The following is a 108,671-nucleotide window of genomic DNA, read 5'->3' on the forward strand; positions in this document are numbered from 1 at the left end:
AGGGGGACGCATGAGATTTCATCTGTTGTTTATCACATTTCAGCTGCGGCGGCAGAAATCGCTGCAGGAAGTCCGGCATGAGCAGCATGTCGAGCAATGCATGGGAAAATGGAAGGAGCGGCAGGCAGAGTATTGCCGGTTTCTGTAGGAAAGGAGGAAGAGGTATGAAATTCCACGTATTGTCGCTGGTGGTTGTCATCCAAAGACGCCGCAAATCCATGGCCGCTGTACGGCATGAGAAAAGCGTGCAGCAGCTGATGAGCGGGCTGAAGGCGCGTCAGGCGGAGCATTGCCGATTCATCTAACAAGGAGGAGTTTATATGAAGTTTCATCTTTTGTCGCTGGTGGTTACGATCAGCCGGCACCATATGTCCCTTGCAGAAGCGGAGCATAAGCAGCATGTGCAGGAGCAGATGGAGGAAATGAAGGAACAGCAGGCGTTTCACTGTCACTTGTTTTAGGAAACCCAATGTGAAAGGAGGCTTTTCACATGACCTTCCACTTACTGTTTATTACCATTCAAATTGCCAAACGGCGCAAGTCAGCTGCAGAGGTGCAGCATGAGCAGCGCGTGCAAGAGCGGATGGATGCGCTGAAGGAGCGCCAGACCGCATATTGCCGCTTGTTCTAAGAGAGCTTTCAAGAAAATGAAGGGGGAGATGACGATGTTGAAGAGAAGAATGATGATTTTGCCGGTTCAGGTGGATTCCACTTAGTAGGAAGGAAAAAGTTGGGGAATACTTCCGGGTAGGAGGTGTTTCCCGTGTCATTTTTGGATAGCTTGCTTGTGAGTTTGCTGCTGTTTGTCGGTGTCAAATACGTCTGGCTCAGCCGGAAGCGGCAGCAGGAAGCATCGCGCCAAATGCAGCAGTCCCGGCAGGAGAACGAGCTGAAGCGGACCTTGGCAATGGGCTTGTATTGCCGCTTTAAGGGCGGAGAAGAGCCTCTGTCACAGCAGTTTCTGAAGCAGAAGCCGTCTGATTTGGAGCGCTTTTGCGCGAACCTGCTGGAGCGGCACTTCGGCGGGTCGGCCTTTATTACGGTGCCGCAGCATGACTTTGGCATCAATCTGGAGTATACGAGGGACGGCGGCTTGTATGTGGGCCGGATTTGCTGTGAGCAGGGCGATATCGGATATGACGCGATTGCGCTGCTGCACAGCAATATGGTGAAGCGGACCGCCAAAGGCGGCTACTTCGTGACGACCGGCGGCTTTACCCGCGAAGCGGAGGACTATGCCAGAGGGTTGAATATTGAGCTCATTCCGGGCCCGCGCTTGGCGGAGCTGTGGATGATGAGCCTGGAGACGGCGCCGGCGCCGCACATGCAGACAGCTCCTGTCGAGGGATAATCGGCAGGAGCTGTTTGTGTTTAGGCAGAGGTGCTTTCGGTTACAGCCACCTGTGCTTTCCCCCCGACCCGCAGCACGAGCAGTGTCGCAATCAGGCAGGAGGAGCCGGCCAGCATGAAGGCCATCGTATAGGTGTCCATCCAGGTGAACAGCACGCCGCCGCCGTAAGCCGCAATCCCGGAGCCGATCTGGTGGGAGGCGAAAATCCAGCCGTAAATCACGCCGCCTTTTTCCCGTCCGAACGCCTCTGTTGTCAGCTTCACGGTAGGCGGCACTGTGGCAATCCAATCGAGACCGTAGAACACCGCGAATACGATGAGGAACAAGTACGAATTCGAAAACAGGGCATATGGCAACAGCAGCAGCGCAAGCCCACGCAGCCCGTAGTACCAAAACAGGAGCCAGCGGTTATTGAAACGGTCGGACAGCCAGCCGGACAGGGTGGTGCCGACAATATCAAAGATGCCCATGAATGCCAGCAAGCCGGCTGCCTGCAGCTCCGGAATGCCCGCATGGATGCAGGCCGGGATGAAATGTGTGCCAATCAGCCCGCTTGTGGACAGGCCGCAGATGAAAAAGCTGCCGGCCAGCAGCCAGAAATCCAGCCGGCGCGCTCCTTCGCGCAGCCCGGAAAACGCCATGGCGACCGGATTGCCCTGCAGGCGCGTTTCCCGGTAATCCGCCGGCGCCCCGTACGGCACAGCGCCGACCTCAGCCGGGCTGTTGCGCATCCAGATGCTGATGATAACAAGAAATATGGTGCCGAGACCAGCAATCAGGAGCACAGAAGCCCGCCAGGTAATATGCTCCGCCAAGTAAGCCAAAAGCGGCAGAAACGCCAGCTGGCCGGTTGCCGTGCTGGCTGTCAGCATGCCGATGATGAGCCCCTTGTTCTTCACAAACCAGCGGTTCGCAACCGTGGCGCCAAGAACTGTCAGAAACACGCCGGAGGCTGCCCCGAGCACAAGGCCCCACAGCACGAACAGCTGCCACTTTGCCGTCATGACAGTCGTAAGGCCAAGGCCGATGACCAAAAGCAGCATCCCCCCAGTCATCACCTTCCGCAAGCCATAGCGCTCCATCAGTGCCGCCGCAAAAGGGCCTGACAGGCCATAGAGTACGAGATTTACGGCAACGGCCAGGGAAATGGAGGAACGCGACCAGCCGAATTCTTTTTCGAGCGGCACCATGAGCACGCCGGAGCTGGAGCGGATGATTGCGGCTGTCAGCATGGAGCAGAAGGTAATGATGAAAATAGTCCAAGCATAATGTCTTTGTTTGACTTGCATGATAGCCTCCTTTCGATAACACAATCTAGCATACTATATTCGCAGCGGCAGGGCGATCCACCTTTTTGCATCATGCCTTTATGCAGAGAATAAGTTGTAAGGATGTTAGAGAGCATAAAAGGTGAACATCTTGTATAGGTAATTTATAATAATTGTGTAAGATATGGAACCATTCATTTTGCGGAGGTGCAAGGAATGTTTGATTTTACAGGAAAAACGGTTGTGGTCAACGGCGGAACCGCCGGAATCGGAGCGGAGGCGGTGAAGCAATTCGCCAAGGCCGGTGCGCATGTGTTTTTTTCCGGGCGTGATTCGGAAAAGGCTGCCCAGGTGCTGGCAGCCACGCCGCGCAGCCAATTCATCCGGGTGGACAACAGGCGGGAAGAGGAAATTGAAGAGATGCTGCAGCGCGTGCTGGAGCAGGCGGGAAAAATTGATGTACTGTTCAACAATGCAGGAGTGCTTTCACTTGGCGCCGGGCCGCTGACGCATGTCAAAAGCGACGATTGGGACCAGGTCGTCAGCGTCAATCAAACCGCCTACTATTTGTATATGAAGCATGCTTTAAAAGCAATGATGAAGCAACGCGCCGGCACGATTGTGAATAATGCTGCAATCCTCGGGGGGCGCAAGGTGAATCCGGCTTTGCCGGCTTACAGCGCGACGAAAGCAGCCATTATTGCCATGACGGAGAGCGCCGCGGTGCGCCATGCCAAGCAGGGCATCCGCATCAATGCCGTCTCGCCGGGGCCGACCAAAACAGAATTGGCCGTACGCGCTTATGGAAGCGAAGCGGTATTTGAAGAGAAGTCATCCCACCATCCGCGCGGCCGTTACGGAGACCCGGCGGAAATTGCCCATGTTGTTCTGTTTCTTGCATCTCCGTACGCATCCTATGTCAATGGGGCCAATATCCGGGTGGACGGCGGCTATGCGCTTGTATAGGGGACTGCTTGTGCTTATGCTGTTGCTGCTTGCGGGCTGCGGCCGGGAAGCGGAAGCGCCTGTAAGCGGTTCCGGACCGTCTGTATATGGCATCCAGGCTGTGAACGCCAAAGGAAAGCAAATGGATTTGGCCCAATACAAAGGGAAAGTCATGCTGGTGGTGAACGTGGCGTCCGAGTGCGGCTATACGCCGCAGTACGAGGGGCTCCAGCAGCTGTACGGCACGTACAAAGAGAAGGGCTTGGAAATTCTGGCGTTTCCTTCGAATGATTTTGCCCAGGAGAAGGGGAGCATTGAAGAAATCAAACAATTTTGTACCCTGAACTACGGCGTGACCTTTGACTTATTTGACAAAATACATGTCAAGGGCGAAGGAGTGCATCCGCTGTATCGGCTGCTGACGGAGAACGCCAGCCCGGCCGGCGAGGTGGAATGGAACTTTGAAAAGTTTTTGCTCGACCGGGAAGGAAAGGTGGTTGCCCGCTATAAGAGCAGTGTGGAGCCTGCGGAATTAAAGGCGGACATTGAAAAGCTATTGAAATGACAATTCTTTCCCAGGTGTTGACGCCCTTGCTTTTCTGGTGCACGATAGAAGATGGCCCCACTAGAAAGGCAGGGAGACGTATGGCAGTACAAAATGTAATGGAAATTATCGTAGAGCAGGTATTGAAGGAATTCAGCCGCTCCCACAAGCTGCATTGCGAGTGTGAGGAGTGCCGGGAGGATATTCTGGCGCTGGCCTTGAACCACCTTCCGTCGAAATATGCTTCCACTCATGAAGGAGAAGCGATTGTCAAGGCGTTGTACACAGATATTTCGCTGCGGCAGACGGTCATCAAGGAAGTGATGTTTGCTGCGGTGAAGGTGGAGCAGCATCCAAAGTGCGGGAAAGCGGCAGCCGTAACAGGCTGATGGTGTATACAGGATGAAACCGAGCCGGAGCACGGCTTGGTTTTTTGTGTGAAAATGGGAATTTCATGGTATAATAAACCTCCTACAAAGGAGGGGGTTGTACATGTTTTCGTTTCGGGTGGATGAGGAAATTTCATTGGAGCTGCTCCAGCAGCAGCACAAGGAGGAGCTGTACGGGCTGATTGATGCCAACCGGGCGCATTTGCGGAAATGGCTGCTGTGGGTTGACAAAAGGCAATCGGCAGAGGACTTGGCGCCTGTCATTCCGATCTGGATCCGCAATTATGCGGACAACAATGGATTTGAGGCGGGTATCCGATACAAGGGAAAGCTGGTCGGCATGATCGGGCTCCACTACATAGATTGGAAAAACAGCTCAACAAGCATCGGCTACTTTTTGGCGGAAGCCGCGCAGGGCCGGGGCATCGTGACGCGCTCTGTTTCAGCTTTGCTCGACTATCTGTTCGGCACATTGGAGCTGAACCGGGCGGAGATCCAGTGTGCAGCCTGCAATACGAAAAGCATGGCGGTTCCGGAGTGGCTTGGATTTGTGAAGGAGGGCGTCAAGCGGGATGGGCAGTGGCTTTACGACCATTATGAAGACATTGTCACCTATAGTATCCTGGCGAAGGAATGGAAGAAGGGCACTCGCTGATCTGCAAAGCAGGAGGATACTTTACATGCAGTATCCTCCTTTGTGTGCGCAACAGCTTTACTTTTCAGCTGTCTCGAGCCGGTATGTGCCTGCTTTGTCAAGGCCGCACAAGGAAGCGCCTTTGTCTGTATACGCCATATAGCAGTTGGCGACAGGCTCAGCACCTGCCTGCTCATAAATCAGCAGATGCACAGAATCAAAGCCCTTGCCGGTGTAGGCTTCCTGTATGCTCTCAGCAAGAAGGCGCAGCTGGTCATTGCTTGTTTGTGAGGTTTGGATATGAATGGTCCGCTGCTCCATGTTGGAAGTGCCGCTGTCCTGAAGCACGGTATAGGAAGGCCCTTGCTTTTGCGGTGCTGTTTTCTTGGTTTCCTGTGCTGGAGCCGGTTCGGTTGGATCAGATTTTGTGGAGTGCTGCGGCTTTTCTTGGCTGCAGGCTGCTGTCAGAAGCAGGCCAAGCAGGATGGCCGTTCGCAGGATTCGCATTGGATTTGCCCCTTTCGTAATTTCATGTAATGAAAGTATCCAACAAAAATAGTGGTGTTATGCAAAATGTATGTGCGGACAGGCTCTTTTGGTGACAGCCGTACAAAATGGGTCTATCTGTCCGATAGACCCCGTTTTCTTACAGCTGCTCCTCCTGCAGGGCGACGTGAATTTCCACCCGCCCCATGGCTGTTTCAAGCGGTACCGTCGTGAAGACATTCGTGGAACGAAATCTGGAGTGCCCCTCATTGATGACCGGAGGGGTTACATCGACAACTACGCCTTCCTTGGAAATTTCGGTGGCCGAGGTGCCGGCGACCCAGTTGCCGAATTCCTGGATGGCGCTCCAGCCGAGGTCATCAATCTCTGCAACCTCCATGCCTCCCATCATGGTGCCGATAATTTGCTTGGCGGTGTCATCCTGAAAGGAGCAAATAATTTGTCCCTTCAGGGCGCCGTGCACTCCGAGAATGACAGAGATCGGCATGGCCGGCACCTGTGTCTCGCCGTCATGGATCTCCAGCACCTGAACGTCCGGCAAGCCGAAGTGGCCGGTAAAAATGTTCTCCGCCGCCCGGCAAACGGCATCTACATATCGTCTTTCCATTGTGATACCTCCTCGTGGAAGCTTCTTCTCGTTATTGTGTGCAAAGTTGCGGGATTGCAACCGTCTGCAGTCCGGTTTTCCGGCGGTGAGCCGGGCGAGTCCCCTTCGCTTTTCTTCTGGAAGTTTTCAGGGGGGAGGAGTACAATGTAAATTGCATGAAAATTTCAACCATACAAAGAGGGGGGAGCGGGATGCAGGCAGCTGCGAAGACAAAGGTGCTGGATGCACCGACGATGTACCGTATTTTGTTTGCCATCAGCCTGGGGCATTTCTTGAATGATTCCATGCAGGCTGTTGTGCCGGCAGTATTTCCGATTTTGGAGCGGTCCATGAGCCTGTCGTACACCCAGGTGGGCTGGATTGCTTTTGCCTTAAATATGACATCCTCGATTATGCAGCCGGTGTTCGGCTTCTACACAGACAAAAAGCCCGCGCCGTTCTTGCTGCCGCTCGGTATGTTTTCGAGCCTGCTTGGGATGCTCGGCCTGGCATTTGCGCCGAACTTTTACGTGGTGATTCTGTCCGTTCTGTTCATCGGCCTCGGTTCAGCGGTTTTCCATCCGGAGGGCGCACGCGTTGCCTATATGGCAGCCGGGACCAAGCGCGGTTTGGCGCAGGCCATCTATCAGGTGGGCGGCAATACAGGAAACGCCATGGCGCCGCTGTTTACCGTCCTGATTTTTGTTCCGCTCGGGCAGATTGGGGCGACATGGTTCACCGGCCTTGCAGTCATTGGGGTGATCCTGCTGTCATACGTTTCGGGATGGTACAAACGGGAGCTCACAGCCGGTGCGGCACGGGCCAAGAAGAAGGGAACACAAAGCGGCGGGGAGCTGAGCCGGCAGGTGAAGTTTGCGGTGGTGCTGCTCATTTTCCTCGTGTTTGCCCGTTCCTGGTACAGTGCCGGCATCGGCAATTTTTATCAATTTTATCTCATTGAGCATTACGGGCTTTCCATTAAAAGCGCACAGTATTATGTGTTTGCTTTCATGATTGCCGGTGTGCTGGGCACCTTCTTCGGCGGGCCGCTGGCGGACCGGTTCGGCAAGCGCAACATCATCCTGCTGTCCATGATTGGTTCGGCGCCATTGGCATTGCTGCTGCCATATGTGCCGCTTATGCTGGTTGTGCCGCTGTTTCTGTGCATCGGCTTTATCCTGTCGAGCAGCTTCAGCGTGACGGTTGTATACGCGCAGGAGCTGATGCCGGGCAAGGTAGGCATGGTGTCCGGCCTGATTGTCGGATTGGCGTTTGGCATGGGGGCGCTCGGCGCTGTTGTGCTTGGCAAGCTGGCGGACCTCTACAGCCTGGGCTTCATCATGACATTCTGCAGCTTTTTGCCGCTGCTCGGTGTGCTGTCCTGGCTGCTGCCAAAGGACGCCTCGGCTGTCAAATGATGCTTTGCAACAGGTGAGCACGGTACAGGCTTGACACCGGGCTTCTAAGTATGTGAAATTGGAGACGGAGCACGAGAAACGACAGAGGAGGAATACGCATGGCAATTTTAGTGACAGGCGGCGCCGGCTATATCGGCAGCCATACGGTGGCGGAGCTTTTGGCGCACAAGGAAGAAGTTGTGGTCATGGATAACCTGCGCACTGGGCATGCTGAAGCACTGCAGGGCGTGAAGTTCTATGAGGGAGATATCCGTGACCGTAGTGTGCTGGACCGTATTTTTGGCGAAAACGAAATTGAAGCGGTCATTCACTTTGCCGCCAGCTCTCTGGTGGGCGAGAGTGTAAGTGAGCCGCTTGCCTATTATGAGAACAATCTGCTGGCTTCCCATACGCTTGTATCGGCAATGGTGGCGCATGATGTGAAGAAAATTGTGTTCTCTTCCACGGCCGCAACATACGGTGAACCGAAGAGCATTCCCATCCTGGAAACAGATCCGACCGAGCCGACAAGCCCGTACGGGGAAACAAAGCTGGCGATGGAAAAGATGTTCCGCTGGTGCGACGGGGCCTATGGTCTGAAATCCATTTCGCTGCGCTACTTTAACGCGGCGGGCGCACACATGGACGGCCATATTGGCGAGGACCATACACCGGAGAGCCATTTGATTCCGATTATTCTGCAGGTGGCGCTTGGCCAGCGTGAGCATATCGGCATTTTCGGGGATGACTATGCGACAGCGGACGGCACCTGCATCCGCGATTACATCCATGTGATGGACTTGGCAAATGCTCATTGGCGCGCGCTGGAGTACCTGCGCAAGGAGAATGCAAGCAACGTATTCAACCTTGGCAATGGCACAGGATTTTCGGTGAATGAGGTGATTGAGACTGCCCGCAAGGTGACGAATCATCCGATTCCGGCGAAGGTCAGCCCGCGCCGCGCCGGCGATCCGGCTGTTCTCATCGCTTCCTCTGAAAAAGCGCAGACCGTACTGGGCTGGAAGCCCCAGTGGGGTGATTTGGAAACAATCATTGAAAGCGCGTGGAAGTGGCACCAGTCCCACCCGAACGGCTTTGCGGCAAAATAAAAGTGAGAAAGCGGTCTTCCTTCCGGGAGGCCGCTTTTTTTGTTGTGGAAGCGGGGGTTGCCGGTGAATTGACCAAGAGAAGCCGCAAACAGACAAAAAGGGCTCCTGAGCAAGGAGCCCTGTCACTCTTCCAACCCAAGCTGTTCAGCCGGCACGCGCCGGACAACCGCCTTGTGGACACGCCGCAGAGCCAGCACACTGAGCCAAAGCCAGAGCCAGCCGTACAGCAGGGAAAATACGAAAATGCCAAGCAGTCCGCCTGCGCCCAAGGAGGCCGCTGTCAAGTCCGGCCCGAGCACGGGAAACCGCAGGATATAGAGCAGAAAGAGAATGCCGGTGCCAAGCGATGCACCGGCGAGAAGCACCGTTTGCCAGCGGAGCCGGCACAGTCTGAGCCCGATGCCGAGGCTCAGGCCGAGCAGCCCGGTCGTGAACGGAAAGACAAACAGCTCGCTCGGCTGCAGCACAAGCAGCAGCAGAATGGTAACCAAATAGGCCAACAGGCCGCTGCGGATGGAAATGACGGCGGCCATGACAATGGGGCCTGTTGTTAACACGCTGAGTGTATAGCCGATGCCGGTGAACACGCCCGCAGACTGCAATAGGGCGGCCAATGCGGCCAAAATCGCGCCAAGGACCAGCTTCACCGTGCGCGGATAGCTGCTGTAGATGGCAATTTCCTTTTGCATACACATCCCTCCCTTATTACATCAATGAGGCGGGCGGGATGATTATACGTCCTCTTTATATAAAATGGAAATAGGTGCCATTTCGAGCATGTATTCCTGCAGCAGAAGCTGGTGGATGTGCTTTTCGTGCGCTGTCGGGAAGGCAATATCCACCAGCTCCTTCATGCCAAGAGAGTAGCCAAGCTGCTCTGCCACGGCGAAGGCGCCCATGGCCTGCTGATTCAGCAAAAGCAGGTGGTGCAGATACTGCCAGGAGCCGACAGCCCCGCCCATCATATCCTGAAACACAAACAGCCCCTCTTCGAGCTTGGCGCTGGTTGTGCCAAGGATGCGGTCCAGGACGGTATCCGGGCTGCGGCCGATGAGTGTAAAGAGCCTCTTGGCGTAAGCGTGGTGATCCCTTGACGCATCCTGAATCTTTTCCAGCGCCTCCCGGATGTGCGGTTCTTGTATAGCGGGAATGGCTTTTGCCAGCAGGGCTTCAAAGGCGGTCTGAGCGGTCAGCACATGCTCAAACCAGCGCTCTGTTTCCTGCAGATGCCGTTCGCGCGTTTTGTCATCGAGCTCAATTAAAATGATTTCATTCATATGCGTTCACTCCTTCGTCACCTTCCACAGCACACCCGTATGCCCATAAGCCATTACATATCCCTTTGTCACCGGAGAATAGCCGAAATCCAGCACATACAAGCTTTTGCCGTCCGGATGGAACTTGCAGTCCACCGGCCGCTCGATGCCGCCGCCCTGATGATGGGAGGCCGCCCCCGGCTTTTTGTTGCAAAGGAACATTTCGGAGGTCCCTTTCTCTACATCCACCCGGACGATGCGGAAGCCGTGGTCCAAATCCTTTTCATGCGGCGAGTTGAGCGGTGCATACGTGCCCCACTCGGTGACAAACAGCTCGCCCCGGTGGCCAAAGAAATCCGAGCGGCAGAAGTCCATTTGTGTCATGGCGGAGTGCGGCTGCTCCAAATAGGCAGGAGGGCCGGCCCATTCCGGCAGCTGTTCGATGAGCTGCTCCGCCGGTTTTCCTTTTTCCGGCCGGCAGCGCTCATCCCACACCGGAACACCGTCCGCCCGCAGCTCCGGAAAGCCGTACCAGTCCGGCGTTTTCACCGAGCCGTGCGCCGTTTTTGCATTGCGGATATGCCAAATGCGGTCCGGGTCGCCGGCGATGGCCCGTGCGCCTTTCTCCTCCAAGCCATTGTCGGACGCATACAGCTCACCGTCTTCATTGAAGGCGAGACCGTACGGATTGCGCAAGCCCCAGGCAAGCAGCTCCACATCACTGCCGTCCGGCTTGGCGCGCCACAGTCCGGTGGTGCACCAGAGCTCGCCCTTCACGACTTCCCCTTTTTCCGCCGGCATGCCAAACGGCTTGAAAGCACCGCTCTCCGTTAAATACGGAAACGGCATGAGCGGATTGGAGGTGGACACATTATTGCCGGTCAGAGTGATGTCCGCACCGGGTATATCATGTGCTTCCGGCTGTTTGACGAGATCGACCGAGAAGCCGAACGGCAGGCAGACGCCATTTTGCGAAACGGAGCCATGCGCAAAATACATGAGCCCGTCATGGGGGCTGAATACCGGACCGCCCGGCTCATGCCAACCTCCGCTCGGAATGGATTCAATCAGGACGGTGCGCTCGCGGGTGGCCACATCATATTTGACGATGCGGGCGTGATAGCCGCCCTTGCAGGAAACATAGATGCTCCCATCACGATAGGTGACGCCGCGGGGGCCTCCTTGCGTTTCGACCGCAAATACGTCCAGCGTGCCGTCAGGTGTCAGCTGCAGAATGCGCGGGGGCAGGGCCGGTCTTGTCGGCCATGTGCTGCCACCTTCGAGAATATACAGGGTGCCGTCATCGGCAAAGCCCATGCCGGTCGGGAAGGAAAGGCCGGCAGCAACAACTTCAACCTTGTAGCCCTCCGGCACCCAGACATCAGCCGGGTCAAGGACCGGGCGGGCGCTGATGGGCAGCTCCAGCCGCGGCCCCTTTGCTTTTGCGGCAGCAATGCGCTTCATCATCGGGAAAACCTCTTTTCCTTTGGAAAATATAACCTACAAGCAGTATCGTCCAAGAGAAGAAGGGATATTCTTGTCTTCATGCCCGTGCCGTAGTAAGCTGAAACAAAAGAAGGGAGTGGACAGCATGTTGAACATGACAGAGCATGATGAGCAGGTATTGAAGCGGGCGGTGGAGGAGCTCTTCGCGGAGCAAAGCTCGCCGTTGCAAAAGGGATTGCCCCTGCAGCGCATCGAAGAGCTGCTTGATGCCCAATTTGCGCTGAAGGCGGAAATGGACAATCCAGAAGTGATCGTGGACAAGACTGAGATGCACAAGCTGCTGCTGAAGCATTTCCGTTTCGAATACGGAACATATTGCCTCGCGGAGGGCTGCTGCCGCTGAGGGGCAAAAAGCCGGCCGATTATAATGGGCCGGCTTTTTTTATTCTTATGCATACTCCCAGTCATTCTGCGCATATTAACCCCTACTTGCATGTGCAAATGAGGTGAAGGAATGGATGCTCAACTGCGCAAGCAGCTGTTTTTGATGCTGCGCGCCCTGTACATTTGTATTGAAGAAAAATGGAGCGAGGTCGGCCGCAGATATGATGTCACGCCAGCCCAGCAGCATGTGCTGCATGTGCTGTCCACCTCGGCCAAGCCGCTGCCGATGAAGGAAATCGGGCGTCTTGGCTGCTGGCATGCTTCGACTGTCACGCGCATTTTGCGGCCGCTGCAGGAGAAGGGGCACATTGTGGTGGAGCGTGACCCGCAGAGCCCGAAGCATAAGCTTGTCAGCATCACCGAATCGGGAGCCCGGTTGTTCGATGGAATTACAACTGACATGGAGCAGATGGAAACCTTTCCTTTGGATGTGCGCCATCTGACTGAAGAGGATATTCAGCTGTGCCTGCAGTATGGACATTCTGTGCTCCATGTGCAGAAAGGAAGCGCCTTTGTGCAATGGCTGCAGGAGGAAGAAATCAGTGGATGAAGCCGATGAAGGAGGGGGTAACAGGTGAAGTACCCATCATATCAGGACATTCAGGAGGTGCGGCGCAATCTCCTGGATACAACCTTTGACCGCTGGCTGCATCATGATGTGCTCAGCTGGCAATGGTGGCTGCTGCTGGCTGCTGCCATTCTGCCATGGGGGATATGGGGCCGGCTTGTGGACAAGGAGCGAAGAGTGGAGGTATTCGCTTATGCGATGCTGTTCGGCATGCTTGCCATCATTTTGGACGTAGCGGGAGTCAACGCACTGCTTTGGGGCTATCCCACCAAGCTTTTTCCCATTGTACCTCCCTTATTTCCGGCGGATGTTACCTTATTTCCGGTCGTCTACAGTCTGCTGTACCAATATGGCCGGACCTGGTCTTCCTATATCCTCTATGCAGCTCTTGCGTCTTGCATTTGCGCCTTCATGATTGAACCCGCGTGTATTTGGATGGGGATGTACAGCAACGATCACTTTCCGCATTGGAAATCGTGCATCGGCTTTCTATTGGTGGCGGTGATGACAAAAGCCATCATCGGCAGCTTAAGGACAGAAGACAGGAAAGCAGCTGCCGCAGAATCACAGTGAATAAGAAAGAGCAAAGCCCATCATTCCCCTTTCTGAATCGCATTCTCCTTTTCAGTAAAAAATATGGGCTGCTGGGCAGCCCAATCAGGTCCGGCGATTTCATCAGCGGAAGCTGAATGCCGTTCACAGACTTTGCTGCAGGCAATATACGCGGTCAAAACGGCGCTCCTGCAAATCCTGTCTTGTCATACAGAAGTACAGCATGCCCATTTCCCCCCATGTCATGCCGAGATTGCCCTGGTCGGAATCGAGCTGCAGCAGCAGTACGAGGCTCTCTGCCGGCATGTCCAGTTCGGCCGCCAACTCCTCCAGAACTTCACCGTGCACGGAAAAAGGCACTCCAAGCATCTGGTGGTTTTCATAGCTGTCTGGATCCAGCTCCTCCAGCATTTGCAAAAACCGCAAATCATCGTCTTCATCCTCAAAAAACAGCTGCGGCAGCTTCTCTGTTCTTTCCGGAAGAATGCGGCATTCCGGATACGGCCCGGCGGCATGGCTTACCGCCAGGTGCTCAGCGGAACCCTCGTGAAAGAGCACGCGGGATGCTCCGTTTTCATAAAAGAAATACAACAAACCGTGTGCCGGCAAGCCAGGCGCTTCCATCTCCGCCAGGTTCACCTGACAGAGAAAAGCCGGATCCGGCTGCTCCTGGCCCGCAGGCAGATGCGGTGCGCCGCCAGCTTTGGATGCCCCAAGGGGCACCGGTTCATCCGGTGCCGGCACAAGCTTGATGCAGGAGAACACCGTCTCCAAAATTTCATCCCGGACATGCCCAAGCCCATATGCTTCAATCATTTCACGTATGTATTTCATCATGTGACTCCTTTTCGTTTTGCGATAAGCATACCATACCAGCGGCAAAAGAGAAAAAGCCCGGGGCTCCCGGGCTTTCATCATGATACTTTAAAAACATCCGCTCCCTGCTTCAGTTGATGCAGCACAAGCTCCAGCTCCTGCTTGGCATGTACAACTTCACCGATCGACTCCAAATGCTGCTCAATCAGGCGGAGCGCCTCCGCAGCGCTTTGATGGGAAGCTTCAGAAATACGGGCAACCTCATCCACGCGAGCCGAAATTTCCTCAGAACCGGAAGCGGCACTGTCGCTGGCTTCCATAATATCCTGCATTTGGCCATTCACATCCTCCATGGAGGACACAATCTCGGCAAAGGTGCGGTCCACGTGCTCAGCTTTCTCCAATCCGGCAGACAAGAGAGAATCGGATGCATCCACAGCCGCCGTCGCTGTTTTTGTATTCTCTTGAATATCATGAATCAGCGCCGTGATTTCCGCCGCCGAGCCTGCTGATTGCTCAGCCAGCTTGCGCACCTCTTCCGCGACAATGGCAAAGCCGCGGCCGCTTTCGCCGGCGCGCGCCGCCTCAATGGCAGCGTTCAGGGCCAGCAGGTTGGTTTGCTGTGCAATGGTGTTGATGACCTGGACAATTTCGTCAATCTGCAGGGAGCGGCTTGTTAAATCATGCATCATGGCAGACATGCTTTCATAGGATCGGCGGATGTCTGACATCTGTGCCACAAGCTCATCCAGCTCCCGCTTCCCGGATGAGGCCACCGCATTTGCTTTGGCTGAGAGCTGGCCGGCTCTCGTTGTCACATCTGCAATCCGGGCAATCTCCGCTGTCATTCTCTCTACGGCATTGGAGCTGTCAGCGGCTGCCCCGGCAAGAGTGGCGGAGCTGTCGGCCAGTACGTTCATATGAGAGGAAATGGCATGGAACTCATCAGCGGCGCTTTGCAGCTGTTGCTGTGTTTCGTGATAGACCGCGGATGTGCGGTCAACGCCTTCCTGTACACCGGACACGAGCTCGTTCAGTGACTGTGTCATATGATTCAGCGGATCCTCAAAACGGTCCAGCGGCCCCAGATCTTCGGCCTTTACAACAGGTGTCAAATCACCGTCCGCAATGCTGTTCACATGCGCGGATATCGCATCGAACGGCTTCTTGAATTTTGTAAAGTTAAAAATACCTGCAAATGCTACAAATATACCAATGAGAACAGCTGCAAGCAGTGTCCCGGCACGCAAGAACGGAATACCGCCCAATAAGGAATATAAGTACATAGAGACAGCGCCAATCGCGAGTCCCTGCAGGAACGTGCGCACAAGGTAGGAAACCAAGCTTACAACAGCATCGTTCTTCTTCACGGATAAAGCCTCCTTAAAATTAAATAACGTAATAATAAGATTATACATGGCGAAAGGGATTTCAAGGAAATGTAAATTCAGGTAATATGGTAAAAAGGAGGAGAGCGTATGTGTTTGATTCATGTTGCATATCAGGTTCACACGCGATACAGCTTAATTGTGGCAGCCAACCGGGATGAGCTCCGCGACAGGCCTACGGCTCCCGCCCACTTTTGGGCGGACATGCCGCATATTCTGGCGGGACGGGATTTGGAGCGGATGGGCACCTGGATGGGCGTCACGGCAGAAGGCAGGTTTGCAGCCCTGACCAATTACCGCAATCCGAAGGAAGAGACAGCGGGCAAAAGAACACGCGGAGAGCTTGTAAGCGGCTTTTTGCAAAGTGCGGAAGCGCCTGAGGTCTATATGCGACGGGTACAGGAGGAGGGACAGGCGTATCCCGGCTTTAATCTGCTGGTCAGCGATGGAGGGAAGCTGCTGTACTATTCCAATGTACAAAACGAGGTTCAGGTGCTCCAGCCAGGAATTTATGGCCTCAGCAACGCCTTTTTGAATGACCCATGGCCGAAGGTGCAAAGAGGGATGGACGGCATGAAGCGGTGCTTGCGCGGAGCGGAGGAAGGGCTTACAGCTTGCTTGCTGGAAATGCTGCAGCATGCTGAACCGGCTCCGGATGAGCTTCTTCCGGCGACAGGCGTTTCGCTGGAGTGGGAGCGCCGGCTGTCGCCGCTTTTTATTGAAGGTGCAGATTACGGCACCCGCTCTTCAGCGGTGCTGCTGCAGAACGCGGCGGGCATCCAATTCACGGAGCGTACATACAGCGGCGGCCAATCTGAAGACCGCTGCTTCAGCATGGAAATTTCCCGGTGAAATCCGGGGAAGCTGCAGGAGGAGCCGAAGATATGCATAATTTCTCTTCGGGGGCTCATCTCCGCCAGTCTAAAAAATGAGGGTTTTTCGGCTTTTTTCGCAGAAAAGCATTGCAAGCCGCAACCGATAGAGAGATAATGTAACCTATAAAAATAAAATCTTCAGATTATTTATTCGCTTAGCGGCCTTTCTTATAGGGAGGATTATCTTATATTGGCAGGGGATCAGACATGAAGGTTGTAAAATTTGGAGGCACATCTGTAGCCTCAGGACAGCAGATTGAAAAGGTATTTCAGATCGTAACAAGCGACCCGGAACGCAAGATTGTTGTGGTTTCCGCGCCGGGCAAGCGCTTTAAGGAAGATATTAAAGTTACAGACCTGCTGATTTCGTGTGTGGAGCAGTATATGAACGGCGAAGGCAAGGATGTATATCAAGCGGTGGTAAAACGCTATGAGGAAATCGCGGAATACCTTGGTGTTGCGCGCGATGTAGTCGACCGGATTTCCATGGACCTGCTGGAGGTGCTGCACGGGGACAAAAGCAACCCGGCCCGCTTCCGCGATGCGGTGCTCGCAAGCGGCGAGGATAACTGCGCGAAGCTTGTGGCGGCATACTTCCAAGAAATGGGCGTCGAAAGCTCTTATGTAAATCCGAAGGAAGCAGGTCTGTTTGTAACGGATGAACCGGGCAACGCCCAAGTGCTGCCGGAGTCCTATGACAACCTGCGCATGCTGCGCGACCGTTCCGGCATCCTCATCTTCCCGGGCTTCTTCGGCTATTCCGAGGAGGGCGCGGTTGTGACCTTCTCGCGCGGCGGCTCCGACATTACCGGCTCCATCCTGGCAAACGGAGCAGGCGCAGCCGTGTATGAAAACTTTACGGATGTGGACTCTGTCTATTGTGTAAATCCAAACATTGTAGCCCAGCCGAAGGCCATCCATGAGCTGACCTACCGTGAAATGCGCGAGCTGTCTTATGCGGGCTTTGCGGTATTCCATGACGAGGCGCTCATTCCGGCATTCCGCGCCGGCATTCCGGTTGTCATCAAGAATACGAACAATCCGTCAGCGCCGGGCACAAGAATCCTGAGCGAGCGGGTGAACAAGAACGGTCCTGTCACCGGCATTGCCAGCGACAGCGGCTTCTGCAGCATTTATGTGAGCAAGTATTTAATGAACCGCGAAGTGGGCTTCGGTCGCCGTCTGCTGCATATCCTTGAGGACCATGGCTTGTCCTATGAGCACACGCCGTCCGGCATCGACGATATCTCCGTGATTTTGCGGCAAAACCAGCTGGATGCAGAGACAGAGGCGCAGATTATTGAGCGCATCCAAAGTGAGCTTCATGCAGATCATGTGAAGGTGCAGCGCGACTTGTCCATGATTATGATCGTGGGCGAAGGCATGCGCCAAAATGTCGGCACAATGGCAAAGGCGTCTGCCGCTTTGGCGCAGGCTGGTGTCAACATCGAAATGATCAACCAGGGCTCTTCCGAGGTCAGCATGATGTTCGGCGTGAAGGCTCATGATGAGCAAAAGGCGGTTCAGGCGATTTACGGAGCATTTTTCACGAAATAAACGACGGGAGAGGGAAACCTCTCCTTTTTGTATAGAAAGGAAGGAAAGCATGGGAAAATTGACAGGAAAACGGGTGGCGCTTGCCGGCCCGCGCAAAGCAGAGGAGCTCAGCAGGCTGGTGGCGAATCTCGGCGGCATTCCGCTGATCCGCCCTGCGCAGGGAACGGTATTTTTGGATGACAGCCATGTAGAGCAGGAAATACACGATATTATCGCGGGAGCATTTGATTGGCTCATTGCGACAACGGGCGTGGGGCTGGACAAGCTGCATCAGGCAGCGGAAGCCATGGGGCGGGCAGAGGAATTTGCAGCGGCGCTTGGCCGCCTGTCCATTGCTGCGCGCGGCTACAAAACCGTCAACATGCTGAAGAAGTGGGGGCTGCAGCCGCTTGTGCGCGATGATGACGGCAGCACGGCCGGCCTGATGCGGGAGCTTGCATCCCATGACCTGCGGCAGAAGCGTGTGGCTCTGCAGCTGCATGGCGATCCGGCGCCGAAGCTGGTTGCCTGGCTGGAGGAGCAGGGGGCGGAATTTCATGAGATTCTGCCGTACCATCATGTGCCGCCAAAGCCGGACATGCTCGAATTGCTGGTGGGCGAGCTGCTTGCCGGAGACATTGACGCTGTGAATTTCACCAGCACGCCGCAGGCCCGCTTCTTAATGGAGTATGCGCGCGAAAAGGGAGTGGCAGAGCAGGTGCTCGCAGCGTTTGCAGGCCCTGTTGTTGCAGTCGCGGTCGGCAAGGTGACCGCACAGGCGCTGCGCGAAGCAGGCATCACGCGTATTGTGGTGCCGGAGGAAGAGCGGATGGGAAGCGCGATTGTCAAGCTGGCGCAGTATTACGAGCAGCTTTCCTCTTTTTAGCAAGAGCATTGTCATTGCGTTCCGCTGCCGCCCCGTGATACGGTAGGGGTATACTTACACGAAGGAGACATAGCTGTGAAGGTATATCAAACGATTACGGAACTCATTGGAAACACGCCGCTCCTCCGCCTGAACCGGGTGGTTGGCACAGATGTGGCTGACGTATATGTAAAGCTTGAAATGTTCAACCCGTCCCGGAGCGTGAAGGACCGGGCTGCCTACAATCTGATCGCAGCCGCCGAGGACATGGGCCTGCTGCAGCCGGGCGGCACCATTATTGAGCCGACAAGCGGAAACACAGGGATCGGACTTGCCATGAATGCCGCGGCCAAAGGCTATCGGGCGATTCTGGTTATGCCGGACAATATGTCCAAGGAGCGCATTCAGCTGCTGCAGGCATACGGGGCGGAGGTTGTGCTGACGCCGGCCGCCGAGCGCATGCCGGGAGCCATACGCAAAGCGTTGGAGCTGCAGCAGGACATTCCCGGTAGCTTTATTCCGCAGCAGTTTGAAAATAGGGCCAATCCGGATATCCATCGCCGTACAACGGCGCTGGAGATTTACGCGCAGATGGAAGGAAAGCTGGATGCCTTTGTGGCGACAGCCGGCACAGGCGGCACCATTACCGGCACGGGAGAAACGCTGCGGAATCTGATTGCCGGCATCTATGTGGCGGTTGTGGAGCCGAAGGGGTCTCCTGTTTTATCAGGCGGCCAGCCTGGCCCGCACCGTCTGGTGGGCACAAGCCCCGGCTTTGTGCCTGCTATTTTGAACACGGAAGTGTATGATGAGATTATGCAGATTGCCGATGAAGAGGCGATTGAGATGACACGCCGTCTGGCGCGTGAAGAAGGCATTCTCGTCGGGCCGTCCTCCGGTGCATCCGTGCATGCGGCAGTCACCCTTGCGAAGCGCCTCGGAGCGGGGAAACGGGTGGTCTGCATAGCCCCGGACACAGGGGAACGCTATTTGAGCATGGATATTTTTTGAACAGAGAGGGGAGGGGCCCCTCTCTGTTTTTATTTCTTTTCGCGCATATTCCGCTGCTGGATGGCTTGAATTTCTCCGACATCCCCTTTGGCATTGATGATTTCAGCCAGCCGGATCAAATCCTCGGCTTCCTCTTGTTCGGTAATCAGCTCGTCTTGCCCGCGTTCCTTCATAATATGACTGCAACCTCCTTTTTTTCTTACCTTGCCCGTTCCGCGGCTGTTCTATTTGGAAATGCAGCTGCATACATATGGAAGGTCGCTTTTTTGCGGTTTTTGTATAGAACATTCGTTCTTGTTGTGCTATGATGAAGAGGGGAACATAAGTTCTTGTTACATAGGGATGGAAAGGATGGATTCATGTGGGAAGAGCAAAGAAGGAATGGAAGCTTTCCTATATGCGATGGGGATTTCTCTCAGTTGCAGAAGGCGGCGGGCAGGAATATTTCTGCTTGGATATTTATGAACAAAAGCGGGGAGGAGAGCGGCTTCATATTGCTTCCGCGAAAGCGATCCTGGCAGGAGAACGGGTGTGGACGGCTGTGGAGGATAGAAAGGGAAGACCATTGCGGGTGCGGGAGAAGGGCCTGCAGGAGGTGGTGGAAGAGGCAATTCGTCTGCTGCAGCATGCATGCCGGGACCGGGAAAAGCAAAGGATGCCTGAAATTAAATAGCCGCTGTGCAAAGAGACAGCGGCAATGAAATCATTCACCGAAGGCGCGCCAAAGAAGATTCGTGCGCAAGCTTCTGGTATTGTAAAATTAAATAATCCAAAATTTGGCTGATGCGGATCGTTTCTGCATGAAAAAGACCGTGTGTGCTCGCCGTTTCATGCATAGCCGAGCGCATGGTTTCAATCTCCAGCGACAGGCTGCGCAGTTGTTCGTGTCCCATATGCAAATCCCCATATTTGTAGCATCATTTTTTCCTTCCTAACGGTATCATAACATGTCCTGCCGGGCAACATGCATTTCATAGTTTATGGCAATTTGGAATAGAATTCCTGATAAATTGTCCACATTTTTGTTGCTTGCAAATTCCCGGAAAACATGGTAAACACAGTTGCCAATGTGACGATAGAAGAAAAAGAAAAGAGTGAAGCCGCGCTCCACCCTTTACAATGTATAGAAATGCCCCAAAAATGCCAGTGTTGTCAGCAGCAGTGTAATGCCAAAGCCGTTGGAAATGATGCGGGAGAAGGATTCCCAGGTACAGTTTGCATAGATCTTGACGTACAGTGCAATTACCGTGCTGAAGCAGATGCCGAAGAGGATAAGGCCGATCATGGAATACGGACTGAATAATTCCAGCATTGGATGCTTCTCCTTCCACTTTTGATTGTTATATTTATTTTATTCACAAATTTGTCACAAGTCAAAGGGTTTGTTTGGCAGGTCTTCTTCAGAGAAAGCCAAAAGGCTGCCTCCCGAGGAGACAGCCCAAGCTGGAATCAGAACGTTTTGGCAGCTTCTTTGGCGCGGGCAATAGCTTGTTCCTTGATTTCCTGGGCCCGGTCAGGGAAGGCATTATGTCCCTCCACGAAAATGCCCTCAAAGGATGGAATGCCAAAGAATTGCATAATGGCATTCAAATAGCGGTGGCCCATTTCAAATTCCGCCGCCGGCCCTTCGGAGTAGATGCCGCCGCGCGCCTGAATGTGCAGCGCCTTTTTGTCGGTCAGCAGGCCGACAGGGCCTTCCGCTGTATACTTGAACGTTTTGCCGGCTACCGCCACAGAGTCAATATATGCCTTCATCAGCGGCGGGAAGGAGAAGTTCCACAGCGGTGTGACGAACACATATTTGTCAGCGGAAATAAATTGCTCACTCAGCTCACCGAGGCGGCCAACCTTTGATTTTTCTTCAGCGGACAGCTGATCAAAGGCAGCGCCGGATTGCAGCTTGCCCCAGCCGCTGAATACATCGGCATCAATATGCGGGATATACTCCTTATATAAATCCACATGCACCACCTCGTCATGCGGATGTGTCTCGCGGTACGTATCAATGAAAGCCCGGCCGACAGCCATGCTGTAGGACTGTGTTTCATTGTGCGGGTGGGCAGTAATATATAGAACCTTTGCCATATGTGATTGCCTCCTTTGTGCAGTTAAGTCTTTACATAGGATGTGCACTTTAAGGGCGGCTAGTCCGGGCGACGGATGGAAATAAAGAGAACGGCTGCCAGTCAGTCGGCAGCCGTTCTGTCGCTTCTGCGGGCTGGACGAATGGTCCAGCTTTCGCGGCCGGCTCCCTTCGGTGAGCTGAACGAGCCGGTTCCGCTTTTCTAGTGAATATCCTTTTTCTTGAATCGTCCGCCGCGCACTTCGGAGATGTTGGATACGGCAAGGAAGGCGCCCGGGTCAATTTCCTGCACAATGGATTTCAGCTTCGCTTCCTCAAGGCGGGTAATGACAACGAAGATGACCTTCTTGTCGTCGCCTGTGTAAGCACCTTCGCCGTTCAAATAGGTGACGCCGCGACCGAGGCGGGCCAGGATGACATCGCCAATTTCCTTGTGGGAGTCACTGATAATCCAGGCGGATTTCGATTCATCGAGGCCTTGAATGACAATGTCGATGGTTTTGAAGGCGATAAAGTAGGCCATCAGGGAGTACATGGCGCGGTCCCATCCGAAGACGAAGCCGGCTGTGCCGAGGATGAATACGTTGAAGAACATAATAATTTCCCCAACGGAAAAAGGTGTGTTCTTATTGAAAAGAATCGCGAGAATCTCTGTCCCATCCAAAGACCCGCCGCTGCGGATGACGACTCCGACCCCAATGCCAAGAATAATGCCGCCGAACACCGTGGCCAACAGAACATCATCTGTCAGGCTTTGTACGGGGTGCAGCAGGGATGTGGCAACAGACAGGACGATAATTCCATACAGTGTGGAGAGCGCGAAGGTTTTGCCGATTTGCTTGCGGCCGATGAAGAAGAAGGGCAGGTTCAGCAGGAAGATGAAAATCCCGAGCTTTATGCCGGTAATATGGGCCAGCATAATGGAGATGCCGGTAATGCCGCCGTCAATGACGTTGTTCGGAATTAGAAAAATTTCCAGCCCAACCGCCATCAAAATGGCGCCGAGCGTAATCAGGAGCGTGCGCTTGGCGATGCTTCCTTTTGTCAGCTTCCTATGTTCTGTCTTTTGCATCAGCTGTTCCGTCAATTGCAATGATCATTCCCCCTTGTATATCTCCTCTCCTGCATGTCTCTTTTTCCCCCTGATAATAGCAACAGATTATCAGGCGATGTAGCACACATCTGCTGAAGCTGCTGTGAAATAAGCAGAAATAAAGGGGGGAAGGGGCATATAGGACAGGCTGTATTATATTTTCCTGCTTTTTATTATAACACAGATTGGCTAGAAATCCGATTGGAAAAAGTGTGGAAACGAAAAAACCGCAGGCAGGGCCTGCGGCTGTAGCTTGTGATTAGAATGCTGCGGCGGCTTCTGCTGTGCGGCGGATGCCATCCTGAATGATGGAAGCAGTGCGGTCCGGGAATTGGTTGTGCCCTTCTGTAACCACGGTTGTAATGTCTGTGATGCCCCAGAAGCCCAGCATGGCGCTGATATACTTCACGGCCATTTCGGCTGCCTGCGCTGGTCCCTCGGAGTACACGCCGCCCCGGGCATTCAGCAGAGCCACTTTCTTGCCGGCTTGCAAACCCACTGGCCCTTCTGGTGTGTACTTGAAGGTTTTGCCGGCTTGGCTCAGATAGTCCAGATACGTATGCAGGACAGCAGGCAGCGTCAGGTTCCAAAGCGGAAAGGCAAATACAACCTTGTCGGCCGTGAGGAATTGCTCCAGATAGCGGTTGACGGTGGCGGCTGCTCCCTGTTCTGCAGGAGTCAGCTCCAGGCCGCGGCTCAGCTTGAACATAGCGTTAATTTTATCGGTATCGTAATACGGAAGATTTTCCGCGAATAGATCCAACTCCGTAATTTCATCCTGCGGATGTGCTTCCTTGTAGCTGCTCAAGAACGCATCGTACATTTGTACGCTGACTGCTTGCTCAGCGGGACGGGAATTTGCTTTTACAAAAAGAACGTTTGCCATGAAAATACCTCCTGTTTTCTTGTTGCTATAGCAACCAATAGATGGATGGAATGTCATCACAAGGTTCAAGATATCAAATAATAGTTGTTATAGCAACTGTTATGCCTGCAAAATGCAAGTCACCCTACATTTTTGCACATCTTGTTGAGTATTTCGCGAAGCATCCGCAGTTCTTCCTCCGTGATCCCCTCACAAACAATGTCGTTGAAGGTTTCGGCAATCGGGATGACATGCGTGCCCAGCTCTTTTCCTTTTTCCGTCAAATACACCTTCAGAGAGCGGCGGTCATGCGGGCTTGTGACCCGTTCGATGAATCCTTTCTCCTCCAAATTGCAAATCATGCGGGTAATATTTGTTTTATCCTTTTCAAGCTGCTCCGCAATTTCGCTTTGGGTTAAGCCGTCCTGATCCCACAGCAGCAGCATGATCAGATTTTGCTCCGGCGCAATGTTATAAGGGTCCAGCCGGCTTTTGATATAGCTGGTCAGCCTCAAGTCTGCCTGATGGATTGCAATTCCGATGTAATCGTGAAAAGAAAGCTTCATGCCATTCCTCCGTCTATCTTGTCCTGCCCCTATTATAAGCAAAACCCGGCTCGTTCACAATGCAGCTAATATTTTAATTATAAGTTCAAATAAACTTCCGAAAAGTAAATCAAATGAACCTGATTTGTGTTATAATGGCAGAAAGCAGCGAAGCCTTGTCAAATATATCTTGATTTTCTGGGGGAGAAGCGACAAAAACTAAGCTGAAGAAATGGAGAAAAAATGTGGGAGGTGGGTACCTCAGCCTTAGCAGCTTGAGGGAGCCAGTTGGAACTATTCAATATTGTAATGATTGCAGTGTTAATCGCATTGACAGGATTTTTTGTAGCAGCAGAATTTGCGGTGGTCAAGGTGAGAACAAGCCGCATTGATCAGCTTGTGGCTGAGGGAAGAGACGGTGCGGCGGCAGCCAAGCATGTCACCAGTCATTTGGATGAATACCTGTCAGCCTGCCAGCTTGGCATCACAGTAACAGCTCTCGGTCTTGGCTGGCTTGGGGAGCCGACCGTCCATCATATGCTGGAGCCGCTTTTCCTGGATTTGAACCTGTCGGCGGCTCTGGCTGGCACCATTGCTTTTATCATTGCTTTCTCCCTTGTCACGTTCTTGCACGTGGTCATCGGGGAGCTTGCGCCGAAGACGGTGGCCATTCAGAAGGCGGAGCAGGTCACGCTTTTGTTCTCCCGCCCGCTCATTCTGTTTTACAAGATGGCGTATCCGTTCATTTGGGTGCTGAACAGCTCAGCGCGGCTGCTGGTCAGACTGTTCGGCCTGCAGCCGGCTTCCGAGCATGAAGCGGTCCATTCAGAGGAGGAACTGCGGCTGATTTTGTCGGAGAGCTATGAGAGCGGCGAAATCAATCAGAGGGAGTATAAATACGTCAATAATATTTTTGAATTCGACAACCGGGTGGCCAAGGAAATTATGGTGCCGCGCACGGAAATTATCGGCCTGTATGCGGAGGATTCGCTGCAGGAGCATATGAATATTATTAAGGCTGAGAAATATACGCGCTACCCGGTGTTTGGCGAGGATAAGGATGATATTATCGGCATGGTGAATGTCAAGGATTTCTTTATCCGCTATACAGAGCCGGAGCAGCGCAGCATCCGGAAGTTTATGCGGCCGGTCATTGAAGTGATGGAGACTGTCCCCATCCATGATTTGCTGCTGGAAATGCAGAAGAAGCGGATTCCGATGGCCATTTTATATGACGAGTACGGCGGAACAGCCGGATTGGTCACGCTGGAGGATATCTTGGAGGAGATTGTCGGCGAGATTCGTGATGAATATGATGAGGACGAACGGCCGCCGGTGCAGCACCTTGGCGAGCAGCATATGATTGTCGACGGCAAGGTGCTGATCAGCGAGGTGAACGATCTGTTCGGTTTGCATATGGAGGACGATGATGTGGATACCATCGGCGGCTGGATTATGATGCAGGATCATGTCATTAAGCAGGGGGCATCCCTGACAGTGGAAGATTGTGAGTTCATCGTGCTTGAGAAGGATGCCCATCAGATCAAGCGGGTGGAAATCCGCCGGCAGGAGGCGGCAGCCGGCGTATAAGGCTGCCAGCTCCTTTACATAGAGAAAAAGGGAGAGAAGAGACATGTTAAAGAAATTTTTGGCGCGCTTTGGCAAGGGAGCTGCAACAGTGGATTTGCGCTTTGAGAACCGTCCGTATGCGGCAGATGAGACGGTACGGGGACAGGTTGTGATTCAGGGCGGAGAGGTTGAACAGCGTATCAATCATCTTGCGGTCCGGCTTATGATGAGCCTTGGCACAAAGCAGGGCACTGTAACAAGGGAAGTGCAGGTAATTCCGCTGAGCGGCGCTTTTTCCATCTTGCCGCAGGAGCAAAAGACCATTCCGTTCACTTATACAGTGCCGGCTGATTTGCCCGTATCGCGCGGCACTGTGTCCTATTATTTTGATACGCATCTGGACATTGAGGGCGGTGTGGACCGGACGGATGTGGACCGCCTCGTGGTTGAGGTGCCGGAGGAAATCCGGCCTGTCTTTGCCGCATTGGGGCATTTGGGCTTCCATGAAAAACCAACCTCCGGCAAGGTAGACCGCTACGGCCAGGAATTTGCTTTTGTTCCGACGACGGCATTTGCCGGCCGCGTGGAGGAAATTGAACTGCGCTTTGCGAGGGACGGCCATGATGTGTTCGTTTGGATGGAGGTGGATTGCCGCCATGGCTACCACGAGGTGGAGGCGCAGCGGGAATTCAAGCTGGAGTCCGGCGTGCTGCAAAGTGAAGCCGAGACCGCCCGTGTCCTGGAGCAATATATCGGGGAAGCCGTTGAACGCCCGCATGCCTACGCACAGCCATTATCCTATAAATCCCATCATACACACAGCCTGCTTGGCGGTTTGGCGGCAGGCATCATGGGGGCCGTGCTGCTGGATGAAGTGCTGGACGTGCTGGATGTGCTGGATGTGGATGATGCCTTTGAAGGTGGAGAAGACGGCGGATTTGGCGATTTCTTCGGCGGGGATGATGATGTCTAAAGCGGCAGAGGGGGATTCCTCCTCTGTTTTATTTTGAAAGGAGAGATGCCGGATGGAAACGAAGGAACAGCTGCAGCAGGAGCTGCGGGGTGTGGAGAACTGGGAGCGGGAGCAGGAGGACCTTTGGTTTTGGGAGCGCTGGGGCAAGCTGCCGTTTCAGCTGCTGGATAAGCTCACGCCGAAATTTCTGCATGACAAAATCAATGCTGTGCTGGATGAGCTGAGCCAGTATATTCATAGCGGGAGCAAATACGTGGTAAGCAAACAAGCTGCACTGAAGCGGTTTGAGGCCCGGACACTGGGCGAGGTAGGAGCTTTGCCGCTGCGGCGCATGGACAAGGCGGCTGACAGCGTCATTGCCTCACGCAAAACGATCGCGACAGCCCAAGGGGCAACAACGGGGTTTGGCGGGCTGCTGACGCTGGGAATTGATATTCCGGCGCTGCTCGGCATGTCGCTGCATGTGCTGCAGGAAATGGCGCTTTGCTACGGGTATGATCCGGAGGAGGAGCAGGAGCGCCTCTTTATTGTCAAGTGTCTGCAGTTTTCCTCCTCTGATATCGTCGGCAAGCAAACCATTTTGCGGGAGCTGCAGCAGTTTGACAGCCGCACGGGCCAGCAGAACGGCATTTCCCAGGTGGCCGCATGGCGGGAAGTCATTACAGTATATCGCGATAACTATGGCTGGAAGAAGCTGTTTCAGCTTGTGCCTGTTGCCGGTATGGTGTTTGGGGCCTACTTGAATCGCAAAACAATTGAAGAAATCGCGGAAGCGGGGAAGATGCTGTATCGGAAGCGGCGCGTTCTGGAGCGTCTGCAGGCAGCTTCTTTGGAACAGTAATGAAAAGGATTGGCACGTTCATCGGGCCAATCCTTTTGTGCGTGGCATATGGCGGTGTAAGAAGGAGAGAACCCTCCGGCCGTATAAGTCGGAGTGAAGCAGGTGGGATTCCACATGCTTGGCGCTGTCGGTCAGCCAGAGCTCCTTGTCGGCGCGGGCGGCTTCATACAGCAGCAGGCTGTGATGATAGGGAATCATGCTGTCATGCCGGGAATGGATGAACAGTGTCGGCGCCGTTACGTCCCCAACGTGCCGAATTGGGCTGGACAGGCGGCAAGGCTGCTGAATGAGCGCCTCAAATGCACGCATGATGTAAGGCGTGAAAATCCGGGGCAGCAGTGTCCACTTGCTCAGGTTTTCAGCCAGATAACTTTCCAAATCATCGAAGGGGCTGTCGCAAATGAGTGCGGCAATGTCCCCGGTCTGGCGCGCGGCCAGGATGGCGGCGGCGGCCCCCATGGACCAGCCGATGACGGCTGTCTGCTCCACTTGCTTCACCTTTTTTACAAACTGCACCGCCCCCAGCAGGTCATGCTGCTCGAGGACGCTGGCTGTCGTCACAAAGCCGTCCGACTTGCAGCAGCTGCGAAAGTCAAACATCAGCACAGAATAGCCGTGGCGCACAAGCTCACGGGCAAGGCCGAGGAACTGCTTATCATTCCGATGCCCGCGGTAGCCGTGGGCGAAAATGACCGCCTGTGTGCCGCCGCCCGGAAACCACCAGCCGCGCAGCTGCAGTCCGTCCAAAGGACTTGGGAACGCCACATCCTGATAGAGAATGCCTGCAGGCTTGCGCAGCAGCGGCAGCTTCAGCGGGTGAATCAGAATCCAGGCCACGATGTAGCCGGTGATGGTCAGCCAAAGAGAAATCAGGCTTGTCCAAGCAGCCGCGAGCAGCTTGACAGGCTTTTTCTGGAGAGGAAATAAAGCCAAAGCACCAGCCTCCTTTGCAAGGTTTGTGCTTTTATCCTGTGTGATTCCGCTGCCTGCTATATTGTTACATTCTGCCGCTGCAGGAAGATGCCGCTGTTCTTCCCATGAATAGGCCGGCATAAAAAAAGAAGGGGTTCCTGCGAACACCCTTCTTTTGCATAGTTTGTATTACCAGCCGTAGCCGTAACCGCCGCCGTAACCGCCGCCGAAGCCGCCGCATACCGCAGCACCAACGATAATCAACAGAATGAACAGCACAACAAGAAGTGCGAAGCCGCCGTAGAAGCCGCCGCCATCATGACTCATAGATTTTCTCCTCCTTACTTCGTATCGTACATCAACATCATACGCAAGGAGTATGGATTATGTACCTGGGGAGACAAGCCTCAGGTACATAATGGGCTTGTTCATTCCGCCCGTTCTCGCTGCTTCCGCAGCATCTGCATTCTCTGCCCCCACGCTGTGGAATGTCCGGCAGGCATCTGCTTCAGCACCTGCTCGACGAAGAGCTTGCTGGCTTCTCCGGCTGTGTATTGATTCCACATCAGCGAGAATTGCTCAATCTGCTCCTGCTGAAAGGTTTGCTGCTGGATATGCTGAAGCAGCTCCTCTGTTGTGAAAGCGATGGGGCCCGGCACCTGGCTCGCATAGTCCGCCATCATGCCGCCCTTTTCCGTATACGGGCCAAGGTCATACGCAAAGAAAATCATCGGACGCTTTAATAAGCAGAACTCGAAAGGAACTGAGGAGTAATCCGTAATTAAGATATCGGTGACAAGCAGCAGGTCATTGATATGTGGATACCCGGAATAATCATAGACAAACCCCGGGTACTTCTCCGGTAAATCGGTTGCTTGAAGAATCGCTGGATGCAGCTTGACGATGAGAGCATACTCTTCCCGCAAATGCTTGTACAACAAATCCACGTCCAGCTGCAGAGAAAAGCTGTCCAGCTCCTGCTCCCGGAAGGTCGGCGCATACAGCAGCACCTTTTTGTGCCGCAGGCCCGGATTGTCATCGTACAGCTGCCGGATAATGCGGGCCTGCTTGTCCGGCTGGAAGAATAAATCTGTCCGCGGCATGCCAAGCGGCAGCATCCGCTCCATCGGCAGGCTGAAGGCGGAGCTGTAGACGCGCGCCATCGCTTCGGAGCTGACGACAACACGGTGAAAATTATTGTATACCTTTTGGAACCGGCGCTGCGCCCGCTTGCTTCTGGACCGGGCAGAGGGGGCAAGCAGGCCGAACTGCTTGATTGCCCCGCCCGCATGCCAAAGCTGCGTGCATTGCACCCCTTCGCGGAATTTCACTGCGGCCAGGAAGCCGAAATAGTTGTCGATGACAACATGCCTTGAAGTCGCCAAATGATAGATGGATTTTAAAGTATGCAAGAGATGAAGGGATTCAAACTCATATGCTCTTGTTCGGTAATCCTGCGGCAGGCGGTATTTACAGGTGCGTTTATACAAAAAGATCACCTGGCAGCTCTCGTCCTGCCTTCGCAGCTCATCATAAATATACATCTGGTTTTCGCCATAGGACATGACGAAGGAAATCTTGTTTTGCAGGGGAAAGAAACGAAAGCAGATAAACAGCAGTTTAAATGCACATAGGTATATGGTTATAATCAGTTCGCGGATTAGCATCATTGCTTCGTTGCCATCATTCGCTCCTTCTTTATTTTTGTGGTGGAGATGCCGACAGTCCGCGGCAGGTAGATCACCTGGCAATGATCGCGCAGGAAATCGAACTTCCCGTGCCAGTCATCTCCCATGACAAACACGTCAATATGCCGGTCCTTCACGTCCAGAACCTTTTGCCCCCAATCCTGCTCCGGAATGACCTCGTCAACATAACGGACAGCCTCCAGAATCATTTTGCGGTGCTCATAGCGGTGGTACGCTTTTTTCCCTTTTATGGCGTTGAATTCATCCGTCGATAAAGCAACTGTCAGGTGATCACCAAGGCTGCGCGCGCCCCGCAATAAATTGATATGGCCCCAATGCAGCAAATCGAAGGTGCCATATGTGATGACTTTTTTCATCAGTATCTCCCCCTGTGAACTTTCTATACTCGGGCGCATGGACCGCCGCCCTTGGTGCGGAAGGAAAAGGGTGACAGGAATGGATACGGTGCTCTTTGGGATATGTATATGCGTGCTGTCCTTGTACAACAACGGGGAGATGCAAGATTCACAAGAGAGGTCTGGCATCCAAAGAATCTTTCCCCTTTGAAGCTATGAATATGGTAGAATTATACAAAAGGAGGGTTCTGTGGATTTGCAAACAAAGCAGGCTCCATATGTGCGGGAGTATTTGGTGAAATGATGAAAATATTATAAATCCGATAAGAGGTTGAAATTTGATGGAACTCACGTTTAATGCCATGCTCAAAGAAGAATTGACGATGCAAGAAATTCAAGACGCGCTGCAGAAGGGAGCTCTGACCTCAAAAGAGCTTGTCATGTATTATCTGTACAGGATTGCCAAGCATGACCAAAGCGGGGTTGCATTAAATTCGGTAATTGAGATCAATCCTGACGCCATATTTATTGCGGAGGGCTTAGACAATGAAAGAAAAATGAAGGGGGCCAGAGGTCCGCTTCACGGTATCCCTGTTTTGCTGAAGGATAATATTGAAACAAAAGATAACATGCATACAAGTGCCGGAACATTGGCCTTGGAGCATCATATAAGCAGCAGAGAGGCCTATTTGGTGGGAAAACTGCGGGAAGCAGGAGCGGTTATCCTTGGAAAAACCAATATGACCGAATTGGCAAATGGCATGTCCACAACCATGTGGGCAGGCTACAGCTCCAGAGGCGGCCAGACGCTGAATCCATATGGCCCGGGTGAATTCTTTGTCGGCGGCTCCAGTTCGGGCTCTGCTGTAGCGGTCGCCGCCAATTTCACCGTATTGTCCATTGGAACCGAAACAGACGCCTCCATTCTGAGTCCCGCCATTCAAAACTCGGTCGTGGGGATCAAACCGACGGTCGGGTTAATCAGCCGAAGCGGCATCGCCCCTTTCACCTACACACAGGATACGCCGGGACCGTTTGCACGCACCGTTGCTGACGCAGCCATCGTATTGGGGGCGTTAACGGGTGTTGACCAATCTGATCCGGCTACCTATAAAAGTGAAGGAGCTTCTTATCAGGACTATACACCCTTTTTGGATGCAGAGGGGCTGCATGGTGCAAGAATCGGCGTGTTCCATTCAGCTTCAGCTGACTCAGATGAGTATGATGCAAGCCTGTTTCACAATGCCATTCAAGCAATGCGGGGAAAAGGGGCGGAAGTCATTGAGGGGATTGAGATTCCATCCTTTCACAGAGAATGGAGCTGGGGCGTTCCGATTTATGAAATGAAGCATGCGTTGGGAAATTATCTGTCCCAGCTGCCGCCGCATCTGCCCGTACATTCAGAAAGGGAATTAATTGAATTTAATGCAAGGAATGAAGAGAAAGCGTTGAAGTATGGCCAGAATATGCTTGAATATCGACAAGGGTTGCCGCACAGCACATTGACGAACCCTGAATATCTACTTGCAAAGCTGGAGGATTTATATTTTTCCCAAGAGCAAGGGATGGATTATGCAGTGAACAAGTATCATCTCGATGCCATTTTGTTTCCTTCGTATATCGGTTCCACCATTTGTGCGAAAGCCGGCTATCCTTCCATCGCAGTCCCCGCGGGCTATATGGAAAATGGAAGACCCTTCGGCATCACATTTGCCGGCGGCGCCTTTAGTGAGGGAACATTAATTCGACTGGCCTATTCCTTTGAACAAGCTGCAAAACATCGAAAAGCCCCAATCCTCAGCTGACGGGGGCTTTCGTTCGTGAAGTGAGGGAGCATATACATGTTTGTGCAGGTGGTTTTCCAGCTATATAGATGAGGCCTCCGGAAAAGCAGGAGGCTTCAGAGAATACAAGTATGGCAACATCATACGGAAAAGGGGGATTGCTGATGAAACGATACCTGACTTCCATCTGCTTCTTTCTAATTGCCCTTGTTCAAATAGTGGGGCATTACACGGGTTGGGGCATCTTTGTCTGGGGGATGACAGTTGTATGCCTGATGCTGGCGGCGTACTGTACGAAATATGTTAAAAAGCCGGAGAGAATGTGAAGAACGTGCGTAAGGCTTATGCTGCTGCCATGCGCAGGAACAATAGTGTGAAAGAGAGCGATACATATGTTTGTATTTCAAACATTCTATGACTTGACAGACGGGGAGATTCAGCTGATTCCCTGGAAATACATCCCTGCTGATGAACGGAAAGGCTTCGTGCCCGCTTATGAATTCAGTATTGCGCCGGCCAACAACGCGGGGCTTGTGATGGGGAAAATCGTATTGCGGGTCGGTGACAACGAGAACACCTTGTATGGCGGGCATATTGGCTACCTGGTAAAGAGTAAGTTCAGGGGGAACAGCTATGCTGCCAGAGCCTGTCTGCTCATTCGGAAGGTGGCTGCCGCGCATGGGATGAAGACGCTCATCATTTCCTGCAATCCGAATAATATCCCTTCGAGAAGAACGTGCGAGAAGGCGGGGGCAAGGCTGCGGGATATAATAGAAGTGCCGCCGCATCATGACTTGTACCAACGGGGCGAGCGGGAGACGTGCATCTATGAAATGGATGTGCAGCCAATAGGGGAGGTAGGCACGGTATGACAAAGCTGCAGAGATTCATAATAGCCATCCCGGCTGTCCTGCTGCTGGCAGGCATCGGCATGGTGTGGGTATTTGCCAACTGGCAGTCGCTGTTCGGCCAATACAGGCCTATGGAAGCGTTGAAAGCGGTATACACTTTAGAGGTGAAAGGCGAGTCTGTGGCAATGATGCACAACATTGACAACGATACCTTGTATGTGACGAAGGGGAGCATCACACCTCTCGTGGACCAAATGAAGGAACAGGGGTACGAGCTGACGGCGCAGGATCGGACAGCAGGCAGGCTTGTGTTTCAGCGGGACAGTCATACCGTCTCTGTGCCCACTCAACCGTTTTGGAGAGGCTACAGGGTATTTATCAATCCGCCGCTTTGAGCGGGCATCATCCGGTCGCGTCCGCTCTTTCAATGGACAGGATCTGCTGTGAGTAAGGACCGGCAAAGCGGACAGGAATGAACTGCCCGCTTTTTCGTCATGTATACTGTACTTGCCTTGGTTGATCAGGAAAGTGAGCGGGGAGTTCAATCAGGAATCTTGTTCCCTTTCCCGGCTCACTATCCACCTGAATGCTTCCGCCCATCGCCTCAACAATTCGATAGGTAACCATCATGCCAAGCCCTGTTCCCTTAGCGCCCTTTGTGGAGTAGTAGGGCTCACCAAGCCGCTTGACCTGTTCCGGCATCATGCCAATGCCCGTATCCGACAAAGAAATGAACACCGTGCCCTCCTTCTGTTCTGCGGCAAGTATAAGAGAGCCTCCATGCGGCATGGCTTCAATTGCGTTCTTGCTTATGTTCAGGAGTCCTTGTGTGAAAAGCTGTGGACTCCCTTTTATGCAGCACGCCGCGACATCTGAGGTAATGTGGACGTTGTGCATATTAGCCAAAGGTGTAATGACGTCAATCATTCGCTTCACTTCATCTGGAACATACAGCGACACAAGCTGTTCTGTCTCTGGCTTTGCGAAGGTCAGGTAGTCCCGAATGATGGACTCTGCCCGGTCTAACTCGGATATGGAAATGTTCAGAAACCTATTGCGGCTCTCAGTGTCTATTCCTTCTGTCAGCAGCAGCTGCATGAATCCACGGCTGGCAGTGAGGGGATTCCGTACTTCATGGGACACCGCTGCCGCAAGCTGAGAGATGAGCTGCAGTTTCTCACTCTGGACGACTTGCTCCCGCAGACGGAAAGAAGAGCGTATGGTCTCCAGCAGAATGCCAAGAACCAGTGCCCCGAATATGTTTGCTGCGATAATCATGAGCCACACGCGGGGAGGGCCTATGTTAATGGAGAAGAACAACAAGAACACCGTAAAGATGGATAAGGTGGTAATTCCCATGAAGAGGGTCATTGCGGCAATTCTTTTTTGGGAACTCCATTTCGCGTAAGAATTATGTAGCAGGCGTAAAGCCAGCAATGCCAGGGAGAACGTGAGAATACTCGGCCAGGTGCCGAACCCGCCTATGAAAAAGCGGTATGCAGCAGTAACCACGAATAATGAAGCACCCACCCCGCTGCCCCCGTACAGAACACCGACCATCAGCGGTATGAGCCGTAAATCGAACAGAAGACCTTCACCTATCTGGAATGGAAAGGTCATGCCAAATACAATGCATAGCGACATGGCGCCAAACATCAGAAATTTCCTCTTTGTTTCTGAAACTGAGTAATTCTCGTAGATGAGCTGCACCAAAAAAACAAATACGAGTATGACCAGATAATTGACCAGCAAATCTTTCATAAATTCGGACAATACCCATTCCCCCCTTCTATTCGGATTATAATGCCTGATGCAGGAGGATGTAAATGTGTGTTCATGGGTCGTTGGCGGAGCAAAGGGAAGAGGCTGCGAGTGGCGTTCGGAGATGCTGCTGCGGCAAGAGAAGGAACCGCATAACGAGTAAGAACAATATCTCCCTGGTGAGAAGAGACGGCCCTAGGCTGTCTTTTTCTACTTTCATTGCTTCTCTCTTTTTGTATCAATCTATCATAGAGCACTACAACGGAAAAAGGGACATACATCAATCTGCCCAAATGGTACAATAAGGATATAAAGGAAGATGAAGGGGAGAGCGGAATCCGACCTTCTGAGGAGGGATGGTTGCTTGACAAGAAAAGATTTGAACATACTTACGAAAATTTCATTCTTTACGGCGCTGGTTATGCTTACTATCGGAGCATTCTCTCTTTACCTGTCATCACAAACCGCAAATAGGAGTGTGCGTGATATTTTGGAGTCGCTTTTGCGGCTTGCGTTGCTTCTTTCCGTGTTTGGCTTTCCGGTAAGCGTTGTTTCAATGTTCAGCAAGGAAAAACGCTCCAAACGAATCTTTGCTTTGGTCCTGAACGCACTACCTATTGGCATAATTCTGTACACCTTGTTTCGTGTAATTGCAGAGTAGTTTCTCACGAAGGCGTTGAAAGCGGTGGGCGTACCTTTTCGGAAGAAATGCTCCTCGTCTGTGAGCGCTTTGCGTTGGTTGACGTAAGGAGACCGACAGCTGCGGAATAGAGAAGAGAGCGATGTGTTTATTTCTGCATTTGGCGAAAGGGAGAAGGCGTATGAAATGCTTTTACAGGTCTTTTGCTCTTGGAATTGCACTGCTCTTGCTGGCAGGCTGCCAGCAAACAACAATGACATTTCAAGAAATCTTCCCGGTCAATCACCTGACGAAGTTGGAGATTACAAAGGGAAATGGGGAACAGACAATCGTTACGGATAAATTCAAAATCAGGAGTTGGCTGACAGGAGTGAAAGCAACGAAGTTCACGCCGAGGAAGGACCAAGAGGAAGAGAAGGGGTATCTCTATTTTGTAAAGATGTATGAAGGCGAGAAAGAAGTAGGGTCTTTTACAACGTCAAAAATCAAGAATTATTATTATGAGCGCAATGCTGATTTTGAAGAGAGAATCGCAAGCCTGCTGAACTGACTATTTGTTATCCCAGCCTAACTTCTCCATGTGGTAAAATGTATGAATATTGAGACTATATATGGGGAGAAGGGAAAGTATGGATGATAGAATCCGTAATGCTGTCGAGACTGACATTGCACAGGTGCAGCATGTGGCGAAAGCCTCTTGGAATGAGACATACGAAGGCATCATTCCAATGGAGATTCAAGAAGCCTTTTTACGCTATGCGTACTCAGAGGACATGATGAAGAAGCGTATGCAAACCTCTTGTCTGCTCGTTGCGGAGAGAGGGGAATGTATCGTTGGATTCATCAACGTCTCTTTACCGGATGAACAAAAGGAAGCGGAACTCTTTGCCATCTACTTGCTTCCGGACCATCAGAGAGTAGGCATAGGGAAAGCCTTGCTGCTTGCAGCCATACGGCATACACCAGATGCTCGCAGCCTGTGTGTAAACGTGGAAAGGGACAATTTCAAAGGGCAGCGTTTCTACGCGAAGCAAGGCTTTGAAGTGATTGACGAGTTTGACGATGATTTTGACGGCCATATCCTCAAAACAACAAGAATGGTACTGCGCCTGCCTGTGGAATAAGGACAACATTGAGGACTTTCGTATCTCAAATTACTTAAACCTGTGTCGTACAGAAGAAGATAAGCCATTCCATGTAGGGTTTGGTTCTTATATGCGATGCGGCGTATCCGGGGTTGACCGTAGTGACTCCTCGCGTGTCAGAGCACAGAACAGGAAATGGGGCAGGAGAAATGAAATACATAGAAGCATGGCAAACAAAGGAGGGTTCGTCTTGAAGGGAAGAAGCATTGTCATGTTGTCAGCATTTGCTTGTATCTCACTTTCTCGCTTCCATTCTTCAGACCAGAGAGGAGTTTGTTGGTGATGTCTATTGTAGATTATATAGGCTTTGGACTTCTGCTCATCTTTATCACTGTGTATCAAATCAGTATTTCATTCTCCACTGTCCTAACTCTTGAGGGGACCTTTTGGGAGAGCAACTTTTACTTCTTATTTGCATTCCTTATCGTCGTCTTGTCATGGTGGAGCAACCGGAACCGACCTGGAACTTATCAGCAAGAGTACCGAAGATAGGTGTACAGCATTCTATTTTGGGGGTATCTCACCTGCCTCATATATGTTTTGCCATTTTTTACGGAAACGACAAAAGATGATGCAGCCGCTCACAGCCCGCTGTCTTGGGTCACTTGGTTGGCTGTAGGGGCGTTTTTGGCGAGAGAATGGAGAACGTTACGAAAACGAAAGCAGATGCCACCTCCAGAGCCGCACCCCTTACTGAAAGATAACCAGTAACCAACTTCCTAGAATGATGCCGTTGCCGTCAACTGAAGGCGTATGCAGGAGGCGAGGAGTACGGTTCTTATACGCGATATAGCAAGTACATTCTCTTCCTTTTGCATTCAGAACATTGCGAAAACACGCTATTTTGAACGGTAAACGTGCCGTGGGAGAGCCTCTTCTTCGGCAGAAATGTCGGCCTGGCGGTGCTGCGGCTTCTGTAATAGAGCAGCAATGCGTAGAGAAATCCTGCATGTTGCCGTAATGGATAGAGAAGGAGGAGACGTGAGATAGGGGAGTGTGGCGTAAGAAAAAGGAGCAGAGGTTACATCCCTCTTGCTCCTTTTACTCGCTTATACAAATATAGGATGCCGAAAGCGACTAGCAAGACCATTGCAAAACTGTTAAACATCGTCTTGAACGAGTATGTGAAAGGATTGTTGTTGACGACTGCGGTTGATATGATCAAGACGAGAATGGTAAGGTCGTACATTTTGCTTCTCATAAGAGTGGAGTCTCCTTCCAGCCGTAAATCATTTCATCCTCATGTTACCATGAAACCCTCTAACCAGTAACCGACTTTTTCTTGTATGAGGGCAACCCCACATGAATTCAATATTCATCCAAAAATCCCTGCGCACATCACTTTTCCTGCATGATACAATGAGGAAAATGGAGGGGGACTATGGAGTATATTGTATTTTATGGAACGATACTTCTCATCATTGGCGGGGCAATCTTTTTATTCATCAAGGCGGATTCGCCCAAAATTAAAGCAAAACATCTGTCAGGAGTAATTGTCGGTTTAGGGCTCAACATATTTACAAGTCCACTGGCCTTTTTCATTGGTGGAATGGCAACAGACCCACCAGACAGCACAATGCTGGATTTCTGGAAGGGATTTCTCTTCATTCAGGCTATCCCGCTCCTCATTCTGCTTGCTTTTTTGGTCATGTGGTGGATTCGTAAGAGCAAGGAAAATAAAGACCTGACATGAATCCAATATGCAGTCACAATCCCCGCAGGCACGTCTATCCTCTCAGGAGTATAATAGCAATATAAGGCATCCAGAGTGACTCCAACAGAAAGAGGAGGGATAATTCATGTTCAATCGCAAGGTGGCGCTAGTGCTTTATGGTGTTGGCATGGTTGGCTTGCTCGTTACGAAGGCATCTGTTGAACTTGTTGCCGGCTTTTTTGCAATCATTGCAAGTTCAGAGATGATGCTGCAGCAGCAAAAGAAAGAACTGCAAAATAGGTAATAGGTAAGGTGGTCTTCTTCTTGATAGGGAGGTTTTTTGACTTGTTCAAAACATTCGGACATCTTCTGGATTCAAGTGGTATAATGACGACAAAGTGCGTTCTGTATGAAAGCACAGGGTTGTTCATTATATTACGGGGAGACAGGGGAGAGGAACAGCATGGACTACAACCATCCTGAAATCAAAAAGACGAAGCGGAAAGTGGGAATTGTTCTACTTGGCATAACAGTGTCTCTCGTAGGGGTACTGTATTGGGCATTTTATAGCATGTACAGGCTGCCAACAGGGGAGAAAATTGCAGAAGTAAAGTCCCCGGACGGGACATATACCTTGCGGGCATATCTTTCTAACGGTGGAGCAACGACCAGTTATGCCATCCGTGGTGAGTTGGTTTGGAACAACCGCACGTATTTTAAGACGAAAAACGTCTATTGGAATTACCGAGAAGAGAACGCGACCATTGTCTGGCAGGACAAGGATACTGTTGCCATCAACGGACATACGTTGGACATGCCAAATGAGGTGTACGACTTTAGGAAGCAGTGACCCGCAGGGCTGCTATTGATACAAATGAGCAGAGGGGGCGATGTGATTGCCTCCCTTTTTCGTTTACAAGCCGCCGTCGGATGATGAATCCGGTGGTACAGGGTTAATTCCATTTCTTTGCATCTCCTGCAACTCTCGCTCGGTCAAAGTGCGGGAAGAAGTACTGCCACTAAATCCACGTACCAATCCGATAATGACTGCCGTACCGATAATACCCACAGCGATCCAGAACATACGGTTTCCTCCTTCTTGCGGCATATGTCCGCTTCCTATTATATTCCGCCAGCCGTACCTATAATCCTCTCTTTGTCTGTCAATGTGGTGCATGAAGGGCAAGGATAAACAGTTGTAAACGCGAGGGGGTTGCCAGAAATGTCGTTACAAAACCTCTGTTACATCCAGTTTCCTGCATGTTATAATTAGGTAAAATGTACAGGAAAAGGAGATAAGGGCATGAAACACAAGACCTGGCTTGCTGCTTTATCCATCACAGCCGCTCTTTTATCGACGGGTTGCTCGAATTCAAAGGCTTCTGTAACGGGGATAGATGGCTTGCAGTACATAAAAGAAAAGAGTTCGTACACCGTGAAGGAAGACCAGTTTTTTCTTGCCAATGTCGTCCTGAAGAATACCAGCAAGGAGCCCACCAAGTTCCATATTAAACTCCAATTTGAAGATCAAGAGGTACAGAAGTTGCTTGGCGACCTTGTGTATGGGAAGGTCGTAGCATCAGAGGGACAGACCTTTACACTGGAAGCAGGTAAAGAGTATGTGTACGGCTACACCGAGAAACTCCCTGCTGCGTTTCCGCAAGAGTTGAAAGATGAACTCAAGAAGGTAAAGATTACGTTATATGACGACGATGATAACAAACAGGTGATTGGAGAGTAAAGAATTCCTCTGAATGATTGAACATGCCTAATCCTTGCCTGAAAGTGGGGAGGTATAGGCTGTGTTGCGTGGAATAACAAATAGAAATGGACAAGCCAGCATAGACTGATAGCATCAGGCATTTGGATAGACTGATTGCATAACAGGAGGTGCAAGGTATGAAGAAGAAACTCGGTTTGGCGCTGTGCGTTGCGGGTGTGCTCATGTCAGCAATGGTTTTCGCGGAAGGAAGTACGGCGCAGGGCGTAGCAACATCGCAACAAAGCCAGAAGGGGCCAGTGAAGGTGTCACAAGATCAGACGCTGGTAATCACCATTGAAGAACAAGATGCGGTAGAGCATTCCGCTGTACAGGAAGGTGTTGTCACACGACAGGACGGCTCAAAATTCCTGTTCTTTAAGGGAAACTCGACGTTGGCTCAGTTAGGACTTCTTCCTGTGCGGTAAGGTGGGGCTGTGTGGTTTTCCTTTTGGGAATGTCTGTCCTTTTGGAAAAGCAAGAAGACGGCTCAAATCCATTGAGTCGTCTTTTTCTGTTTCCTATCACTTTCCTTCGCTACCAGAGAGTTGCCGCTTCGTTTCCGCGTCAAATACAGCAGTCTTCACCTCGCCTTGAGGAGAGACAGACACATATACATACACTTGACGGTTGGGATGGATACCGTCACCGCCAACTCTGTTCAGAGATGCCTGTGAAAGAATGGCGTTGACGTCCTTATAGGTTGCCAATTTCCGTATGTTCTTCTTTGCATTCGGGTATTCGCTGTACTGCTGCTTGTCTAACGAACGGTAGAAAGTGTCTGCATCTCTAAATCCCATCTTTGCATTGTCGGGATATTTGCGCCACGGCTGTTCCTGCTTTTCCGCTTGCACTTGCGGGACGTGTGGAATTGTTAGGAAAGCAAACGTGCAGGCAGAAGCAATTGCCAGCATTCTTTTGTACATCACTTCATCACTCCTGTTGGTAAAGCATTCGTATGTATTCTTTCTGAATGCTGTTATTTCCATGTAGCACGTTATAGAAATTCTGGCACACATCTCTTCTTGCAAATGGTGCAATAAGGAAAGAAGGGGCGAGGATTATAAATCATCATGTCTTTAGGGACAGCAGAACTGTAGGGGGACTTGCAGTGGCAATCGTGCTGGCTGCACTGTCGGTCATTTTGGCTATGAAGGGGAGCGGGTACTGGATAGTGCTCGTCGTTCTTGCAACTATTTTGACGTTCCTTAGCGCAAATAGAGCAGACAAGATTCAGAAAACAAAGGGCTGAACTGATTTTCTTTGTCTGGTTTGTGTTGGTTGACGTAAAGGAACTGACAGCGGCTGCGGAATAGAAGGGTGCAGTATGTCTAATTCTTCATGTGATGAAACAAGACAAAAGGGGGAATCACGTTGAAACGGTATCTATCATCACTCTGTTTCTTGCTCATTGCGGCTGTACAAATCATCGGGCATTACACGGGATGGGGCATCTTCGCTTGGGGCATGACGGTTGTGTTCCTGCTGCTGGGGGCGTATTTCACGAAGTATCTGAAGAAGCCGGAGCGGGCATAAAGAGCAAGCCTATCATCTTTTTTGGAAGGTTCTATTTTTCTGATGGAACAGGGGGGATTAGATTGTTAAATGAGGTGGTATCCAGCGGCGGCTTTCTGTTCATGGTGCTGTTGTTTTACTCCGTTGCTGTTCCCGTAAGCGTTCTGCTACATGAGGTGGGACATGGCATTCCCAAACGAAAAGATGTTTTAGGGTGGGCCGGCTCCGCTTTTACCTTCGCTGGTCGTATATGGGTTGTTGTATAGAGCAGGGATATTTGCGAAGGGGTCAGAAGATGATTGTGTCTGCTGCGGGACCTGTTACTTCTCTGCTGTTTGCCCTTTTATGTATGGGTGCAACTCTATGGGTGCAGCAAGGAGAATGGCGCTCGTTCTTTCTTGGAGTTGCTATATTCCATTTCCGTCAGTTATTGGTGACGATCATTCCCGTTTCCTATCCTCGCTGGAGGGGGTCATATGGCGGAACGGCGTCGGACGGGTTACAAATATTGAGACACTTTAGAAGGGGAGAGATGGGTAAAATGTGACTGTTGCTGTTGGATGTCATAATGCGTCCGAAATTTCCAGGCAGTGGACATGGGCTGCACACTTATAACTAGGGAGGATGCTGGTTGTGATTTTACATACAGAGGTTTTGGGGAATGGAGAACCGATGCTGTTTCTACATACAGCGTTACAGACAGGAATAACTGATTTCGAATATCAGAGAGAGTATTTTAAAAGCGCATACACCGTCATTCTTCCTGACTTGAGAGGTCACGGGAAATCCGTCACCAATGAATTATCAGACTTCTTTTCCAATTCGGCAGAAGATATACGGGATACGCTGGACCATCTTGGGCTGCAGTCCGTCCACATTGTCGGATGCTCTGTGGGTGCTCTAGTCGGCCTGGCTTTCAGTAAGAGGTATCCCCAACGTGTAAAGACGCTTACGCTATCCGGAATTCTGCCGGAACAGCCTGCGAATTGGCTAGAACTGCATAAGGCAGAGGTGGCCCGTCAGTCTGCGATTGTGCAAAATGAGCAGGTCACTGCATACTTCAATTTTCTTCATGGCGAAGGATGGGAGCAACTTCTTGAGATTGGGGAGAATGCTGGCTGGTATCCGTTTGAGGAAACACGAGACTTAACAGGCTTAACGATGCCGGTGTTGTATATGGTTGGGGAAGGGAATGCAGCAGAAGTGAAGGGTGTAATGATATATCCCGAAATGATTGCTGACCTTCATGTATCTGTCGTTCCGTTTGCTTCACATCTGGTACATGCTGAACAAGCGGAAGTCTATAGCAGACTTTTGGAACAGTTTTTAGAAAGAAGCAAGTGATAGCCAGTTGCTTCGGCAGTATGGTACCGCACGGGCTGTTTACACGAGGTGTTGGAGGCGACTGTACCCTTTGTATGAAGAGAATTCCTCACATTGAGGCATATCTGGTTGCGCCCTCCTACATAAAAGGGGATATAGCAGAAATTCCGGCAAATATCGCTTTTCTTGAATGATACAATGAGAAAAAGGAGGCGATCTTGCATGTCAAAGGCTGAAAAAGCACTTTGTTATATCATCTCTGTCTTATTTCCGCCAGTGGGCTTCGTGCTGTTTCTCGTTTGGATGGGCAACCAAAATGCGGAGAAGCGCACATTGGGAATACGTGCGGCTCTGGTATCGCTGGCGGTTGTGTTGCTCTTTGTTGTGGTCGGGATTGCCTCGTATTACGCCGTTGATACGACAGTTGAAGTGATTACCAAGTAACCATCTCTCTGGAAAGGAAATTTGAGAGAGAATGCTAGGTAGCCCTGTCCTGCGGGAAAGCAAGGAGGCGGTTCGAGTTCATTGAGCCGTCTTTGTCTGTCTTTCCTACCTTGCTTGCGCTGCCAAAGAAACTCTCCTTGTATATCCCCTTCTACTGCATATAGACATTCTTTAGGCTGGCTGTGTATGTGCATGCGGTATGCACAAAATCTTACTCCCAGTACGACTACGGTTATGGTAGAATTATCCAAAAGGGGGTAGGGGTTCTATGGAGTTGCAAACACAACGAGTCTCGTATGTACGAGCCATTGACAAAGGGGAAAGCCTTTGGAAGATGCTTCTGTATCTCGCTATTGTATACACAATCTTCTCCATTGGCGACATATTAAACCAATCTACATACATGTATCCTAGTGTTTGGAAAATGAAGAGTGGCGTTGTCATTCTGCTGTACAGTTTTGTGTACAGACCTGCGAGACGGATGTACGTACACGCGTTCAATGTGTCTGTTATGAAAAAATGGAGTACATATGGTTGGATGTTAGGCGTATATGTGACTTTTTTCGCACTCAATCATGTGTTTTTTAAGTATGATATTTTCATGAACGATTGGACTGTAAAGAACTACAATTTAGGAATTAGAAGCATGTACATTACGCCGCAAGTATTCGGATTATATGCTTTCACATCCGTTCTGCTATTCCCTGTTTGGGAAGAACTCATTATGCGGGTGTACACGACTGTATTCCTATCAAGATGGCTTCCTCTTTGGACAGCGGCTATTTTGCAGGCCGTCATTTTTGGGTCCTTGCATCAGGATAGTCCTGTGCTGGACGGTCTGTTTGCTTTACTAGCATTCTTCCTTTGGTACAGAACGAAATCCATTCTACCGGCTATTATTGTTCATATGCTGTTCAACTTGCATAGCGGGTTATTGATGTTTTATAACTTAGACTTTGTACCGAGATGGTAATATGTAGCCTTTGGTATAGAAAGCAGGTCAACCGGCAGCCACTTATTTGATTCGGATGCACTGAAGTGTCGGAATGTTCCGTCATCTCCTCTTTCCTTATGCTATAATGAAAGGAAAAGGGAGGAACTGCCATGAGATATGAATTCACAGACGATGCCATCATCTTGTCTCCTTTGCTGTCAAAGGTTGTGCTGCAGAAAGAGGAGATTACGGGTGTTTCCATGCCAACCGACTATGCGCCGGCCAACGGTATACTTGTCGGCTCCATTCAATATGGGATGGATGCGGTCATGATTCACACGAACAGAGGCAACTTCTACTTCTACACGGGTACGCCGCAAGCCTTTATGAAGAAGGCACAGGACTTTTTTACGGTATAGTGGACAGCCCTTCTGCCAACGGGAGGGCTTTGCTATTTTCAGGGGGGGAGAAGCACATATGGTTCACAACATGGGGTTGTATGGTGAATACTTCCATGCCATCCGGCAGCGAAAGAAGTTATATGAAGTCCGGCTATATGACGAAAAGAGACGAGCCATTTCTGTCGGCGATACCATTGAGTTTCTGGAAGTGCCGGAAGGAAGCCAGTTGCTGCGGGTCAAGGTGTTGGGGCTGCGCCGATACGACACCTTTAGAGAAATGTACGAAGACATCCCATTTGCGCTGTTTGACTGTGAGGATTGGACAATGGAGGAAATGGTGCAAGGAACATATGATATTTACTCTCCGGAGCAAGAGAGACAGTGGGGCGCGCTTGCAATCCGCATTGAGCCGGTGGCAGAGAACTGATTGCGGATTGTCTTCTCGCATTGGTAAGCCTGTATTCGCAGAGTTTTTCGTTTCATTGCAGACCAGGTTGTTGGGATTACATATGACTGAAATAAAGCCTTTTCTCCACTTTTTTTGGGGGGGGCTGTTTGATAAGGGGGACACATGATGAAAGTGGAACTTTCAAGATTCAAGGTGAAAGAAGGAAAGAGCCAGCGAGTAGATGAGTGGATGGCGATGCTGAATGAGCATATGGACCATGTTTTGCTCACGCTGCAGGACGAAAAGATGTATGTAGAAACGATCTTTCGCGAAAAGCGGGAGGACGGCGAGTATCTGTATTGGTACTCTGTGCAGGGAGAAGGTGGCATTCAGGTCGAGCAGTCTTCTCACGAGGTGGACCAGAAGCATTTGGCATTCTGGTATGAGTGTATTGATGAGGACGTGCCGCATGTGGACATGGAAACTCAAGTGGTTATGATTCCTGAGCATATTAGGGCGGTTATGGAGTAATCGGACAGGAAAAACGAAATACAGAGAAGCGTGACAAACAAAGGAGGGTTCATCTTGAAGGCACGAAGCATGGTCATGTTGTCAGCATGTGCTTGTATCTCACTGGCGCTAGGCGCTTGCAGCAGCCCATTCGGCTCATCGTCAAGAGAAGTCATGTACGCTAAGCCGGACGCGCGGGAAATCGCGTGGAAGTCGCTGTCCAAATCAGAAAAAAAGGAAGTTGACGGCGATTGGAAGGATGCAAAAGTCAGCAAGGTCATTGCTGATACGAGTACATACCGGTTGGATGATGCGTCATTTGCAGGAAAAGAAGTGACGTTGGTAACGATTCGTTCAGACCAGAGAGAATTGTTGGGAGATATACAAAAACTGGTGGATGAAGCGTCGGGGAAAGTGATTGGCAGTTCCATGCGGAAATGAGCAGTACAATTCGTCTTAGGAGGCACATATGGAATACAACATACAAATCCTGATGGAAGAAAACGAGGAGTTCACTGATTTCATGCGGGACCAGATTCGGGCATTCAACAATGCACACTCGCCCCATCATCAAGCCGCAAGAAGCGAGGGGGCGGTGCAGCCGCTGAACATCGTGGTAAGAGATGAGAATGGTACTTGTGTCGGCGGTATTGCGGCAAAAGTATATTGGGGCTGGCTTGAGGTGGACAAGTTCTGGTTTGCTGAAGGGTTTCGAGGAAAAGGGTTGGGCAAACTGCTGCTGCGTCAAGCGGAGGAATTGGCAAAGGAAAAGGGCGCGGTGAAAGTGTTGCTGACCACATTCGAGTTTCAGGCGCGCGCATTTTACGAGAAGAACGGCTATGAAGTGGTCGGGGAAATCAAGGATTATCCGCCGGGCAGCACGTACTATACAATGGTGAAGCCTTTGGCGTAAGAGCCTGTCTGTCCCAAGAATAAAGAGAGAGGTGATACGATGATTGTTGTAGCAACCGCCGAAGATGCCTACTCCGTACACGAAGTCATGATGGCTGCCTTTGAGGAGTATCGCCATATAGATGTTCCTTCCAGTGCCTTAGAGGAGACGATAGAATCTATCCGGCACGCTCTGTCCTCTGGCAAAGAAGGGGCCGTTTTATACATGCAGGACAATACGTCTGTTGCTTCTGCAAGATTCCAACTGCGAGAGGAGCACCTATATTTCTCCCGCCTGTCCGTCCGGCCAGAAGCACACGGCAAAGGAGTCGCAAAAGCCATTCTGTTGTGGCTGGAGAAACATGCGCGGGAGCACGGTAAGGAAGAAATCCTCTGCCAAGTTCGGATGTCTGTTCCGCAAAACATCGCATTATACCGTTCTGTGGGGTATGAGGTGTATCAAGAGGAAGTTGTGGTCAAGCCGAACGGCAGTGAAGTACTGACGTGTTATATGAAGAAGCGCTTTTAAGACAGGATGCGGCTGGAGGGAGATACTGGCTTTCTCCCAAACTGTAGGGCAACTATAGTATTTATGTCTATCACTTTTTCGTGGCTCGGCTGCTATACAGCCCGGTTTCCATGCGTAACCGCAGCAAAACGCCCCTTGCCGCAGATGGCAAAGGGCATGGGTTTTATCGGGAGACATGCAGTACACTTCGCAATTCTCGTACGTTCTCCTCATGAACATCATAATAGACTTCCAAGCCATCCCGCTTGCCTACTAGCAAGCCGGCACTTTTGAGGCGGGCAGTGTGTTGGCTCGTTGTCGATTGTGGCAGGTTCAATGCTCCGTAGAGTTGGGTGACATTCATCTTTCCTCTGCCAAAGAGCATGCTCATGATCTCCAAGCGAGTCGGATGCGCCAACACCTTCAACTTATCTGCCACTTCTTCGTATCGTTCTTTTGGAACTATCATGGTATCACCTCTGCAATCTTTTTATTGTTCTATACAGATTATGCAACACAAAAGAGGAAAAGTCTCGGCATTTGTATGGCTCGGTTAGAGGGCAAGGGGAGTGAAAAGAGTACATGCCGTAGTAGTGCTTCTTTATGTTTCATCATGTCGGTAATGGGAGGCTGCACTCCTCAAAAATTGGAACACATTGCTTTGTCCAGATGGTACAATAAGGGAGAGAGTGCTGTGCAGTCCGAAGTATCTGGCGGATACACAGGCGATGGGAATACCGATAATCCTTTTATCGGGATGATACAATTGTGGGGGCGAAAGAAATGGTGGATAAGAAGAAATACTGGACCTTGTTGCTTCCAACGTTCGTTATCTGTGCCGTTCTGCTGTACTACCTTCCCAAAGGCGACAAACAGGATATTTTGCTGGTCCCGTTTGTGTTTTGGATGATGTACTACGCTTGGTGTTATCTGGAGGAGCACAGGAAGAAACATTGAAGTACCCTCTGCATACAGGGAGATATTGCAAGTCATTTTGAAGGAGGAAAAACAATGGGGAACCTTTCAAGGGGCGTTGCAATGGCTGCAATTGCCGTATCATTGCTAGGAGCAAGCAGTGTTAGCACATCTGCCGCTGCTGAACTGACGACTCAACAGAAACAAGGATATTATGAGCAATACCAAAAAAGCGTGGCGGGCGTAATGGAGCAGAAATTAGGCCTTCATCTGGAAGTGCCGCCAATGGATCAGTTCCAGCCGGAGGAATGGGTCGAGCCGCAAGTCTATGACAAGAGGATTGGAGATATTGTGCAGCAATACAGGAGCGATGAGCAGAAAGCACTGCGTACCCTATCCGCTGCACCGCCAACTGTGACAGACGCCAATGGCCAAACGAAGAAAATTGTACAGGTGTATGTGGGAGATGCGCTGCACCCGATTGAAGTCATAGGACACTTTCAGACACAATTGGACGAGCGGAGCGGGCGGCAAATGTTTGCGGCCGCAGACAATATCATGATGAAAGCAGCGGACAGTGGCATATGGAACCAAACAGCATATAAGGCTACTTTAATTGACGGCGGCCGGACGTACAGCGTTACAATAGAAGGTGTGTACACTTTGGCGGGCGTATCATTCCCAAAGGCATGTACGGTAGAGTTCCAGTGTGGTGAAGTGGGGCAAATCTATTGATGTAGTCTCCCTCCGATACATATTGCGATATAATATGGCTATTCCTTGTCCGTCACAGGAACAATGGTGTGAAAGAGAGAGATACATATGTTTGTGTTTCAGACGTTTTACAATCTAACAGACGGGGAAATTCAACTCGTCCCCTTGAAGTACATACCTGCCGATTATGAGAAAGGCTTTGTGCCTGCCTATGAATTCGGAATTGCGCCGGCCAACAATGCGGGACTCATGATGGGAAAGATTCAACTGCGAGTGGGCGACAACGAAAATACCTTCTACGGCGGTCATGTTGGCTATATGGTGAGAGATGTGTTCCGTGGGAACAACTACGCCGCCAAAGCCTGTTTGCTGGTTCGGAAGGTCGCTGCCGCGCATGATATGGAGAAACTCATCATCTCCTGCAATCCGAACAATATGCCATCCAAAAGGACGTGTGAGAAGACGGGGGCGAGGCTGCGAGACATTGTAGAAGTGCCGCCGCATCATGACTTGTATCAACGAGGAGAGCGGGAGACGTGCATCTATGAACTGGATGTGCCGTCAACAGGAAAGGAAGGGACAGCATGACGAAGACACAAAAAGGGATACTGGCTATCCCGGCTCTGCTTTTACTCATGGTCATCGGCGCAGTTTTGGTATTTGCCAACTGGCAGTCCTTATTCGGACAATACAGACCGATAGAAGTCGCAAAGGTGGTGTACACCTTAGAGGTGAAAGGTGAGTCCGTGGCAACGATGCAAAACATCGACAACGATACCTTGTACGTGACAAAGGGAAGCATCATTCCTTTTGTTGATAGAATGAAAGAGCAGGGCTATGAACTAACTGCGGAGAATCGAGCAGCAGGCCGGCTGGAGTTTCAGCGGAACCGTAATACCGTCTCTGTGCCTACACAGCCGTTTTGGAGAGGGTACAGGGTGTTTGTCAATCCGCCACTGTAAGCAAGCAAGACGCTCACAAGGTACATATGCGACAACAATGGCAGGGACTTCAAATCCTTGCCGTTCCCGCGTTTCTGGCATGTTCTATTGCTAATCGCGCAATATTACGTCAACTACGGATGAATGGGATAGGCAGCCAAAAAGAGTAACACATTGTTTCTCCTGAATGGTACAATATGGATGTTGTGGAAGGAGTTGATGGAGATGAAGAATGTGTATCAAGGTTTGTTGTACTTTGGTGTCATGGTGACGCTTATCTTCGGAGGTGTCTTCGTCCTCCGTTGGACATTGCATGGCGAACTGTTGCTTGACCAACTGATTGGCTGTACCGTAGGCTTGGCGGCTCTGGTGACAGGTTTCGTACTGAAGCATCGAAACAGACAACATGAAATGTAAGTGGGACCCTTCTTTGGGAGAGGTTTGCTGTCGGACTGTTCATTTTGAAGGGGGATGAAGGGATGCTCAATATCAATCCGATTGGCATTGTGATTCTAATTGTATTTGTTCTGGTGCTGTTCCTCGCTTTGAAACGTATTATGAAGTGGTTTTCCAGATAAGCAACGCTTCCCCTCCAAAGAGTTTGGGAGGGGTTTGCTGTTGATTTGGAACAGGCGGCTTTGGCTGTCTGTTTTGTTTTTGTTACGGAACCTCTATTCCAGCAAGCAGGCATGAGTAACAGCAGGAATTGACCTAACAGACAGGGAATTATATGACCGTAATGGCTCAATAAAAAGGAGTGGATTCCTTGAAGAAGGCTGTGTTACTGGCTGTTTCGGCATGTTTGGTGTTTGGAGTAGCGGCTTGCTCCAGTCAGGGTGATAAAAAGGCAAGTTATGTTCCTGTATCTCCTGCAAGTACAGCGTCAACGGCAAAGGTTAAGGAGACAAAGGATGTAAGAGAAAAGGTTTGGAACCAATTCTCCGAAGAGCGGAAAGCAGGCTTAGTAGGCTGGCAAAGTGCCAAAGTATCTACTACCATTCTGCCTAATGGGTCTGTTGGTGTAGACCCGTCCTATGGCGGGAAAGAGGTGTATGTAGTGGACTTCTCTAAAAAAGAAGCCGCTGAACCAGACAACACAGTTGCTTATGTTGACAAAGAGACAATGAAAGTCGTTGGTTTTGTCCTTTCAATGTGAAGTCATAGAACTGCCAATAACAGATGCTGGGTCTCTCCAAACAGGAGGGGTTTGCTGTTCATTTTGAAAGGGAGGCTGAAAAGTGAGTGAGATTGAACTTATCATGAGTATCTACACGCTGCTATTGTTTGCGGGCGCATTCTTGATGGGGTTTCTTCTCCAGTACATCTTACACAAAGTACCTTTTGTCAAAATAGGGTTGTTTCTGTATCTTGTAGCAGGGATTTATCTGCTGATGAGAAGTTGGAGTGCTGAATTTACATTGCTTTCCGTAACTGCGGGAGCCTTTTGTTTGAGTGCTTTCTTTGCAAAACTGGCAAGAAGAGCAACGCAGCAAATAGAACAGCAGATGGAAGAGGACTTGCCACCCCCAAAATGAGCAGCAATATCAACGTCCTTGTAAATGATACTATGAATCTCCTCCGAGCAGAGGAGGAGTTTGCTGTTTTATGAGTCAACTTTCAGAGTAATCAAACAAGTGGGGATGTGCCGTGAGGTATATTGAGATTGGTTTGGGCAATAGATGGTTTATACGCACAGAAACAGAGTTTGAAGATGGAACGGAAATAGAGCAACAAGGAATTCTCAAGCCAATTCTTTTTAGGTCTCTGTATATTCGTATATGGCTTAACAAGACCTGTCTGGTGCTGAATTCCAAAGAGGGTGTCAAGAGGATGAATAAGAAACGAAGAGCCTTTAAGTTCGTACTTGGGATAGTCAGTGAAACTCCCAAATGAGGCTTTTCTCTTGCTATCGTAGTAAGAATGCGAATGAGCCTCACGAAAATTTCTTAGTGTGTATCCACATCTTGACGTCGAGACATCTTGCAGGAGAAAGGGAGTTTGTATGTCCCCCTGTTCTCCTACTCTATCATTTCCTTCTCCCATATATCTTAGGCAAGGGACTGCAATTCCTGCACGCGGGGATGGCGGGACGAAAGGATGATTTGGAGGGCTTCTCGTTCCAGGCCTTCCCGAAAGATGCGTTTTGCCTTTGTCACCCTTGTATATTTGGACTTCTCTGTTATATCTTCGATCAAACCTTCCACAAGAGACGAGCGCTTCCCGTCTCCTTCATATAGTGCCTTTAGGTCATAGTAATGCTCGATGAAAAATCGCTTGCCCACACGATTGAGAAGTTCGTATACGTCTGTGTCACTCAATGTGCTCACTCCATTTCGTTGTACTTCCTGTATTGTACCATAAAGTGGAACAACTGGATAAAGTGATTCTTTGGGGAGGAAGGCAATCCATGACAGTAAAACACAAGTACAATATACATGGAATATTCACTACTTCTGCTTTCCGCTGTGTGATAAAATAAAGGGAAAATCAGGAAAAGAGGTTATGTGATGGTTGGATTGTTGCTGAACGTAATCGTCATTGTTTTCATTGTGGGGATACTATATCTTCTGCTCAAGACAGTGCTGTTGCAAACCGGGGCAAAAAGCAATGAACAGGTAGAGCGCAAACTGGACCGAATCATTGCGTTGCTAGAACAGCAAAGCAAGTAAGATAGAGCACAGGAGTCCCGGCTGTCCCGCATAACTGGCTATACTTCATCATCTGTACCATTTACAGAGTGTAAGAGGGTTCAGGGGTGCGTCGCGTTTCAAGAGGTATTCTACATATACGGGAGGCAATGACGATGAATCTAGGCTTAGGAATCTTCTGGTCTGTTCCCACGCTAATCTTGCTGCTTACAGGGTCTTTGCTGCTTCGCAGGTCATCCAGATGGGCGAAGTGGAGCGCGTACACCTCATTTCTGCTAGGAGGCAGTTTGCTTGTGGGAGTGTGCCTGCTGCTCTTGGACGTCTTTGAAGTGTAGGGAAGGGAGGCAAGGGGAACATAGAGAAAAAACAGGAGGAGGCATTCGCTGTGACGGTGACATTTTTGACGCTTGCATTGTTGCTTCTGACAGTATTGGACTACGCCGCTTTGCATGAAGACAGCAAACGCTGGCATTGGTTCAAGAGAAAAAGCAAAGCAGCTCCACTGGATCTTGCGTTCAGCGGGTTGCTTATTTTAAATGTCCTGATATATATAAAGTAGATGGATTGCTCATACTCCAACCTGGTCGAACAGCATACACAGAAAGGTCGCCAGTAGATGTAAGGCGGCCAGCACAGCAAAATGAGTCCCTGATACACCCGGTATCAGTTGAAAAGCAAGGGGAAACAGCAGGGTTTCGACGCCAAACAGCATGATGACCAAACCGATTCTTCCGGCCAGCACCTTCTCATTCTTTGGGACAAACACATCTTGGTTTCCCGCAAGGAAGGCGGTTAAACCTTTTCTTCGGACGGAGTAGCCGATATACGCAATCAGAGCCCCTGCTATCATGAGGCCAAATGAAACCAACGGCATTGTTCTCGCCTCCCATATCGTCCTGTAACTTATGATGTCGGAATATTCAAACGTATAACAGTATGATACCGCTGCGCGGCTTTTGATGCAAGGCAGGGATGGGTATGATAGCAAGATGGCTGTTCGGGAAGGAGGGGGAAAATGGAGAATGTTGGACCGATTCTGTATGTAATTCTTGTATGCGGACTGGTCATCTTGTTCTGCGTATCATTCACAATGTTTATTCGCAGTCTGTTGCGCAGCAGTTCCCGAAGGAGCGCAGCCGCGCAGAACACCGAGCGGTTGCTGGAAGAACAAAACGCGCTGTTGCGTGAACTGATTGAGACTGTGAAGCAACGGCCATGATAGGGGGAAAGCAAGGCGCTGCTTTTATCTAACATGCGAGGTGACATATGGCGGAGAATGAAAACACGAAAGAGCCGAGAGACAGAGATGATAAGCGTTGGCAGTTATGGGACCACCTCCTTACGTTTGGCATCTTCAGCCTCCTATCCGACAATGAAGAAGCCAGCAAATCAGATGAGAACTTTCGGCGCATCCTCTTTCAATGGACCATGTCTGCTGTGATGGCAGGCGTTCTGTTTGTTATCATCTGGTTCCTGTATGGCTTGATGCATGGGAGGTAGACATTCCCCTGAATCAATAGTTTAACTGCAAAAATCTCTCTTCCCATTTCTGTATCTCTATGATAAAATCTCATTATAGGTTCATGTGAACTATTCTTTTGATGGATTGGTGTGGGGATGAAACGGAAGAACAAATGGCAGATGAAGATGAAGGACCTATTTTCCTTCGTACTTATTTTCAATGTTGACGATGTGTTAAAGATGTGGCTGCCGCCTGAAGGATAGGGCAGGGGATGGAAGATGGGTTTGCTTTTTAGCGCAATTGTCCTGCCGTTGGTGCTCTTGATCGATAAGTTCTCTCCAAAGTCAAAATGGGCCAACAAGGAACTGTCCTTTGGGGAAGGGGTTTTGTTTGTTGCCCTGATTGGTATGAGTTCTGTCATCTTTTGGGATTGGTTGGTGTAAGAGATGCTTGAGGGACATACATACAGTATGCATGATAAAGGGGAAACTGCAATGGAACACATACATTTCTATACTGCGTCTTTTTGGCGGCGCGCCGGGGCATCTTTCCTAGATGGTTTGGTTTTCTTTGTTCCGATATTCGTTGTTTTTGAGATGCTTTTGGGGATGGATGCTTCCCGCTCTTCTCAAGATTGGAGATTCAATCTGGCACACTCCTTATACTTAGCCATCCTTCCGTTACTGTGGTCGGGCTACACGCTTGGAAAGCGGGCTGTTGGTATCCGCATCATGAAAGCAGACGGTACGCGGATGGGAGTTTGGACAATGCTTCTACGAGAAGTGATTGGAAGATTCTTGCTTGGTACTGTGACATTTGGAGTTTCTGCCGTTGTGAGTGCTCTTATGATCGCATGTAGAAAGGATCATCGAGGGATTCATGATATGATGGCAGGCACTATGGTAGTATATCGCTGAAATATTATATAACAGAGGTGAAATGGAATGGCGCTAGGGAGCATTGCTTGGGGAAATATCATCTATCAATTGTTTCTGTTTGTTATACTCATACTGATTATCGGTGCTGTATATCGGTTGATAAGGAGCGCAGTCGTAAGGAAACAAAGAGATATGCACATGGAAAAGAAGTTGGATACAATCATTGAGTTGCTGAAAAAGCAGAGAGGAGAGTAAGAAACGCAACTGTGGAACAATGGCGTTCTTCCCCTGTAAAAGTCAGTGTCCGCCACGATTGCCATAATCAGCACTTGCTGACAGATTCCGAAACTCCCAATCATCAAAGAACTCTTGACACGCAAACCTTAGCAACAAAAAACCACACCCCGTCTCAAAAATCTCATGAAGCAACAGGAAACCAATAGGTCCATATGCAACATGGAAATTGAGAAAGGATGCGGTCGTGCACAGAAAGAAAAGAAAGGATGTGTGACCACTTTCCTTCCAATAAGAAAAAATCAAGGAGAACCCTTGATTTCATTGGCTTGATGACCTGTGAGGGATTCGAACCCCCGACCCCTTCCCTGTCAAGGAAGTGCTCTCCCACTGAGCTAACAAGTCAAAGTATGATGACTGCTTGTTCGTGCAGCGCTTATGAATATAATATAACGTCTGTAAAAAGAAATGTCAACAGCTTTTAAAAGGATATTCATCTGTCTGAAATTATGATATAGTAAAATATGTGTGCCACATACCAATATTGCACTGTGAGAATATGAATATGTGAATATACGGGAGATTTGTTTGTATGAAATTGGAAAAGAGGAGGGGGAAAGACATGAAACGACTCAGGCAGTGGGCTTTAGCCGTGTTGTGTCTATTCGTCATACTGCCGGCACAGGGCGTGCGGGCAGAAGGACAGCCGGATGTGTTTGGTCAATATGCTGTCTCCATCAATGCCCAAACAGGTGACGTACTGTATGACAAAAATGCCCATCATCAGGCATTTCCGGCAAGCATTACGAAGATTTTGACGGCCATTGTGCTGATGGAGCATTTGAAGCCTGCCGATCAGATTGTATTTTCTCAAAAGGCGCTTGACGAAGAGAAAAGCAACTACCAAGTGGAGTTTGCCGTTGGGGAAACGATGGACCGCGATACAGCGCTTATGACGCTGATGGTGCTGAGCGCCAATGATGTGGCCTATGCAATCGCAGAGAAGGTTGCCGGCAGCCCGGAGGAATTTGCCAAGCTGATGAATGCCAAGGCTGTGGAGCTCGGGGCGAAGGACAGCCATTTCATCCGCCCGAACGGACTGCACGATCCTCAGCACTATACAACGCCGTATGATATGGCGATGATTGCAAGGGGCGTGCTGAAGTATCCGGAAATTATGAAGGCAATGAGCACCAAGCGCACAAGCATTGCCACTTCAAGGCAGACGGCTTCCATTTTTAACAAAGCAACCTTCTTCGAAAATCCAGAATGCCTCGGCGGCAAGACCGGTTTTACAAACCAGTCCCGCAATACGCTGGTGGAAATTGATAAGAGAGGCGATGCGGTCATTATCAACGTTGTCATGGCATCGCAAAAGCCGGAAATTTATAATGACATGAACATTATCTCGAATTATGCGTTTCCGCAGCTGACCAAGGAGACCGTGCTCGACGGAGCCAAGTGGTCACAGAGCATCCCGTTTTTGGACAAGCGGGTTGCCGGCAAGCTGGAGCATAGTGCAGATGTTATGGTGAAGCAGGGTGAGCAAGGCAGCCTGCAAAGCGTTGTAAGGCCCGTTCATTTTCATGCGGACAGGCTCTATCGCGAGGGGATCCGGGAAGGAGAGGTCATCGGCCAGGTGGACGTTGTCAAGAATGGCGCTGTACTGGATTCAGTGAACATTTTGGCCAAAGAGAGAACCACCTTCCAGAAGCCGGTGGCTGAGAAAACCGGTATTTCACTAGTATCTGCTTCTATTACCGTCATCACGCTGCTTGGCGGAGCAGGATTGGGAGTTGCCATTCAGGCGATGCGAAGAAGAAGAGCTGCGTAGGAATACGCGGCTTTTCTATTTCTGGCCCAAATAAAAAAGCAGGCGCCTATGCGCTGCTTTTTTATTTTTTGTTATGCTCCATCCGCCATTTTGTAAACTCCAAAAATTCCCGGAACTGGTCTTTGGAAATACCGGAACCCATTGCATCCTTTACGAGTGAGAGCCATTCAGAGTCCAATGGCATATCTTCGGGCAGCTTGTCTTGCAGCAGTGAGTCGACTGGCACCTTCAGTACATGAGCGATTTTTTCAAGGAATTGTATAGAGGGGTTTTGCTGTAGGTTGCGTTCAATGGAACTGATGTATGACTTTGCCACACCGGCTCTTTCGGCAAGCTCCGTCAACGAGATGCCCCTTTGGAGGCGCAGTTGTTTAATGCGTTCGCCAATCATAGAACTGTGCACCTTTCCTGTGTAATGCATGAATAAACTTATTATACCACATTTCCTTAAAAAAATGTTAGTTATTGGTACTATACCAGAGATTTTAACGCTGGAGCACTCTCCAAAAACCTTCTGATTTCCTCGGCAGTCAAGCCCAAATCCAGTGCGTCAGCCATCAACTCAATCCATTCCGGATCCAAATCTTTATACGCCATGTCCATTGTAAATGCTCCTCTTCTTTTATATGAAATATATATTGGAATAAAATGAAGCTGTTATACATATCTATGAAGATTTCAGGATGTTAAAGGATGAGATTTATGTAAAATGCAGGAAAGAGGTGAGTAAATTATAGCGTAAACTTACAATTTTTGCAATATTCTTGAGGGAATTGGCTTTTAATATATAATTTTGTAAATTTATCAAAAAATATAGAAAAATTTATTAAAATATATTGCTAAATTTTCTAAATTTAGATAAGATTCATACACGGTTAACTATTCTGAAAATAAGAGGGGGAAAATGAAAGATGAAGAAAATGCCTGTAAAAGTATTTTCTGCAGTAGCGATCGCTTCTATCTTCGGAAGCTCGCTGGCATTTGGCGGATCCGCCCAAGCTGTAACAAACAGCCCGGGTTCTGTTGCGCCATCCGCACCAATTGACACACATCTCATTCCACAAGAGCGCCTGGCGGATGCTTTGCAGCAGCGCGGCGTCATCAGCAGCACAGCTTCTCAAGCAGAGGTGCAGCAAGCGGTGCAATCCTATATTAAGCAAAAGGAAGGGCCTTATAAGGGGAAAGAGCCGAAGTCTTCCTTGACAGAAGAAGCCTACAACTTCACGAAAAAGGTAAAAGCTGCGAATGCCCAAGTGAAGGACAAGGCAAGATCTCCGCTGAATAACGGCAATGCAGCACATGGGTTCTCAATGGGGAACAAAAACGGGGCAAACGGCGTTCCGACTCCGGAAGCAAAGCAGGCTCCTTATGATGGAAGCGTTCGCAAGGACAAAGTATTGGTTCTATTGACTGAATTCTCCGACTTCGGACACAACAATATCGAGCAAGAGCCAGGATATATGTATTCTGATAACTTCAGCCGCGAACATTATCAAAAGATGCTATTTGGCGATGAAGATTTCACTTTGTTTGATGGCTCCAAGATTAAGACTTTCAAAGAATTCTATGAAGAGCAGTCCGGCGGCAGCTACACGGTTGATGGCTATGTAACGGACTGGCTGAAGGTGCCCGGCACGGCGAAGGAATACGGCGATGACAATCCGAATGGCGGCCACGACAACCTGAATCCGAAGGGTCCTCGTGATCTTGTCAAGGATGCGTTGAAGGCAGCGGTGGCGAAAGGTTTGGATCTCTCCCAATATGACCAGTACGATCAATATGACATGGATGGCGACGGCGTCTACAATGAGCCGGACGGTCTCGTTGACCATCTGATGGTGCTGCACGCTGGTGTCGGCCAAGAGGCGGGCGGCGGCAAGCTGGGCGATGACGCCATCTGGTCCCACCGTTGGACGCTGAATGGGGTATACGCAGTTCCGGGAACAACAGCAAAGGTAGATTATTGGGGCGGCAAGATGGGGGCTTACGATTACACAATTGAGCCGGAAGACGGTGCGGTAGGTGTATTCGCACACGAGTTCGGCCATGACCTTGGTCTTCCGGATGAGTATGACACACAATACACAGGCGCTGGCGAACCAATTCAGTCCTGGTCCATCATGAGCGGCGGCAGCTGGAACGGCAAAATTGCGGGCACAACGCCGACAAGCTTCTCTCCGCAAAACCTGGAGTTCTTCCAAAACACAATCGGCGGCAACTGGTCAAATCTGACGAAGGTTGATTTTGACAAGCTGGACAGCAAAGGCTTCTACACCTATCTGGATCAGAGTGTAACAAAGTCCAACCGTCCGGGCACAATTCGTGTGAACCTGCCGAAGAAGCCGGTACAAGGCGTGCTTCCGCAGGACGGCAAGCAGTACTACTTCAGCACAAAGGGTGACGATGTCAACACGACAATGGAAACACCTGTGTTCGACCTGACAAATGCAACAAATGCGAAATTTGACTTCAAGACCTTCTATGAAGTGGAAGCAGACTATGACTACCTGACTGTAAAGGCTGTTACAGAAGATGGTGTAGCCACTCAAGTTGACCTGATTGGCGATGAGAATCAAGATGGAACCTTTGAAACAACTAAAGGCCAATGGGTGGACAAGTCCTATGACCTGAGCCAATTCGCCGGCAAGAAGGTGAAGCTCGTATTTAACTACGAGACAGACGGTGGCCTGGCGGGCGGCGGCTTCGGTCTTGACAATGCGACACTGACAGTGGACGGCAACGTTGTCTTCTCTGACGATGCAGAAGGCACGCCGAAGTTCACGCTGAAAGGCTTTACAACATCCAGCGGTTATGATTACAAAGACCAATACTACTATGTAGAGTGGAGAAACTACGCAGGCTCCGACGTGGCACTGCAGTACGGCCGCGGCCCTGTATACAACACAGGCATGGTCGTGTGGTATGCGGATGACAGCTTCATGGACAACTGGGTTGGCGTACACCCTGGCGAAGGCTTCCTTGGTGTGGTGGACTCCCATCCAACAGCGATTGCCGGTGTGCTGAATGGCAAGCCGTCCTATGCGAGTTCTACACGCTATCAGATTGCGGACGCTGCATTCTCCTTGGACAAGACGCCAGCTTGGTATGTGAACTCTCCAAGCCGCGGCATCTTCGACTATAAGAGCCTGAACGGCGTAACGCAGTTTGACGATTCCAAGTCCTACATCGACAGCAACATTCCGGATGCCGGCCGCAAGGTGCCAAACTTTGGCCTGAAAATCCAGGTCATCGGCGAAGCGAAGGACAACTCTGCAGGTGCAATCCGCATCTACAAATAAGCACTATGACCGCTGGAGCGAAGGCTTCAGCGGTTTTTCTGTCCATTCTTGCATGACGGGCGGCAATGGGGCTATAGTAGGGATAAGATAGAAGAGAAGAGGTGTACGGTATGGATCTATCCACTCTCGTCCAAACACAAAAGGAGTACTATCACAGCGGCAAAACACGGGCGCTGCCCATTCGCCTGCTGCAGCTGGAGCTTCTGTATAAAGGCATTCAAAAATACGAGGAAGAGCTTTTCGCAGCGCTGCGCCAGGATTTGAATAAGTCTGATCTTGAGGCATATACAACTGAAATCGGCTATGCGCTGAAGGAGATTTCATTCGCGCGCAAGCATTTGGCGGATTGGATGAAGCCGGAAAAGGTGAAAACGCCGGTTACACACGCCGGTTCCGCCGGCTACATTGTGCCGGAGCCGTACGGTGTGACGCTTATTATCGCCCCCTGGAACTATCCGTTTCAGCTGGCCATTGCGCCGCTCGTGGGTGCCATTGCGGCTGGCAATACAGCTGTGATAAAGCCGTCCGAGCTGACGCCGAATGTCTCCAAGGTCATGGCTGCAATGCTTGGCGAACTGTTTGATCCGGCTTACATTGCTGCGGTGGAGGGCGGTGTGGAAGCAAGCGCCGGGCTGCTGGAGCAGCCGTTCGACCATATCTTTTTCACCGGCAGTGTGGCGGTCGGCAAAATTGTCATGGCGGCGGCGGCCAAGCGTCTGACGCCGGTCACGCTGGAGCTGGGCGGAAAGAGCCCTTGCATTGTACATCATGACGCGAATTTGCGGCTTGCGGCACGCCGCATTGTGTGGGGGAAATTCCTGAATGCCGGCCAGACATGTGTCGCGCCGGATTATCTCTATGTGCACCGTTCAGTCAGAGAAAAACTTCTTATATATATGAAGGAAGAAATTCAAACCCGGTACGGGGCGCGTCCGGTGGAGAATAGAGACTATGTGCGGATTGTCAGCGAACGCCATTTCGGGCGGCTTGCGTCTTTCCTGGCAAACGGTGAGGTGCTGGCCGGCGGGGGCAGTGACACCGAGCGTCTTATTATTGAGCCAACGCTGCTGGGCGGCATCACATGGGAGGACCCTGTCATGGCAGAGGAGATCTTCGGGCCCATTCTGCCGGTGCTGGAATATGAGAATCTGGATGATGTCATTTCTGTCATCGTGCAGCATCCGAAGCCGCTGGCCTTCTACTTATTTACAGAAAGCGCCAAAGTGAAGCGGGACGTCATCGAACGTGTTCCCTTCGGCGGGGGATGCGTCAACGATACCATTTACCACCTGGCCACACCGTACCTGCCGTTTGGCGGCGTCGGTGAAAGCGGAATGGGCAGCTATCATGGGGAATACAGCTTCCGGGCGTTTTCCCATTATAAGAGTGTGCTGCATCAAACGACGAAATTTGATATGAAGGTCCGGTACGGGACGGCAAAAAATGCTTTAAAATATATCCGTAAATTGTTAAAATAAGGTTGACTTATTGTAACGTGTATACTCCCCTTCTCGTGAAGGGGTTTTTTCGTGAAGGACAAGGAGGAGATGAAATCATGAAGACCATTATCGCATTGGAGGCTGTTGCGAAAACGTATGATGAGCAGCCCGTCATCCCGCCGTTGTCTTTGGATATACGTGAGGGGGAGTTTCTCACCATTTTAGGCCCGTCCGGCTGCGGCAAGACCACGCTGCTGCGGATGATTGCCGGCTTTGAGACGCCGACGCAAGGAAGCATTTCCTTGGATGGTGTCCAAATTAACAGTCTGCCGCCGCATAAGCGGAATATGAATCTTGTATTTCAGCACTACGCGTTGTTCCCGCATATGACCGTGGAGCAAAATATTCGTTTTGGCCTGAAAATGAAGGGGGTGTCCGCTGCGGAACAGAAGGAGCGGGCGGATGAGGCCATGCGGTTGACCCAGCTGGCGGATTTGCGCAGCCGCAAGCCGGCCAAGCTGTCAGGCGGTCAGCAGCAGCGGGTGGCAATTGCCCGGGCCATCGTGAACAATCCGCGAGTCCTGCTTCTCGACGAACCGTTGGGCGCCCTGGATTTCAAGCTGCGCAAGGATTTGCAGCGGGAGCTGAAGAAGCTGCAGCGCGACCTCGGCATCACTTTTGTGTATGTCACTCATGACCAGGAGGAAGCGATGAGCATGAGCGACCGGATTGCGGTCATGAACGCGGGCCGTATCGAGCAAATTGGCGCGCCGAAGGAAATCTATTATACGCCGCAAACAAGATTCGTAGCCGGGTTTATCGGCGAGAACAATATTTTGGCAGGCAGGGAAGGGGAAATTGCGGTCCGTCCGGAGCACCTGTACCTTCGCCCGATTGAGGAGGAGATGAGCATCGACCGCCGCATTTGTACAGTGGAGGACGTCGAGTTCACCGGCAATCTGGAAAAGCTGTACTTGCGGGATGCAGAAACAAATCAGGTGCTGCTTGCCCACCAGGCGGAAGAGGGCGAAAAGCGTTGGCAGACAGGGCAAATCGTGGCTGTCAGCTGGCGCAAAAAGGATGAGGTGAAGCTGTCATGAGAGCTGGAAGACTGCTGGCGCTTCCCGCACTCCTTTGGCTGCTCCTCTTCTTTTTGCTTCCGGTGCTTGTTGTGTTTCTCTATGCGTTTTGGGAGCGCGGTACATATGGCGGAGTAGTCCACAGCTTTACACTGGAGCATGTGCTGCGCGTGTGGGAACCAACCTATGTGAAGGTGCTCTGGCAAACTATGAAAATCGCTTTGCTGACAACAGTGCTGTGCCTGCTCATCGGCTATCCCTTTGCTTATATGATCACATTGGCGGAGAAGCGGCGGCAGTCGTTGCTGCTGCTGTTGGTCTCTCTCCCCTTTTGGATCAACTTTCTGGTGCGCTCCTATGCCTGGATCGTCATTTTGCGTTCTCAAGGGCTCGTCAATACCATATTGTTAAAATTGGGCCTCATTGAGGTGCCGCTGCAGCTGCTGTACAACGAGGGCGCTGTGCTTCTTGGCATGGTATATGCCCTGCTGCCGTTCATGATTTTGCCGGTATATGCTTCCCTGGAGCAGCTGGACAAACGGAAGCTGGAAGCTGCTTCCGACTTGGGAGCCACGCCTTTTCAGGCGTTCTGGCATGTCACGCTGCCGCTGACGCGCCCCGGTATCGCCTCTGGGTCTATTTTGGTATTTGTGTCCTCCATCGGGATGTTTGTGGTTTCTGATGTGATGGGCGGGGCCAAGGTGCCGCTGATTGGGAATGTAATCCAGAATCAATTTCTGGGGGCCCGGAACTGGCCGTTTGGCTCGGCGCTGTCACTCATTCTTGTCCTGCTTACCATGATTCTCATCTTCCTGTATTACCGGATTGCCGGGCCGCGGGAGAATGGAGGCGGCAGGCTATGAAAAAGCTGCTGGTAACATACGCTTGGCTGATTCTCTTATTTTTATATCTGCCGCTGCTCGTGCTGGCTGTCTATTCTTTTAATGACTCCCGCATCAATGCGGAATGGAACGGATTCACGCTGCACTGGTATGCGGATTTGCTGCAGGATCCGGCTGTGCTGGAGGCGTTCCTGAACAGCTTGAGCATTGCCGCTGTGACGACACTTGCGGCAACCGCAATCGGCACGGCATGCGCACTGGGACTGCACCGGTATAAGCAGAAGTGGCGCAGTGCCTTTGGCAGCCTTCTCTACCTGCCGGTCCTTGTGCCTGATATCCTGATGGGCTTATCGCTTCTGGTATTGTTCAGCCAGGCGGGCATGGAATTGGGAAAGCTGACGATTATCATTGCCCACATCACGTTCAGCATATCCTTTGTTGTGATTATCGTGTCGGCCCGGCTGGCCGGCATGGGACGGGAGCTGGAGGAGGCAGCGGGCGATTTGGGCGCCGCGCCGTGGCAAACCTTCCGCTATGTCACGCTGCCTGTGCTGCTGCCGGGTGTCTTGTCAGCCGCGCTGCTGACCTTTACGCTGTCCATTGATGATTTTGTTATCACGTTTTTTGTCGCCGGACCGGGTTCGACAACGCTCCCGATTTATATTTACGGCATGGTGAAGCGCGGCATCACGCCGGAAATTAACGCACTGTCAACGCTTCTTATTGTGTTGATTGCCCTGCTGATGCTCGGCTCGGAGTGGCTGCGCCGCCGCGGAGAGAATGGAGAAAAAGGCGGTTTGCCGCTGTAAGGAGGAAGAGGCTATGAAATGGTGGAAAACAGCGGCCGGAGCTGCCTTAAGCGTCCTGCTTGTCGGCGGTGCTTTGGCGGGCTGCGGCGAGAAGAAGGAAGAGCTGAATATCTACAGCTGGGCCGACAATTTTGATGAACAGGTTTTAAAGGACTTTGAGAAGCAAAATAATGTGAAAATCAACTACAGCGTATTTGCCAATAATGAAGAGCTGCTGGCGAAGCTGCAGGCCGGGGGCACAAGCTATGATGTCATCCAGCCTTCCGACTATATGGTCCAGACGATGAAGAAGCTGGATTTGCTGGCGCCGCTGGAGAAACAGAATATGCCGAATCTGGAAAATATACAGCCTGATTTCAAGACGCCGCCCTTTGACCCGGAAGGAAAGTATTCCGTCGTATATACGTGGGGCGTAACCGGCATTGCTTACAATAAGAAGTATGTGAAGGAGGCGCCGACGAGCTGGAGCGACCTCTGGAAGCCGGAGTACAAGGGGCGCGTCATCCTGCTCGATGACCAGCGCGAGGTGCTGGGCATGGCGCTGAAGAAGAACGGCTTCTCCAACAACTCTGTGTCGAAGCCGGAGCTGGAGACAGCCTACAAGGATCTGCAGAAGCTTGTGCCGAATGTGCTGGCCTTCAATACGGATGATATCAAGCAGAAGTTTATCGCCGAGGAAGCATGGATTGGCACAGTCTGGTCCGGCGATGCTTCCTATATTGCCAAGGACAATCCGGATGTAGGCTATGTGGTGCCGAAGGAAGGCAGCACCATCTGGGCGGATACACTTGCGATTCCGAAAAATGCCAAGCATAAGAAGCTGGCCGAGAAATTCATCAACTATTTGCTGGATCCGAAGGTGAGCGCGAAAAACTATGAATCCATCGGCTACAGCGATCCGAATGAAAAGGCGCTGCCGCTCCACAGTGAGAAATACCGCAGCGATAAGGCGATTTTCCTGTCCAAGGAAGAGCTTGGCCGTACGGAATGGGTGCAGGACATCGGAAAGGACACCACCACGTATGACGAGTATTGGACAAAATTAAAGACAGATCAAAAATAAAGTGAGAATCACGGTTTCATAGAGGCCGTGATTTTCTTATGGGAGACGGGACGATGAGAAGAACACATGTGTTCGCAATTGCGGCTGCCGCCTTGGCAGCTCTCTTTTTTTCAGTGATGGCGCTGCAGGTCAGCAGCGCCCGGACGCTGTTTGTGGATGAATATATGAAAACAAAGCTGCAGGGCTGGGAGAGCCTGCGCCCTTTCTTTGAGCTGGTGAAGCATGCCGGCGCAGAGCCGGGAGTGGCTGTTGTCCTTGTGCCGGCGCTGATCTGGCTTTGGCGCAAAAGACGCATCATGTCCATGCTTGTATTTCCGGCCGCCGTTGCCCTTACGCAGCTGGCCAATAAGGTGGCAAAAGGCATGATTGCCCGTGAGCGCCCGCTGCTGGCAGAGGGCGTGCAGGAGGCGGGCTACAGCTTTCCTAGCGGGCACGCAATGATCAGCATCGTTCTGTACGGCTTTCTGCTGTACCTCATATTCCAAGAAAAAGTTGGAAAGCCTATGAGGGGAATCTTTGCGGCAGCGGCGGTGCTGCTGATTGCGGCTGTGGGACTGAGCCGCGTCGTGTTGTCTGCCCACTATCCGTCCGATGTGCTCGGCGGGTATTGCCTGGGCGGCATAATACTGATTGGATGCTGTTATGCGGATTACTACCTGCATGCCCGCTTTCGGAAGCAGTAGCACCCCGTCTGCCTCATAAGGAGGCGGAAGCAGTGAAAACAACTGTACAAGGACTTGATGGATGGGGGCGTACGGGCCGGTTCATTCATCGTTTTCGCTTTACGTGTATCGGCATTTTGCTCCTCTTTGCGGTGTCGCTTGGTATATTCGCGCCCAAGCTTCCATCCGTGCTCGGCGGGGATGGCTTCAAGACAGCGGGGGATTATCAGCGTGCCCGCAGCATCCTCGAGGAGGATTTCAAGCAATCGCAGGACACACTGCTGCTTGTATTCCGGCGAAAAGCAGGGACGGGGCAGCCGGAATACAAGCAGCGTGTCGCAGAAATGATTCAGCGCATCCAGAAGACGGAGCCGTATGCGGCCTTTCGCCATCCCTTGCAGAACCCGGCCATGATGAAGGAAGATATAGCTTACGCCGCTATTTTGCTAAAGGGAGACACCATGAAAGAGCTGGAAAAACGGACGCTGGCCTTTGCGAAGCGGGCCGAGATGATGAGCGACGACGCGGTGGACGTGTCTCCGACGGGATTTACGGTCATCAATGATGAAATTAACAAGCGCAGCCAGAGCGACCTGAAGAAGGCAGAAATGATCGGGCTGCCGATTGCCTTTTTGGTGCTCCTGCTTTCCTTTGGCAGTCTGACAGCTTCCATCCTGCCAATTATCAACGGGGCGCTGAGCGTGGGTGCGACAATGGGCGTGCTCTATTTTCTCGGCCGGGAAAAGGAGCTGTCGATTTTCGTGCTGAACGTGGCTCCGATGATCGGGCTGGCGCTCTCGATTGATTTCGCCCTCCTGTTTGTCAACCGGTTTCGCGAGGAGCTGTCCCGGCGGAGCGTGGAGGACGCGGTGGCGGTCACGTATCAAACAGCGGGCCGGGCCATTTTATTTTCCGGGCTGTGTGTGTTCGTTGGTTTATCCGGGCTGTTCTTCTTTCGGATTGATTATATCCAGTCTGTGGCCATCAGCGGGATGATTGTTGTGCTGCTGAGCATGCTGTTTTCCTTGACCATGCTGCCGGCAGCCCTGTCGCTGACCGGCAGGCGGCTGCTCGGCCGCGGCAGCGGAACAGGCCATGTCTTCTGGCGGCGCTTCGCAGCCAGTGTGATGAGATATCCGGTAGCGATTACAGGCATGGTGCTGGTGCTGATTGCCGTCTGCCTGCTGCCGCTGCGCGATGCTGATTTGAAGTTCCCGGGCATTGAGTCGCTGCCGGAGGAAAGCAAGGCGCGCATTGCTTATGAACAATATGAAGCGGAGTTTAACCGGCTCGCCAAAACAAACGCGGACGCCACGGTCATTGTAGAGGCCAATCAGGCGATGACAGAGGCCGATACGCTGCGGAAGCTGGAGGAGCTGGCCCGCAGGCTTGCGCGTGATAAGAGCGTGAAGCAGGTCACGAGTGTGTTCAGCATGGCCGGTATGTCCAGCACGGAGCTGTCGCTGCTCCTGGAATCGCCGCAGCGCGATCTCGTGCAGCCGGCCTTCACCGCCTATACACATGGAAAACGGGCGCTGCTGCAGCTGTATCTGCAGGAGAAGCCGAAGTCCGGGGCAGCCAAGCAGTGGGTGCGGGATTTTAAGGCTGCCTATGATATGGAGGGCTTCTCCTATACGCTTGGCGGCGTCACGACCTTTGAACAGGAGCTCGAGGATGAAATCCGCCGGAACATCGGCATCAGCATGAGCGTGATTCTGGGGTCCACCTTTTTCATCCTGCTTGCTGCCTTCCGCTCCCTGCTCATCCCGCTGAAGGCCATTCTCATGAACCTGCTCAGCCTCAGCGCCACCATCGGCCTCATTGTGTGGTTGTTCCAGGGCGGACGCTTCGGACTGGAGCAGAGCACAGTCATGCTGGTCCTGCCGGTGTTTATCTTCGGCCTTGTATTTGGGCTCAGCATGGACTATGAGGTGTTTCTCATTTCCCGCATGTACGAGCTGTACCAGGAAACGCGGGATAATGATTATGCGACGCTGGAGGGGCTTGTATCGACAAGCCGCATCATTACCTCGGCGGCGCTGATCATGATCGTCGTGACCGGGGCATTTGCTTTCACGGATATTCTCCCGGTGCAGCAGATGGGGCTCGGGGTGGCGCTTGCCATTCTGCTCGATGCCACCGTCATCCGGCTGCTGCTTGTGCCGAGCTTGATGAAGCTGTTCGGAGACTGGAACTGGTGGCTGTTCAACCGAAGGAGCGCGGCCAAGCATCAGCCCCGCTATGAATAAGCTCCCCCTCCCTTTGCCAATAGTATGTGGTAAGAACAAGTACAGGGATGGGTGATGCAGAATGTTTCGGTACTTTAAGTTCAAGCTGAATGATACAGTTCAATTTGCAGAGCGTGACAGCCATTTGTACCGGATTGTCGGCTACCGGCTTGAGCGAAGCGGCCACGAGGAATGGGCCTATGTCGTATATGAGCTGCTCCGTGATTTTGACGGGTATATGGTGGATGCGGAGGAAGCGGAGCTGGTGAAGGTTGTGGAAGTGGAGGGCGAGTATTACAAAATCCAGAACAAGTGCGGCTACACATACCCGGTGAAAATTAAGCCGGTGCAGCCTCCCGCACCGGAGCCGGTGCAGCCGGAACGCCGCATTGACGAGCTCTTGGATGCCTATAACGACTATAAGCGTTTGGCGGCTTTGTTCAATGATTTGTCCTATGAAACGAAGGCGGAGGAAGTGCTTGGGAAGATGCGTTACATACAGCAGTAGGGGAGGGCATGAGCCCTTCTTTTTTGTGCAAAAAAACGCCCCTGCCACGCAGGGACGCCAGTTCACGCATAAGCCGTTTCCGTTTTCTTGTTGTAGGAAATTACATAGTCTGTTGTATACGCGCACACCGCCACGGAGACCATCGTGTAAATGACCTGATGCCAGCTGAGATACACGAGCGAGAGCACCAGAACAAGGGCATCAAAAATGAGGTAAATTTTGCCCACTGACATCCGGGACAGCCTGCTGAGCAGGAGCGACAGAATATCATCGCCGCCTGTTGCGCCGCCGCAGCGCAGAATAAGCCCGAGGCCGATTCCGATGGTCAGCCCCCCTGCCATGGCGGCCGGCAGCAAGTATTGCGATAAATTTATTTGAAATGGGGAGTAATGCTCCATCAGTGCATAAAACAGGGAAAACGAAACGGCGCCAAGCACCGTTTTGTAGGCCAGGCGTTTGCCGAGCAATTTGGCGCCCAGCGCAATCAGCGGGAGATCCAGCAGCAGGGTGGTGATGGAAGGAGAGATATGGAACACCTGCTGCACCAGCAGCGCGATGCCGATAAAGCCGCCCTCCGCCAAATTATTTTGCGCATGGATATGATAGAAGCCCGCCGCTAAAATAAATGATCCGAACAGAATAGAAACAACATCTTGCCAACGAATCCATCTCATAGTTATTCCTCTTTCGTAGTTAGTTTTGGCACACTTGCGATGGGAAACTAACTACGGCAAGCAGCTAGTTCCCCGGGGCACTAACTACTTACGCTATATATAGCAGAAGGAATAACGAGGCTGTCGGTCCAACATGCTTTCGCCCACTTTCGTGTTTGATTGCCCAGATGCAAAGTCCGAACAAGCAGACACGCTATGTGTACGATAAATCTTGACGTTTCCAGATGCTCCTTCGAGCACACATGGTATCCAAATCCTTTCTCTGTAGGATGTAATAGTATTTTATCATATGAAAGAAAGCAAAGAAAAAGAATAGAGAAAAAATTAATAAATTTTTAATATATCAAATTACGTCCCATCCTGCAAGGGATAAGCAAAAACTGTAAGAAATATTTTATGTGAATGATTTCACAATCCATTCACAGCCTTTCTCAGGAAAATGCTGTATAGTGAAATCAGCAAGGAAATGTGAAAAAAATCACAATTGGCCTTGGTGGGACATTAAATGACTTGAAGGGACATATGAAGTCCCGGTAGGAGGAGAATTCTCATGGCAGTGAAGGAAAAGGATACCGTACAATTGCAGGACACAGCAGGGATGATTGACGGGCTTGTCAAAAAGGGCAAACAGGCATTACATAGCTTTGAAAGCATGACGCAGGAGCAAATCGACCATATTGTCCATGAAATGGCGCTGGCCGGCCTCGATCAGCATATGCCATTGGCGAAGCTGGCAGTGGAGGAAACAGGCCGCGGCATTTACGAGGACAAAATTGTGAAAAACATATTTGCGACAGAATACATTTGGCACAACATCAAAACGGATCAAACAGTCGGCATCATCAACGAAGATCCGCACACAGGCCTAATTGAGATTGCGGAGCCTGTCGGTGTCATTGCGGGGGTCACACCGGTTACCAATCCAACCTCCACCACCATGTTCAAAGCCTTAATTGCGATTAAAACACGCAACCCGATCATTTTCGCTTTCCACCCATCCGCGCAAAATTGTTCCGCTGCAGCAGCCCGCGTGCTGTATGAGGCAGCAGTGAAGGCGGGTGCACCTGAGGGCTGTGTACAATGGATTGAGCAGCCGTCCGTGGAGGCAACGAAGCTATTGATGAACCATCCGGGCGTGGCGCTTGTACTGGCAACCGGCGGCTCCGGCATGGTGAAATCCGCGTACAGCACAGGGAAACCGGCTCTTGGCGTAGGTCCCGGCAACGTGCCTTGCTACATTGAGAAAACAGCAAAAATCAAGCGTGCTGTCAACGACCTGATTCTGTCCAAGAGCTTCGATAACGGTATGATTTGTGCATCCGAGCAGGCTGTCATTGTGGATGATATCATCTATGAGCAAGTGAAAGCGGAGCTGACGGCAAATGGCTGCTACTTCGTGACGGAGAAAGAAAAGCAGCAGCTTGAAAAGCTTGTCATCCGCGAAGATACGTGCGCGGTAAACCCGGATATCGTCGGCAAATCCCCGCAATACATTGCGGAATTGGCTGGCTTTACAGTTCCGGAGGGTACAAAAATACTTGTGGCTGAGCTGCCGGGCGCCGGTCCTGAATACCCGCTGTCCCGCGAAAAGCTGAGTCCGGTCCTTGCCTGCATCCGTGTCCAGAACAAAGAGGAGGGCTTCCGCCAGGCGGAAAATATGCTGGAGCTCGGCGGCCTCGGCCATACAGCCGTCATTCATACAACAGATGAACAGTTGCAGCGGGAATTCGGCTTCCGGATGAAGGCATGCCGGATTGTGGTGAACGCCCCATCCGCACAAGGCGGCATCGGCGATATCTATAATGCCTTCCTGCCATCCCTGACACTCGGCTGCGGCTCCTACGGCCATAACTCTGTCTCTATGAACGTGACTGCCGTACACCTTTTGAATGTCAAACGCATTGCCCGCCGCAACAACAATATGCAGTGGTTCAAGCTGCCGCCCAAAATTTATTTCGAGCAGCATGCCACACAATACCTGGCGAAAATGCCGAAGATCTCCCGCGCTTTTATCGTCACAGACCCGGGCATGGTGGATTTGAAGTATGTGGACACTGTGGTGCATTACCTGAACCAGAACCCGAACCAAGTCCAGATTGAAATGTTCTCTGATGTGGAACCCGATCCCTCTGATGAAACCGTGTTTAAGGGTGCGGAAATGATGCGTTCCTTCCAGCCGGACGTCATCATCGCCCTTGGCGGCGGCTCTGCGATGGATGCGGCGAAAGGCATGTGGCTCTTCTATGAGCATCCGGAAACAAGCTTTCACGGCTTGAAGCAAAAATTCATTGATATCCGCAAACGTACCTTCAAGTATCCGGAATTGGGCGGGAAAGCACAGTTTGTGGCCATCCCGACTACATCCGGTACAGGGTCTGAGGTCACACCGTTTGCCGTCATTACTGACAAAAAGAACAACATCAAGTATCCGCTGGCTGATTATGAGCTGACACCGGACATCGCCATCGTCGATCCGCAGTTCGTGATGACAGTGCCGCCCCGTATCACAGCAGATACCGGCATGGACGTTTTGACACATGCCATTGAGGCATATGTATCCATCCTGGCAAACGACTATACAGACGGCCTGGCGCTGAAGGCCATTGAGCTTGTGTTCAAGTACCTGCCCCGTTCCTACAAGGACAGCAGCGATACAGAAGCACGTGAAAAAATGCACAATGCCTCTGCCATTGCCGGTATGGCCTTTGCGAACGCATTCCTTGGCATCAACCACAGCCTAGCGCACAAAATCGGGGCCGAGTTCCATATTGCCCACGGCCGCGCCAATGCCATTCTGATGCCGCATGTCATCCGCTACAACGCGCAAAAGCCATTCAAGCACGCGCTGTTCCCGAAATATGAGCACTTTGTCGCGGATGAGCGCTATGCGCAAATTGCCCGCCTGCTTGGTCTGCCGGCCCGCACAACTGAGGAAGGCGTCAACAGCCTCGTGCAGGCCGTCATCAGCCTGGGCAAAGAGCTCAACATCCCAATGAGCATTGCTGCCCAGGGTGTGAGCCGTGAAGAATTTGAGAGCAAAGTGAACTTCCTGGCTGAACGTGCTTTTGAGGATCAATGCACAACTGCCAATCCGAAGCTGCCGCTGATTTCCGAGCTGGCCGAAATTTACCGCCAGGCATACGAAGGCGTATAAAAGAAGGGGTGCCCGCGCGGCACCCTTTTCCTTTTTGGCCTCTCTCGGCTACAATGGGAGGAGCATAGAAAAGGAGACAGCATCATGCAGACAAGAAAAATGGGAGAATGGTGCGAAGTGCAGGTTCCAGGAGAATGGAACGGCCGGAGCATCGACAGTATTTTGAAAGAGGAATGGCAGGTGCCCAAGAAGCTGCTGCACCGCTACCGGATGGAGAAGAGCGTGCGGCACAACGGAGCGGAGGCGCCGTGGAGCGCGCTGCTGAAGGAAGGCGACAAGTTGGGCATCCGTATGTTTACAGCGGAGCCGTATGGCGTGGAGCCGGAATACATGGAGATAGAAGTGCTGTATGAGGATGACCATGTGCTCATTGTCCATAAGCCGGCCGGGATGGATACGCATCCGGCTGATGCCGGAGGAGGAGGCACGCTGGCGAACGGTGTGGCCTTCCATCTGCAGATGGAAGGGGTGGAAACAAAGGTGCGCCACATTCACCGCTTGGATCAGGATACAACAGGCGCGGTCGTGTTTGCCAAGCATGCGCTGGCTGGCGTCATCATGGACAGGCTGCTGACGGAGCGGCAGATTAAGCGGGAGTACGAAGCCTTGGCAGAGGGAAGGCTTCGGCAGAAAAAGGGAACCATTGATGCCCCGATCGGCCGGGACCGCCATCATCCGACGCGCCGCCGGGTGTCGCCAAACGGAGACCGTGCCGTAACGCACTATCAGGTGGAACGGTACGACCGCAGTCAGGATGTGACGCTGGTGCGGCTGCAGCTGGACACCGGGCGAACGCATCAAATCCGCGTGCATATGAGCCATATCGGGCACCCGCTTTTGGGAGATGCCCTGTACGGCAGCAGGCGGGCCGGGATGGGGCGGCAGGCGCTGCATGCCCGCCGCGTGTCGCTCCAGCACCCCATCACGGGAGAGCAGCTCACTGTAGAAGCGCCGCTTCCGACGGATTTTTCAGCTTTGCTGCAGCCCTGACATTGAGTTTGTACAAAAAAAGGCTGCCCTCGGGCAGCCTTTCCGTTTACGGACGTGTAAATTCTTGGGACCAAATATTCTGTGTGGATTCATATCCGACACCGATGCGTGTGTAGTTGCTGTTCAGGATGTTGGCGCGGTGACCCGGGCTGTTCATCCAGGCCTGCACAACCTCTTCAGGCGTACGCTGTCCTTTGGCGATATTCTCACCCGCATAGGAGTAGGAAACACCGAACGTGCGCATCATGTCAAATGGAGAACCGTAAGTCGGGCTTTGGTGGTCAAAATAATTATTGGCGCGCATATCATTGGATTTTGCCTGTGCCACCTTTGACAGGGCGGCATCTGATGTTAAAGCGGCAAGTCCTGCTTTGCGGCGTTCCGCATTTGTCAAATCAATCACCCGCGCTTCAGCAGTTGACACTGAGCCGCCCGTGACACTGGAAGGTGCACTGGGAGCCGGTGTTGTTGCCTTCGGTGTGATAGAGCCTGTATTCGGTGCAGTTCCTGTGCTTGGCGTTGTCCCTGTACGCGGTGCAGTCCCTGTGCTTGGCGTCTGCTGGTTCGGACATGGGCAAAGACGCACGTAGCCTCCGCCTGGCACTGTTGCAGTCTGCTGATAGCCATAGCTGCCGGCTGGGTTATAAGAGACGGCATTTGGTGTAACGTAGCCGCGGGCATTGCGGGCAGGCACCGCATTGTTCAGGGATGTATTGCCGCTGTTCGACATATTGGTACCGGTACGGTCTGTCAGATTGGTGCGGTCCGTCACGTTTGTATACGTATTGGTGCGGTTCGTCATACCCGTGCGGTCGCGGTCTGTCAGACGATTGCTTGTATTGCGCAGCGTATCATTGGCAGACAGATTGTTCGGTGCGGACGCGTTTCTTCTTTCATTATCGCCGCAGCCTGTCATGGCTGTCAGGGACAGGGATAAGGCTGCGATGGTTGTGAGTGTACGCAAGCGTATCATGGCTAAACCCCCCTTTTTGAATAGCACCTGAAGTGCTTTCCCTTGTATTGTCTCTCTTTAAGGGGGGCGCATGCTTGGGAATTGCTCGCAGTGTTGGAAGCATTATAGCTGACACATTTCACTAAGGAAAATAAAAGCAGGCTGATGTTCAGCCTGCCTTCTGATTAGGAGCGTGCAGCCGCTGCTTCCCGCATTGGGACAGCCTGCGCCTGTTCTGCCGCTTCGAGCAGCAAATCCACAATGTGGACCGCCTTCATTTTATGGGACAAGCCTTCCCGTTCAATGCCAAGCTTCATTTGCAGCAGGCAGCCCGGGTTGGCTGTTACGATGGTTGTCGCCTGGGTTTCATGCACACGTTCCATTTTGTAATCCAAAAATTGCATGGACAGTTCGGAGTGCACGATATTATAAATGCCGGCAGAGCCGCAGCAGCGGTCGGCATCCTTCATTTCTACATACGTTGCACCCTGAATGGCCTTCAGCAGGTCACGCGGCTGGGCAGATGTCTTTTGGACATTGCGCAGGTGGCAGGAATCCTGATAGGTAATCAGCTGCGGCGGCAGCTGCATCGGCACCTTCTTGTGCAGCTCGAGCTCCGCCAGTACAGCAGAGATATCCTTGATTTTCGCAGCAAAATTCTTCGCGCGCTCCGCCCATTGCGGCTCATCCTTCAACAGGTAGTCATAATCCACCAGGTAAGCGCCGCAGCCGCCGGCGTTGGTGATGATATAATCGACGCCCAGATTTTCAAATGCGCGGATGTTGTTCTTCGCCAGTTCACGGGCACCGTCCTTTTCGCCGGCATGTCCGTGCAGCGCGCCGCAGCACGCCTGCTCCTTCGGAATGACAATCTCGCAGCCGGCCAGCTGCAACAGCTTCATCGTGGCGTTATTTGTTTCCAGGAACATGGTGTCCATGAGACAGCCTGTGAAGAATGCCACACGCTTCTGCAATGGCGCGATGGAAGGCAGGAACTCCGGCCGGTTTTTCATTTCCTTCACCTTCGGCACCTGCGGCAGCACACGCTCCATGGTCGCCAGCGTATCCGGGAACAGGTTCATCACGCCGATGGAGCGCGCGACCTTCTGCAAACCGGAGCGTTGGTAGAAGCCGAGCAGGCCGGTCATGGTGCGCATGCGGTTTTGGTGCGGGAACAGCTCCTCAAATACAACCTTGCGCAGGGCACGGACCGGTGCAGAGAATTTCTTGTTCTGGTTGATAATATCGCGTGCCTCCTCGAGCAGATGGCCGTATTTCACCCCTGATGGGCACACCGGTTCACAAGCGCGGCAGCCGAGACAGGTATTCAGTGTATTTTCGATATCCTCATCCGGTTCAATCAGACCGTCCACAACCGCCTTCATGATGGCGATGCGGCCGCGCGGGGAGTGTGACTCCTTGAAGCCGGACTGAATATAGGTCGGACATGTTGGCAAGCAGAAGCCGCAGCGCATACAGTTGAGCAGCTCGTCCTCGTCCAGGCGCTCCTTGAACTCTTGTTGAATCTTTGCTGTATCCAGTGTTGTCATTACTCAACCACCACTCTTTTGCGGGATTCCTTGGCAAACAGCTTGCCAGGGTTCATGATGTTGTTCGGGTCGAATGCACGCTTGATGTTCTTCATCGCTTCAATGCCGGCACGGCCGAGCTTCAGCTCCAGATACGGAGCTTTCATTGCGCCAACGCCGTGTTCGCCGGTAATGGTGCCGCCCAGTTCAATGGCTTTTTCAAAAATCTCTGCGAAGGCTGCTTCGACGCGATGAATTTCATCCTGATTGCGCACATCTGTCGGGCATGTCGGATGCAGGTTGCCGTCGCCCGCATGGCCGAAGGTACAAATTTTCACGTTGTATTTCAACGCGATTTCGTTTACCGCGCGCACCATGGCCGCCACCTTGGAGCGCGGTACAGTCGCATCCTCCAAAATCGTAGTAGGCGCCAGACGGGCCAAAGCAGACAGGGCGTTGCGGCGTGCTGTCCGAAGCGCTTCCGCCTCTTCTTCGTCCTTGGCGACACGCACATCCACAGCGTTCAGGGATTTGCAAATTTGTTCAATTCTCGCGATATCGCGCTCCACAACCTCAGGCGGGCCGTCCTGCTCAATCAGCAGCACCGCTTGCGCCTCTGTCGGCAGGCCGATTTGCGCGTAATCTTCAACAACCTCAATGGTCGGCTGGTCAAGGAATTCCAGGGTTGTCGGAATAATCTTGTTGGCGATGATGGCGGAAACCGCCTTCGCCGCATCATCAATGTCCTCGTACAGCGCCAAAATCGTTTTCTTTGTTTCCGGCATTGGCACGAGCTTCAGAATGGCTTCGGTAATCACGCCAAGCGTGCCTTCGGAGCCGACGAACAGACGAGTCAAATCGTAGCCCGCCACATCCTTGGCCAGCTTGCCGCCTGTGCGGAGAATATCGCCGTTCGGCAGCACGATTTCCAGGCCGATGACATAATCGCGCGTTACGCCATATTTCAGACCGCGCAGGCCGCCGGAATTTTCGTTGATGTTGCCGCCGATTGTGGAGATTTTCATGGAGCTTGGATCCGGCGGATAGAACAGGCCTTTCGCTTCCACTTCTTTAATCATATCGAGCGTGATCACGCCAGGCTGCACAGTCACAGTCAGGTTTTCTTCATCAATCTCCAGAATTCTGTTCATATGACGGAACAGGAGAACGATTCCACCTTGAAGCGGCGTTGTGCCGGCGCAAAGGTTGGTGCCGCTGCCGCGCGGTACGATCGGAATGCGGTTGTCATTGCAAATTTTCAGGACTGCGGATACTTCCTCCGTGTTGCGCGGGGAGACGACCGCATCCGGCATCGTTTGGAATTGCGGCGTTGCGTCGTAGCTGTATGTGAGACGGCCCATGGCGGATACATCAATGTTTTCTGGTCCGACAATGGCTGTCAGCTGTTCAATGAGATTTGGTTGCAGCATAGTGTCAAAATCCTCCTTGTGAAGCGTTTTCATTTTTTGCGCGTGATCATTGTGGATACGCTTCCTTCTGCTTTCTATCATAAAAAAAAGCGGGAGCTCCCGCTATGTTTGTTTCTCTAAAAATAAACCGCTTTTATGATGGTTTTTTTGGTGAATTCTCCAATAGGCGCAAAGCGACATACAAGGTAGCCAGATCTTCAAAGCGCTTTGGATTCAGGCCAGTCGCCTCTTCAATCTTCTTAAAGCGGTAATGCAGCGTGTTAATATGGATATGCAGCTGTTCGGCCGCCAGCTTATAGGACTGGTTACAGCCAATGAACGCCTGCAGCGCTTCAAACAGCTCGCGCTCATAAACAAGGGCATACAAGGTACGCTTCAGAAATTCTTCGCGCGTATCCCCGGAAATATCCTGCAGGCACATTTCGAGCCGCAGGTTTTCATGGAATACGACGGCATGGGTCGGCAGGGCCACCTCCAAAGCCCGCAATGCCTGCTCGTAGGAGGTGTGCATCCGCTTCGCGGGCATCGTCTGGCCGATGCCGACGGCCAGCTTCACCGGGAAGGCGGATTCAGCATCCTGCTTCCATTTGTTGAGCAGGGCAGCAGTTTCCTTGGCGTCCTCCTCTCCAACGGCATGCACCAAAATGAGCCGTTCGTTGCCCCAGCGGACGAGCAGGTCCTGCTTGGGCAGCAAGGGATGCATATACTGCCAAACCTTGCGCTGCAGCAGCGGATCGCTTTCGTGCAGCGCAAGCAAAATAAGCCGCTGGCGCCCTTCCAGCGTCACGCCGAGCGCCTTGGCCCGGTCGAGGAAGGAGGGCGACCACTCGCGCCGCTGCAGCCAGTCGAAGACAAAGGCTTCGTAGGAGCGCTGCTCGAGCTCCAGCTGCTCCAGAAAATAGTTTTCGTGAATGAGCAGCTCGGTCATTTTCCGCATAATTTCACCGTATTGCGAGATGTCTTCCGGTTTCCCGGTGATGCCGATGACACCGACCACCTCGTCATGGAATAAAAGCGGCAGGCTGATGCCGGCTTTTACCCCTTGCAGCTTATGCTCGTCCTCCTTCGTGATGATGACAGTCTTCTTTTGCTGGAGGCAGAGAAGGGCTCCCTCGTGAAAGGTGCCCAGCCGGGTCGGATCCGTGCTGGCGATAATGATGCCGTTCGCGCCGACGATAATAATGTTTTCGCTGATGAGGCGGCGCACTTCACGTACGATTTTTTTTGCAAGGTCAGGAAAAAGCATGGTTGCACCTCAATTGTATTTACAAGGAATCATAGTGTTGTCATGATGGGTTTCCGATTTTTGATGTCCAGCTGCGGGGATGAGCCCCGTCGCTTTTCTACATTATAATCATTCGGAAATCCGGTGGAAAGTTTTCACACTCTCCACACAATTATTTGCTATGCTGACAGAAAGGGTAAAGTGGGGTGAGCTTTTGCGTAAGGTAATATTGCTTTTGCTGCTTGTTGTCCTGGCCAGCGGCTGCCGGGACGGGTTTACGGCGGTCGGCGCAGGGCATGTTGTGGTGACCACAAATATAAAAGAAGGCAGCCTGAGCTTCATTGATGTGGGCAAAGGCAGGGTTACGGCAACTTGGAAGGTGCAAAAGCCGGTAACCGGCACCTTTATTCTGCCGGATGGCGATACAATCGGGATGTATGGCAAGGACATGGATGGGGTGGAGCTGTATTCCTTGCAGACAGGGCGCGCTGCGGGCTCCTGGCCGACAGGAAAGGGCGTTGTCAATGCGCTTGTATCCGGGAATCGGATATTTCTGGCCAATCAGACGACAAATGCGGTGCATGTGCTTGGGGCGGATGGGAAGGAAGCCAGAAAAATTACGGTGGGGCAGTCGCCGCTTACCATGACGGAGGATGCCTCGCATCTGTATGTATTGGACTTTCATGATAAAATGGTAACAGTGATTGATAAGAAAACCTATGCGGCGCTGCGAACCTGGCGCATCCCGGCTTCCTCGGCCGGGGCAGTGGTGACAAGCCGCGGAGAGATGTGGGTTGGCGGACATGGCGCGGGCGATGTGCTGAATGAAGAGGTTCATGTCTACCGGACGGCAACCGGAGAGCTGGCGAAGACCGTACAGGCATCACAGATGCCGGTCGGCTTCGCGGCGGATGAGAAGTGTGTGTATGTGCTGAGCCACGGCACAGGGATACTCACGAAGTTTACGGCAGACGGCTATCAGGCCGTACAGTCCGAGCCGATCGGCTCAAACCCGTTCACGGTGCAAAAGTATGGGGAGCAGCTGTATGTGGCCAGCTATGACAGCGATGAAGTGTATGTTCTGGATGCCGGAACGATGAAGGTCACAGGAACGATACAAGTGGGAAAAGGACCGTTTCAGCTGACGGAAAGAAGGGGGACGAGGTAAATGAAAGCGCATCGGGTGCTCGTGGTGGATGATGAGGATGATATGCGGCAGCTGGTCGGCATGTATTTGGAGAATGCCGGCTATTACTGGCGGGAGGCGCATAACGGACGGGAGGCGCTGCGGATCATGGGGCGCGACAGCTTCGATTTGCTCATTTTGGATGTCATGATGCCTGAGCTGGACGGCATTTCCCTTTGCAAGGAAATCCGGAAAACGTCAGATGTGCCGATCATTTTTTTGACGGCAAAGGGAGAGGAATGGAACCGGGTCAGCGGACTGAAAAGCGGCGGTGATGATTACATTGTAAAGCCCTTCAGCCCGGGGGAATTGATGGCTCGCACAGAGGCGGTGCTGCGGCGCTATACAAGACAGGAGCAGGATGCGAGAGTGCAGTTTGGCCCGATTGAAATTTATGAGGCGGGCCGGACGGCGGCGGCAGGCGGCAAGCCTGTGGCGCTGACGGTGAAGGAATTTGATTTGCTGCTGTATCTCTGTAATCATGAGGGGCAGGCATGCAGCCGCGAGCAGCTGCTGGAGCAGGTATGGGGTTACGACTATGCCGGCAGTACGAGGACGGTGGACACGCATGTGAAAACCATCCGCTTAAAGCTTGGTGAGTACGGCGACCTCATTCAAACCGTCTGGGGTGTCGGCTATAAATTCGAGGTGTCGGCATGAGTCGGCTGACGATGGTCCAAAAGCTGTGGCTGACCATCAGTCTGCTCGTGGCCGGCACTCTGCTTGGCGTCTATGCGGTCTCGCTGTATGCGTATGAAAAGCTGTATGTGCAGACGATTCGCGACACACTGATTCAGGAAGGGCGGCAGCTCTCCTCCCATCATGGGGAGGGAGAGGCCGCCTTTTCCCGCCGGGTGGAGGAGTTTGATGCCGTATCAGAAGCACAAGTGCTCTATGTGAGCAACCCGCGCGACCTCAGCGCGTGCCTGCCGTTTGATGTGCAGTATACCTCCATTATCAGTGAAGCGGACCGCCAGCGGCTGCTCGCAGGCGAGGTCATTACGAAAACCGGCTATGAGGAACGCTTCCGCAGCAGTATTATGGGCGTGGTGATACCGATTGTGGAGCAGAAGAAGCTGGTCGGCATCATTTATTCCTATCTGCCGCTCAAAGGCATCCGCAGCATGATTTTGGAATTGGGCTGGATTTTGGCGCCGCTTGCCGTCCTGCTCATTGCCCTGGCCGCTTGGGTCGGCCGGAAAATTGTTCTCGCGGTGACGAAGCCGCTGCTGCAGATGGAAGCTGTGTCATGGAAAATGGCCAAAGGCGACTTCTCCGAGCGCATCCCGGTTTCCTCCCATGATGAGGTGGGCCGGCTGGCGGAAGCCTTCAACAGCATGTCGGATGCCTTACAGGAAGAGGATACGCAGCGGAAGGAGTTTTTGGCGAACGTATCGCATGAGCTGCGGACGCCGCTCAGCTATATCAAAGGATACAGCGAAGCCATTCTGGATGGCGTGGTGAAGCAGGAGCAGCAGCCGAAATTCATCGGCCTCATTCAAAAGGAGGCAAACCGGATGCAGCGGCTTGTGCATGACTTGCTGCATTTGGCGCAGCTCGAAGGAGAGCTGTTTCCGCTGCACCTGCAGCCGACAGTATTTGCCCAGCTCGTGGAGGATGTGCTTGCTTCCTATGAGCTGAAGCTGGCGGAAAAAGAGCTGCGGCTGACAATGGAGCTGGACCCGGACGTGATTGTACAAGCGGATGAAGACCGGCTCCGGCAGGTCGTGCACAATCTGCTGGACAACGCCATCCGTTATACGCCGGCGGCCGGCAGCATCACGGTGGAACTGCGGCAAGAGCAGAGCATGTGCTGCCTGCGGATTGCGGACACAGGCGTCGGCATCGCAGCGGAGCATCTGAAGCGTCTCGGTGAGCGCTTCTATCGCGCCGATAAAGCGCGCAGCCGCCAGCACGGCGGCACAGGGCTTGGCCTGGCCATTGTCAAGCAAATCGTGGCGCTGCATGAGGGGCAGCTGGAGATTCAGAGCGCTGCAGGAACCGGCACCACGGTTTTAATCCGGCTGCCGCTTGTATAAAATATTTGAGATTTGCAGAAATTCCCTCTACAATAAAGAGGAGTTTGATTTTCCTCATAGATGCAGTACAGATGAGGGTACCGGGGTGTGATTCAACTGGAATACAAGTCGATTAAGCCAAAGAAAATATATGAAGAAGTGGCTGAAGCCATTTTGCAGATGATCAAAACTGGCAAGCTGAAGCCGGGGGACAAGCTGTTGCCGGTCCATCAGCTTGCGGAGGAGTTTCAGGTCGGCCGGTCGGCTGTCCGCGAGGCGCTTAGCGCGCTGCGGGCCATGGGTCTGATTGAGATGCGCCAGGGGGAAGGGACGTACGTCAAGAATTTTGAAGCCTCCTCCGTCACGTCCTCTCTCAGCACAACCGTGCTCATGAAAAAGGAGGACATTTCCAGCCTGCTGGAGGTGCGCCAGGTGCTCGAGGTCGGGGCTGTGCAAGCGGCGGCTGCTCGGCGCACCGAGGAGGATCTCGCTGAAATGCAGCGCTGGCTTGCCGTGATGAAGAATCATATTGGCGATGAAGAGATGGGCGAGCGCGCCGATTTCCATTTTCATATGGCGATTGCCGGGGCGGCGCACAATCTCATTTTGCTGGAGATGATGAACCATGTCGCGGAAATGGTGGCACAGACCATTGGGGAAACACGCCGGCTGATGCTATACGGGGAAGCGACAACAGCGGAGCGTCTGGCTGAGGAGCATCAGGCCATTTATGACGCGATCGCAGCGGGCGATGGGGAAACGGCACGCGGGCTGATGTACAGCCATCTGCACGGCGTAGAGGAAAACGTGTCGGCTGTTTGGAAGAAGAAAAATCTGTAAACCGAGATTTTTCTCTTTCAAAATGTGTATTTTCTGTTACAATAGAGCGTAGAGAAGTAAGCGTTTTCGCACTTACAGAGAAGGAAGCATGGGCTTTAAATGTGTTTCTTTCTCTTTTCATCAAGTCATCAGATGACCGGATTAATAGATGACCGGTTAAGTTGAGGGGGAGAACAGGATGAAGGTTAGTTTGTTTATTACTTGCTTAGTGGATATGTTCCAGCCGAATGTCGGCAAAGCGACAGTGGAGCTGCTGGAGCGCCTCGGCTGTGAGGTGGATTTTCCGGCATCCCAGGTATGCTGCGGCCAGCCGGCCTACAACAGCGGCTATGTAGAAGAATCGAAGGAAGCGGCGAAGAATATGATCCGCGCGTTTGAGCGTTCCGGAATCGTTGTCACACCATCCGGCTCCTGCGCGACAATGTTCCAGGAGTATCCGCATTTGTTCAAGGGCGACCCGGAATGGGAGCAGAAGGCCCGGCAGCTTGCTGATAAGACATATGAGCTGACGCAGTTTATCGTGGATGTGCTGGGAATTACCGATGTGGGCGCGCGCTTGAACGGAAAAGCGACGTACCACACTTCCTGCCACATGACACGCTTGCTTGGCGTGAAGGAAGCACCGTTCATTCTGCTGTCCAATGTGAAAGGACTCGAAATGGAGACGCTGCCAAACGCGCAAAACTGCTGCGGCTTCGGGGGAACGTTCTCAGTGAAAATGACGCCGATTTCTGAGCAGATGGTCGACGAGAAGGTGGAGAGTGCCATGGCTACAGGAGCGGATTATCTCATTGGCGCAGACTGCGGCTGCCTGCTGAACATCGGCGGCCGGATGGAGCGTCTGGGCAAGCCTGTAAAAGTGATGCACATTGCTGAAGTGCTGAATAGCCGCTGAAGGGGGAAACGAACATGGCGATGAAAATAAGCGATAAAAAGTTTAATGACCGGATTGGGGAAGGCATCCAGGACAATACGATGCGCGGCGCTGTTTCTGCGGCGCAGGAGCGTCTGCATACACGCCGTCTGGCGGCTGCCGAAGAGCTGGGCGAGTGGGAGAAATGGCGCGAGCTTGGCGAGCAGATCCGCCAGCATACATTGGAAAATCTGGACTACTACTTAATGCAATTGAGTGAAAGCGTATCAAAGCGCGGCGGCCACGTGTTCTTTGCCAAGACGAAGGAAGAGGCGGCGCAATATATTAAGGAAATTGCAGAGCGCAAGCAGGCGAAGAAGGTTGTGAAATCCAAGTCCATGGTGACGGAGGAGATCAGCATGAATGCGGCGCTTGAGAGCATCGGCTGTGAGGTTGTGGAAAGTGACCTTGGCGAATACATCCTGCAAGTGGATGACCATGAGCCGCCTTCCCACATCGTCGCGCCGGCGCTGCATATGACAAAGGGGCAAATCCGCGAAGTATTCCATGAGAAGCTTGGCTATGAAATGACGGAAGACCCATATGAGATGACGAAGTTCGTCCGTAAAATTCTCCGCGAAAAGTTCATGGAAGCAGAAATCGGGGTAACCGGCTGCAACTTCGCGGTAGCGAATACCGGCTCCATCTGTCTCGTGACGAACGAAGGAAACGCGGACCTTGTAACTGCGATTCCCAAAACGCAAATCGCGGTAATGGGCATGGAGCGCCTCGTGCCGACAATGGAGGAGCTGGATGTGCTGGTCGGTTTGCTGTGCCGCAGTGCGGTCGGCCAGAAGCTGACGAGCTACGTGACCGTGGTGGGGCCGAAGCAGGAAGCCGAACTGGACGGACCGGAGGAATTTCACCTCGTGGTCGTGGACAACGGACGCTCCGAAATTCTCGGCTCCGAGTTCAGCCAGGTACTGCAATGCATCCGTTGTGCGGCCTGCATCAACGTCTGCCCGGTCTACCGCCACATCGGCGGCCATTCCTACGGCTCCATCTATCCGGGCCCGATCGGGGCGGTATTGACACCGCTGCTTGGCGGCTACGACGATTACAAGGAACTGCCGTATGCCTCCAGCCTGTGCGCAGCTTGTACAGATGCCTGCCCGGTGAAAATTCCGCTGCATGAGCTGCTCTTGAAGCACCGCCAGGTTATCGTGGAACGCGAAGGGCGCGCGCCGCTGGCGGAAAAGCTGGCGATGAAGATGTTTGGTATGGGTGCCGCTTCTTCAGCACTGTACAAAATCGGCACAAAGGTCGCCCCGGCTGCGCTGACGCCATTCACATCTGGCGACAAGATTTCCAAGGGTGTCGGCCCGCTGAAGAACTGGACGGAAATCCGCGAGTTCCCGGCGCCAAGCAAGGAGCGCTTCCGCGACTGGTTCAAGGAACACGAGAAGGAGGGCAAAAACTGATGACGGGTGTAATTCAAAATCGGGAATCCTTTTTAAATAACCTGGCAGGCCGCCTCGGCCGCGAGCGCCGCACATCCGGTGTGGCGCGTCCGCAGTGGAAGCATACAGTGAACTGGGATGTGCTGCGCGATGCTTCAGCGGAAGAGCTGCTGGAGGTATTCAAAAAGCAGTGCAACAATATCCATACGACGGTGATTGAAACATCCAAGGAGCAGCTCGCTTCTGCCATCAAGCAGGTGGTGGCGGAGAATGGCGGCGGCCCTGTTCTGGCGTCGCAGGATGAGCGTTTTGCGCAGTATGGCCTGCGCGCGCTCTTGGACCAGGAATGGCCGGCTGAGAACGTGGAGGTCAACACATGGGCCACACAAGCAGGCACGGACTACTTCGCGATTGCGGAGCGCTCCAACATCGGCCTTGTGTTCAGCGACTACACGCTGGCGGAATCCGGCACGATTGTCGTGCAGGCACGCGAAGGACAGGGGCGCGCCCTGCATTTTCTGCCCAACATCTATATGGTCATCATTCCGCGCGAGACACTGGTGCCGCGCATCACACAAGCGGTGCACGCGCTGAATCAGAAGGTGGAGAACGGCGAAACGCCGGCTACCTGCATCAACTTCATCTCCGGCCCAAGCAACTCCGCTGACATCGAAATGAATCTCGTTGTCGGCGTGCACGGCCCGTTGAAGGCATACTATTTTGTCGTATAATTTTATTTGAAGGACTCTGCTGCGGCAGAGTCCTTTTTATGTGGCATGATGCGGCTTTCCCCAAGGAGTTGGATAATTTTTTAAATATGTTTTATATTCCTATAATGATATAATTCGTATATAAAATTTTATATTCATGGAGGATGAAATAGATGAAGGGAGTACGCGGTTTGCAGCTTGGAATATTTCGGCGGATGAGTGTACGGGCAAAAATTCTATTCATTGTTGCGGTCGGGATTGTATCAACAGTCATCACGGGCGGTACGGGGCTGCTGTTCATGAACGAGATGAAAGCCAACTCTGTGGAAATGTATCAGGACCGCACCCGGCCGGTGGAATGGCTGAATCAATTGCTGACGAACATCACGGTCGTGAAGGGAGAAACAAATGAACTGGTGATGCTGAACAGCGAAAGCCGCCAGCAGGAGCTGATTCAGCATATGGACAAGCTGGTGAAGGAAAATGATAAGCTGCTTGCCCAGTATCAGGCAACGAAGCTGGACGAGTTCGAGCAGAACCGGGTGGCGCTTCTTCCTGAGGCATTAAAGCGCTACCGCGAATCGCGCGCACAGGCTGTGCAGATGACGCTGGAAGGGCGCAAGGATGCTGCCGTGAACCACATGGAGGGCTACGTAACACCGTATTACAATTCCGTGGCGACACTTGTTCAGGCGCTGGCTGATTACAATACAAAGAAGGCGGAAGAGCTGAGCAAGCAGAATGTGGAGCAGGCCGGATCGGCTTCCACCTACATGATAATAGGCGCTGTTGCGGCTGCATTGGTCAGCCTGTTGGTCGGACTGCTGGTCGTCCGCATGATTGTCAAGCCGCTGTCAGGCTTGCAGACGCTGATGCATAAGGCGGAGCAGGGAGATTTAACGGTGGAAGGAACCTATGCTGCCGGGGATGAAATTGGGGCATTGACACATTCCTTTAATGCCATGCTTTCCGCTTTCCGCACACTTGTGCAGCAGCTTTCAGAAGTGTCCTATACACTGTTGAACAGCGCAGAAGGCCTGGCGTCTTCGGCAGAGCAAAACCGTGTTACAACAAATGAAGTGACGCGTCGTATCCAGCAAATCTCGGTGTCCACCGAAACACAGCTGGCGCAGATGCAGGAAACCACAACGGCAGTTGCCGAAATGGCCACCGGCGTCGCTGCTATTACAGACCGGACAGCGGCGGTCGGCGCAGCATCCGAGCAGGCATCGAGACAAACAAATGCCGGCAACCAGTATGTGCGCCAGGTGGTGTCGCAAATGGAGCATATTAACGAAAGCGTGCAGGGCTCTTCTGCGGCAGTGGAGCAAATGCGCAGCCGCTCCACGAGCATCGGCGGAATTGTAAAAACAATCACTGATATTGCGTCCCAAACCAATATGCTTGCCTTGAATGCCAGCATTGAGGCGGCGCGCGCCGGGGAAAGCGGCCGCGGCTTCGCGGTAGTGGCGGACGAGGTGCGCAAGCTGGCGGAGGGTACAGCTGCGGCTGCCCGGGAGATTGCTGAATTGGTCGCCCTCATTCAACAGGAGTCCGGCGATTCCTCCAAGGCCATGCAGGTTATGACAGGCGAAGTACAGCAGGGCATTGGAGAGGTCGAGCGAATTGGAACGATCTTTGCAGAGATTCTGCAGGCGGTCACTGATGTGGCCGAGCAAATACAAGAGGTATCCAGCACCTCCGGCCAATTGGCAGCCGGCAGCGAGGAAGTGGCTGCTTCCGCACAAGAGGTGGCTTCCATCTCTGAGCACACAGCTGAGGTCATCCAGGGAATTGCGGCTGCTTCAGAAGAACAGCTGGCCTCTGTGGAGGACATCGTCGAGTCTGCTCAGCACTTGCGGAGCTTGGCGGAAAAGCTGCAGGGCGATGTAGAAAAGTTCAAAATTGGCTAAAGGATCAGGAGCGCCCGTGCAGGGGCTCCTTTTTCGTTGCGGGGGCGGCTCTTATCATTCCTTTATTTGCTAATTGAAATATTGTGTCTAAAAGGAGCGACAAGAGAGAGGAACTTTTTTATAATAGAATAAGATTATTTTTATTTATGGATAATAATTTATTTATATAAAGGGGTGTTATATCTTGCGCTTGGCCATCGTTGGAATATGTATGCTGCTTTGCTTATCAGGCTGCAGTACCGAGGCAGCCAGAAAGCAGCAGGCACAGGACTTGTACAAGGCGATTTACGCAGGCGATGCGAAGAAGGCTGCATCCATTGCCGGTAAAGAGGATGTGGCAGAGCTGCCGGTGCTGGAGAAAACACCGCCGCAGCTGTTGGCGGCGAAAGTGGGCCAGACAGCCATCGTGAAGAACCTGGTGTCAAACGGGGCAGATGCCAAGGCTGCGGATGCGGAAGGAACCACCATTCTTCATGCGGCCGCAGCGAATGGCGACACAGCACTGGCTGATTATATGCTGCAGAAGAAGGCGAATGTCAATGTGAAGACAAAGGAAGGCTGGACGCCGCTCATGCGCGCCATGACGCCGACCTCGAGCGTGCCGGACCGTACAAAAGCAGTGGAGTGGCTGCTGCAGCACGGGGCAGATGCCAACATGGCAACCAAAACGGGCTGGACGCCGCTGCATGAGGCTGTCTATCAGAACCAGACAGGCGCAGTCAAACTGCTGCTGCCCAAGTCCAAGCGAATTGACAGCCGGGACGCAGATGGGACAACTCCGCTGATGATTGCTGTCCGTGGCGGCAATCTGGAGCTGGTGCAGCTGCTGATCCAGGCAGGGAGCGATGTAAATGTGCAGGACCGCCGCGGCTGTACCGCTCTTTACTATGCGGTTTCATATGAACTGAAGCCGATTGTGGCTGATCTGCTTGCGCATGGCGCCAAACAGGATATTTCCGCGAAGGATGGGGAAACACCTGCGGATTTGGCAAAAGCACGCGGCAATGCAGCTCTGCTGCAGCTGCTACAAACGAAATGAGGGTGAGAACATGAGGAAATATACAGGAATCATCGCGGCATTGCTTTTGCTCTTCTCTCTCTTGATGCCGCCAGGCGGCATGGCAGGGGCAGAGACAGTGCCGAAGCTCCGTATTCTGGAAATTAACGATACAGGGGCTGCGTCCACGCTGTCCGGCGTGCTCGACAGCACAAAATATGAAATTACAGTTATGCCCATCAAGCTGTTCAACGCGTCGCGGGAAGAGCTGGACGGCCGCTACGACGCCATTTACTTTGCCGCGGGGCAGTATGCGACCGCCGTGCCGACGCTGGACCCAAACCCGTATTCCAGCGACCCGAACAAAATTAACACAAGCCTCAACCGGGTGGCGGAAAATAAAACACAGACAAAGATGAACGACCTGACACCTCTGAAGGCGGATCAAATCCGCAAGTATTATATTGAGAAGGGGCTGCCGGTGATTGTGAATGAGGCGGTGCTGCAGCAGGCGGACAATAATCTGCTGACGCCGGACCGGAAGAGTGTGGCGAAGCGCTTCTTCAGCGCGTATAAGACAACGCCGAATCCGAATGTCGTCTTCATTAAGAGCGCATCGGCCTTTCCGGCGCTGTCGCTGCAGCGCCCCCGTCTTATCATGAAAAGCAAGCCTGTCAGCTATGAGGATAACCACACGGACTATTATAAGCCGGGAGACTATTTGTCCTTTGCCTTCTCGCTTGCTTCGGGGAATGCCTTGTCCACCACTGCCAACCTGTACATGGATACAAACTTTAACGGCGCCTTCGAGCCGGCGGAGCGGATTGCTTCTTACCCATTGAGCACGCTGAAGCCGGACAGCGGCGTGTACAGCATGTCCTACCAGATGCCCCGGGGCTTTTCCAGCACCGTGACATGGAAGCTGGAGCTGTCCAATAATAAGGACCAGAAGGATTATGAAACCGGCGTGTTCCGTTTTAAGGATCAGCCCGTGAATATACGCGTGCTGCAGGTAACATCAGATAAAAACTATACCGGCAGCCTGTTGAAGACCTTGAATACCATCATCACAAACGGCGGAAATACCATCCGCAATGATGATTACAATATCTCCATTGACGTGACAGATATGGACACCTTCAATGGCTGCATCACGGCAGGGAAGGCCTGCTATAAGGACTTAAGTACCGGCGCTTACAATATGGTCATGTTCGGCTTTCAGGATGAATACGGCGCCCTCACGGCAGGGAAGCTTGTCAATCCCGATGCCATTGCGGCTGTGCGCCGGTTCGTGCAGACCGGGCAAAGCGTCTTTTTGACGCACGATACGCTGTACAGACCGTATCAGCCGAACAAGGCGCCGTACGCGCAGGATACGAATGTTTGGTTCACGATGCTCGGGGAATACGCCGGACAGACGTACCCGCTGCCGGTCATGGGCGACTACAGCACCGCGGCTGCCGGTGATAAGCAAAAGCGGCCCGGCATGTATTTCCTGGAGACGAACATCGGCCGGTTCGCCAGGGTGCCTGTCACGAACACGAAGCGGATCAACAAGGGGCTCATTACCTTGTATCCGTATACGCTCGGCAGCAATGTATCTGTTGCGACGACACACTCGCAATACTTTGCGCTTGACTTGAACGATCCGGCTGTCACGCCTTGGTATAACCTGGAGGGCGGAGCAAGCCTTGACAGCAACGACAGCTACAATCATTACTATATTTACTCGCGGAAAAATGTAACGTACACCGGAGCGGGCCACACGAACACGACTTTCACGGCGCAGGAGCAGCAGCTCTTCGTCAATACGATGTTCACCGCCTTTGTCGGGGCAAACCATGCGCCTCTCATCACGGTGTACGCGCCGCAGAATAACGACACAATATCGACGACGCAAAAGGTGAACGTATCTTTTAAAGTGGAAGACTTGGATGCAAAGGACCGCAATCTGCAGACCAGCGTGTATTTTAACAATCAGCTTGTATACACAAACACCGGTGTCACAAGCGGCGAAACCATCAATCAGCTGCTCAGCCACAATATGACGGCAAGCGGCCCGCTGACCGTCCGCATTGAGGCAAGCGACGCGGCCGGCGCCAAGACGGTGCAGACCATCGTTCTGAATGTGCAGAAGCCGGCGACAAATCTCGTTGCCACGCGTACGCTTTCCGCCAAGGATATTGTGGCAGTGAACACGCCTGTGACTGTCCGTTACGATGTAAAGCCGCTGGCCATTCAGTCGCTGCGCCCGCTTGTGCTTTCGCAGGCCACAGCGGATTTGCTGAAGCAGCTGAAAACTACGACTGTGGGCTATAGTTCGTTTGCCGCGCCGAATGTAGGCTTCCTGCAATTTGGCAATTCTCCGGACCAGGATATCCAAACGGGCTATCCGCAGCCTGTTTCCGGCGCGGATGTTCCGGCCATGAACTGGGCAAGCGGCATGGACGTGTATATAAAAAGCCTGCAAAGCTATGTAAACGCCAAGGGCTCCGTGGAAATGACAGTTCCCGTTGTCAGTTCCATCAATACGGCGCAAACCCCTGTGGCTCCGTCATCCTTTGCCAAGCTGCGCTTTGATGCCGTGCCGGGTACAAGCAACGTGAAGGTTACGTACCTCGGCCTTGCAGAGGACAGCTTCACGCCAATCACAAGCACGAAATTTGAAGAGGTGTTCCCGCCGCAGATGGATGTGCAGATTCCGGCTGCCTGGAGCAATGTTCTTTCCAAGAGCGGAGACCTCGCGTCCGGCTATAAGGTGACAGGGGACTTTGGCGCGATCCAAAAAGGAGCAAGCGGCTATCCGCTTCCGGACATCAAGTTCGAGCTGCAGGTGATACCGCTTCAGAAGGGCCAGTACACCTTCGGCCAATCACAGCTGCAATACACGGACAGCACAACCAATAAGGTGAAATTCGAGGATATCTCTCTGACGGCGAAGAATCCGCTTGCCGGGGTTGACGCGCAGGATGTCATGTCGCTGAATACCGCGAGCACACCGCAGAAGATTCTGCTTGGGTTCAAGCCGGCAACCGCTATGGATGAGGGCATTATCCAGTCCATTGCATGGAGCGATGAAAGCAAGAACGGCGTGATCTCAGTTGACGGAGATGGTGTCGTGACACCGCTGAAGCAAGGAAAAGCAACGGTGAAGGTGAAGGTGACCGACATTTTTGGCAATGTGAAGGAGGACACCACAACTGTGCTTGTCCGCATTCCGGTGCTGAGCATCTCTGCTCTTTCCGAGGTGACCTTGAATGTCGGCGATACGGCATCGCTTGGTATTACAGTCAACCCGCCGGAAGCGCGGGATACACTGGAGTGGACCGTGGACAAGCTGGAGACCATTTCCTTTAACCGCGACAGCGGAACTGTGACAGGGCTGCGTGCGGGCACGGTCATCGTCACCTTGATTGGGTATGATGCATCCGGCCAGCCGGTGCAAAAGCAGGTGAAGGTGACAGTCAAGAATATGGTGAGAAGCATTGCACTGAATCCGCCGGCGCTCGACCTCACTGAAGGGGAATCCTATGTGTACGGCCGGTCCGCAGTTGTCGTCCTGCCGGAGGATACCGCAGGGGCGCCTTTGCTTTGGACCTCTGATGCCGGCGCGTACGTATCGGCATCGGGCAACAGCAGCGGCGGCACCATCGCGGCTTTGAAAAGCACAAACGGCAGCTATGTGCAGGTGCGGGTGACGGCGCAGGACGGCAGCGGTGTACAGGGCATCATCAAGGTGCTCGTGAAGCCGCGCTATGTACCGCTCGATGGCTTCTATTTCTCGCCGGGCACGATGACAGTTGAGAAGGGAAGCCAGGTGGATTTGTCGAAGCTGTTGGTTTTCACACCGGCAAATGCCACGAATAAAAAGGTCATATGGTCGCAAAGCAGTGATACCCGCTTTGTTGCCGTCAACACGTCCACAGGCGTCATGACCGCGGCAGCCAAGGGCTATGCGACCATTACCGCCACTGCCGCAGACGGAAATAAGAAGGCGACGATTACCATCCAGGTGGTCGAACCGGGTACCGGCACAACCAACCCGGCTGTCCGGGACACCCCGTTGTTCCGCTGGTAACACAAAAGGACGATGCTCACGGAGCATCGTCCTTTTTCGTTGTGTCGCCATTTTCAACCACAGAATCATCGATGATGACCTGCAGGGTATTCACACGCGGCAGGGCATCGAGCTGGTCCAGCACAACCGAGCGGTCATAGGTGACCTGGAGCCGTGAGGATTGTGTCTGCTGCACCTCGCGTGACGCGAGAGTGAGCGGCACATACGGTGTGTTGGCGGAGAAAGAGGCAGCCGGCTTCTGCACCGCATTTTGCCGGATGGCATTCATGACGAGCTCCTGCTTGGCGAACAAGCCTCCGTGAATGGACAGCAGAGAGGCAACGCCGTACAGCTCCGCCCGTCCGTCTGTATACAAATAGGCATCCATGGGTGTAATGGAATTGTCGGCGGCATCAAACTCGTTGATGCGCGTCAACAGTAAATCCCCTTGTGAAAGCAGGACAAGCTGCTTCCCGTCAAGGCCTGTAATATCAGTGCTGAAAATAGATGCCTTTCCCGTTGTATAGATGGTGGAATCAAACTGCATTTTGTCCTGCTCATGTCCAAAATCAAAGGCATCCCCATGGATCAGGATATCCCCCATTACGAGGATGTTGCCGGAGACAGCCAAGGGCAGATGGTCATTGTAAATTTCCAAATTGCCGTCCACCACAAGCCATTGGTGGCTTGCCAGCTTCAAATCCCGGTTCAGGATAAAGGTCGGCCGTGCTGTTGCGTTGCCTGCCACATCGGTCAATAGAACAACATTCTTCCCGGCGTATTGCGGCGCGGAAAAATCGAGCTGTACGTCTGCCGGGTTCTGATCCTTCTCAATGAGATACAGAGAATGCCCGGCTGCGTTAAAGCCTGCCACACCTGCCTCCGTAACAGGTCCCCCCAGCAGGGAGAACATGCTGTTGACGACGGTGCTGCGGGAAGAGATATCCGCCTTTGTCAGCTGCAGGTGCCGCCCGTCCAGCTCCAGCTCGTTCAGCTTGTCGGCAAAGGTTGCCGCCAGCTCGACCGGCACAAAGCGATTATAGGCTTTATAAATATTTGGCAGCTCCTCCTCCTGTTTGTCCGGAGTATAGAAGGAAGCCAAAAAAGCGGACGGCGATTGAAAGGCCAGCTGATGCTTGGTGAACGTATTGACGGCAATGCCCTGCTTGGAAATGCTGTCCTTATAGACAGACAGCTGGCTGTTGACGATGATATCCCCCCTGACCTGCGGATACAGTGTATTCACCGTTTTATAAGGCGCGCTGTCTGCCCCGTTCAAAGCGGCCGTATCCACATATCTGGCTGCGTTGGCGACAGAGATGTCATCGCCGTATACGTTCCCGGTAATGGAAGACGCCCCGTTCAGCTGCAGTGTATGCTCAGAGCCGACTGTATACTGCAAGAAGCTTGGCGTCGGAGAAATGTACATGTTTCGTCTCACTGTTTTTGTAATGGTCGGATGAGCGGCATCCGGATTGCTCACATATACAAGCACAAACTCATAATAGCGGGTAAAGTAGCGGCTTTTATAGTCGCTGTCATCCTCAAGAAGCGTGCCTGTTTTATCATGAATCTGCAAGGTTTTTCCTGTTGTTTGGCCGCTGCTTGTATAGCGGCTTTGCAAATCCTGCAGCAGCGCCTGCAGCTTCCCCTCATAGGAGGACGTCTTCAGCATATCCTGCAGGCTGCCTGACTTGGCAATGCTGTCAATGCCGGCTTGAAAATCAGCTGTGACCGCATTCATGTCTTCCACTGAGCTTTGTGCCGCCGCTGCTTCTGTCCGGCGGCTTTCCGTCCGCTTCGTGCCGCCGATGACGGCTGAGAAAATCGCCAGGCCGAGCACGAGGAATACGGTGCTGATCAGCAGAACAAGAATCAGGGTGGACCCTCTTTCGTTCCTCATCATTATCACTCCTAAAATCCAATCTCGCTTTTAATGGCCAGCGGCTTTGTCCCGCTGTTTTGAAATACGAGAGTCAGGCGCACTATTCCGTTTTTGCAGACGGATGAGGAAGCGCCATTGTCTGTAAAAATGGTTTGCTTTCTGGTGCAGGCCATCTGCAGCGAAGATCCGGACAGCAGGGAAGCCCCGCTGTCGCTTTGAAAGGACAGCACCTCCGGACCTTTGTTTCCCTGCTTTTCGAGAATCATTTTCCCATCCTTTATATACAGCTTGGCCGCAGGAGTGTTTGTATCCGTATAGGTGTACGAGACGTCATCCTTGCGGAAGCTCCTTTGGCGCCGGCTGTAAAAGGAAAGAGCCTGCGATGCCGGGTCATACTGCACATCGTCATAATCGGCAGAGTACAGCTCCCCCATAAGGCGGGCGACCATATAATCCGCTTCATCACGAAGCTGCCCCTCTGTCTGAATCTTGTTATATGTCCGCAGGCCCGCAGCAAATACACTGTACAGAATACCGCTGATGACAACAGTGAGAACAAGTGCGGCCAGCACCTCAACCAAAGTAACCCCGCGTTCATTCCGCCGGATATCAGCGAAGCGACTCATGAGCGACACCTCCCTTCAGCAGGACGCCGGGCTGCTTGTCATCGAGGTTCAGGTCTACATAGGCAAGAACCTCCAATGTCGGTTGGGCGGACTGGACCGGCGCATGCTCCATGGAAGCGAGCTGCTTTGCCAGCTCTCCCGTGTCTGTTTTGGAATGTATGCTTCGTATGGATTGCAGCACCTGCTGCGAAGCGGTGGCTGTCCAATCCAGGGGCATGAAGAACAGCAGCACCTGTTTGTTTTTATACATGGTATTGTTAATCGTCGGCTCCAGCAGCTTCGTACAGCTGTCTGCATTCGGGAACAACGGAGATGTCACGCTTTTTCCATCCAGCAGCACGGTCTGCTGCGCGGTGCAGCTTTCTGCGCCGCTCAATACTGCCGGCCGTCCTCCGGCTGCGTCGCGGTAGCCTGTCAGGAGGTCATAATCCTGCTTGTTCATATACTGAAGCGCGCCGCGGGCCAAATTGATGGCAACTGTCTTCAATTGGCTTGCCTTGGTGAAGGACAGCGCCTTTGGAAAAATGGAAAGCATACCGAGTGCAAGAACCGCCAGAATGGTAACGGATGCCAAAACTTCCACCAAAGTCATCCCGCTTTCTTTGCTGTTTTTCATAGCTGCCCTCCTTTCTAAAATTCTATTAATATAATATAATGATCCAATAAGAGTATACTACAAATCATGTGAATAGAAGAGGTGGCAGTATGGGGTATGTTTTTCCAACTTTAATGGGCTTGTTCCTTGTGATTCCACTGCTGTTTATATTGAATAGATGGCTGCGCCTGTCCCAGGCCGGCATAGTCGTGATTGCGTTGTTTTCTGGTGTCCTTGTTCTGCTGCTTTTATTTTCTGAAGTGGTATTTCCGATGTGGCAGGGTCTGCTGCTGATTTTGCTTCTGGCTCTGTGCATGACGTATTTGCTGCAGCAAAAGGCAGAGTGGCTGTTTGCGGAGGAGGAAGAAGAGCTGGCGTTGGAGTGGGAGACAGACAAGCCGGAAGAACACACGGCAGAGGAAGCCGCAGCTTTTGAATCTGATGAAGAAGAGGTGCTGCAGAAGGACACGGAAGCTGAGCACTCATACTTGGAGGAGCTGTTTCAACGGCATTATGCAGAGCAAAGAGAGGAGGGGCCGCAATGAAAAAGCGTCATCCGCTTTGGTTATTCGGAATTGTTGCCTGTGCGGCTCTTATCATTTTTACTGTGCAGTACAGCGTAAGGTCCGTTGCGTCGTCGCTGTTTCAGACAAGCGATGGCTATGCAGCAGGGACGGCAATTGGTTCTGTGGATGTAGCGGGACTTATAAGAGAGCAGGCGGAACAAAAGCTGTCACAGAAGGAAGAAGCGTGGAAGGCGGACGCGAAGCTCTATCTGCAATACAGCACGGCGCGCATTGCGGTTCCGGCAGCCATCTTTGCATTTGACAGCGCCAAGAGCACGGCGCGCATCCGAAATGGCGTGAATGTGCCCGCTGCTGTATCGCTGCAGCTGGACAAACTGCAGCTGCTGCTGGGGGAACAGCTGCAGCCGGAGGTTGTGCAGCACTTGAATGTTCAGCAGCTGCAGCAGGATTTACAGAGTGCCGCAGCACAGCTTCAGCAAACAAAAACGTTTCATTTGCTTTCCTATATGAATCAGAAGGAGGCTGTCACAGCTGTAGCCGAAAGCAGCGTTTCGGGCGCCGGCCCATACGGCGCACCGCTGCAGCAGTGGCTGGGCGGGCATGGAACGGTTACAGTCCCGGCGCACGGCACGGTTTCCTTGCTCAGCTTGGCGAAGGGCTCCAAGCTGGATGACAAGGCGCTCAGCTTTGTGGCAACGCTGCTGTACCAAACTATTTTACCAACGAACCTGCAGGTCCAGGAGCGCGGGATCAGCACTATACTTCCAGCATACGCCCAGCTTGGCACAGAGGCGCGCGTGGGGGACGGGCGGACAGATTTTGTATTTGCCAATCCGAATGAAACAGATTATACGCTCCAGCTGTCTTTGCAGGGCGGCACCATGACAGCTGTTCTGCAGGGGATGCCGCTTCCATACCGCTATGCCATCGACCGCAGCGAGATCACGTTGCTGCCGCGGGGGACCCTTGTGCAGGTGGCTGTGCCAAATGAGGAGCATGATGCAGTCTCGGTGGAACGAAAAGGGGCAGACGGCAGAAAAGTGGAGGTATACCGCGAAATCTATAACGGAAACGGTGCGCTGCTCGGGAAAGAACGGATTGCGGAGGATGCCTATCTGCCGGTGCAGGCCATACAGGATGTTACAGCAGTCGCTGCCGCGGCCGCAGTGACTGCTGCAGGGCAGACACAAGCGCCTGCCGCTTCCGCCACAGCAACGAAATAGGGAGGGAACAGGAATGAAGCTGCAACGAAAACGACTGGGCGACCTGCTTATTGAGGAGGGGCTCATTACAGAGGAACAGCTGCAGCAAGCCTTAAGAGACAAGGCCTCGTCACAGAAGCTCGGTGACGCCCTGCTGCAGAACGGCTACATCACGGAGCAGAAGCTGATTGAAGTGCTGGAGCTGCAGCTTGGCATTCCGCATGTCAGTCTGTACCGCTATCCCTTTGATGACTCCTTGTTCCATCTGATTTCAAAAGAGACCGCGAAGCGCAATTTGCTTGTGCCGCTGAAAAAGCAGGGAGATAAGCTGTATGTTGCCATGGCGGATCCGATGGATTATTTGGCCATTAATGATTTGCGCTTGTCCACCGGGTTTCAGATTGAACCGCTGATTGCGATGAAGGATGACATCATCCGGGCGATTAACCATCATTACGATTTGCAGGAGTCCTTCGAGGGCTGGGGGGCGGACACAGCCAGCGAGCCGGTTGAGCTTGTGCAGGAAGAAGATTCGCCGGCTGTGCGGCTGGTGAGCCAGATTCTGCAGCATGCCATCACACAAAAGGCCAGCGATATCCATATCGACCCGCAGGAAACAAAAATAGTGGTGCGCTACCGTGTGGACGGACGCCTTCACACAGAGCGTGTGCTGCCAAAGTCCATGCAGGGCATGCTGACGGCACGGATCAAAATTATGGCGAACATGGATATTACAGAGCAGCGTGTGCCCCAGGACGGGCGGATGAAGTATCAGCATGATTTTCACCAAATTGATTTGCGGATTTCCTCGCTGCCGACCATTTTTGGCGAGAAGATTGTAATCCGCCTGCTTGATTTGGGCAACTCCCTGAATGATGTAACGAAGCTTGGCTTCAACGCGGTGAACCTGCAGCGGTTTCTGCAGAGCATTCAAAATCCGCATGGCATCGTGCTGATCACGGGGCCGACAGGGAGCGGGAAATCCTCCACGCTCTACGCGGCTTTAAACCGGCTGAACAATGAGGATGTCAATATCATCACGATTGAAGATCCGGTGGAGTATCAGCTGGAGGGCGTGAATCAAATCCAGGTCAATGCCAACACGGGAATGACTTTTGCGGCAGGGCTCCGCTCCATTTTGCGCCAGGACCCGAACATAATTATGATCGGGGAAATCCGGGATAAGGAAACAGCGGAAATTGCCATACGTGCTTCTTTGACGGGGCACCTTGTGCTCAGTACGCTTCATACAAATAACTCAATCGGCACAGTCACACGGCTGATTGACATGGGCGTGGAGCCATTTCTGCTTGCCTCTTCTTTGACGGGCATTGTATCGCAGCGTCTGGTGCGGCGCGTGTGCCGGGATTGCGGAGAGGAGCATGAGGCAACAAAGCGGGAGAAGGAAATTTTCGCTGGGCACGGCCTGAGCATTGAGAAGGTACAGCGTGGCAAGGGATGTCCAACCTGCAATATGACCGGATATAAGGGGCGTATTGCCATTCAGGAGGTTCTCCTGATTGACCGCGAGATGAGCCAGGCAATTGCCGACCGTGCGGATTTTGCGGCCATGCGCGAAATCGCGCTCCGCAATCAGACGATTTTCCTGCTTGATGATGGTCTTTTGAAGGTGAAGCAGGGCTATACGACAACAGAGGAAGTACTTGGTGTGGCAACAGAGTAGGAGGGATGGCATGAAGGAGAAGCTGCATGAGCTTTTGCGGACAGCCTGCAGCCTGCAGGCGTCAGATTTGCATCTAACAGAGGGGCTGTCCCCTGTGCTGCGTGTGTTCGGGGAGCTTCATCCGCTGCCGGAGCCCGCTCTGGGAAGAGAAGAAATTCGCGCGATGGCAGAAGCCATTTTGTCGGAGCGGGAGCAGCACATCCTGAGGGAACGGGGCGAGGTGGATTTCTCATTTGAGCTGCCCGGCACCTCGCGTTTTCGTTTCAATTTATACCGACAGCGCGGCAGCCTGTCTCTTGCTGTACGGGTCATTCCGGTTTCTGTGCCGGCCTTTGATCAGCTGCTGCTGCCGCCGGTGCTGAAAGCCTTCGCTGCCAAGCCGCACGGGCTCGTGCTTGTGACGGGGCCGACCGGCAGCGGAAAATCGACAACACTTGCTGCCATGGTGCAGCACATCAATGAAACGATGCGCAAGCATATCATTACACTGGAGGATCCCATTGAATACGTATATGAGCACCGCCGCTCCTTAATTCAGCAGCGGGAGGTCGGCAAGGATACGGGAAGCTTTGCAAGCGGCCTGCGGGCGGCGCTGCGGCAGGATCCGGATGTCATTTTAGTCGGAGAAATGCGTGATTTGGAAACCATCAGCACCGCGCTGACAGCCGCAGAGACAGGGCATCTCGTGCTGGCAACCCTGCACACCTCCAGTGCGGCGGCTACGGTGGAGCGAATTGTTGATGTATTCCCTGGCGACCAGCAGAACAAGGTGCGTGTGCAGCTGGCCAATATTTTGACGGCAGCGGTGGCGCAGCGTCTGTTTCCGCGGGCAGACGGCAGGGGGAGAATTGCCGCAACGGAAATTCTGTATAACAATACAGCAGCGTCCAGTCTCATCCGCAGCGGCAAGCTGGAGCAGCTGCCGAGCGTGATGATGGCCGGCCGCGACCAGGGGATGCATACGATGCAGATGTCGCTGCGCGAGCTGACGGCAAAGGGCATTGTGTCTGCATCTGCAGCGGCGCAGTACGTATGATCGCGAAAGGAGGAAATTGATATGCCGCAATTTCAGTATACGGTCCGGACGAAGACAGGGAAAAAGGAAACGGCCAAAATTATTGCCGCTTCCAAGCGGGAAGCGTATGAGAAGCTGCGGGACCGGCAGCTGCGTGTGCTTGAGGTGACAGAGGCAGCGGAGACGTGGTGGAACAAGGAAATTGCCATTGGCAGCCCGCTGAAGCTGAAGGATTTCGTCGTATATCTGCGCCAATTCTCAGCGCTGCTGAAGGCCGGCATTACCGTTGTCGAGGCAACTCGCATTCTGGCAGCCCAGACAGAAAGCAAGGTGCTCAGGCGCACACTTGAGGGAATTGAGGATGATTTGCGCTCCGGCCATACCTTATCCGGTGCTTACAGCGCCCATAAGCGGTTGTTTTCGCGCATGTTCATCAGCATGGTGCGGGCCGGCGAAACGTCCGGCCAGCTGGATGAAGCGGTGGAGCGCATGGCGGATTATTATGAAAAGCAGATGCGCATCCGGCAGAAGATTTCCTCGGCAATGGCGTATCCTGCGGCTGTGGGCATCATCGCGGTGGCGGTTGTCATCTTTCTGTTGACGCGTGTTGTGCCTACTTTTGTGGCCATGTTCAAGCAAAATAACACAGAGCTGCCGGCCATCACGAAATTTGTAATGTCGTCCAGTGATTGGATGGTTTCCTACTGGTGGATTTTTGTAATTTTACTATTATTTTTATATATAGTTCATCTGTTTGTAGTTCGCCATAAAGGTAGTAAGTACTATTGGGATTATGCTATACTGAACATGCCTCTGATCGGAGCGTTGTGGAGCAAAAGCATGATTGCCCAGCTCACAAGGACGCTGGGCTCGCTGATCGCCAGCTCTGTGCCGATTTTGCAGGCATTGGCCATCGTGGAGGATACGGTGAATAATGAAGCGGCCGCACGCTCTTTGCAGCGTGCCAGGGAATCTCTGCAGAACGGCCTGCCGCTGTCGCAGCCACTGAAAGAGGACAAGCTGTTTCCGCCGCTTGTGTCCAACATGATCGCGGTCGGGGAAGAGACAGGCTCGCTTGATGCCATGCTCGCAAAGATTGCCGACTTTTATGAAGCAGAGGTGGACAGCGCGGCGGATACATTCAAGTCCTTGATTGAACCGGTGATGGTTGTGTTTTTGGCAGCCGTAGTCGGAACGATTGTCTTGGCTATCATGGTTCCATTGTTTAAATTGTATAATTCTATAAATTGATTCAAAAGGGAGAGAACGTACAGCATGAGAAAGCTTCTGAGAAACGAAAAGGGCTTGACTTTGATTGAGTTGCTGGCTGTTATTGTGATTTTGGGCATCGTGGCGGCCATTGCGATTCCGGCCATTGCAAACGTGATTCAAAAGTCAAATGTGAATGCGGTGAAAGCCGATGCCATGCAGATTTTGAATGCGGCAAAAACATACGTGGCGGATAATGGCGTGCCGGCAAGCGGAACCATTTCCAACACTGACATGGGCGATTATGTTTCTGATTCCAAAATTTCCACTTACACAGTAACAGTGGGTGCTGATGGCAAGACCTTTACTATCTCTGCATCCAACGTCACAGCGGGCAAGATTCAGCTGACCTTCAATAATGCCTCAATCCAAAACATTAGAGACGATGCGAACTATAAAACAACGCATACAATTTCAGCGGCCCAATAAATAACATCCGGTATATTTTCACAGACTACAGGGTACGGGAGAGGACAGCAGTCCTTTTCAGTGCCCTTTTTTTATACATACAAAAGGGAGAAGGATGGAGAGAGCATGCTGTTTGTCTACTTGTATATTTTTGTTGTCGGACTTGTGCTGGGCTCATTTTATAACGTGGTGGGCCTGCGTGTGCCGATTGGTCAATCCATTGTAAGGCCGCGCTCCGCCTGTCCGGCCTGCCGGCATACGCTGGCGGCCCGCGAGCTCGTTCCTGTGCTGTCGTATATGTGGCAAAAGGGGCGGTGCCGCTCGTGCCGCGCGCGCATTTCGCCGCGGTATGCCGCAATGGAACTGCTCACAGGACTTCTGTTCATGGCCGCTTTTTGGAGATGGGGGCTGGCCGGGGAGGTATGGGTTGTCTGGACAATGATCTCATTGCTGATCATTGTGACGATTTCAGACTTATCATATATGCTCATTCCGAACAAACTACTGATAAGCTTCTTTCCGATTTTTCTGCTGGAGCGGCTGCTTCTGCCGCTTCAACCATGGTGGGACAGCCTTGCCGGGGCAGCGGCCGCTTTTGCTTTGTTGTTTTGTATCGCATGGGCCAGCAAGGGAGGCATGGGCGGCGGCGATATCAAATTGTTTGCTTTGCTGGGCTTTGTGCTTGGCGTCAAGCTTGTGCTGCTGTCCTTCCTGCTGGCGGCCTTCTTTGGAACCATTGCCGGGCTGGCCGGCATGATAGGCGGACGGGTGCAACGGGGCAAGCCGATACCATTTGCCCCGTCCATCGCGGCCGGCACGCTGGCTGCTTATTTCTTCGGTCCGGACCTCATCGCAATCTATTTATCACTTTTGGAGTAAGCAGAGAGGACTTGTTATGATGGCACTTCGGTTTGCATCAAGAAAAACGGCATATATGGAGTTTCGGGATTATGTCATTCGCTATGTGGCGCCTAAGCGCCTTTCTGCTCCTGTCATGGCAGGAGAGGTCTACCTGCCTCCGGGCATTGTGAGAAACGGAGTCATCCAGGACAAACGGGCCTTTGAAACCATTTTACGAAGCAGCGCGGAGCATTGGGGCATCCGGCACCATAAGGTGAAGTTTCTTGTGCCGGATACCTACGTGGCGGTGCGGCGACAGCTGATTCCCAATGATATCACGGATGAAGAGATGCGCGGATACATCTATTTGGAGCTTGGCCGAAGCATTCATCTTCCATTTGATAATCCGACCTTCGACTTTACGTTGACCGGGGAGAAGGAGGGCAAGCGCGAGCTCATTATTTTTGCAGCCCCGGAGGAAGCTGTTCAGTCCTTTGCGAATGCACTGGAGCGTGCCAAGCTTCATCCAGCCGGGGCGGACATCGCAGCGCTTGCGCTGTACCAGCTGCATGAGGACATGGGGCAGGCAGTTAAAAAGCAGGAGCTGCTGCTGCTGAAGCTGGATGTATTTCATGCCACCGTCACCATTTTTCATGAAGGATATCCTGTATTTATGCAGCACGAGACGCTGCTGGCAGAGAACATGGCAGAAGTGACAGCAGAGGGAATTGTCATTTTGGATGAAGGGGCGGTGATGCGGGCAATGGACGAAGTGCTCGAGGAGCTTGACCGGATCCTGCATTTCTATCAGTACTCCTTCACGGCCGGAAACGGAACCATCACCAGCCTGCTGGTCACAGGTGACCATCCGATGCTGCCGCATATCGCGGCGTCCATACAGGGGCGCTTCACTCTTCAGGTGCAGCAGATGCAATATCCCGTCCAGGACTTGGGCGGGGAGGCGCTGGCGGTCAAATATTATCCGGCGCTTGGGCTTGCTTATGGAGGAGGGTGATCCATGGCGATACGCATCAATTTACTGCCAAAGCGGGAGCGGCGCTTTTCCTCTTGGACCACCGTTTTGCTTCTGGTGCTTCTTCCGTTTGTCGCTGCTGCGGTCTGGGGATATTGGCAATGGCATGTGCTGCAGCAGGAGACAGAAGAGCTGCAGAAGCAGGTGCTGGCCGCCAAGGTTGCGGCAGAGCAGCAGAGCGCGGCAAATCAGGCAGCTTCATCCGTTGATGCGCAGCTGAGGCAGGCTGTGCAGACAGTGGGAGATGCGAGAGTGAAAACTGTGCCGATGTTAAAGAAGCTGACGAGCTTCCTGCCGGAACGCGGCGTGTTTCAAAGCTTCAGTTATCAGGAGCCGGGGACGTTCATCATAGAAGTCCGCTTTGATGAGAAACGGGATGCCGCGTACTTTTACAGCCGGCTGGCGGAGCAGGAGTGGATTCAGAGCTTGAATCTGTCCTCTCTGCGCGCGGTGGACGTACAAGCGGCAGCTGCAGCGCTGGCGGGCCTTCCCCGCTATGTCGCCCACTACGAAGCAACGATTGATATGGCAAAGGCGAAGCTGCTGGAACAGGAGGAGGGTGCATGAGCGTTCAGTTTTCCAGATGGCAGCAGCTCCTGCTGCTGCTTGTGTTCCTCATAGCCGCATTGGCTGTGCTGTACCTGCAGTTTGGCATATTTGAGCCGATGCGCCAGCAGCAGGCGGAGCTGCGGCAGGAGCTGAAAATCTATCAGGCATCTGCCGCGCGCAAGAAAAACAGCGCGGATGCTCCGGCAGCGCCGGCGGAGAGAAGCATGCTGCTCCGGCAAATACCGGCACATCCGCTGCCTGAACAGTATGTGCTGGACTTGGCGGCGGCAGAGGCTGCTTCCGGGGTGACCATCCTGTCAGCAGCCCTGCAAAATGCAGGCGGCACGGCTTCTCCCCAGCAGAGCACAAAAGCCGCTGCCGCGCCTGCGGTTGTTCCGCTTACCTGGGCCATTGACGTGCGCTATGATGTATATGAGCAGCTGCAGGCGTTTCTTACGGGCATTGAAGGCCTGATGCGCATGTCGGCCATTCATGGCATCACGTTTCAAGGCAGAGAGGAAATTCTGGCCGCCGGTGTAAAGCGCCCGCCTTATACCTGCAGTGTGGTTGTGTCCGCTTATTATGTATCCAACCTTCCGAATGCGGACGAACTGTCCACAGGCATTGACCGTCCTCCTTTGTGCAAAAATCGGACAAACCCGCTAAAGCCGCAGCTGTGCCAGTAGCAGCGGCTTTAGCAGGCTATTTTGCCTGCGGCGCCAGCAGCATTTTCTCCTCCTTTGTCTGCTTGCAAAGCGGCAGGCTCAGGTATTGATAGACCATGCCGACAAACAGGGAACCGCCCGCAATATTCCCAAGTGTGACAGGTACAAGGTTATGCAGCGCGCCGGCAAGAGACACTGTGTCTGGATGCGGGTGCAGCAGGGCAATAGAGAACAGAGCCAGGTTGGCAATGCTGTGCTCGTAGCCGGATAAGAAGAAGACAAAAACGAGCAGCAGCATCAGTGTGATTTTGGCCCCGTCTCCTTTTACCCGTGAAGGCAGGAAGCAGGCGAGGCAGACAAGCCAGTTGCAAAGCACTGCCTTGAAAAACAGGTGGAGAGTGGAGGCATTCATTTTCACTGCTGTCACTTCGTTCAGCAAATGATCCTTGCCAATATGCTCGAATATACCGGTGGCATAGAACAAGCAGGCAAAGAGAAGCGCCCCGATTGTGTTGCCTCCATAGCAGGCCGCCCAGTTTCGCAGAGTATCGGCAGGCGTGGCCGCCCGGCGCATCATTGCCACTGTAAAATACATCGTGTTCCCGGTAAACAATTCAGCATCGCCGTACATAATGAGAATAAGGGCTATTCCGAATAGAGCTGCCGCAACGACATAGGCTGCGGGAGAATGGGCGGCGCGGAAAAACTCTCCGGCCTTAAAGCATACAACAATGACAAATCCGATGTAGAGTCCCGCCAATGCCGCACGTATCATATACTGCAGCGGCGCCTTGTCCAGAATTTGTTTCTTTTTCAAGGCCAGCTGTACCACATATTGCATATCCTGTTCCATTTCATCCACTTCCTTGTACCAGAATGTATACTACATTACGCCCGTTCCAGCTGTGCGGCAATAAATTTGTGAAAAATTTCACAAATTTATCAACAAAAGCGCTTTCGCAGCATCCATCAAATCCGAAAAAATATCCGGCAAACAGAATAAAATGCACGCTGGCCGCCCACAATCAAAAAAGCGCTGTGATTCACAGCGCTTCGTTTTCTGTATGTTTCTTTTCCTTTGACAGGAACCAGCCGCCGGCTCCAATGCCGAGCAGAATAACCCAGAACATTCCCTTCCAGAGGCCGGAGTGGGCAAAATCATGGGAGATGATGTGCAGGCTTGGGTGGGCCATGGCATACACCGCCAGCTTGACACCGACCCAGCCGACAATCAGGAAGGCTGCGGTTTCCAAGCCCGGCTTGCGCTCCAGCAGGCTTACAAACTGGTTGGCTGCAAAACGCATAATGACGAGACCGATGATGCCGCCAAGCAGAATGATGGTGAACTGGCCGGCATCCAAGCCGCCTATGGTGCCCAAATTTGTTTCAGGCAAGGTTACAGCCAAAGCAACAGCTGCCAGAATGGAGTCAATGGCAAATGCGATGTCGGCAAGCTCGACCTTAATGACCGTCGTCCAGAAGCTGTCTTTTTTGATGTCTTTGTTCGTATGGGCATGATTGCCCTTGTTCCGGACATACTTTTTAAAAATATGGCTGGCCGCGATAAAGATCAGATACAATGCCCCAAGCGCCTGCACCTGCCAAACGTCCACAAGAAACGAAATGAGAAACAGGGAACCGAAGCGGAAGATGAAGGCTCCGGCAAGACCATAGAACAGCGCTTTTTTCCGTTTTTCCTCCGGCAAATGCTTCACCATGATCGCGAGCACGAGCGCATTATCTGCCGCCAAAATTCCTTCAAGTGCAATTAAAATGAGAAGCACCCAGCCATATTCCAATAAAAGTGCTGCATCCATATTCATTCTCCTCTCTGCTGTGCAGTATAGATTACGAAGAATACTCTCCCCCCGCTTAGCTTTTCCGTGACGGAGCGGACTAACGGCGGAGGAAATTGGCAACAAAAAAGACCTCTGCCGTTGGTGCGGCAAAGGTCTTGCTGAGCATATGGCATGCCAACAAAGCCGATGGAACATGTTCCATGGAATGACGACTTTGTTTCAGGATGGATCCTGACGCTACTCCCCTTTGGAGTTATTCATCTACCTTTAGTATATGAATGAGAAAAATGATTGTCAAACAATTCGCAACACGCATCTGAATTTTTCCGATCAGCCTGTCAGTACATCCTCAGCCGGATACTTGATGCGTGTCTGCCCTTTCTTGGCAAGCGTGAACATAAGGGTAAGCGGGCCGACTTTGCCAAAGAACATCATAAATGTCACGAGCAGCTTCCCAGCGTCACTCATGCCGGGAGAGAAGTTTCTTGTAAGCCCCACTGTTCCGAATGCGGAAACAATCTCCACCAGGCAGGTCAAGACAGGCGCATGCTCAATGACGCTGAGCGCCAGCACTGTTACGCATACAAATACCAGTGAAACAAGCGCGATTGCCAGCGCTTTGACAATCGTGCTGTCTTTAATGGATTTCCTGAACAGGACAATGTCTTCTTCCTCCCGCAAATATTTCACTACGCCAAACAGCATGACCAGGAAGGTGGTCAGCTTAATCCCCCCGCCGGTGGAGGCGCTGCCTGCCCCGATAAACATCAGCAGCACCATAAACAGCAGGGTCGGTTCCGTCAGCAGACCCATGTCCACTGTATTGAAGCCTGCCGTACGTGTTGTGATGGCTTGAAAGTAAGCGGCCATCCATTGGTCAAAGGTGCCAAGGTGCGCCACTGCCTTGCCATGGAACTCCAGGCCGAAAATAATCAGTGTGGCAAGCACATTCACTGCCAGGGTGGCTGTAAGCATGAGCTTGGAATGCAGGCTGAGCTTGGAAAAGCTTCGTTTCCGCCACACTTCAAGCACTACGGTGAAGCCGAGGCCGCCAATGATGATGAGAGAGGTGATCACAAGATTCACAACGGGATTGCCGGCATGCCGCATCAGATTATCCGGCCAAACAGAGAACCCGGCGTTATTGAAGGCGGAAATGGTGTGGAAGAAGCTGAAGTACATCCCCTTCTGCCAGCCGTATTGCGGCACCCAAGTCAGACATAGAACAAGAAATGCAATGCCCTGCGTCACGATGGCGAACACAAAAATAGAACGCGCCAGCCGGACGATGCCGCCCACACTTGTTTGATTTAAGGATTGCTGGAGCAGAATGCGGTTTTGCAGGCCGATTTTCTTTCCCAGCATGATGAACACAAGCACTGCAAAGCTCATAATCCCGAGCCCGCTGATTTCAATCAAGCCAAGGAGCACCAATTGGCCAAATAGTGTGAATGTCGTGCCGGTATCCACAACACCAAGCCCGGTCAGGGTGAATGCAGACGTGGTGGTGAAGAGGGCATCCACCCAGGTAATGGGTGTTGTAGCGGCAAACGGCAGCTTAAGTAAACATGTGCCAAGAATCACGAAAGCCAACACAGCCAGAACAAGAAACCGCGGCGGACTCATTTGAATGCTCATCCATTTCATAGGAACCACGACACCTTTCTTTTACAATACACTGCTTGTAGTATGTGCACGACCACAGGGGAAGAACATGGACGCACAATGTGGGAAAGCGGTTGAACATGCCATCCCATTATGTAGCGGGGCGGCTCATAATAAAAAGGGCAGAGGAGCTCTGCCCTTAACGCCATTATATGTCAGTTTAGCCGCGGAGCTGCTGTTGCGCAAGTGCCACAAGACGCTTTGTTACTTCGCCGCCGACAGAGCCGTTTGCACGGGCTGCTGTGTCAGAGCCAAGCTGTACGCCAAACTCCTGTGCAATTTCATATTTGAATTGCTCCAGCATCTGTTCAGCGCCGGGAACAACTAATTTATTGGTTCTAGCCATGAAAATGACCCCCTTTTCTGCATTCCGGCTGCAAGCCGGTACTTATATCGTATGTGATTTTGAAAGCCGCATACTCGGAAGTAATAGGGCAGGGAGGGGA

General features: G+C 52.2%; 132 protein-coding genes, 1 tRNA gene, 1 pseudogene and 1 riboswitch. Of the genes and pseudogenes, 94 read left to right on the forward strand and 40 right to left on the reverse strand.

The genetic code is table 11. The annotated features are described in order from the left end of the window. Positions 1 to 10 precede the first annotated feature (10 nt). The 5 genes from NK662_RS07455 (at position 11) to NK662_RS07475 (ending at position 1,351) form a co-directional block, all read left to right on the forward strand. Positions 11 to 148 carry a YrzI family small protein gene (locus NK662_RS07455; RefSeq protein ID WP_254758292.1) on the forward strand — a complete coding sequence of 46 codons (138 nt, stop codon included), beginning with the start codon at positions 11 to 13 and terminating at the stop codon, positions 146 to 148. 16 nt (positions 149 to 164) lie between these two features. Next, a complete protein-coding gene (locus NK662_RS07460; protein WP_254758293.1) occupies positions 165 to 305 on the forward strand; it encodes a YrzI family small protein in 141 nt (46 codons plus the stop codon). A gap of 15 nt (positions 306 to 320) precedes the next feature. Next, on the forward strand, positions 321 to 461 hold the full coding sequence (locus tag NK662_RS07465; protein ID WP_254758294.1) for a YrzI family small protein: 141 nt from the start codon (positions 321 to 323) through the stop codon (positions 459 to 461). Between the two features lie 29 nt (positions 462 to 490). Continuing rightward, positions 491 to 631, forward strand: a complete 141-nt coding sequence (locus NK662_RS07470) for a YrzI family small protein (RefSeq protein WP_254758295.1) — start codon at positions 491 to 493, stop codon at positions 629 to 631. A gap of 132 nt (positions 632 to 763) precedes the next feature. Continuing rightward, the gene (locus tag NK662_RS07475; RefSeq protein WP_254758296.1) at positions 764 to 1,351 is read left to right on the forward strand and encodes a restriction endonuclease; all 588 of its coding nucleotides are present in this window, start codon (positions 764 to 766) and stop codon (positions 1,349 to 1,351) included. Between the two features lie 20 nt (positions 1,352 to 1,371). Here the strand turns inward: NK662_RS07475 and NK662_RS07480 are convergent, their stop codons facing one another. Continuing rightward, on the reverse strand, positions 1,372 to 2,640 hold the full coding sequence (locus NK662_RS07480; protein ID WP_254758297.1) for an MFS transporter: 1,269 nt from the start codon (positions 2,638 to 2,640) through the stop codon (positions 1,372 to 1,374). A gap of 195 nt (positions 2,641 to 2,835) precedes the next feature. Between NK662_RS07480 and NK662_RS07485 the strand changes: the two genes are divergently transcribed. From NK662_RS07485 to NK662_RS07500, 4 genes are all read left to right on the forward strand, one after another. Beyond that, positions 2,836 to 3,585, forward strand: a complete 750-nt coding sequence (locus NK662_RS07485; protein ID WP_254758298.1) for an SDR family NAD(P)-dependent oxidoreductase — start codon at positions 2,836 to 2,838, stop codon at positions 3,583 to 3,585. 16 nt (positions 3,586 to 3,601) lie between these two features. Then, positions 3,602 to 4,129 (forward strand): glutathione peroxidase, encoded by a 528-nt coding sequence (locus NK662_RS07490; protein WP_279664045.1) that lies wholly within the window; start codon positions 3,602 to 3,604, stop codon positions 4,127 to 4,129. An 80-nt stretch (positions 4,130 to 4,209) separates the two neighbouring features. After that, complete coding sequence (locus tag NK662_RS07495; protein WP_254758299.1) at positions 4,210 to 4,497, forward strand: late competence development ComFB family protein; 288 nt, start codon at positions 4,210 to 4,212, stop codon at positions 4,495 to 4,497. A 103-nt stretch (positions 4,498 to 4,600) separates the two neighbouring features. Next, positions 4,601 to 5,152, forward strand: a complete 552-nt coding sequence (locus NK662_RS07500) for a GNAT family N-acetyltransferase (protein ID WP_254758300.1) — start codon at positions 4,601 to 4,603, stop codon at positions 5,150 to 5,152. Between the two features lie 57 nt (positions 5,153 to 5,209). Here NK662_RS07500 and NK662_RS07505 read toward each other — a convergent pair whose 3' ends face one another. Both NK662_RS07505 and NK662_RS07510 read right to left on the reverse strand, forming a co-directional pair. Next, the gene (locus NK662_RS07505) at positions 5,210 to 5,638 is read right to left on the reverse strand and encodes a hypothetical protein (RefSeq protein WP_254758301.1); all 429 of its coding nucleotides are present in this window, start codon (positions 5,636 to 5,638) and stop codon (positions 5,210 to 5,212) included. Between the two features lie 139 nt (positions 5,639 to 5,777). Further along, positions 5,778 to 6,245, reverse strand: a complete 468-nt coding sequence (locus tag NK662_RS07510) for a chemotaxis protein CheX (protein WP_254758302.1) — start codon at positions 6,243 to 6,245, stop codon at positions 5,778 to 5,780. A gap of 191 nt (positions 6,246 to 6,436) precedes the next feature. Between NK662_RS07510 and NK662_RS07515 the strand changes: the two genes are divergently transcribed. Continuing rightward, the gene (locus tag NK662_RS07515) at positions 6,437 to 7,642 is read left to right on the forward strand and encodes an MFS transporter (protein ID WP_254758303.1); all 1,206 of its coding nucleotides are present in this window, start codon (positions 6,437 to 6,439) and stop codon (positions 7,640 to 7,642) included. Positions 7,643 to 7,740: 98 nt separating this feature from the next. Beyond that, entirely contained in the window at positions 7,741 to 8,730 is a 990-nt protein-coding gene (gene galE / locus NK662_RS07520) for a UDP-glucose 4-epimerase GalE (RefSeq protein WP_254758304.1), read from the forward strand. 122 nt (positions 8,731 to 8,852) lie between these two features. Here the strand turns inward: galE and NK662_RS07525 are convergent, their stop codons facing one another. Genes NK662_RS07525 through NK662_RS07535 form a run of 3 tightly spaced genes read right to left on the reverse strand, consistent with a single transcriptional unit; the run spans position 8,853 to position 11,453 of the window. After that, the gene (locus NK662_RS07525) at positions 8,853 to 9,419 is read right to left on the reverse strand and encodes a hypothetical protein (protein WP_254758305.1); all 567 of its coding nucleotides are present in this window, start codon (positions 9,417 to 9,419) and stop codon (positions 8,853 to 8,855) included. Between the two features lie 42 nt (positions 9,420 to 9,461). Then, positions 9,462 to 10,007: a hypothetical protein gene (locus tag NK662_RS07530; protein ID WP_254758306.1), complete on the reverse strand. Its 546-nt coding sequence runs from the start codon at positions 10,005 to 10,007 to the stop codon at positions 9,462 to 9,464. Between the two features lie 6 nt (positions 10,008 to 10,013). Continuing rightward, entirely contained in the window at positions 10,014 to 11,453 is a 1,440-nt protein-coding gene (locus NK662_RS07535; RefSeq protein ID WP_254758307.1) for a PQQ-dependent sugar dehydrogenase, read from the reverse strand. Positions 11,454 to 11,577: 124 nt separating this feature from the next. On the opposite strand from NK662_RS07535, the gene NK662_RS07540 reads away from it, so the two are divergent. The 3 genes from NK662_RS07540 to NK662_RS07550 all read left to right on the forward strand — a co-directional run bounded on the left by NK662_RS07540 (position 11,578) and on the right by NK662_RS07550 (position 13,017). Continuing rightward, entirely contained in the window at positions 11,578 to 11,835 is a 258-nt protein-coding gene (locus NK662_RS07540) for a hypothetical protein (RefSeq protein ID WP_254758308.1), read from the forward strand. Positions 11,836 to 11,946: 111 nt separating this feature from the next. Further along, complete coding sequence (locus NK662_RS07545) at positions 11,947 to 12,426, forward strand: MarR family winged helix-turn-helix transcriptional regulator (protein WP_254758309.1); 480 nt, start codon at positions 11,947 to 11,949, stop codon at positions 12,424 to 12,426. Between the two features lie 24 nt (positions 12,427 to 12,450). After that, complete coding sequence (locus NK662_RS07550) at positions 12,451 to 13,017, forward strand: CBO0543 family protein (protein ID WP_254758310.1); 567 nt, start codon at positions 12,451 to 12,453, stop codon at positions 13,015 to 13,017. Positions 13,018 to 13,140: 123 nt separating this feature from the next. On the opposite strand, the gene NK662_RS07555 is transcribed toward NK662_RS07550, so the two are convergent. Together NK662_RS07555 and NK662_RS23695 are read right to left on the reverse strand one after the other, a co-directional pair. Further along, positions 13,141 to 13,830 (reverse strand): YwqG family protein, encoded by a 690-nt coding sequence (locus NK662_RS07555; RefSeq protein WP_254758311.1) that lies wholly within the window; start codon positions 13,828 to 13,830, stop codon positions 13,141 to 13,143. Positions 13,831 to 13,910: 80 nt separating this feature from the next. After that, the gene (locus NK662_RS23695; RefSeq protein ID WP_254758312.1) at positions 13,911 to 15,182 is read right to left on the reverse strand and encodes a methyl-accepting chemotaxis protein; all 1,272 of its coding nucleotides are present in this window, start codon (positions 15,180 to 15,182) and stop codon (positions 13,911 to 13,913) included. A gap of 108 nt (positions 15,183 to 15,290) precedes the next feature. Between NK662_RS23695 and NK662_RS07565 the strand changes: the two genes are divergently transcribed. The 4 genes from NK662_RS07565 to cysK all read left to right on the forward strand — a co-directional run bounded on the left by NK662_RS07565 (position 15,291) and on the right by cysK (position 19,487). Continuing rightward, entirely contained in the window at positions 15,291 to 16,052 is a 762-nt protein-coding gene (locus tag NK662_RS07565; RefSeq protein ID WP_254758313.1) for an NRDE family protein, read from the forward strand. Positions 16,053 to 16,282: 230 nt separating this feature from the next. Beyond that, the gene (locus NK662_RS07570; RefSeq protein ID WP_254758314.1) at positions 16,283 to 17,632 is read left to right on the forward strand and encodes an aspartate kinase; all 1,350 of its coding nucleotides are present in this window, start codon (positions 16,283 to 16,285) and stop codon (positions 17,630 to 17,632) included. 49 nt (positions 17,633 to 17,681) lie between these two features. Next, complete coding sequence (locus NK662_RS07575) at positions 17,682 to 18,497, forward strand: uroporphyrinogen-III synthase (protein ID WP_254758315.1); 816 nt, start codon at positions 17,682 to 17,684, stop codon at positions 18,495 to 18,497. Between the two features lie 75 nt (positions 18,498 to 18,572). After that, positions 18,573 to 19,487, forward strand: a complete 915-nt coding sequence (gene cysK / locus NK662_RS07580) for a cysteine synthase A (RefSeq protein WP_254758316.1) — start codon at positions 18,573 to 18,575, stop codon at positions 19,485 to 19,487. A gap of 29 nt (positions 19,488 to 19,516) precedes the next feature. Here the strand turns inward: cysK and NK662_RS07585 are convergent, their stop codons facing one another. Next, positions 19,517 to 19,660 carry a hypothetical protein gene (locus NK662_RS07585; RefSeq protein WP_254758317.1) on the reverse strand — a complete coding sequence of 48 codons (144 nt, stop codon included), beginning with the start codon at positions 19,658 to 19,660 and terminating at the stop codon, positions 19,517 to 19,519. Positions 19,661 to 19,848: 188 nt separating this feature from the next. On the opposite strand from NK662_RS07585, the gene NK662_RS07590 reads away from it, so the two are divergent. Further along, on the forward strand, positions 19,849 to 20,160 hold the full coding sequence (locus NK662_RS07590) for a hypothetical protein (RefSeq protein WP_254758318.1): 312 nt from the start codon (positions 19,849 to 19,851) through the stop codon (positions 20,158 to 20,160). Positions 20,161 to 20,194: 34 nt separating this feature from the next. Here the strand turns inward: NK662_RS07590 and NK662_RS07595 are convergent, their stop codons facing one another. The 6 genes from NK662_RS07595 to NK662_RS07620 all read right to left on the reverse strand — a co-directional run bounded on the left by NK662_RS07595 (position 20,195) and on the right by NK662_RS07620 (position 24,094). Further along, the gene (locus NK662_RS07595; protein ID WP_254758319.1) at positions 20,195 to 20,380 is read right to left on the reverse strand and encodes an aspartyl-phosphate phosphatase Spo0E family protein; all 186 of its coding nucleotides are present in this window, start codon (positions 20,378 to 20,380) and stop codon (positions 20,195 to 20,197) included. A 221-nt stretch (positions 20,381 to 20,601) separates the two neighbouring features. Continuing rightward, complete coding sequence (locus NK662_RS07600) at positions 20,602 to 20,799, reverse strand: hypothetical protein (RefSeq protein ID WP_254758320.1); 198 nt, start codon at positions 20,797 to 20,799, stop codon at positions 20,602 to 20,604. A gap of 137 nt (positions 20,800 to 20,936) precedes the next feature. Beyond that, positions 20,937 to 21,572, reverse strand: coding sequence for an FMN-dependent NADH-azoreductase (locus tag NK662_RS07605; protein WP_254758321.1), 636 nt, complete (start codon positions 21,570 to 21,572; stop codon positions 20,937 to 20,939). 200 nt (positions 21,573 to 21,772) lie between these two features. Further along, a complete protein-coding gene (locus NK662_RS07610; RefSeq protein ID WP_254758531.1) occupies positions 21,773 to 22,642 on the reverse strand; it encodes a YitT family protein in 870 nt (289 codons plus the stop codon). A gap of 280 nt (positions 22,643 to 22,922) precedes the next feature. Next, positions 22,923 to 23,549, reverse strand: coding sequence for an FMN-dependent NADH-azoreductase (locus NK662_RS07615; protein ID WP_254758322.1), 627 nt, complete (start codon positions 23,547 to 23,549; stop codon positions 22,923 to 22,925). 119 nt (positions 23,550 to 23,668) lie between these two features. Further along, positions 23,669 to 24,094 (reverse strand): MarR family winged helix-turn-helix transcriptional regulator, encoded by a 426-nt coding sequence (locus NK662_RS07620; protein ID WP_254758323.1) that lies wholly within the window; start codon positions 24,092 to 24,094, stop codon positions 23,669 to 23,671. Between the two features lie 267 nt (positions 24,095 to 24,361). Here NK662_RS07620 and NK662_RS07625 point away from each other — a divergent pair, with 267 nt between their 5' ends. From NK662_RS07625 to NK662_RS07635, 3 genes are read left to right on the forward strand one after another with little or no spacing between them, the layout of a single operon-like run. Next, positions 24,362 to 25,663 (forward strand): hemolysin family protein, encoded by a 1,302-nt coding sequence (locus NK662_RS07625; protein ID WP_254758324.1) that lies wholly within the window; start codon positions 24,362 to 24,364, stop codon positions 25,661 to 25,663. Between the two features lie 43 nt (positions 25,664 to 25,706). Further along, the gene (locus NK662_RS07630; RefSeq protein WP_254758325.1) at positions 25,707 to 26,615 is read left to right on the forward strand and encodes a sporulation protein; all 909 of its coding nucleotides are present in this window, start codon (positions 25,707 to 25,709) and stop codon (positions 26,613 to 26,615) included. 52 nt (positions 26,616 to 26,667) lie between these two features. Next, complete coding sequence (locus NK662_RS07635) at positions 26,668 to 27,456, forward strand: EcsC family protein (RefSeq protein WP_254758326.1); 789 nt, start codon at positions 26,668 to 26,670, stop codon at positions 27,454 to 27,456. An 18-nt stretch (positions 27,457 to 27,474) separates the two neighbouring features. On the opposite strand, the gene NK662_RS07640 is transcribed toward NK662_RS07635, so the two are convergent. The 4 genes and pseudogenes from NK662_RS07640 to tagD all read right to left on the reverse strand — a co-directional run bounded on the left by NK662_RS07640 (position 27,475) and on the right by tagD (position 30,433). Further along, positions 27,475 to 28,389 (reverse strand): alpha/beta hydrolase, encoded by a 915-nt coding sequence (locus NK662_RS07640; protein ID WP_254758327.1) that lies wholly within the window; start codon positions 28,387 to 28,389, stop codon positions 27,475 to 27,477. Between the two features lie 222 nt (positions 28,390 to 28,611). After that, positions 28,612 to 28,695: pseudogene (locus NK662_RS07645) on the reverse strand (YjcZ family sporulation protein); the annotation flags it as partial. A gap of 101 nt (positions 28,696 to 28,796) precedes the next feature. After that, positions 28,797 to 30,038 (reverse strand): CDP-glycerol glycerophosphotransferase family protein, encoded by a 1,242-nt coding sequence (locus tag NK662_RS07650; RefSeq protein WP_306470822.1) that lies wholly within the window; start codon positions 30,036 to 30,038, stop codon positions 28,797 to 28,799. Beyond that, positions 30,035 to 30,433: a glycerol-3-phosphate cytidylyltransferase gene (tagD, locus tag NK662_RS07655; protein WP_254758329.1), complete on the reverse strand. Its 399-nt coding sequence runs from the start codon at positions 30,431 to 30,433 to the stop codon at positions 30,035 to 30,037. The genes NK662_RS07650 and tagD overlap by 4 nt, the downstream gene beginning before the upstream one ends. Positions 30,434 to 30,753: 320 nt before the next feature. On the opposite strand from tagD, the gene NK662_RS07660 reads away from it, so the two are divergent. The 4 genes from NK662_RS07660 (at position 30,754) to NK662_RS07675 (ending at position 33,442) form a co-directional block, all read left to right on the forward strand. Then, complete coding sequence (locus NK662_RS07660; protein WP_254758532.1) at positions 30,754 to 32,217, forward strand: amidase family protein; 1,464 nt, start codon at positions 30,754 to 30,756, stop codon at positions 32,215 to 32,217. Between the two features lie 143 nt (positions 32,218 to 32,360). Further along, positions 32,361 to 32,522, forward strand: a complete 162-nt coding sequence (locus NK662_RS07665; RefSeq protein ID WP_254758330.1) for a hypothetical protein — start codon at positions 32,361 to 32,363, stop codon at positions 32,520 to 32,522. Positions 32,523 to 32,588: 66 nt separating this feature from the next. Continuing rightward, positions 32,589 to 33,068: a GNAT family N-acetyltransferase gene (locus NK662_RS07670; RefSeq protein ID WP_254758331.1), complete on the forward strand. Its 480-nt coding sequence runs from the start codon at positions 32,589 to 32,591 to the stop codon at positions 33,066 to 33,068. Then, positions 33,065 to 33,442 (forward strand): hypothetical protein, encoded by a 378-nt coding sequence (locus tag NK662_RS07675; RefSeq protein WP_254758332.1) that lies wholly within the window; start codon positions 33,065 to 33,067, stop codon positions 33,440 to 33,442. The genes NK662_RS07670 and NK662_RS07675 overlap by 4 nt, the downstream gene beginning before the upstream one ends. A gap of 97 nt (positions 33,443 to 33,539) precedes the next feature. Here the strand turns inward: NK662_RS07675 and NK662_RS07680 are convergent, their stop codons facing one another. Next, positions 33,540 to 34,820 (reverse strand): ATP-binding protein, encoded by a 1,281-nt coding sequence (locus NK662_RS07680; RefSeq protein WP_254758333.1) that lies wholly within the window; start codon positions 34,818 to 34,820, stop codon positions 33,540 to 33,542. Positions 34,821 to 35,172: 352 nt separating this feature from the next. On the opposite strand from NK662_RS07680, the gene NK662_RS07685 reads away from it, so the two are divergent. The 6 genes from NK662_RS07685 (at position 35,173) to NK662_RS07710 (ending at position 39,097) form a co-directional block, all read left to right on the forward strand. Then, positions 35,173 to 35,469, forward strand: coding sequence for a 2-acyl-glycerophospho-ethanolamine acyltransferase (locus NK662_RS07685; protein WP_254758334.1), 297 nt, complete (start codon positions 35,173 to 35,175; stop codon positions 35,467 to 35,469). A 160-nt stretch (positions 35,470 to 35,629) separates the two neighbouring features. Beyond that, on the forward strand, positions 35,630 to 35,998 hold the full coding sequence (locus NK662_RS07690) for a hypothetical protein (RefSeq protein WP_254758335.1): 369 nt from the start codon (positions 35,630 to 35,632) through the stop codon (positions 35,996 to 35,998). Between the two features lie 79 nt (positions 35,999 to 36,077). After that, positions 36,078 to 36,572, forward strand: a complete 495-nt coding sequence (locus NK662_RS07695) for a GNAT family N-acetyltransferase (protein WP_254758336.1) — start codon at positions 36,078 to 36,080, stop codon at positions 36,570 to 36,572. Positions 36,573 to 37,974: 1,402 nt separating this feature from the next. Beyond that, positions 37,975 to 38,286, forward strand: a complete 312-nt coding sequence (locus NK662_RS07700; protein WP_254758337.1) for a hypothetical protein — start codon at positions 37,975 to 37,977, stop codon at positions 38,284 to 38,286. Positions 38,287 to 38,392: 106 nt separating this feature from the next. Then, entirely contained in the window at positions 38,393 to 38,551 is a 159-nt protein-coding gene (locus NK662_RS07705; protein ID WP_254758338.1) for a hypothetical protein, read from the forward strand. Between the two features lie 159 nt (positions 38,552 to 38,710). Then, on the forward strand, positions 38,711 to 39,097 hold the full coding sequence (locus NK662_RS07710; RefSeq protein WP_254758339.1) for a DUF5412 family protein: 387 nt from the start codon (positions 38,711 to 38,713) through the stop codon (positions 39,095 to 39,097). A 63-nt stretch (positions 39,098 to 39,160) separates the two neighbouring features. On the opposite strand, the gene NK662_RS07715 is transcribed toward NK662_RS07710, so the two are convergent. Beyond that, positions 39,161 to 39,331: a hypothetical protein gene (locus NK662_RS07715; protein ID WP_254758340.1), complete on the reverse strand. Its 171-nt coding sequence runs from the start codon at positions 39,329 to 39,331 to the stop codon at positions 39,161 to 39,163. A gap of 219 nt (positions 39,332 to 39,550) precedes the next feature. Between NK662_RS07715 and NK662_RS07720 the strand changes: the two genes are divergently transcribed. Together NK662_RS07720 and NK662_RS07725 are read left to right on the forward strand one after the other, a co-directional pair. Continuing rightward, positions 39,551 to 39,988, forward strand: coding sequence for a hypothetical protein (locus NK662_RS07720; protein WP_254758341.1), 438 nt, complete (start codon positions 39,551 to 39,553; stop codon positions 39,986 to 39,988). A 158-nt stretch (positions 39,989 to 40,146) separates the two neighbouring features. Beyond that, entirely contained in the window at positions 40,147 to 40,434 is a 288-nt protein-coding gene (locus NK662_RS07725; protein ID WP_254758342.1) for a hypothetical protein, read from the forward strand. A gap of 96 nt (positions 40,435 to 40,530) precedes the next feature. Here the strand turns inward: NK662_RS07725 and NK662_RS07730 are convergent, their stop codons facing one another. After that, positions 40,531 to 40,932, reverse strand: a complete 402-nt coding sequence (locus tag NK662_RS07730; protein WP_254758343.1) for a hypothetical protein — start codon at positions 40,930 to 40,932, stop codon at positions 40,531 to 40,533. Positions 40,933 to 41,117: 185 nt separating this feature from the next. Between NK662_RS07730 and NK662_RS07735 the strand changes: the two genes are divergently transcribed. The 12 genes from NK662_RS07735 (at position 41,118) to NK662_RS07790 (ending at position 46,941) form a co-directional block, all read left to right on the forward strand. After that, entirely contained in the window at positions 41,118 to 41,258 is a 141-nt protein-coding gene (locus tag NK662_RS07735) for a hypothetical protein (protein ID WP_254758344.1), read from the forward strand. Positions 41,259 to 41,380: 122 nt separating this feature from the next. Beyond that, positions 41,381 to 41,542: a hypothetical protein gene (locus tag NK662_RS07740; RefSeq protein ID WP_254758345.1), complete on the forward strand. Its 162-nt coding sequence runs from the start codon at positions 41,381 to 41,383 to the stop codon at positions 41,540 to 41,542. 62 nt (positions 41,543 to 41,604) lie between these two features. Further along, positions 41,605 to 41,787 (forward strand): hypothetical protein, encoded by a 183-nt coding sequence (locus tag NK662_RS07745; protein ID WP_254758346.1) that lies wholly within the window; start codon positions 41,605 to 41,607, stop codon positions 41,785 to 41,787. A 358-nt stretch (positions 41,788 to 42,145) separates the two neighbouring features. Then, entirely contained in the window at positions 42,146 to 42,865 is a 720-nt protein-coding gene (locus tag NK662_RS07750) for an alpha/beta fold hydrolase (RefSeq protein ID WP_254758347.1), read from the forward strand. Between the two features lie 201 nt (positions 42,866 to 43,066). Then, complete coding sequence (locus NK662_RS07755) at positions 43,067 to 43,288, forward strand: hypothetical protein (protein ID WP_254758348.1); 222 nt, start codon at positions 43,067 to 43,069, stop codon at positions 43,286 to 43,288. A 268-nt stretch (positions 43,289 to 43,556) separates the two neighbouring features. Next, positions 43,557 to 44,261, forward strand: coding sequence for a CPBP family intramembrane glutamic endopeptidase (locus NK662_RS07760; RefSeq protein ID WP_254758349.1), 705 nt, complete (start codon positions 43,557 to 43,559; stop codon positions 44,259 to 44,261). Between the two features lie 131 nt (positions 44,262 to 44,392). After that, a complete protein-coding gene (locus NK662_RS07765) occupies positions 44,393 to 44,641 on the forward strand; it encodes a hypothetical protein (protein ID WP_254758350.1) in 249 nt (82 codons plus the stop codon). A 58-nt stretch (positions 44,642 to 44,699) separates the two neighbouring features. Continuing rightward, entirely contained in the window at positions 44,700 to 45,050 is a 351-nt protein-coding gene (locus NK662_RS07770; RefSeq protein ID WP_254758351.1) for an ASCH domain-containing protein, read from the forward strand. Positions 45,051 to 45,197: 147 nt separating this feature from the next. Further along, entirely contained in the window at positions 45,198 to 45,542 is a 345-nt protein-coding gene (locus NK662_RS07775; protein ID WP_254758352.1) for a DUF6176 family protein, read from the forward strand. Positions 45,543 to 45,596: 54 nt separating this feature from the next. After that, positions 45,597 to 45,962, forward strand: coding sequence for a hypothetical protein (locus NK662_RS07780; RefSeq protein WP_254758353.1), 366 nt, complete (start codon positions 45,597 to 45,599; stop codon positions 45,960 to 45,962). 28 nt (positions 45,963 to 45,990) lie between these two features. Continuing rightward, a complete protein-coding gene (locus NK662_RS07785; RefSeq protein WP_254758354.1) occupies positions 45,991 to 46,434 on the forward strand; it encodes a GNAT family N-acetyltransferase in 444 nt (147 codons plus the stop codon). Positions 46,435 to 46,473: 39 nt separating this feature from the next. Then, positions 46,474 to 46,941, forward strand: a complete 468-nt coding sequence (locus NK662_RS07790) for a GNAT family N-acetyltransferase (protein WP_254758355.1) — start codon at positions 46,474 to 46,476, stop codon at positions 46,939 to 46,941. Positions 46,942 to 47,104: 163 nt separating this feature from the next. Here NK662_RS07790 and NK662_RS07795 read toward each other — a convergent pair whose 3' ends face one another. Then, complete coding sequence (locus NK662_RS07795) at positions 47,105 to 47,359, reverse strand: ArsR/SmtB family transcription factor (RefSeq protein WP_368736058.1); 255 nt, start codon at positions 47,357 to 47,359, stop codon at positions 47,105 to 47,107. A 344-nt stretch (positions 47,360 to 47,703) separates the two neighbouring features. Here NK662_RS07795 and NK662_RS07800 point away from each other — a divergent pair, with 344 nt between their 5' ends. From NK662_RS07800 to NK662_RS07835, 8 genes are all read left to right on the forward strand, one after another. After that, positions 47,704 to 47,877: a hypothetical protein gene (locus tag NK662_RS07800; protein ID WP_254758357.1), complete on the forward strand. Its 174-nt coding sequence runs from the start codon at positions 47,704 to 47,706 to the stop codon at positions 47,875 to 47,877. Between the two features lie 54 nt (positions 47,878 to 47,931). Continuing rightward, positions 47,932 to 48,570, forward strand: coding sequence for a hypothetical protein (locus tag NK662_RS07805; protein WP_254758358.1), 639 nt, complete (start codon positions 47,932 to 47,934; stop codon positions 48,568 to 48,570). A gap of 87 nt (positions 48,571 to 48,657) precedes the next feature. After that, entirely contained in the window at positions 48,658 to 49,137 is a 480-nt protein-coding gene (locus tag NK662_RS07810) for a GNAT family N-acetyltransferase (protein ID WP_254758359.1), read from the forward strand. Further along, positions 49,134 to 49,511: a hypothetical protein gene (locus NK662_RS07815; RefSeq protein WP_254758360.1), complete on the forward strand. Its 378-nt coding sequence runs from the start codon at positions 49,134 to 49,136 to the stop codon at positions 49,509 to 49,511. Before NK662_RS07810 ends, NK662_RS07815 begins: the two co-directional genes overlap by 4 nt. A 213-nt stretch (positions 49,512 to 49,724) precedes the next feature. Next, positions 49,725 to 49,907, forward strand: coding sequence for a hypothetical protein (locus tag NK662_RS07820; protein ID WP_438503602.1), 183 nt, complete (start codon positions 49,725 to 49,727; stop codon positions 49,905 to 49,907). A gap of 349 nt (positions 49,908 to 50,256) precedes the next feature. Further along, positions 50,257 to 50,646 (forward strand): hypothetical protein, encoded by a 390-nt coding sequence (locus NK662_RS07825; RefSeq protein WP_254758361.1) that lies wholly within the window; start codon positions 50,257 to 50,259, stop codon positions 50,644 to 50,646. An 82-nt stretch (positions 50,647 to 50,728) separates the two neighbouring features. Continuing rightward, on the forward strand, positions 50,729 to 51,025 hold the full coding sequence (locus NK662_RS07830) for a hypothetical protein (RefSeq protein WP_254758362.1): 297 nt from the start codon (positions 50,729 to 50,731) through the stop codon (positions 51,023 to 51,025). A 112-nt stretch (positions 51,026 to 51,137) separates the two neighbouring features. Beyond that, positions 51,138 to 51,383 (forward strand): DUF3977 family protein, encoded by a 246-nt coding sequence (locus NK662_RS07835; protein WP_254758363.1) that lies wholly within the window; start codon positions 51,138 to 51,140, stop codon positions 51,381 to 51,383. Positions 51,384 to 51,538: 155 nt separating this feature from the next. On the opposite strand, the gene NK662_RS07840 is transcribed toward NK662_RS07835, so the two are convergent. Continuing rightward, complete coding sequence (locus NK662_RS07840; protein WP_254758364.1) at positions 51,539 to 51,808, reverse strand: hypothetical protein; 270 nt, start codon at positions 51,806 to 51,808, stop codon at positions 51,539 to 51,541. 189 nt (positions 51,809 to 51,997) lie between these two features. On the opposite strand from NK662_RS07840, the gene NK662_RS07845 reads away from it, so the two are divergent. The 3 genes from NK662_RS07845 to NK662_RS07855 all read left to right on the forward strand — a co-directional run bounded on the left by NK662_RS07845 (position 51,998) and on the right by NK662_RS07855 (position 52,697). Then, a complete protein-coding gene (locus NK662_RS07845; protein WP_254758365.1) occupies positions 51,998 to 52,159 on the forward strand; it encodes a DUF4083 family protein in 162 nt (53 codons plus the stop codon). A gap of 134 nt (positions 52,160 to 52,293) precedes the next feature. Then, positions 52,294 to 52,473, forward strand: a complete 180-nt coding sequence (locus NK662_RS07850; RefSeq protein WP_254758366.1) for a hypothetical protein — start codon at positions 52,294 to 52,296, stop codon at positions 52,471 to 52,473. Positions 52,474 to 52,523: 50 nt separating this feature from the next. Continuing rightward, on the forward strand, positions 52,524 to 52,697 hold the full coding sequence (locus NK662_RS07855; protein WP_254758367.1) for a hypothetical protein: 174 nt from the start codon (positions 52,524 to 52,526) through the stop codon (positions 52,695 to 52,697). 9 nt (positions 52,698 to 52,706) lie between these two features. Here NK662_RS07855 and NK662_RS07860 read toward each other — a convergent pair whose 3' ends face one another. Next, on the reverse strand, positions 52,707 to 53,012 hold the full coding sequence (locus NK662_RS07860) for a hypothetical protein (protein ID WP_254758368.1): 306 nt from the start codon (positions 53,010 to 53,012) through the stop codon (positions 52,707 to 52,709). Between the two features lie 141 nt (positions 53,013 to 53,153). Between NK662_RS07860 and NK662_RS07865 the strand changes: the two genes are divergently transcribed. From NK662_RS07865 to NK662_RS23730, 5 genes are all read left to right on the forward strand, one after another. Then, positions 53,154 to 53,357: a DUF4083 family protein gene (locus tag NK662_RS07865; RefSeq protein WP_254758369.1), complete on the forward strand. Its 204-nt coding sequence runs from the start codon at positions 53,154 to 53,156 to the stop codon at positions 53,355 to 53,357. A 47-nt stretch (positions 53,358 to 53,404) separates the two neighbouring features. Then, complete coding sequence (locus NK662_RS07870) at positions 53,405 to 53,638, forward strand: hypothetical protein (protein WP_254758370.1); 234 nt, start codon at positions 53,405 to 53,407, stop codon at positions 53,636 to 53,638. Between the two features lie 240 nt (positions 53,639 to 53,878). Further along, positions 53,879 to 54,043, forward strand: coding sequence for a hypothetical protein (locus tag NK662_RS07875; RefSeq protein ID WP_254758371.1), 165 nt, complete (start codon positions 53,879 to 53,881; stop codon positions 54,041 to 54,043). A 51-nt stretch (positions 54,044 to 54,094) separates the two neighbouring features. Next, positions 54,095 to 54,517: an RDD family protein gene (locus tag NK662_RS07880; RefSeq protein ID WP_254758372.1), complete on the forward strand. Its 423-nt coding sequence runs from the start codon at positions 54,095 to 54,097 to the stop codon at positions 54,515 to 54,517. 27 nt (positions 54,518 to 54,544) lie between these two features. Next, positions 54,545 to 54,733 (forward strand): DUF4083 family protein, encoded by a 189-nt coding sequence (locus NK662_RS23730; RefSeq protein ID WP_368736059.1) that lies wholly within the window; start codon positions 54,545 to 54,547, stop codon positions 54,731 to 54,733. Between the two features lie 312 nt (positions 54,734 to 55,045). On the opposite strand, the gene NK662_RS07885 is transcribed toward NK662_RS23730, so the two are convergent. Further along, positions 55,046 to 55,117 (reverse strand) — tRNA-Val (locus NK662_RS07885). A 217-nt stretch (positions 55,118 to 55,334) separates the two neighbouring features. Between NK662_RS07885 and NK662_RS07890 the strand changes: the two genes are divergently transcribed. Beyond that, a complete protein-coding gene (locus tag NK662_RS07890) occupies positions 55,335 to 56,546 on the forward strand; it encodes a D-alanyl-D-alanine carboxypeptidase family protein (protein WP_254758373.1) in 1,212 nt (403 codons plus the stop codon). Between the two features lie 61 nt (positions 56,547 to 56,607). On the opposite strand, the gene NK662_RS07895 is transcribed toward NK662_RS07890, so the two are convergent. Next, positions 56,608 to 56,937: a helix-turn-helix domain-containing protein gene (locus NK662_RS07895; RefSeq protein WP_254758374.1), complete on the reverse strand. Its 330-nt coding sequence runs from the start codon at positions 56,935 to 56,937 to the stop codon at positions 56,608 to 56,610. Between the two features lie 80 nt (positions 56,938 to 57,017). Next, positions 57,018 to 57,149, reverse strand: coding sequence for an anti-repressor SinI family protein (locus NK662_RS07900; RefSeq protein WP_254758375.1), 132 nt, complete (start codon positions 57,147 to 57,149; stop codon positions 57,018 to 57,020). 308 nt (positions 57,150 to 57,457) lie between these two features. On the opposite strand from NK662_RS07900, the gene NK662_RS07905 reads away from it, so the two are divergent. From NK662_RS07905 to NK662_RS07945, 9 genes are all read left to right on the forward strand, one after another. Continuing rightward, positions 57,458 to 59,845, forward strand: coding sequence for an immune inhibitor A domain-containing protein (locus NK662_RS07905; RefSeq protein WP_254758376.1), 2,388 nt, complete (start codon positions 57,458 to 57,460; stop codon positions 59,843 to 59,845). A gap of 110 nt (positions 59,846 to 59,955) precedes the next feature. Next, a complete protein-coding gene (locus NK662_RS07910) occupies positions 59,956 to 61,323 on the forward strand; it encodes an aldehyde dehydrogenase (protein ID WP_254758377.1) in 1,368 nt (455 codons plus the stop codon). 77 nt (positions 61,324 to 61,400) lie between these two features. Beyond that, positions 61,401 to 62,384, forward strand: coding sequence for an ABC transporter ATP-binding protein (locus NK662_RS07915; RefSeq protein WP_254758378.1), 984 nt, complete (start codon positions 61,401 to 61,403; stop codon positions 62,382 to 62,384). Next, complete coding sequence (locus NK662_RS07920; RefSeq protein ID WP_254758379.1) at positions 62,381 to 63,226, forward strand: ABC transporter permease; 846 nt, start codon at positions 62,381 to 62,383, stop codon at positions 63,224 to 63,226. Before NK662_RS07915 ends, NK662_RS07920 begins: the two co-directional genes overlap by 4 nt. Continuing rightward, a complete protein-coding gene (locus tag NK662_RS07925) occupies positions 63,223 to 64,014 on the forward strand; it encodes an ABC transporter permease (protein WP_254758380.1) in 792 nt (263 codons plus the stop codon). The genes NK662_RS07920 and NK662_RS07925 overlap by 4 nt, the downstream gene beginning before the upstream one ends. Before the next feature lie 13 nt (positions 64,015 to 64,027). Beyond that, entirely contained in the window at positions 64,028 to 65,077 is a 1,050-nt protein-coding gene (locus tag NK662_RS07930; protein WP_254758381.1) for an ABC transporter substrate-binding protein, read from the forward strand. 53 nt (positions 65,078 to 65,130) lie between these two features. Continuing rightward, the gene (locus NK662_RS07935) at positions 65,131 to 65,760 is read left to right on the forward strand and encodes a phosphatase PAP2 family protein (protein WP_254758382.1); all 630 of its coding nucleotides are present in this window, start codon (positions 65,131 to 65,133) and stop codon (positions 65,758 to 65,760) included. A 32-nt stretch (positions 65,761 to 65,792) separates the two neighbouring features. Further along, on the forward strand, positions 65,793 to 67,988 hold the full coding sequence (locus NK662_RS07940) for an MMPL family transporter (protein WP_254758383.1): 2,196 nt from the start codon (positions 65,793 to 65,795) through the stop codon (positions 67,986 to 67,988). A 61-nt stretch (positions 67,989 to 68,049) separates the two neighbouring features. Beyond that, positions 68,050 to 68,475: a YodN-related protein gene (locus NK662_RS07945; protein WP_254758384.1), complete on the forward strand. Its 426-nt coding sequence runs from the start codon at positions 68,050 to 68,052 to the stop codon at positions 68,473 to 68,475. A gap of 62 nt (positions 68,476 to 68,537) precedes the next feature. Here NK662_RS07945 and NK662_RS07950 read toward each other — a convergent pair whose 3' ends face one another. Next, positions 68,538 to 69,149, reverse strand: a complete 612-nt coding sequence (locus NK662_RS07950) for a YitT family protein (RefSeq protein ID WP_254758385.1) — start codon at positions 69,147 to 69,149, stop codon at positions 68,538 to 68,540. A gap of 550 nt (positions 69,150 to 69,699) precedes the next feature. Between NK662_RS07950 and adhE the strand changes: the two genes are divergently transcribed. Together adhE and NK662_RS07960 are read left to right on the forward strand one after the other, a co-directional pair. After that, positions 69,700 to 72,303 (forward strand): bifunctional acetaldehyde-CoA/alcohol dehydrogenase, encoded by a 2,604-nt coding sequence (gene adhE, locus NK662_RS07955; RefSeq protein ID WP_254758386.1) that lies wholly within the window; start codon positions 69,700 to 69,702, stop codon positions 72,301 to 72,303. A gap of 84 nt (positions 72,304 to 72,387) precedes the next feature. After that, positions 72,388 to 73,293 carry an RluA family pseudouridine synthase gene (locus NK662_RS07960; protein WP_254758387.1) on the forward strand — a complete coding sequence of 302 codons (906 nt, stop codon included), beginning with the start codon at positions 72,388 to 72,390 and terminating at the stop codon, positions 73,291 to 73,293. Between the two features lie 46 nt (positions 73,294 to 73,339). Here NK662_RS07960 and NK662_RS07965 read toward each other — a convergent pair whose 3' ends face one another. From NK662_RS07965 to NK662_RS07980, 4 genes are all read right to left on the reverse strand, one after another. Beyond that, on the reverse strand, positions 73,340 to 74,266 hold the full coding sequence (locus NK662_RS07965; RefSeq protein ID WP_254758388.1) for a CAP domain-containing protein: 927 nt from the start codon (positions 74,264 to 74,266) through the stop codon (positions 73,340 to 73,342). Positions 74,267 to 74,430: 164 nt separating this feature from the next. Continuing rightward, on the reverse strand, positions 74,431 to 75,795 hold the full coding sequence (locus tag NK662_RS07970; RefSeq protein WP_254758389.1) for a (Fe-S)-binding protein: 1,365 nt from the start codon (positions 75,793 to 75,795) through the stop codon (positions 74,431 to 74,433). Next, a complete protein-coding gene (gene glcD, locus NK662_RS07975) occupies positions 75,795 to 77,204 on the reverse strand; it encodes a glycolate oxidase subunit GlcD (RefSeq protein WP_254758390.1) in 1,410 nt (469 codons plus the stop codon). Before glcD ends, NK662_RS07970 begins: the two co-directional genes overlap by 1 nt. Before the next feature lie 133 nt (positions 77,205 to 77,337). Beyond that, entirely contained in the window at positions 77,338 to 78,450 is a 1,113-nt protein-coding gene (locus NK662_RS07980; RefSeq protein WP_254758391.1) for a CdaR family transcriptional regulator, read from the reverse strand. A 193-nt stretch (positions 78,451 to 78,643) separates the two neighbouring features. Here NK662_RS07980 and NK662_RS07985 point away from each other — a divergent pair, with 193 nt between their 5' ends. The 10 genes from NK662_RS07985 to NK662_RS08030 all read left to right on the forward strand — a co-directional run bounded on the left by NK662_RS07985 (position 78,644) and on the right by NK662_RS08030 (position 92,484). Beyond that, on the forward strand, positions 78,644 to 79,597 hold the full coding sequence (locus tag NK662_RS07985) for a YncE family protein (protein WP_254758392.1): 954 nt from the start codon (positions 78,644 to 78,646) through the stop codon (positions 79,595 to 79,597). Beyond that, complete coding sequence (locus NK662_RS07990) at positions 79,598 to 80,275, forward strand: response regulator transcription factor (protein WP_254758393.1); 678 nt, start codon at positions 79,598 to 79,600, stop codon at positions 80,273 to 80,275. Then, on the forward strand, positions 80,272 to 81,654 hold the full coding sequence (locus NK662_RS07995; RefSeq protein ID WP_254758394.1) for a sensor histidine kinase: 1,383 nt from the start codon (positions 80,272 to 80,274) through the stop codon (positions 81,652 to 81,654). Before NK662_RS07990 ends, NK662_RS07995 begins: the two co-directional genes overlap by 4 nt. A 138-nt stretch (positions 81,655 to 81,792) precedes the next feature. Beyond that, positions 81,793 to 82,473 carry a FadR/GntR family transcriptional regulator gene (locus tag NK662_RS08000; RefSeq protein WP_368736061.1) on the forward strand — a complete coding sequence of 227 codons (681 nt, stop codon included), beginning with the start codon at positions 81,793 to 81,795 and terminating at the stop codon, positions 82,471 to 82,473. Between the two features lie 178 nt (positions 82,474 to 82,651). After that, positions 82,652 to 83,368 (forward strand): (Fe-S)-binding protein, encoded by a 717-nt coding sequence (locus NK662_RS08005; RefSeq protein WP_254758395.1) that lies wholly within the window; start codon positions 82,652 to 82,654, stop codon positions 83,366 to 83,368. A 14-nt stretch (positions 83,369 to 83,382) separates the two neighbouring features. After that, the gene (locus NK662_RS08010) at positions 83,383 to 84,807 is read left to right on the forward strand and encodes a LutB/LldF family L-lactate oxidation iron-sulfur protein (protein WP_254758396.1); all 1,425 of its coding nucleotides are present in this window, start codon (positions 83,383 to 83,385) and stop codon (positions 84,805 to 84,807) included. Then, positions 84,807 to 85,517 (forward strand): LutC/YkgG family protein, encoded by a 711-nt coding sequence (locus tag NK662_RS08015; RefSeq protein WP_254758397.1) that lies wholly within the window; start codon positions 84,807 to 84,809, stop codon positions 85,515 to 85,517. Before NK662_RS08010 ends, NK662_RS08015 begins: the two co-directional genes overlap by 1 nt. Positions 85,518 to 85,669: 152 nt before the next feature. After that, positions 85,670 to 87,409, forward strand: coding sequence for a methyl-accepting chemotaxis protein (locus tag NK662_RS08020; RefSeq protein WP_254758398.1), 1,740 nt, complete (start codon positions 85,670 to 85,672; stop codon positions 87,407 to 87,409). 184 nt (positions 87,410 to 87,593) lie between these two features. Next, positions 87,594 to 88,448 (forward strand): ankyrin repeat domain-containing protein, encoded by an 855-nt coding sequence (locus NK662_RS08025; RefSeq protein ID WP_254758399.1) that lies wholly within the window; start codon positions 87,594 to 87,596, stop codon positions 88,446 to 88,448. Positions 88,449 to 88,458: 10 nt separating this feature from the next. After that, on the forward strand, positions 88,459 to 92,484 hold the full coding sequence (locus NK662_RS08030; protein WP_254758400.1) for an Ig-like domain-containing protein: 4,026 nt from the start codon (positions 88,459 to 88,461) through the stop codon (positions 92,482 to 92,484). Between the two features lie 16 nt (positions 92,485 to 92,500). Here NK662_RS08030 and NK662_RS08035 read toward each other — a convergent pair whose 3' ends face one another. From NK662_RS08035 to NK662_RS08045, 3 genes are read right to left on the reverse strand one after another with little or no spacing between them, the layout of a single operon-like run. Next, on the reverse strand, positions 92,501 to 94,366 hold the full coding sequence (locus NK662_RS08035) for a type IV pilus modification PilV family protein (protein ID WP_254758401.1): 1,866 nt from the start codon (positions 94,364 to 94,366) through the stop codon (positions 92,501 to 92,503). Between the two features lie 11 nt (positions 94,367 to 94,377). After that, on the reverse strand, positions 94,378 to 94,974 hold the full coding sequence (locus NK662_RS08040; protein ID WP_254758402.1) for a PulJ/GspJ family protein: 597 nt from the start codon (positions 94,972 to 94,974) through the stop codon (positions 94,378 to 94,380). Further along, positions 94,958 to 95,590, reverse strand: coding sequence for a type IV pilus modification PilV family protein (locus NK662_RS08045; RefSeq protein ID WP_254758403.1), 633 nt, complete (start codon positions 95,588 to 95,590; stop codon positions 94,958 to 94,960). The genes NK662_RS08040 and NK662_RS08045 overlap by 17 nt, the downstream gene beginning before the upstream one ends. An 89-nt stretch (positions 95,591 to 95,679) precedes the next feature. Here NK662_RS08045 and NK662_RS08050 point away from each other — a divergent pair, with 89 nt between their 5' ends. The 10 genes from NK662_RS08050 to NK662_RS08095 all read left to right on the forward strand — a co-directional run bounded on the left by NK662_RS08050 (position 95,680) and on the right by NK662_RS08095 (position 104,782). Then, positions 95,680 to 96,114: a hypothetical protein gene (locus NK662_RS08050; protein WP_254758404.1), complete on the forward strand. Its 435-nt coding sequence runs from the start codon at positions 95,680 to 95,682 to the stop codon at positions 96,112 to 96,114. Next, positions 96,111 to 97,319: a VanW family protein gene (locus NK662_RS08055; protein ID WP_254758405.1), complete on the forward strand. Its 1,209-nt coding sequence runs from the start codon at positions 96,111 to 96,113 to the stop codon at positions 97,317 to 97,319. Before NK662_RS08050 ends, NK662_RS08055 begins: the two co-directional genes overlap by 4 nt. Positions 97,320 to 97,332: 13 nt before the next feature. After that, a complete protein-coding gene (locus tag NK662_RS08060; protein ID WP_254758406.1) occupies positions 97,333 to 98,982 on the forward strand; it encodes a GspE/PulE family protein in 1,650 nt (549 codons plus the stop codon). Positions 98,983 to 98,992: 10 nt separating this feature from the next. Beyond that, positions 98,993 to 100,018 carry a type IV pilus twitching motility protein PilT gene (locus NK662_RS08065; RefSeq protein ID WP_254758407.1) on the forward strand — a complete coding sequence of 342 codons (1,026 nt, stop codon included), beginning with the start codon at positions 98,993 to 98,995 and terminating at the stop codon, positions 100,016 to 100,018. Positions 100,019 to 100,039: 21 nt separating this feature from the next. Next, a complete protein-coding gene (locus NK662_RS08070; RefSeq protein ID WP_254758408.1) occupies positions 100,040 to 101,248 on the forward strand; it encodes a type II secretion system F family protein in 1,209 nt (402 codons plus the stop codon). Positions 101,249 to 101,272: 24 nt separating this feature from the next. Further along, positions 101,273 to 101,695, forward strand: a complete 423-nt coding sequence (locus tag NK662_RS08075; RefSeq protein ID WP_254758409.1) for a type IV pilin protein — start codon at positions 101,273 to 101,275, stop codon at positions 101,693 to 101,695. 105 nt (positions 101,696 to 101,800) lie between these two features. Further along, positions 101,801 to 102,553 carry a prepilin peptidase gene (locus NK662_RS08080; RefSeq protein WP_254758410.1) on the forward strand — a complete coding sequence of 251 codons (753 nt, stop codon included), beginning with the start codon at positions 101,801 to 101,803 and terminating at the stop codon, positions 102,551 to 102,553. A gap of 16 nt (positions 102,554 to 102,569) precedes the next feature. Continuing rightward, positions 102,570 to 103,529 (forward strand): type IV pilus biogenesis protein PilM, encoded by a 960-nt coding sequence (gene pilM / locus NK662_RS08085; RefSeq protein WP_254758411.1) that lies wholly within the window; start codon positions 102,570 to 102,572, stop codon positions 103,527 to 103,529. A 3-nt stretch (positions 103,530 to 103,532) separates the two neighbouring features. Further along, entirely contained in the window at positions 103,533 to 104,114 is a 582-nt protein-coding gene (locus tag NK662_RS08090) for a hypothetical protein (protein ID WP_254758412.1), read from the forward strand. Then, positions 104,111 to 104,782 (forward strand): hypothetical protein, encoded by a 672-nt coding sequence (locus NK662_RS08095; RefSeq protein ID WP_254758413.1) that lies wholly within the window; start codon positions 104,111 to 104,113, stop codon positions 104,780 to 104,782. The genes NK662_RS08090 and NK662_RS08095 overlap by 4 nt, the downstream gene beginning before the upstream one ends. 16 nt (positions 104,783 to 104,798) lie before the next feature. On the opposite strand, the gene NK662_RS08100 is transcribed toward NK662_RS08095, so the two are convergent. The 4 genes from NK662_RS08100 to NK662_RS08115 all read right to left on the reverse strand — a co-directional run bounded on the left by NK662_RS08100 (position 104,799) and on the right by NK662_RS08115 (position 108,571). Continuing rightward, on the reverse strand, positions 104,799 to 105,614 hold the full coding sequence (locus tag NK662_RS08100) for a formate/nitrite transporter family protein (RefSeq protein ID WP_306470823.1): 816 nt from the start codon (positions 105,612 to 105,614) through the stop codon (positions 104,799 to 104,801). Between the two features lie 190 nt (positions 105,615 to 105,804). Continuing rightward, a complete protein-coding gene (locus NK662_RS08105) occupies positions 105,805 to 106,578 on the reverse strand; it encodes a TerC family protein (RefSeq protein ID WP_254758414.1) in 774 nt (257 codons plus the stop codon). A gap of 142 nt (positions 106,579 to 106,720) precedes the next feature. After that, positions 106,721 to 106,818: riboswitch (yybP-ykoY riboswitch) on the reverse strand. Positions 106,819 to 106,890: 72 nt separating this feature from the next. After that, positions 106,891 to 108,207 carry a TrkH family potassium uptake protein gene (locus NK662_RS08110; protein WP_254758415.1) on the reverse strand — a complete coding sequence of 439 codons (1,317 nt, stop codon included), beginning with the start codon at positions 108,205 to 108,207 and terminating at the stop codon, positions 106,891 to 106,893. Positions 108,208 to 108,385: 178 nt separating this feature from the next. Then, positions 108,386 to 108,571, reverse strand: a complete 186-nt coding sequence (locus NK662_RS08115; protein WP_254758416.1) for an alpha/beta-type small acid-soluble spore protein — start codon at positions 108,569 to 108,571, stop codon at positions 108,386 to 108,388. Positions 108,572 to 108,671 lie beyond the last annotated feature (100 nt).

This window comes from Ectobacillus ponti, from assembly GCF_024294785.1.
Classification (GTDB): Bacteria; Bacillota; Bacilli; order Bacillales; family Bacillaceae_G; genus Ectobacillus; species Ectobacillus ponti.

Bases quoted from the DNA above. Each gene is read 5' to 3' on its own strand.
- NK662_RS07455 (WP_254758292.1), top strand. From the start codon at position 11: ATGAGATTTCATCTGTTGTTTATCACATTTCAGCTGCGGCGGCAGAAA.
- NK662_RS07460 (WP_254758293.1), top strand. From the start codon at position 165: ATGAAATTCCACGTATTGTCGCTGGTGGTTGTCATCCAAAGACGCCGC.
- NK662_RS07465 (WP_254758294.1), top strand. From the start codon at position 321: ATGAAGTTTCATCTTTTGTCGCTGGTGGTTACGATCAGCCGGCACCAT.
- NK662_RS07470 (WP_254758295.1), top strand. From the start codon at position 491: ATGACCTTCCACTTACTGTTTATTACCATTCAAATTGCCAAACGGCGC.
- NK662_RS07480 (WP_254758297.1), bottom strand. From the start codon at position 2,640: ATGCAAGTCAAACAAAGACATTATGCTTGGACTATTTTCATCATTACC.
- NK662_RS07485 (WP_254758298.1), top strand. From the start codon at position 2,836: ATGTTTGATTTTACAGGAAAAACGGTTGTGGTCAACGGCGGAACCGCC.
- NK662_RS07490 (WP_279664045.1), top strand. From the start codon at position 3,602: ATGCTGTTGCTGCTTGCGGGCTGCGGCCGGGAAGCGGAAGCGCCTGTA.
- NK662_RS07495 (WP_254758299.1), top strand. From the start codon at position 4,210: ATGGCAGTACAAAATGTAATGGAAATTATCGTAGAGCAGGTATTGAAG.
- NK662_RS07500 (WP_254758300.1), top strand. From the start codon at position 4,601: ATGTTTTCGTTTCGGGTGGATGAGGAAATTTCATTGGAGCTGCTCCAG.
- NK662_RS07505 (WP_254758301.1), bottom strand. From the start codon at position 5,638: ATGCGAATCCTGCGAACGGCCATCCTGCTTGGCCTGCTTCTGACAGCA.
- NK662_RS07510 (WP_254758302.1), bottom strand. From the start codon at position 6,245: ATGGAAAGACGATATGTAGATGCCGTTTGCCGGGCGGCGGAGAACATT.
- NK662_RS07515 (WP_254758303.1), top strand. From the start codon at position 6,437: ATGCAGGCAGCTGCGAAGACAAAGGTGCTGGATGCACCGACGATGTAC.
- galE (WP_254758304.1), top strand. From the start codon at position 7,741: ATGGCAATTTTAGTGACAGGCGGCGCCGGCTATATCGGCAGCCATACG.
- NK662_RS07525 (WP_254758305.1), bottom strand. From the start codon at position 9,419: ATGCAAAAGGAAATTGCCATCTACAGCAGCTATCCGCGCACGGTGAAG.
- NK662_RS07530 (WP_254758306.1), bottom strand. From the start codon at position 10,007: ATGAATGAAATCATTTTAATTGAGCTCGATGACAAAACGCGCGAACGG.
- NK662_RS07535 (WP_254758307.1), bottom strand. From the start codon at position 11,453: ATGATGAAGCGCATTGCTGCCGCAAAAGCAAAGGGGCCGCGGCTGGAG.
- NK662_RS07540 (WP_254758308.1), top strand. From the start codon at position 11,578: ATGTTGAACATGACAGAGCATGATGAGCAGGTATTGAAGCGGGCGGTG.
- NK662_RS07545 (WP_254758309.1), top strand. From the start codon at position 11,947: ATGGATGCTCAACTGCGCAAGCAGCTGTTTTTGATGCTGCGCGCCCTG.
- NK662_RS07555 (WP_254758311.1), bottom strand. From the start codon at position 13,830: ATGAAATACATACGTGAAATGATTGAAGCATATGGGCTTGGGCATGTC.
- NK662_RS07565 (WP_254758313.1), top strand. From the start codon at position 15,291: ATGTGTTTGATTCATGTTGCATATCAGGTTCACACGCGATACAGCTTA.
- NK662_RS07570 (WP_254758314.1), top strand. From the start codon at position 16,283: ATGAAGGTTGTAAAATTTGGAGGCACATCTGTAGCCTCAGGACAGCAG.
- NK662_RS07575 (WP_254758315.1), top strand. From the start codon at position 17,682: ATGGGAAAATTGACAGGAAAACGGGTGGCGCTTGCCGGCCCGCGCAAA.
- NK662_RS07585 (WP_254758317.1), bottom strand. From the start codon at position 19,660: ATGAAGGAACGCGGGCAAGACGAGCTGATTACCGAACAAGAGGAAGCC.
- NK662_RS07595 (WP_254758319.1), bottom strand. From the start codon at position 20,380: ATGGGACACGAACAACTGCGCAGCCTGTCGCTGGAGATTGAAACCATG.
- NK662_RS07600 (WP_254758320.1), bottom strand. From the start codon at position 20,799: ATGCTGGAATTATTCAGTCCGTATTCCATGATCGGCCTTATCCTCTTC.
- NK662_RS07605 (WP_254758321.1), bottom strand. From the start codon at position 21,572: ATGGCAAAGGTTCTATATATTACTGCCCACCCGCACAATGAAACACAG.
- NK662_RS07610 (WP_254758531.1), bottom strand. From the start codon at position 22,642: ATGCAAAAGACAGAACATAGGAAGCTGACAAAAGGAAGCATCGCCAAG.
- NK662_RS07615 (WP_254758322.1), bottom strand. From the start codon at position 23,549: ATGGCAAACGTTCTTTTTGTAAAAGCAAATTCCCGTCCCGCTGAGCAA.
- NK662_RS07620 (WP_254758323.1), bottom strand. From the start codon at position 24,094: ATGAAGCTTTCTTTTCACGATTACATCGGAATTGCAATCCATCAGGCA.
- NK662_RS07630 (WP_254758325.1), top strand. From the start codon at position 25,707: ATGTTAAAGAAATTTTTGGCGCGCTTTGGCAAGGGAGCTGCAACAGTG.
- NK662_RS07635 (WP_254758326.1), top strand. From the start codon at position 26,668: ATGGAAACGAAGGAACAGCTGCAGCAGGAGCTGCGGGGTGTGGAGAAC.
- NK662_RS07650 (WP_306470822.1), bottom strand. From the start codon at position 30,038: ATGATGCTAATCCGCGAACTGATTATAACCATATACCTATGTGCATTT.
- tagD (WP_254758329.1), bottom strand. From the start codon at position 30,433: ATGAAAAAAGTCATCACATATGGCACCTTCGATTTGCTGCATTGGGGC.
- NK662_RS07660 (WP_254758532.1), top strand. From the start codon at position 30,754: ATGGAACTCACGTTTAATGCCATGCTCAAAGAAGAATTGACGATGCAA.
- NK662_RS07665 (WP_254758330.1), top strand. From the start codon at position 32,361: ATGAAACGATACCTGACTTCCATCTGCTTCTTTCTAATTGCCCTTGTT.
- NK662_RS07670 (WP_254758331.1), top strand. From the start codon at position 32,589: ATGTTTGTATTTCAAACATTCTATGACTTGACAGACGGGGAGATTCAG.
- NK662_RS07675 (WP_254758332.1), top strand. From the start codon at position 33,065: ATGACAAAGCTGCAGAGATTCATAATAGCCATCCCGGCTGTCCTGCTG.
- NK662_RS07690 (WP_254758335.1), top strand. From the start codon at position 35,630: ATGAAATGCTTTTACAGGTCTTTTGCTCTTGGAATTGCACTGCTCTTG.
- NK662_RS07695 (WP_254758336.1), top strand. From the start codon at position 36,078: ATGGATGATAGAATCCGTAATGCTGTCGAGACTGACATTGCACAGGTG.
- NK662_RS07700 (WP_254758337.1), top strand. From the start codon at position 37,975: ATGGAGTATATTGTATTTTATGGAACGATACTTCTCATCATTGGCGGG.
- NK662_RS07705 (WP_254758338.1), top strand. From the start codon at position 38,393: ATGTTCAATCGCAAGGTGGCGCTAGTGCTTTATGGTGTTGGCATGGTT.
- NK662_RS07710 (WP_254758339.1), top strand. From the start codon at position 38,711: ATGGACTACAACCATCCTGAAATCAAAAAGACGAAGCGGAAAGTGGGA.
- NK662_RS07715 (WP_254758340.1), bottom strand. From the start codon at position 39,331: ATGTTCTGGATCGCTGTGGGTATTATCGGTACGGCAGTCATTATCGGA.
- NK662_RS07720 (WP_254758341.1), top strand. From the start codon at position 39,551: ATGAAACACAAGACCTGGCTTGCTGCTTTATCCATCACAGCCGCTCTT.
- NK662_RS07725 (WP_254758342.1), top strand. From the start codon at position 40,147: ATGAAGAAGAAACTCGGTTTGGCGCTGTGCGTTGCGGGTGTGCTCATG.
- NK662_RS07730 (WP_254758343.1), bottom strand. From the start codon at position 40,932: ATGTACAAAAGAATGCTGGCAATTGCTTCTGCCTGCACGTTTGCTTTC.
- NK662_RS07750 (WP_254758347.1), top strand. From the start codon at position 42,146: ATGCTGGTTGTGATTTTACATACAGAGGTTTTGGGGAATGGAGAACCG.
- NK662_RS07755 (WP_254758348.1), top strand. From the start codon at position 43,067: ATGTCAAAGGCTGAAAAAGCACTTTGTTATATCATCTCTGTCTTATTT.
- NK662_RS07760 (WP_254758349.1), top strand. From the start codon at position 43,557: ATGGAGTTGCAAACACAACGAGTCTCGTATGTACGAGCCATTGACAAA.
- NK662_RS07765 (WP_254758350.1), top strand. From the start codon at position 44,393: ATGAGATATGAATTCACAGACGATGCCATCATCTTGTCTCCTTTGCTG.
- NK662_RS07770 (WP_254758351.1), top strand. From the start codon at position 44,700: ATGGTTCACAACATGGGGTTGTATGGTGAATACTTCCATGCCATCCGG.
- NK662_RS07775 (WP_254758352.1), top strand. From the start codon at position 45,198: ATGAAAGTGGAACTTTCAAGATTCAAGGTGAAAGAAGGAAAGAGCCAG.
- NK662_RS07785 (WP_254758354.1), top strand. From the start codon at position 45,991: ATGGAATACAACATACAAATCCTGATGGAAGAAAACGAGGAGTTCACT.
- NK662_RS07790 (WP_254758355.1), top strand. From the start codon at position 46,474: ATGATTGTTGTAGCAACCGCCGAAGATGCCTACTCCGTACACGAAGTC.
- NK662_RS07800 (WP_254758357.1), top strand. From the start codon at position 47,704: ATGGTGGATAAGAAGAAATACTGGACCTTGTTGCTTCCAACGTTCGTT.
- NK662_RS07805 (WP_254758358.1), top strand. From the start codon at position 47,932: ATGGGGAACCTTTCAAGGGGCGTTGCAATGGCTGCAATTGCCGTATCA.
- NK662_RS07810 (WP_254758359.1), top strand. From the start codon at position 48,658: ATGTTTGTGTTTCAGACGTTTTACAATCTAACAGACGGGGAAATTCAA.
- NK662_RS07815 (WP_254758360.1), top strand. From the start codon at position 49,134: ATGACGAAGACACAAAAAGGGATACTGGCTATCCCGGCTCTGCTTTTA.
- NK662_RS07845 (WP_254758365.1), top strand. From the start codon at position 51,998: ATGGTTGGATTGTTGCTGAACGTAATCGTCATTGTTTTCATTGTGGGG.
- NK662_RS07850 (WP_254758366.1), top strand. From the start codon at position 52,294: ATGAATCTAGGCTTAGGAATCTTCTGGTCTGTTCCCACGCTAATCTTG.
- NK662_RS07860 (WP_254758368.1), bottom strand. From the start codon at position 53,012: ATGCCGTTGGTTTCATTTGGCCTCATGATAGCAGGGGCTCTGATTGCG.
- NK662_RS07865 (WP_254758369.1), top strand. From the start codon at position 53,154: ATGGAGAATGTTGGACCGATTCTGTATGTAATTCTTGTATGCGGACTG.
- NK662_RS07870 (WP_254758370.1), top strand. From the start codon at position 53,405: ATGGCGGAGAATGAAAACACGAAAGAGCCGAGAGACAGAGATGATAAG.
- NK662_RS07875 (WP_254758371.1), top strand. From the start codon at position 53,879: ATGGGTTTGCTTTTTAGCGCAATTGTCCTGCCGTTGGTGCTCTTGATC.
- NK662_RS07880 (WP_254758372.1), top strand. From the start codon at position 54,095: ATGGAACACATACATTTCTATACTGCGTCTTTTTGGCGGCGCGCCGGG.
- NK662_RS23730 (WP_368736059.1), top strand. From the start codon at position 54,545: ATGGCGCTAGGGAGCATTGCTTGGGGAAATATCATCTATCAATTGTTT.
- NK662_RS07890 (WP_254758373.1), top strand. From the start codon at position 55,335: ATGAAACGACTCAGGCAGTGGGCTTTAGCCGTGTTGTGTCTATTCGTC.
- NK662_RS07895 (WP_254758374.1), bottom strand. From the start codon at position 56,937: ATGATTGGCGAACGCATTAAACAACTGCGCCTCCAAAGGGGCATCTCG.
- NK662_RS07900 (WP_254758375.1), bottom strand. From the start codon at position 57,149: ATGGACATGGCGTATAAAGATTTGGATCCGGAATGGATTGAGTTGATG.
- NK662_RS07905 (WP_254758376.1), top strand. From the start codon at position 57,458: ATGAAGAAAATGCCTGTAAAAGTATTTTCTGCAGTAGCGATCGCTTCT.
- NK662_RS07910 (WP_254758377.1), top strand. From the start codon at position 59,956: ATGGATCTATCCACTCTCGTCCAAACACAAAAGGAGTACTATCACAGC.
- NK662_RS07915 (WP_254758378.1), top strand. From the start codon at position 61,401: ATGAAGACCATTATCGCATTGGAGGCTGTTGCGAAAACGTATGATGAG.
- NK662_RS07920 (WP_254758379.1), top strand. From the start codon at position 62,381: ATGAGAGCTGGAAGACTGCTGGCGCTTCCCGCACTCCTTTGGCTGCTC.
- NK662_RS07925 (WP_254758380.1), top strand. From the start codon at position 63,223: ATGAAAAAGCTGCTGGTAACATACGCTTGGCTGATTCTCTTATTTTTA.
- NK662_RS07930 (WP_254758381.1), top strand. From the start codon at position 64,028: ATGAAATGGTGGAAAACAGCGGCCGGAGCTGCCTTAAGCGTCCTGCTT.
- NK662_RS07935 (WP_254758382.1), top strand. From the start codon at position 65,131: ATGAGAAGAACACATGTGTTCGCAATTGCGGCTGCCGCCTTGGCAGCT.
- NK662_RS07945 (WP_254758384.1), top strand. From the start codon at position 68,050: ATGTTTCGGTACTTTAAGTTCAAGCTGAATGATACAGTTCAATTTGCA.
- NK662_RS07950 (WP_254758385.1), bottom strand. From the start codon at position 69,149: ATGAGATGGATTCGTTGGCAAGATGTTGTTTCTATTCTGTTCGGATCA.
- adhE (WP_254758386.1), top strand. From the start codon at position 69,700: ATGGCAGTGAAGGAAAAGGATACCGTACAATTGCAGGACACAGCAGGG.
- NK662_RS07960 (WP_254758387.1), top strand. From the start codon at position 72,388: ATGCAGACAAGAAAAATGGGAGAATGGTGCGAAGTGCAGGTTCCAGGA.
- NK662_RS07965 (WP_254758388.1), bottom strand. From the start codon at position 74,266: ATGATACGCTTGCGTACACTCACAACCATCGCAGCCTTATCCCTGTCC.
- NK662_RS07970 (WP_254758389.1), bottom strand. From the start codon at position 75,795: ATGACAACACTGGATACAGCAAAGATTCAACAAGAGTTCAAGGAGCGC.
- glcD (WP_254758390.1), bottom strand. From the start codon at position 77,204: ATGCTGCAACCAAATCTCATTGAACAGCTGACAGCCATTGTCGGACCA.
- NK662_RS07980 (WP_254758391.1), bottom strand. From the start codon at position 78,450: ATGCTTTTTCCTGACCTTGCAAAAAAAATCGTACGTGAAGTGCGCCGC.
- NK662_RS07990 (WP_254758393.1), top strand. From the start codon at position 79,598: ATGAAAGCGCATCGGGTGCTCGTGGTGGATGATGAGGATGATATGCGG.
- NK662_RS07995 (WP_254758394.1), top strand. From the start codon at position 80,272: ATGAGTCGGCTGACGATGGTCCAAAAGCTGTGGCTGACCATCAGTCTG.
- NK662_RS08005 (WP_254758395.1), top strand. From the start codon at position 82,652: ATGAAGGTTAGTTTGTTTATTACTTGCTTAGTGGATATGTTCCAGCCG.
- NK662_RS08010 (WP_254758396.1), top strand. From the start codon at position 83,383: ATGGCGATGAAAATAAGCGATAAAAAGTTTAATGACCGGATTGGGGAA.
- NK662_RS08015 (WP_254758397.1), top strand. From the start codon at position 84,807: ATGACGGGTGTAATTCAAAATCGGGAATCCTTTTTAAATAACCTGGCA.
- NK662_RS08020 (WP_254758398.1), top strand. From the start codon at position 85,670: ATGAAGGGAGTACGCGGTTTGCAGCTTGGAATATTTCGGCGGATGAGT.
- NK662_RS08030 (WP_254758400.1), top strand. From the start codon at position 88,459: ATGAGGAAATATACAGGAATCATCGCGGCATTGCTTTTGCTCTTCTCT.
- NK662_RS08035 (WP_254758401.1), bottom strand. From the start codon at position 94,366: ATGAGGAACGAAAGAGGGTCCACCCTGATTCTTGTTCTGCTGATCAGC.
- NK662_RS08040 (WP_254758402.1), bottom strand. From the start codon at position 94,974: ATGAGTCGCTTCGCTGATATCCGGCGGAATGAACGCGGGGTTACTTTG.
- NK662_RS08045 (WP_254758403.1), bottom strand. From the start codon at position 95,590: ATGAAAAACAGCAAAGAAAGCGGGATGACTTTGGTGGAAGTTTTGGCA.
- NK662_RS08050 (WP_254758404.1), top strand. From the start codon at position 95,680: ATGGGGTATGTTTTTCCAACTTTAATGGGCTTGTTCCTTGTGATTCCA.
- NK662_RS08055 (WP_254758405.1), top strand. From the start codon at position 96,111: ATGAAAAAGCGTCATCCGCTTTGGTTATTCGGAATTGTTGCCTGTGCG.
- NK662_RS08060 (WP_254758406.1), top strand. From the start codon at position 97,333: ATGAAGCTGCAACGAAAACGACTGGGCGACCTGCTTATTGAGGAGGGG.
- NK662_RS08065 (WP_254758407.1), top strand. From the start codon at position 98,993: ATGAAGGAGAAGCTGCATGAGCTTTTGCGGACAGCCTGCAGCCTGCAG.
- NK662_RS08070 (WP_254758408.1), top strand. From the start codon at position 100,040: ATGCCGCAATTTCAGTATACGGTCCGGACGAAGACAGGGAAAAAGGAA.
- NK662_RS08075 (WP_254758409.1), top strand. From the start codon at position 101,273: ATGAGAAAGCTTCTGAGAAACGAAAAGGGCTTGACTTTGATTGAGTTG.
- NK662_RS08080 (WP_254758410.1), top strand. From the start codon at position 101,801: ATGCTGTTTGTCTACTTGTATATTTTTGTTGTCGGACTTGTGCTGGGC.
- pilM (WP_254758411.1), top strand. From the start codon at position 102,570: ATGATGGCACTTCGGTTTGCATCAAGAAAAACGGCATATATGGAGTTT.
- NK662_RS08090 (WP_254758412.1), top strand. From the start codon at position 103,533: ATGGCGATACGCATCAATTTACTGCCAAAGCGGGAGCGGCGCTTTTCC.
- NK662_RS08095 (WP_254758413.1), top strand. From the start codon at position 104,111: ATGAGCGTTCAGTTTTCCAGATGGCAGCAGCTCCTGCTGCTGCTTGTG.
- NK662_RS08100 (WP_306470823.1), bottom strand. From the start codon at position 105,614: ATGGAACAGGATATGCAATATGTGGTACAGCTGGCCTTGAAAAAGAAA.
- NK662_RS08105 (WP_254758414.1), bottom strand. From the start codon at position 106,578: ATGGATGCAGCACTTTTATTGGAATATGGCTGGGTGCTTCTCATTTTA.
- NK662_RS08110 (WP_254758415.1), bottom strand. From the start codon at position 108,207: ATGAAATGGATGAGCATTCAAATGAGTCCGCCGCGGTTTCTTGTTCTG.
- NK662_RS08115 (WP_254758416.1), bottom strand. From the start codon at position 108,571: ATGGCTAGAACCAATAAATTAGTTGTTCCCGGCGCTGAACAGATGCTG.